Genomic DNA, 115,343 nt, shown 5'->3' with positions numbered 1-115,343 from the left:
CCGCGTGACGGCGGCGGCGAAGAAGTTCGACTACCGCCCCAGCTTCTTTGCGCGGTCGCTGCGGCGACGGCAGAGCTTTTCCATCGGCGTACTCGTGCCCGAGTTGAGCGACGGCTACTCCGTGCTGGTGATGAACGGCATCGAAGAGGTTCTGATCGAGGAGGGCTACTTTTATTTGACGGCCAGCCATCGCCGCAAGGCCGACCTGATCGAGGAGTATCCGCGCATGCTGATGGATCGAGCGGTGGAGGGCTTCATCGCAATCGATACCGCGCTGCAGCACAGCCTGCCTATTCCCGTGGTAGCGGTCGCGGGCCACAGGCGGCTGGAGGGAGTGACCAGCATCACGCTCGATCATCATCGCGCGGCGGAACTCTCTCTGCGCCATCTGCACCAGCTTGGTCATCGCAACATCGCGTTCATGCGCGGACAGACTTTCAGCTCCGACTCGGATGATCGATGGAAGAGCCTGATGGCTGTGGCGCGCGATCTGCAGCTTGTGGTGAAGCCGGAACTGGTGGTGCAGCTGCAGATGAATCTCTCATCGCCGGAGCTGGGCTACCCGGTCGTGCAGCAGCTGCTGTCGCACAAGCAGCCATTCACGGCGCTTATCTCCTTCAACGACATTGCGGCCATCGGCGCCATTCGCGCCTTTCGCGATTACGGCATGCGCGTGCCGGAAGATGTATCGGTCGTGGGCTTTGACGATATCCAGGCTGCGGCTTATCACAATCCAAGTCTGACTACGATCCGCCAGCCTCTGCACAACATGGGCATGACGGCTGCGCGACTGCTGCTGCAGCGGCTGCAGATGGAGCGGGGAGAATCCAAACGGGAAGCTCCCGACCAGGTGACGATTGTGCCGGAGCTGATCATCCGCGAGTCCACGTGCCCACCGACAGCGGGCAAGCGCGTGCGCGCGTCAAGGGTGCGATAAAGGTGCGATAAACTCATGCCGTGACCGACTTTCGATTTGCAGATGTGAACGATGTGCCAGTGCTGACGGCGCTTATCAATCGCGCCTTTGCCGTCGAGAAATTCTTCAAGGTCGGAGAGCGCACGGACGAAACGGAGCTCGCTTCCCTGCTCGAGGCAGGCCGCATGCTGGTGGCCGAAGAGGCTGGCAGCGTGACCGGCTGCGTCTACGTGAAGATCGAAGGTGAGCGCGGCTACATCGGCCTGCTCTCGGTCGATCCCACACGGCAACGCACGGGCCTGGGCACCAGGCTCATCTCCGCAGCCGAAGAGTTCTGCCGCGAATCAGGCTGCCACTTTGCCGATATCACGGTCGTGAATCTGCGCGAAGAGCTGCCGGGCATCTACCAGAAGCTCGGCTACGTCATCACCGGCACCGAGCCTTTTCCTTCAGAGCAGAGGCCAGTCAAGATGGACTGCCACTTCCTCTGCATGAGCAAGGAGCTAGGCCACCGGTAAAGAACTCTTCCCGGTGGATCAGGCTGCGTCTGAAGATGCCTTGACGGGCGCGACCATCTCGGAAAAGTCGGCAATCGTCGAGAAGCTGGCGAGCACCATCGCAATGAGCGCGAGCCTGTTCTGGCGCAGATCGGCCTCGGGCGCCATGACCATCACCTTGTCAAAGAAGAGATCGACATGGGGGCGCAGCGTAGCGGCCTGCTCCAGCGCGTGGCCATACTCGCGGCGGCTGCGCAGCTCCTCGACCAGCGGCGCCAGCCGTCGGGTCTCGCGGTAAAGCGTCGCTTCCGCCGGATCTGCAAGCAGTGCTTCGACCACGCCGGTTGCTGCAATTTCTTCTTTAAACGCAAGCTTTTCAGCGGCCTGGCGCAGAATGTTCTTGCTGCGCTTGAAGGCGGCTGAGATGGCGGCGAAGTCAGCCGAGTCGCGCACCGTGGAGAGTGCTTCGGCACGCGCAACGGCGTCAGGAAGATCGGCGGAGCCAGCAGCAAGCACGGCATTGACTACGTCATAGGCGATGCCGCGAGCCTCGCGCAGGTAGAACTCCACTCGCTCGCGCAGGAAGGCAGTGAGAGAGCTGCGAGTGGCGGGGCTGAGCTCGCCGGAAGCATCGAGCAGATCGTCAAAGGTGAGCGGCAGAGCAGAGTCGGCGAGTATCTTGACGACGCCGTTGGCTGCACGGCGCAGGGCAAAGGGATCCTTTGAGCCGGTAGGTTCGAGACCCAGCGCAAACATCGCCGTCAATGTCTGAAAGCGGTCGGCAAGCCCGAGCAACTGCCCCTCAACGGTGGGTGGAATTGCATCTTCGCTCGACGCCGGACGGTATTGCCAGTAGATGGCCTGGGCTGCAGTTTCGCCAAGACCCTGCGCGCGAGCGTAGAGGCCGCCGACCACGCCCTGCAGTTCAGTGAACTCTTTCACCAGCTCAGCGGTGAGGTCGGTTTTCGCCAGTCGCGTGGCCGTTTCGAGCGCAGAGTGATCGAACTGGATGCCGCGCTCCCTCAGCAGAGCTGCCAGCGCAGTGACAAGGCTCAGATTTGCTTCCGTCTTCTGATGGTAGCTGCCGAGATCCTTCTGGAACGTGACCGTTTTCAGCAATTCCAGTCGCTCGCTCAGCGGAATCTTCTGGTCAAAGTTCCAGAAGAAGCGCGCGTCGTTGAACCTGGCGCGCAGCACGCGCTCGTTGCCGTGACGGATGGTGGCGAGACCCTGCTCGTCGGTCTCGGTGTTCAGCACGGCGAGGAAATGCGGCGCCAGCTTGCCTGCTGCGTCCTCGACGGCGAAGTACTTCTGGTGATCGCGCATTACGGTCACGAGCACTTCCTCAGGCAGCGACAGATACTCCGGCTCAAAGCCGCCGAGCACAACCTGAGGCCACTCGGTGAGGTGCGTGACCGTCTCGACCAGCGGCTCATCTTCGCGCCAGCGTGCGCCGGGCACCGTGCGGGTGACGGCGTCGAGCGCCTTGCGGATCTTGTGGCGGCGCGCATCCGGGTCGGGCATGACCTTTGCCGCCTCAAGCGCAGCGAGATAGTCCGATGGATGATTGATGGTGACGGCGTGGCCGCCATGCAGAATACGGTGGCCGTAAGTCAGGTTCGCAGCATGCACGCCTGCAAACTCGACGGGCACGATCGCGTGGTCGAGCAGCGCCAGCAGCCACTTGACGGGCCGCACGAAACGCTCCGGCTTGCCCGCGCGCCAGTACATATTTTTCGGCCAGTAGAGCGCGGTGAGCTCCCTGGGGAGCAGCTCGGTGAGAACCTCTGCAGCCTTACGGCCGGGCTTCTTCACAGTCGCGGAGACATATTCTCCCTTGGCATTTGTCAACTTAGTGAGCGCACCGATCTCAACCCCGGCCTTCTTCGCAAAGGCCTGCGCCGCCCCGGTTGGTACGCCGTCCTTGAAAGCGATACTCCAGGAAGGCCCTGTAAGCTGTTCGATTACATCGGCTTGCGATTCGAAGACCGCAGAGAGGCAGACGGTGAGCCGTCGCGGCGTGGAGTAGCTCTTGACCTCAGCATCCGGGCCGAGCAAGCGTTCGCGCTGCAGCAGATCCACCACTCGGCGCGCCAGCTCGGCCTGGGCCGGAGCCACCATGCGCGCAGGAATTTCTTCAAGCCCTGCTTCAAATAAAAAAGTAGCCATTTTCTTTCAATTGCCCTTATTCTGTTGCGCTGCGTAGGCCTTTGCCACTCCGACGGCGAGTGCGCGAATGCGTGCGATGACGCCGACCCGCTCAGTCACGGAGATGGCTCCGCGGGCATCGAGCAGGTTGAAGAGATGCGAGCACTTGAGGCAGAGGTCGTAGGCTCCGAGCACGGGAAAGCGCCGCAGGGCCCGCTCGACATCCTCTTCGGGTGCGGGCTTGCCACCATCGTGGACCAGAGTGTCGTGAATCTTCTGGTGATGCTCGGCCTTCTTTTCCGCCCTGGGGGAGAAGCTGTCATGGAAGCTGGCGAGCAGCGCCTGGCACTCAGCCTCATAGAGCCGCAGGTGCTCCCAAAGCTTCTTGATTTCGGCCGCTTCAAAGTTGTAGACGGAGAACTGCAGCTCCTCCTGGAGCCGCACATCGCCATAGGTGACGGCGTGGCCGGTCAGCGGGTCGCGTGCCCAGACAATGTCATAGATCGAGTCCACGTCCTGCAGAAAGGCGGCGATGCGCTCAAGGCCGTAGGTGATCTCACCCGAGATCGGATCAAGATCGATGCCGCCGCACTGCTGGAAATAGGTGAACTGCGTGATCTCAAGACCATCCAGCATTACCTGCCAGCCGATGCCCCATGCGCCGAGCGTCGGCGACTCCCAGTTGTCCTCTTCAAACTTGATGTCATGCTGCCGCAGGTCAATGCCGATCGCGGCGAGGGATTCCAGGTAGACCTCCTGAATATCGGCCGGTGGTGGCTTGAGGATCACCTGGAACTGGGTGTGCTTGTAGAGCCGGTTGGGATTCTCGCCATATCGGCCGTCTGCGGGGCGGCGCGAGGGCTGCGCGTAGGCGATGCGGATCGGCTTCGGCCCCAGCACGCGCAGAAAAGTGTCCGGCGACATGGTGCCCGCGCCTACCTCGACATCATAGGGCTGCTGAAGCACGCAGCCTCGTTCGGCCCAGAAGGTCTGCAGGCGAAAAAGGAGTTCCTGAAAGGTAAGAGGGGTTTTGGATGCGGCTGCGGCGGGCAAGTGGGTAACGCTCTCTCGTAGAAAAATTTGTCTCCCGTAATAGTAAACGGTGGAGAGAGAAACGAGCTCTCTCCGGCCCTCAGCCGCCGAGCTTCATCAGCGCGGTTGCCGTAGTCAGGCGGCGCTCCAGGTGCCGCTCCAGCGAGCGCAGGGCATAGCGCCTCAGGTCTGCGGCACGGCGGCGAGGCCAGTCACCCGAGGCGAAGGCAGCCACCGGCGACCGCAGGATGGCTGCCGCCAGCGCTATCGACTCAGGCGAAAGCGTCGCGCTTCCGTCACGCCTGTGCGTGGCGCAATGCAGCGTGTCCGCCAGCGGATGCCAGTAGGCAGGCGATTCACCGAAGGGCTCGCCGCAAAGGGCGCAGCGGGTCATCTCCGGCAGCCAGCCGTTAAGCCGGAGGATCCAGAGGGAGAAATAGGTCACCGGCATCCAGAAGCGGTTGACCTGGGTCTGCTCGACCACGGCGAGCAGCAGGCGAAAGACCGCATCCTGCGGATCGTGGTCCTGCAGCGTCTCTTCAAGAACCTCGGCATAGAAGGCGAGTGCCGTGGCGCGGCCATAATCAACCGGCTCCGAGAGGGGCGAGTGGATGATCTCGAAGGCGTCGAGGCGGGCCAGTTCCTGCCTGGGCCGCTCGGCGTAACTGGCGCGAACATGCGTCATCGGCTCGAGGGCACCACCGAAGCGGCGCCGCGACTTGCTGGCGGCCTTGGCCACGCCCTTGACCTTGCCCTGGTCGCGGGTAAAGAGCGACACGATCAGGTCAGCCTCATGCATGGGCCAGGTGCGAAGGACGACGGCTTCAGTGGAGTGCGCAATCACGACTGGCTTTAAGAATACCTACTCGGTGCGCAGCGCCTCCATGGGATCGAGGCGCGAAGCCCTCCACGCGGGCACGGAACATGCAGCAGCGGAAACCGCGAGCAGCACGGCGGTGACGGCGGCGAAGACAGCCGGGTCAAAAGGACGCGTGCCGTAGAGCATGGAGCGGATGAGCTGCGCGGCGGCCACTCCGCCGGCGAGGCCGCAGAGCAGCCCGGCCAGCGCCGGACGAAGGCCATCGACGAGCATCATGCGCATCACCTGTTCGCGTTGCGCACCCAGGGCGATGCGGATGCCGATCTCGCCTGTGCGCTGCGTGGCCAGATACGCGAGCACTCCGTAGAGGCCGACGGCAGCAAGCAGCAGCGAAAGCACCGCGTAGGCCAGCAACAGAAAGGCATTGAAGGCGGACTGCTGCGTGGACTGGCCGATCATCTCATCCATGGTCATCAAGTTGGCGACGGGCAGTGTGGGATCAAGCTGCGCGATCTGCTTCTGGATCGGCAAGGCGAGCTGGTTCGGGTCTCCCTGGGTGCGGACGGCGAGCGACGCCGACGACTGAATGCCGCCGAAGATGGGATAGTATGCGGTTGCGGCCATGGGGCCGTTGACCGAATCGCGCGTATCGCCCACCACTCCGATGATTTCATTGCCGGTGGGGGTTCTGGGGCGAATGAGCTTGCCGCCTGAGACGTAATCGTCGTTGTTTTCATCGATAATGTGTTTCCCGATGGGGTCTTCATGGGGAAAGTACTGTCGCACCAGAGCCTGGTTCACGATGACGTAGTGGCGCCGCTCCAGACGCTCGTTCGGCAGGAAGGTGCGGCCGCGCACCAGCGGAATTTTCAAGGTTGCGAAGTAGTCCGGATCGACCCAGCGGACGTCCGCATCGAGCCAGTCGCCCTTCGGCAGCGGCGGGTGCTCCTGAATGGTAAAGGCATCGTCCTCGCCGCCTCTTCCCGGCAGATCCGTCGTCAACGCAGCGGCGCGAACGCCGGGCAGCCGCCGCACGCGATCCAGCAGCTGCTCGTAGAAGTTCACAGTCTGCGCCGGCTGTTGATACTTGCCGTCGGGGAGATTCAGGTCCATGGTCAGGACATTCTGCGTGGTGCAGCCGAGATTCACGGAACGGAGTTGCTGGTAGCTCTTGAGCAGCAGGCCCGCGCCGATCAGCAGCACGACGGTCAACCCCACCTCAAGCGCAAGCAGCGCACGGCGCAGGCGGACGCGAGCCTGGCCTCCGCTCGACCGCGCGGACTCCTGGAGGACGCGGACCACCTGGTGATCCTGCGAGCCGATGGCCGGGATCAGACCAGCGATCAACCCGCAGAGCAGGGTGACGCCGACAGCGACCAGGAACACCGGCAGATCGATATGGATGGAGTCGGCACGCGGAATATCGAGGTGCGTCTCCGCAAAGGCAAGCAGCGCAAGATAGGCAAGGCCGAGGCCAAGCAGTCCTCCCAAGGCGCAAATCACCAGGCTTTCGCTGGCCTGCTCGCGGATGAGAAGCAGCCGTGTGCCGCCGAGTGCCATGCGGATGGCAAGCTCCCGGCGGCGAGCGGCCGAGCGGGCCACCAGCAGATTGGCGACGTTGAGGCAGGCGATCAGCAGCAGGCAGCCGGTGGCGGCGAGCAGAGTGAAGAGCGCCGGCTTATATTGGTGCACGGCCTCATCGAGCAGCGGCCGGCTGCTGACGGCGTCGCTGATGGGACCGTCAGGAAAGCGCTTGCGGATTCCAGCCTGGATCGCACTCAGCTCGGCAGTAGCGGCTGCCTCGGTCACTCCCGGCTTGAGCCGGGCGAGCACCCAGAAGTTATGCGCTCCATGCGATTGCATCATCTCGGGCGGCATCTGTTGCACGAGCGGAGTCCAGAGCTGGGTCTTCGCATCAGGATAGTGAAACCACTCCGGCAACACTCCGATCACGGTGTAGGGTTTGGCGTCGAGCCACAGCGTGCTTCCTATGGCCGACGGACTGCCGCTGAAGCGACGCTTCCAGAATCCCCAGGTGATGACCACGGTGCCGTTTGCGCCGGACCTGTCATCGGACGCGTTGAAGAAGCGGCCCAGATAAGGTTTGACGCCAAGGGTGGGAAAGACGCTCGCCGTGGCAACCTGCGCATCGATGCGCTCCGGTAAAGCGCCTGCCGCCCCGGAGAGATTGTACTGGCCATAGTTCACCAGCAGGGCCATGCTCGTGAAGCTGTGCGAGCCGCGTTGCCAGTCACGGTAGTTGCCGCCGGCTACCGCGCGGTCGCGGACGTTGCCGTGGGCATCGGCCTCCCGCAGCGAGACAAGCTGATCGACATGGGGAAACGGCAGCGGCTTGAGCAGCACCGAATGGACCACGGTGAAGAGCGCGGTAGTCGCACCAATGCCGAGGGCCATGACCAGGATCGCAGTCATGCTGAAGCCCGGAGTGCGGGCGAGGGTCCTGGCGGCATAGAGGAGATCGCGCCGTATCCCTTCGAGCCAGGCCAGCGAGTTCCCTTCCCAGACCTCTTCCCGCACGCGGGTCTGGTTGCCCAGCTTGACGCGAGCGCGGCGGCGGGCCTCGTCTTCCGGCATGCCGCGGGCGATGTTCTCTTCAACTTCGCAATCGAGATGCGCCTGGAGTTCGCTGGCGAGCTCGGCATCTTCGGCCTTGCGCTTGGAAAAGCGGCGAAATGGCATTGGGCTTCCTCGCTTCCTGCTCCGGTTGTTATTCCTCTGCTTCGCCCATGACGCGCCCAATGGCAGCGGCCATCTGGCGCCAGCGGCTGGTCTCGGCCACGAGCTGCTTCTTGCCCGCCGGGGTGAGTTTGTAGAACTTTGCCTTCCGGTTGTTCTCGCTCGGACCCCAGCTGGAGCTGAGCCAGCCACGGTGCTCCAGCCGGTGCAGGGCGGGATAGAGCGAGCCCTGCTCGACGACCAGCACGTCCTCTGAGGTCTGTTCGATATTGCGCGCAATGGTGTGGCCGTGCGCCGGGCCGAGGACGAGCGTGCGCAGGATGAGCATGTCCAGCGTGCCCTGCAGCATCTCCGCGCGTGATGATTTCCCTGCCATACTCTCCCCCAGATGTTCTATGGGAAGCGATGCTAGCACCACTCGACGTCCTATGGGAAGGCTTTTCTGCCGGGCCGTCTTCAGGAGGCGTTTTCCTATCCGCGCACGCTCCCTAGTAGACTTGACGACAGAATGATTCGCCGCCTCGTTTCAGCAAGTCTCTGCTCGCTCGCCCTCTGTCTCTGCGTCCACGCTGCCCATGCCCAGGGCACCAAACTCTGGTCCGAGTCGAAGTTCGACGAGTTTGAGCGGGGCAAGCCGGACGGCGTAGCCATCCAGAGCGATGGCCACCTGGCAGCGGGCCCGGCGACTCACTCGGTGTTCACCTCGGAGTCGACCTATGTATGGTCAGTGGCCGCGGACAAGGCCGGCAACGCCTACCTGGGCACGGGATCCCCGGCGACTGTGCTTCGCGTTACGCCCGATGGCAAATCGACGACGCTCTTCACCACCAAGGACCTCAGCGTGCAAGTTGTCCGCGTTGGGCCTGACGGCTCGATTTATGCAGCGACGCTGCCCTCCGGCAAGGTCTACAAACTGGCACCCGATGCCAAGGGGCTGGACGAGAGCAAGGCGCAGGTTATCTTCGATCCGGCCAAGACGGATGGCAAGGCGAAATACATCTGGGACATGGCGTTTGACGCTGCCGGGCGGCTCTATGTCGCCACCGGTGGCCCGGCCGCGATCTATCGCGTCAATACGGCGCAGCCTGACGCCAAGCCTGAACTCTTCTTTTCGAGCGATGAAGAGCACATCCGCGCTCTGGCCTTCGCAGCGAACGGCGATCTGATCGCAGGCACCGACGGCACCGGGCTCATCTACCGGATCGACAAACAAGGCAAGGGGTTCGTGCTCTTCAATGCGCCGAAGCGCGAGATTACCTCCCTCGCCATCGGCGCGAATGGGTCCATCTATGCCTCGGCTGTGGGTGAAAAGGGCAAGAGTACGCTGCCCCCGCTGCCGGTGCAGGGCAATCCAAATGTAACGGCGACGATTACGATTGTGCAGCCGGGCTCGGTCCAGGCGTTCAACGGAAACACGGTGGTTCCCGATGGCTCGGAGATATATGAGATCGTCCCGCAGGGCGCTCCGCGCAGGCTGTGGGCCGGGCACGACGATGTTGTGTATGCGCTGCGCTCCACACCGGACGGACTGCTGGCCGCGACCGGCAACAGAGGCCGCATCTACAGGATCGGGGAGGATGGAGAATACGCCGACATCGCCCACCTGGAGGCAGGACAGGCGGTCGGATTTGCAGACACGCCGCGCGCCCTCTACATCGGCACCAGCAACACCGGCAGGCTCTACTCCCTGGACCACAGCGCGGCCGCCAGCGGGACTTACCTGAGCGATATCTTCGATGCCGGTTTCGTATCGCAGTGGGGCCGCCCGGAGGTAGACAACGGGCCGGGCAGCAATGCTTCCAACTACGATCTTTATGCGCGCGTAGGCAACGTGGACAATCCGGAGCGAGGCTGGAGCGACTGGAAGAAGATAGCGCCGGCGGACAACCTGGGGCTTGAGCCTGCGCGCTTTGTTCAGTGGAAGGCAGTTCTGCATCCGGGCGCCTCGATCGGCTCCATCGGCATCAACTATCTCCCTGTCAATGTTGCGCCGGTTGTCGATGAAGTGCTTGTGGCGCCGGGGGTTCGCATCAACGCGGCAGCCCAGCAGCAACAACAGCCGCAGCCGGTGATCATCAATCTCCCCTCTGTTCAGAGCAACACGGTCAGCTTTAACCAGGAGCCGGGCAAGGAGCCGCTGACCGGATTCAAGGACAAGACCGCCATTACCGTGCGCTGGGCGGCGCACGATGACAATGGCGACGATCTGATCTTTGCCATCTACTACCGCGGCCACGGAGAGACGAACTGGCAACTGCTCAAGGGCAGGCTGACAGACCGCTGGTACACGTTTGACGCGGCCCTGCTGCCCGATGGTCCTTACCGGTTAAAAGTGGTTGCGAGCGATGCACCGTCTCACCCGGCGGGAGAAGAGCTGAAAGGCGATCGCAGCAGCGACCGCTTCCTGGTCGACACGACTCCACCGGCGCTGACCGGCATGACGGCCCAGATGGTGAACGGCAAGATACACGCATCGCTGACCGCCACCGATATTGCGACACCGATTGCCCATGCCGAATACTCCGTGGATGCGGGGCCGTGGCAGTATCTTGAGCCGGTAGGAAAGATGTCAGACGCGCTGGTCGAGAAGTACGACTTCCTGGCGCCGCTGACGACGCCGGGCGAGAAGACAATGCATCCATCCGACTCTGCGGAGCATGTGATCACGGTGCGCGTCTACGACCGCTACGACAATGTATCCGCGGTCAAGGCCGTGGTGCGGTAGCCGCCTGTGCGCTTTGAACTCTTTGTCGCCGCACGCTACCTGAGGGCCAAGCGCCGTCAGGCGGTGGTGGGCGTAATCACGGGCATTTCGGTGGCGGGCGTGGCGGTGGGCGTCGCGTCCCTCATCATTGCACTTGCCATCACCACGGGCATGCGCCGGGATCTGCAGGAGCGGCTGCTCAGCTCCACCTCGCACGTCGAACTGATGCGGATCAAGAGCGACGGCATCCGCAACTGGAGACCGCTGCTGGACAAACTACGTCACCTGCCGCATGTGACGGCAGCCGCGCCCGGTCTCTACGAGCCGGTGCTCATCTCGCGCGGAGCGCGGTCGGGCGGCGCGATCATCAAGGGCATTGTTCCTGCGGAAGAGCGCAGCGTCAGCGATCTGCTTGGAGAGATCACGCAGGGTAGCGCTGCGCCGCTTTCTGAGAGCGGGCCAGCGATTCTCCCGCCCATCGTCATCGGCTCGGACCTGGCCGACTCCATAGGCGCGGAGGCCGGCTCGACGATTATGGCCATCAGCCCGCAGGGAGAGCTCACGCCCTACGGGCTCGTCCCGAAGTATCAGCGCTTTCGCGTGGCCGGCATCTTCCATTCCGGCTTCTATCAATACGATTCGAGCTTCGCCTTTGCGCGGCTCACGGATGCGCAGGCGCTCTTCGGTGAGCCGGATGTGATCTCGGTCATATCGTTCAAGGTCGATGATCTCTACCACGCCGACCGCATTGGCCGCGAGATCGAAGATGCCGCCGGAGCAGGCTTTCAAACCACGAACTGGATGGAGCAGAACCGCGAGCTCTTCCGCGCGCTGAAGCTGGAGCAGATCGTCACGTTCATCGTGATCGGGCTGATCGTCTGCGTTGCTGCCCTGAATATTCTGATTGCCCTCACCATGATGGTGATGGAAAAAACCCGGGATATCGCTGTCCTGATGTCGTTCGGTGTGCAACCGGCGCAGGTGCGGCGAATCTTTATGCTGCAGGGCGTCCTGATCAGCGTGGTCGGCACCGCGCTGGGCCTGGTGATCGGATATGTTGCGGCGTGGGCAGGCGGCCACTACCGCTTCATCCAGCTCTCTGCTGACATTTACTCCATCGACTACCTGCCGTTCGCGCCTCGCCTGATCCACGGAGTGGTGGTTGCTGCAGTGTCGCTGGGCGTGTCGCTGCTGGCCACAATTTATCCTTCCGCGTCGGCTTCACGCGTGCATCCGGCAGAGGCGCTTCGCTATGAGTAGGGGCGTAGGGTATGGTGGATGCGTTAACCCGGAACGGCTTTTCTGCGTCTTAGAAAAAAGATGATGGCTCATAAAATGAGAATCCGAACCACGTTTCTGCTATCTGCTTTTCTTCCCTGCCTTTCGATGATGAGCCTGCCCGCGGCGAACGCGCAGGAAGGCCAGGTCAATACCCAGGCCCTGGTGCAGCGCGCCTCGCATAATGAGCTGGCTCCGACCGGCAACGACCACCTCTTTCGCTATCTGCTGCATAAGGTGGATGATGGTAAAGACACCACCAAAGAAATTGTCGAAACCAGGGACGGAGACGTAGCCCGGCTGGTCGCGACGGATGGCAAGCCACTCAGCGCGGACGCGGAGAAAGCCGAGATGGATCGGCTCAATAACCTGCTGGCGCACCCGGAACTGCAGAGGCATCGCCAGCAGGCGGAACAGGAAGATAACAAGCGGGCCGACGAAATGGTGCGGCTGCTGCCGGACGCCTTCCTCTATAAGTTCGAAGGCATGGTTCCGGGCCCGAACGGCCCCTGCTATCGCCTGAGCTTTCAGCCAAACCCGAACTATACTCCGCCGGATCGCGAAGGCGAGGTCTATCACGGCATGGCGGGAGAACTCTGGATCGATAAAGGCCAGGAGCGCATGGTCAAGTTCGACGCGCACCTCATTGATGACGTCAGCTTCGGCTGGGGTATCCTCGGCAAGCTATACAAGGGCGGCAGCATCCTGGTCGAGCAGAAGGATGTGGGCGATCACCGCTGGGAGACGACGCACATGAAGCTGAGCCTGACCGGCAAGGCACTCATGATCAAGCCGCTCAGTTTTCAGACAACGGAAGACGCTTCCCAGTTCGAGCCTGTAGGCAGCAACCTCGGCTATCAAAAGGCTGTCCGCCTGCTGCAGTCTTTGCCACAGAGCAATCCAGGAAGATAACCACTCGGTTACCCCTTAAAGCTGCCCCGCATCCGCGTAAATAGCTCAAAAGAGGCATTACTCCCGTAATGCGCGTACCCTTGCGACCGGGGTAACTTCGGGTTACTCTTAGCCAACTGATCTACATATTTCATCCCCAAGAAGGTCGTTTTATGAGGCGCTTGTCTTCTGCGCTGCTGTGCGCCGCTCTATATTTTTGTGTCTTTCCCAGCACGAAATCTGTCTTTGCCCAGGCATATCTTGGCGCAGGCGGCCCTCGCGTAGCCAACGGAGCCGCTGCTGCCAGAAGCTCCGCTGCGGAGGTGCCGGCTGCCTCCAGGCCATCCCAGCCGACGACGCCGGTGACGACGGAGACGGTCGGCGGCAAGGTGACCTACTACCTACGCAGCACGGTCTCGTTTCGCAATTTTCTTGAAGCAGGTTTTCTGACCGGCATTCCGAATCTTCCCTCCGCTCCGGCCCAGCCACAGCCCGCAGCAGTGCTGGATTACACGAGCGGCAAAGCCTATGAAAACCAGATGAACGCTTACGGCGATGCGATGGATAACTGGCGTCGCGACAGTGAAGATGAGCTGCGGTATCGCGGCCGCCGGTTTGCCGTGGGGCTGGCAACGGCAGAGACGCGCGATCTGTTCAGCAACATGCTCTTCCCCATTGCGCTACGCCAGCAGGGGCGCTACGTGCCTGCGAACCTCGATAGCAGCTTTGACCAGCGCATGGGCCATGCCTTCGCTTCCATCGTGGTGACACCTGGCGACAATGGCCACCTGCAGCCGAATTGGTCAAAATGGCTGGGTACAGTAGGCGCAGCCTATGTGGGACGGGAAATCTATGCCAGCGAGCTGAATGTTCCGCAGCTGGAGCGCAGCCAGTTTGTGGAGCGCTATATCGGCTACAGCCTGGCCGGCGACCTGGCGACCAACGTAGGCCATGAGCTGGTGCGGACGGCCATCCGGCCCGACCTGCAGACCTATGAGTCGAGGGGTCCGGCAACGCAGGACTCTTACTATCCGCTCTCGATTGGCGGCAAGTTCTTCTACTGGGTGCACAGCACCTACGCAATGCGCAATTTCGTTCAGGGCGCGCTGATCGCGGGAATTCCCACGGTTGACAGCCAGCCAGAGTACCCGGCCACGCCCGTCATCACGACCGAGCAGCAGGAGCTCGCCTTCGATGCCGTGCTGGCTAAGTATGGCCAGCAGGTGCAGGGCTGGCGCGACTCGCTCGAAGACAATGTCCGCTACCACGAGCGGCGACTGATTGGCGGATTCGGAGAATCGGAGACGCAGGAGTTTCTGTCCAACTTCCTGGTGCCTGCGACAACCAGAATGGATCCGCGCTACATCCCTCTGGGCGCGGGGCACAGCTTCGGATCGCGCGTGGGCAATGCGTTTTCCGGCCTGGTGGTCGGCCACATGGATTCGGGCCGCAGGATGGTGAACCTGCCGGTGCTGGTTGGGACGGTCGGCGCTGCCTTTATCGCGCGGGAAGCCTACTATCCCAAGCTTGGCGTGGACTCGCTGGAGAGCAACCGCGTCCTGGGCAAAACCATCGGCTTCAACCTAGCTGCCGATTCCATTTTCAATCTCTTCAACGAATTTCATACCCGCAGAAGCTTCTAGGCTTCTGCGGTTGCACTCCTCCGAGTAGCCTCCTCCCAAATCTTCTTTGCGCTACACCTCTTCTGCGCACTAAAACTCAGAACACATAGCTCCATCGCTTTTTGACCCTGCCCAGCCGTCCCCAGCTACGTTCATATTCCTTTCATCACTCGCTGGTTAGAGTAAGCGAGGGTTACAGGGCTAACTATGTCTTGTCCTCGCAGCCGTAGTCTTCAGCCGTACTTGCAATGCAACTATCTGTTGATTCAGACCACGAAGGAATCTATTGAATATGCGACGCAAAGCGCTTCTTTTCTTTTGTTTTATTTTCGCCGGTGCATTCCTGTTTCATCATCCCGTATTCGCCCAACAGACCTTAGGCACGATCAATGGAACGGTCAGCGACAACGAAGGCGCGGTCATCAGCGGCGCAACCGTGACGATCGTGAACAACGGCACCTCGCTCACCCGTTCCGTCAAGACAGACAACAACGGATCGTATGCATTTCAAAACCTGCCGATCGGCACCTATCTGGTCACGGTGGAGCGGTCCGGTTTTGATAAGGCGAACTATCCGACCATTCGCGTGCAGGAGGGCCGCACGGCGACGTTGAATGTTCAGTTGAAGCCCGGCCATGTCTCCGAATCAGTCACAGTGCAGGGCTCGCCGCTGCTGAACGCTGTTGATACGACCAACGGCTATGTGCTGGACAATGCACAGGTGCAGCAGGTGCCACTTGCGACGGGCAGCTTTACGCAGCTGGCGATCCTGGCTCCGGGCGCGAATGCGCAGTTCATCAACGGCACAGGCACCAATGAGGGCCTCGGCAACCAGTCGCTGTGGGTGAACGGGCAGCGCGCGACCGACAACACCTTCACGGTGAACGGAATCGACGTAAGCAATCTCTTCAACGGCAATAGCAACAGCCAGCAGCCGTCGGGCCGCGTTGTGCCGAACACCGGTGAAAACTTCGTCAACGGCGGCACGATCCAGACCAACACCTCCATCTATGACGCCATCGGCAATGCCATGCCGACACCTAATCCGGAGACGGTGCAGGAACTCAACGTCAACACCTCAATGTATGACGCCCAGCAGGGTCAGACCAGCGGCGCGCAGATCGAGATGAGCACCATGACGGGCTCAAACAGATATCACGGGCAGGCGTTTCTCAATCGCGGCACGGACTGGATCAACTCTGCGCCCTTCTTCTACAAGCAGCAGAGCGCGCAGTACGGCGGGCCTATCCCTGAGAATGAAGTTGTTCCGCAGTTGCACCGCTTCAATGCCGGCGCAACCCTGGGCGGCCCTATTGTCAAGGACAAGCTCTTTCTCTTCCTCTCGTATAACGCGATCCGTGTGACGGATCAGTTTAACGGCACCTCGCAGCTCTTTCTGCCGCCGGCGTTGACCGACGACCGCAGCGTCGCGGGCCTGACGGCTGCCGTGAAGTCCAGTCAGAAATCCAGCGCCGCGCCTTTCACCGGGAACTTCGATCCGGCAGCGCTTGCGCTTCTCCAGGTGAAGCTTGCCAGTGGACAGTACCTGATTCCTTCGGTAGGGCCAAATGCAGCAGCGCTGCTGCAGGCAAACTCACCGGATGCGGTGCTGATCGGAAAGCCCAATTTCACCGCCGATGAAGCCGTATCGAACCTGGACTACAACGCCAGCAAGGCCGACGTGCTCTCCCTCAAGTACTACTACCAGCACGATCCTGCGCAGAACCCTTACACCGACAGCCAGGTTTCCGGCTTTAATCAGCATCTGGATGCAGGCAGCCAGGTCGCCGCGATCAGCAACTCCTATACTCCGAGTTCGCACTTCAGCTGGCAGCAGGTCTTCGGCTTCGCGCGGGAAAAAGCCTACTCGACCAACGATCAGCCATTTGGTCCGCAGGCTGTCGGCATCAATCTCTTCGGCTTCAATACCTTCCCGGGTATTACGCTGCGCAGCACCAATCCTTATCAGGGCAGCGGGTTGAAGATTGGACCAACCAGCGACTTCTTCCGCGACGGATTTTTCCAGAACCGGTGGGCGCCTTCTACTAACGCCATCTCGACCTTCGGCAAGCACACGCTATCCTATGGCGCGACCTATTCCTATACTCAGCTGAACATCATCAACCGCCGCCAGAATACGGGCAATATCACCTTCGATAGTTTTGCCAACCTTGCGGAAGGCATTGTGAATACCAGCCGTTCTACTTTTCTGCAGGGCGCATCCAACCGCTACTATCGCTCGAACTATATCGGCGCCTTTACCCAGGATAAGTACCAGGCGACTCCGAATCTTAGTCTTACCGCAGGCATTCGCTACGACTACGACGGCCCGCTTACTGAGAAGTACGGCAACTTCTTCAACTTCGATCCGAGCCTCTATAACTACGACGCAACTAACGACAAGATTGTGAATGATGGCTTTATCGTGGCGGGCAACAACAAGCTGTACCATACGCCCGGCGTGAGCGCGTCTACACTCACGGAGCGTCAGTGGGGCATTGCGCCGCGCATCGGGGCTGCGTGGAGCCCAGGCTGGAACAACGGCAAGGTAGTCTTCCGCAGCGGCTTCGGCTTCTACTACAACCGCGGCGAATACTTCACCTATCTCTCGCCAGGCGCGGGCAGCGGCGTCAGTGGCCCCTTTGGCGTTACACAGGAACCACCCTTTGTCGTTCCCTTCCCTTCGCCGAAGGGCTCCACGCTCTCGAATCCTTTTGGGACGGTACTGCCTCCTCCGCCCACCGGGAACCCGCAGGACTTCTATAACTATCTGCCGAACAAGGCAGGATTGCTCAATGGCGCCGCCACTTATCCCTTCGGCTCCTATGACATTCACAATAAGCTGCCCTACACCATGAACTACACGCTCGACATGCAGTGGCAGCCCCGCAATGACCTATCGATTGACATAGGTTATGTGGGCAACCGTGGCCGTCATGGCGTCATTCCGATTCCGTTCAATCAACCTGGAGTGGCAACGCCGAATCATCCTATCAACGGCGAAACCTATTCTTACGGCTATCAAACGACCGACCTTGCCGGGAATCCGCTTACTACGGAGCCGGACTCAACTTATGACGGCGGCAACACTGACTTTCGTGTTCCTTACATCGGCTACAGCATCAACTCCGTGACCTATAAAGCGGCAGGCGTATCGGCCTACGATGCGCTGCAGGTGCACGTCGACAAGCGCATGGAGCATGGCCTGCAGTTTGGCTTCTCCTATACCTACTCGCACTCGCTGGATGAACAGAGTGGACTTGGGCTCTTCTACAACGGCAGTAATCCGCTAGACCTCAGAAGCGGTTATGGTTCATCGGATTTCGACCTGACCCATAACATCACGTTCAGCTATCTCTACCAGGTTCCAAACCTGACAAAGAACAAGTGGCTGGGCAAGGCAGTCAACGGCTGGGGACTTGAAGGCATCGCGGTGCTGCAGAGCGGCCAGCCCTATAGCGTTGAAGACTACTCAGGCGCGATTGCCGGTCAGTACTACAGCACCAACGACGGCATCACGAATCCTATTGTTCCGCTCGCGCCCGGCTACAGCCCGCATCGTGCGCTTACCGGCCACGTCGGCGCCTTCCGCGATGGCAGCGGGAATGCTATCCCGGCGCTGAACCCCTCTGCATTCGTCATTCCCTTCCTCAACCCGGGAGAAAAGGGCGTGCCTGCGTGCGGTGTTTCAACGGCAGGCAATCCGGTGTGCGACGTGTATGAGACAACCTTCGCAGGCAATGGCCAGCGCAATATCTTCCGCGAGGACTTCCAGAAGCGGGCGGATATTTCGCTGGTGAAGAATATGGCCATCACGGAGCGCATCTCGCTCAAGTACACCTTCGATGTATTCAACGTGACGAACACGCCGAGCTTCGATATACCAAGCAACTCGACCTCGGCGAACAACAACTTCAACAATGTGCCGGCGTATGATCCGACGCTCTCCGCAACAGCGAATCGTCAGAGCATCTACTCAATGAACAACGACAACACCCTGAACAACACGCTCGGCCTCGGTGTCGTGCAGGATACGATCGGCAGCCCCAGGCTGATCTCCATGTCGTTGCATGTGCTGTTCTAGCAGCAGCTATAACCATGAGAAGGCCAGCCCTCCACAGGGGCTGGCCTTTTCTCTTAGGCTTCGTCCAACACAGAGATGCTTAGAATGGTTGAAGATGAGACGCTGCAACCCTGAGTGCTCTGCTACATCTTAAGAGAGCAGCAGCATCAGGCTGGATGAAGGAGCCAAAGATAGATGAGTGATGGATCGCAGTCAGACGCGTTGGTATTTTTTGGGGCTACCGGCGATCTCGCCTACAAACAGATTTTTCCCGCACTGCAGAGACTGGCAAAACGCGGCAAGCTGCCCGACAAGGTAATCGGAGTCGCCAAGGCGGGATGGACGCTCGATCAGCTGAAGGCCCGCGCGAAAGACAGCGTGGAACGGCACGGCGGCATCGATGCTGAAGGATTGAATATTCTGCTCAGCAAGCTGCGCTACGTCGATGGAGATTACAGCGATCAGGCAACGTTCCAGAATGTTCGGCAGGAGCTGGGTGAATGCAAGCATCCGCTCCACTATCTCGCGATTCCGCCTTCGCTGTTTGTGCGGGTGATCGAGCAGCTCAAGGCGTCGGGCTCCGCTGAGGGCGGACGCGTGGTGATCGAGAAGCCGTTCGGACATGACCTGGCCTCGGCGCGCAAATTGAATGACGATATTCACCGCTCCTTTGATGAGAAGTGCATCTTTCGTATCGATCATTACCTGGGCAAGAATGCGGTTCAGAACCTGATCTTCTTTCGCTTTGCCAATTCCTTCCTGGAGCCTATCTGGAATCGGCAGTACGTCGAGAGCGTGCAGATCACGATGGCCGAGCAGTTCGGCATTCAGGGCCGCGGCGCATTTTACGATGCGGTCGGCGCGATCCGCGATGTGGTGCAGAACCACCTGATGCAGCTGTTGAGCAACATTGCTATGGAGCCGCCACCGTGCCCGGATACAGAGGCGCTGCGCGATGAGCGCGTGAAAGTGCTGAAGAGCGTGCGGCCGATTCGCCCGGAAGATGTCGTGCTCGGACAGTTCAGCGGCTACCACGATGAACCCGGCGTGAAGCCCGGATCGAAGGTTGAGACTTTCGCTGCACTGAGGGTGAGCATCAACTCCTGGAGATGGCGCGATGTGCCCTTCTTTATCCGCACCGGCAAGATGCTGCCCAACACGGCAACAGAGGTCGTGGCGCGGCTGCGGCAGACGCCTGCTGTCTTCTCCGAGACGCTTACACCGCAGAACTATGTGCGTTTTCGCCTGAGCCCGAAGCCGGTGATCGCGATTGGCGGCTCGGTGAAACTTGCGGGCGAATCGCTGCAGGGCTGCATGGTGGAGCTTGAGGCAAACCAGGAGTGCGGCACCAGCGACGTGCTGCCGTATGAAGAGCTGCTTGAGGACGCGATGCGCGGAAATCCTGTGTGGTTTGCGCGTGAGGACTATGTTGAGGCTTCGTGGAGTGTGCTCGATCCGCTGCTGCAGGCGATGCCGCAACCTGTGTCTTACCAGCCTGGAACGTGGGGTCCGGACGCTGCCAATCACATGATGGATAACGATGGCAGGTGGTTCGATCCGAAGTAGTCTGGCCCTGAACGTGCGCTAAAAACGAGCGAAAACCCAGCCGAGGGGATAATTGTTATCGCATGATAATAATTATCCCCTCTTTGCTTTTTCTGGTTGCTTTAGCTGCGCGGAATGTCGAAGCCCATGCTCCGCATCAGCTCGAGGGCGTTGGTGGTGTGGGCGACGCCAGGGCTGAGATGGTAGTCGAAATGGAGTTCTCCGTCCATGAGGGTGTCGCCGAAATGGGCGTTCGCGGCGATGCCCTGCCAGCTTTCGGCGATGCGGGTGAGCGCGAGGTCGTGAGTGGTGACGAGCCCGATGGCGGAGTGGGCGAGCAGAGTGCGGAGCACGGCCTCGGTGCCGAGCCTGCGGTCGTGCGAGTTGGTGCCGGAGAGTAGTTCGTCGAGCAGGAAGAGGACAGGGACCGATCCGCGGCTCAGCTCTTCGACCTGCTTGAGGCGCTTGATCTCCGCATAGAAGCGGGAGAGGCCGCCCTGCAGCGAGTCGAGGATGCAGATGGAGGCGGCGACCTGCAGCCGTGACATCGTAAGGCTGCGAGCGGGTACGGGCGCACCGGCCTGCGCGAGAACGGCATTGAGCCCGGCGGCGCGCACGAAGGTGCTCTTGCCTGCCATGTTCGGGCCGCTGATGATGACGAGCTGCGGCGGGGCGGACAGCTTGAGATCATTGGGGACCGCTTTTGCAGGCGGCAGCAGCGGGTGGCAGAGCGCTTCGGCTGTGAAGACGGGACCGTCCTCTGCAAACTGCGGCCAGCTGTTCTGCGGATGCTCATAGGCATAGCCGGCGAGCGATGAAAGTGCTTCGATTTCACCGAGGCGCGTGATCCATTCGCTGACGCTGCGGCCATGCCGGTCACGCCATGACTCGAGGGCAGCGACGCAGAGCGGGGTGAAGAAGACGAAGCCGTCGAAGGTGCGGACGAAGAGATTGTGGCGGGAGGCGAGCCAGTCGGCGCGGCTGCCGAGCCGGCGGAAGGCTGCTGCCGCGGGCGGCGTGATGGCGAAGCGGCTGGAGGGGAGATGTCCGGCTTCAATAACTTTGAAGACGGCGGCGATGAGGCTCACCTCCTGCGTAGCGCTCTCGGCGGCCTCCGCGGCCGCCACCACGCGGGCGCGGGTGAAGTAGCTGATGGCGAAGTTGACGAGGCTGAGCAGAAGCGCGGCGCGGCCCCATCCCCACAGGAGCCAGCCTGTGACAACGAAGAGCCACGCGGCAGCAAGGACACCCTCAAGGATCTGAAGGACGCGAGGAACAGCACGTTCGCTGAGGCTGCTCCAGGCGAGGAGAGATTCGGGTTTGCTGCCGAGGCGCAGTTCTTCCCCGGCGAGGGCGAGACGCTCGCGGAGGCCGAGAGCGGAGGTCAGCTCGCGGACGGCGGACTGGCGCTCGAGCGCCTCTGCAGCTGTGGCAGGGGCGAGCAGCCAGGATGCGAGCGTCTCCTCACCGGAGCGAGTGCGGGCGCTCGAAAGGAGTTCGAAGAGGCTGGCCTCGCCGAAGAGGTCGAGATCGCGGGCGTAAGGGTGCGCCGGATCGAGAAAGCGTTCGCCGCGGTTGCCCTGGCCCCGCCAGCGATCTTCAAGGCGGTCGATTCCCTGCTGATAAAAAGCCTGACTGCGAGTGCAACAGCGAAGCCGCCTGAGGACGCGCTCATGGATGACGAAGAGCAGGACGAAGACGGCAAGCGGGTAGAAGACGGCGAGGATGTGCGGCGAGTGAATCTTCGCCAGCCAGAGGCCGCCGACGAGGGACAGCAGCCCGACAGCGACCTTCGCGGCCATGAGGAACGTGTCCTGGCGGCGGAGGGTGGCGAGCGAACGATCGAGAAGGCTGAGGCGGCGCTGGTACTCTTCGCGCGGGCCGGTGGGGCTCGATGATGGTTGCCCGGAACCGCTCATTGAGGGAGCTTTCGAAGGCGAGTGACGACGGCCGAGATCTTAGCTGATCGAATCATAGACGGTTGTTGCCCGAGCCTCCGGTATTCCGAGCCTCTTAGAACTCAAGGATACCGTGTGCGTCTGCCGGGACGGCAGGCGAGCGCTGCGCTGTTTCGCCAGCGTAATTCTGACCTGCTATTTTTCTTGAGAACGTTTTCGTCGCAAAGGGGAATCGAGTGAGCCGAGCTGTGCGGGTGATGTCGTGGCTGCTGTTTGTGTTGTCGAATTACCTGATCGTAGCGGCAGCGGTATCGCCATGGTTAAAGCTTCCCAGCCTTGGCAATATCGGATTCACTCTGGTGTACGTGCTCTTTGCGCTCTTCCACTGCGTGGCAATGGCAGGCGTGCGGCGCACTGCGCTCTTCTTTTCTATCTCGGCCGCCGTCTCCTACCTGATGGAGGAGGTTGGCGTGCGAACAGGATTCATCTACGGCGCGTACCACTACAGCGATCTGCTCGGACCCAAACTCGGCCACGTACCGCTGCTGATTCCGCTGGCGTGGTTCATGATGATCTACCCCTCGTGGATGGTGGCAAGGGTGCTGGTCAAGGGCGTCGATCCGCGCACGGTGAGGGGCTTTACGGCGGAGGCGATGGTGGCGGCGTGGGTGATGACGGCGTGGGATTTGGTGATGGATCCGGGCATGTCAGCGGCCGGGAACTGGATTTGGGAGCATGGGGGCGCGTACTTCGGAGTGCCGCGGCGGAACTATCTTGGCTGGCTACTGACCACGTTTCTTGTCTACTGGATCGCCGGGTGGATGTGGCGGAAGGTGGAACACAAGAGGACGTCGAGCAGGATCTTTGAGGCGCTTCCGGTGTATGCCTATGCGATTTTTGCAGCGCGCTATGCCATGGGCAATCGAATTCCCGCGCTGCAGGTGGTGGCGCTGTTCTGCATGGGAACGCCCGCGCTGGTGGCGCTGATCCGGCTCGGGGCCACGTGGAACGAGCCCGCCGATGCAGGAGCCGCGCTCTGCGAATGAAGCAGGCAGCGGCCCCGGCCAACTACTTGGCTTGGCGGCGCTGCCACTCGGCGTAGGGAATGCGATCCATTTTAAGGAAGGCGTCGCGGGTGCGGACGTACATGCCGAGGCCGTTCATGCGGCCTATGGCGTGGAGCTCCTCCGACTTGATGTAAGGGCCGGTGGGATCGACGAAGCGGTCTTCGACAAACATGGAAACGACGCGCCCGAGGATGATGCGCGAGTTGCCGATCTCAATGGTGGAGTGCTCGCGGCACTCCAGCGCGGCGTGCGCCTGCGCGATGCGCGGAACAGAGACGACGGAAGAGGGCGTGGTGGTGAGACCGGCCATCTCCAGCTCGTTGACTCCGGCGGGAAAGTCAGTGGCGCAGACGTTCATGGCCTCGGCAATATCTTCTGTGACGATATTGACGACGAACTCATGGGTGCGGCGGATATTGCGCGCGGTGTCCTTGGGGACGAAGCTTGCGTCAGGACGGTTGGTGACTCCAAGGGCGACGACGGGCGGATCGGTGCAGAGGTAGTTGAAGGCGCTGAAGGGCGCGGCGTTGAGGGAGCCGTCCGTGTCGGCGCTGGTGACGAGCGCGATGGGACGCGGGGCGACGAGGCCGATGAGGAGGTTGTAGATCTGGCGATGGGCGAGGGTTTCGACTGGAAATTCCATGCTTCACCAGCTTATAGGAGGGACGTGGGTTGCCATCTATACTTACTGGTCAGTATAGTGAGTCCATGGCACCTCCCAGCAGTCCCGATACCCGGGAACAGATTCTGCATTCAGCCGCGGAGCTCTTCTCAAGCCAGAACTATGCGACGGTCAGCGTGGACGTGCTGGCGCGCAAGGCGGGCATTACCAAGATGACGGTCTACCACTACTACAAGTCGAAAGACTCCATCCTGCTGGCATGCCTGAGGGACAGGCTGGCGCAGCGCGAGGCGGTGCTGGATGAGCGGTTCCGGCGAAAGGCGGCCACTCCGGCGGCGCTGCTCGATTTCTTTGCATGGATGGAAGAGTGGGCGGCAAAGAATGGATATCGGGGATGCGCCTTTGTGAAGGCGGTGAATGAGGCAGCGGAGCATCTGCCAGAGGTGCGGACGGTGGCCGGAGAAGCGAAGACGCTGCTGCGGGAACGGATGAAGCGCATGGCCCGGGAGTGCAGGCTGACCCACGGCGAGACGCTGGCCGAGGAGCTGGCGCTGCTGCTCGAAGGCGCGCAGTCACTCTCCTTTGTGGAGCAGAACGGCGCTCCGATCCGCAATGCAAAGAGGGCCGCGAGCAAGCTGATTGCTCAGGCGCAGCAGGGCTCCCGGTGAGCTGCACGGCGAGCTATGCGGGCGGCGGTGCGGTCTCCCCTGCCGTCTCCATGGAGGAGTTCACGGAAGTCTTCTGCCGCCATCGGTCGCAGTTGCGCTGGGTAGCGATGAAGATCCTGAAGAACGTGGACGAGACGGATGACGCGCTGCAGGATGCGGCTCTGGCGGCGGTGAAGAACATCGAGCACTTCGAAGGGCGGTCGAAGCTGCTGACGTGGCTGACGCAGATTGTGCGGAATGAAGCGCTGATGCGGATAAGGAGGCATCAGCGGGTGCAGTTGAACGCCTATGAGGAAGCAGACGGCGAGGAGGGCCATGGGTGGCAGCCCCACCTGGCGGACACGCGGCCCAATCCTGAGGAGATGTATGGCAGGCGGGAGGCGTTTGAACTGGTGGAGCGGCGGCTGTCGCTGATTCCGGCAGAGATGCGGCGGGCGATCTGCCTGCACCACCTGGAAGGGCGAACGATGGCAGAGGTGTCCGCGGAGCTGAATACGAGCCTCGCCACGGTGAAGAACCTGCTGCATCGCGGGAGGGCGCAACTGCAGGAGCCTGCGCAGGGACTCGGCGGCAGCTCGCGAGGCACGGGCAAGCTGCCGCTGTCGGCTTAACCCTTATGCGATGGCGAGGGAGCGGGAGCGGATTTCTTCCTTGCGCACGGTGAGCTTTTCAATGAGGTCGGTACGCACCTCAAAGCCCCGGCCGGGGGTGTTGGGGACGGTGATTTCGCCGAGCGGGGAGACCTCGACCTCAGGCTCGATGATGTCCTCTTTCCAGTAGCGGCGAGAGGCGGAGACATCGCCGGGCAGGGTGAAGTTCTCAAGCGAGGAAAGAGCGATGTTATGGGAGCGGCCGATGCCAGTCTCAAGCATGCCACCGCACCAGACGGGGATGCCGCGCTCATGGGCGGCGTTGTGAACGGCGATGGCCTCACTGAAGCCGCCGACGCGGCCGTTTTTGATATTGATGATGCGGCAGGACTCCATCTCAATGGCGGCGAGGGCGTCGCGGCGGTTGCGGATGGACTCATCGAGACAGATGGAGGTCTCGAGCTGCTTCTGCAGCATGCTGTGGTAGTAGAAATCGTCGGCCCAGAGGGGCTGCTCGATCATGAGCAGGTTGAACTGGTCGAAGGTGACGAGGTGGTCGGCGTCGCGAAGGCGGTAGGCGGAGTTGGCGTCGCAGCTGAGCAGGATGTCAGGCCAGCGGTTGCGAACAGCCTCAAGGACCTTGACGTCCCAGCCGGGTTTGCACTTGAGCTTGATGCGCTGGTAGCCGGCGGCGAGCTCGGTTTCAATCTCGGCGAGCAGCTGCTCAAGAGTGGGCTGGATGCCGATGGAGACGCCGCAAGGGATGACTTCACGGGAGCCGCCAATGAGGTCGGCCAGCGGAACGCGGCGCATCTGCGCCTCGGCGTCCCAGACTGCGTTCTCAAGGGCTGCCTTGGCCATGCGGTTGCCGCGGACTAGGCGGAAGATCTCAGAACATTTGCCGCCGTGCTCGGGGTCTGCACTGGCGAGCGCCGGGGCCAGCTCATGGAGCATGATGGGCCAGGCGGTGTCGATGCACTCCTCACTGAAGTAGGGGTGCTCGCCGGCGACACACTCCCCCCAGCCGGTGAAGCCCTCGGTCCTGATCTCAACGAGGAGGATGCGGCGCGCGGTGGTGGTGCCGAAGCTTGTCTGAAACGGCTTCACCAGGGGCATCTGGATTTCGCGGAGATAGATGGCGTCGATCTTCATTGGCTCTCCTTCCAAGAGGGCTGCCAGCTTGCAAGCTCAAAAATACCATTTCCGCGGCTGTCGGTCTTGAATCCGACGACGGCGAGGCCGCGAGCGAAGGCCGCCTGAAAGCGGCTGCGGCAGTCGAGCTGGGCGTCCGCTGCCTGGGCGAAGGTGGCCTCAGCGGTCTTCCACTGGGCGATTTCTGCCGGGATAAGGATGGTTTGCTCGATGTTGTAGATGGGCCGCGCGCCGCCCGAGAGGATCGCGTTGACGCGGCTGGAGCGCATCCACCACTCGGCGTGGAGGCGGTCAGTAGGCAAACCGGCCTGCAGGCGTGAGGATGAGACTCCATAGTGATCGGGAGTATAGCGGCGGACGATGGCGCCGAGCTTCTCTATATTGAGGAAAGAATTTTTGATTTCGAGGGGATCAAAGGTCCATTCCATCTGCTGGAGGTGACGGGCGAGGGCGTCTTCACGCTGGGCGAGCTTGAGCTGACGGCCGATGCCCTGGTTGCGGTAGCGGGGATCGACGGCCAGCATGTGGGAGTGGAGATAGCAGCCGGGGGGATTGCCGGGAACCACGCCGGGGAGCGCCATGGCGAAGCCGATGAGGGTGGCCTGATCGAAGGCTCCGATGACCTGGCCGCCGATTTTACGGGCGACGACGAGGGCGCGGCGGGGGATGACGTCGGCGTCTTCAAAACCCCAGACCTGGGACTGGAGGGCGACGCAGGCGTCGAGCTCCTCGAATGTGCGGCAAGGGCGAATCACGATACTCATATGTGTCTAGCTGTCCTGGCGGGCTTCCTGCTGTTTGGAGTGGGCCCAGAGGGCCTCGAGCTCCTGCGGGGTGTTTTGTTCGAGGGGTTTGGCGGCTGCCTGCTCCATGGCCTGAAAGCGGCTACGGAACTTGGCGTTTGTGCGACGGAGGGCCATTTCGGGATCGATCTTCAAGTGACGGGCGAGGTTGACGGCCGTAAACAGAAGATCTCCAAGCTCTTCTTCAATGGAGTGCTCGCTTACCGGGGAGGCCATTTCGGCTGCCAGTTCGCGGGTTTCTTCTTCGATCTTGGTGAGGAGGTCAGTGGCCTGCGGCCAGTCGAAGCCTGCCTCGGCAGCTTTGGAGCCGAGCTTGCGCGCCTCAAGGAGTGCGGGAAAGCTGCGGGGGATGGCATCGAGGCGTGAGGTGAATGCAGGGCCGGAGTTGTCGGAGCGGGTTTCCTTTTCGAGGCGCTTGATCTCTTTCCAGTTACGAAGGACCTGTGCGGATCCGATGTTTTCCGTCTCAAGGGCAGCGGCGGCATTGCCTGCCTCGGCTGCAGCCTGGTCGCCGAAGACGTGGGGGTGGCGGCGAATGAGTTTGCGGTTGAGGCCGGAGATAACGTCGGCAATGGAGAAGTGGCCATCTTCCTCGGCGATCTGCGAGTAGAAGAGCACCTGCAGCAGGAGGTCGCCCAGCTCCTCGGCGAGGTCGGGCCAGTGGCGGCGATCGATGGCGTCGAAGACCTCGTAGGTCTCTTCAAGGGGGTAGGGGCGGATGGAGTCGTAGCTCTGTTCGCGGTCCCAGGGGCAGCCGCCGGGGGCGCGCAGACGAGCCATGATGGCGACGGCCTGGCCAAAGAGCGCGTCGGCAGCCTGTGGTGCTTCCTTGCGAGAAGACATAACTGCTTACTACTTTATCTTTTCGCCTGCGCGCGATGTATCTTTTTCGACAAGCCATGCAGAATGAAAGCTTGAACACTGTGCTGACCATCTTTGCTGGGCTCTTCGGGCTGGCCTTCGGCAGCTTCCTGAACGTGTGCATTGCGCGGCTGCCGCTGCACGAGTCGATTGTGAGGCCGCGCTCACGGTGCCCACAGTGCCGGGCGCAACTGAGTGACCGCGACAACCTGCCGGTGGTGAGCTGGCTGCTGCTGCGCGGGCGGTGCCGAAGCTGCGGCAAGCGGATTGCGGTGCGGTATCCGGCGGTGGAGCTGGCGAGTGCGGCTATCTTCGCGGGATTTGTGGCCTACGGCGGGCTGACGGCAGCGACGGTGGGCGGCATCGTCTTCTGCTGGATGCTGCTGGGGCTGGCGGTGATGGATGGCGAGACGATGGTGCTGCCGGATGCGTTTACGCTGCCGGGGATAGCGCTGGGAGTGGTCTTCGCGGCGATCGCCGGGGGATGGCGCGGTGGGTTGCGCTCGGTGCTGGCCGCGGTTGGAGCAGTGGCGGTGCTGCTGGGGATCAGGGCCATCTACTGGGCGCTGCGGCGGCGCGAAGGGCTGGGGCTGGGCGATGCAAAGCTGATGGCGATGATTGCGGCCTGGCTGGGCGCTCAACTGGGGCTGCTGGCACTGTTTATGGGCGTGGTGAGCGCTGCGATGTATGCGTTGGGTTGGCTGGCCGTGGCGAGACCAAAGGGTGCAGGACAGCTGAAGCTGCCACTGGGGGTGTTTCTATGCGCCGGGGCCGCTTACGCCTACTTCTTTGGCGGCGAGACGGTGGCGTGGTACCTAGGGCTTTTTCATCTGGGTTAGCAGGGCGCGTTAGGCAAATTGTGGATTGTGAACGGCGGTGCGGACGCGGTTGACCTTCTTGAGCAGGTCGGCTGCCCTGCGGTCACGTTGGCTGGGCCTGCGCCCCATGAACATAGATGATCTGCATTCCTCCGGGCCACTCGACCACACGTGAAAAAAGGCATTGCCGTGATTGCAGAAAGGCATCGCCACCGACTTTATGCTCACCTGACGATGCTCGCGCTCGACGGATCGGACCGCTCACCGTTGATGAACCGGGATGTTCGAAGACGCTTGAGTCCCAGGTGGCTGAGTGTGAGAACGACTGTGCCGAGGAAAACCGATAGAGGGTACCGGTAATCGGGGGACTGGATGACGAACGGGAGTATGCCTATGGCGAGTGCAGGTGGCATGTGCAGCTCGAAAAGACGAAGGACGCCAACGGAACACAGCACGGTGATCATAACCGCGACAGAACGGGGATGGAGCAGGTGTTCAGCGATGAGACCCGTGGCTGCCGTGATAAGGCAGACGAATGGCAGCAGCGCGGGCCGTTTCATCCAGCCTGGAACTTCCGGGTGCCCGAAAAGCTCGTAACCCATGACGATGAGAGGCGGGAAAAGAAGGAACCGCATGCCGGTGAACTGAGCTGCGCCACCAACGACAAGGACGAGGCCTATGAGCGCAACCAGCCAGAAACGGTTTTGAGGCGCCGCTTCGAGCGTGTCGAGCACCTGGGCGGTGCGGGCATTGCTGACAGAATCCCGGATCGGGAAGTGCAGATATCGCTTCCGCAACATCAGGATCAAAGCCAACAAACTCAGATCCGCCAAGATGGCAACGGGATAGAGCCAGCTATGTTCGTTCAGCAGCAAAGGAAGGACACCCGCTGAAATAGCAGGCGACATGCTGGATTTCAATAGTTTTATGACGGCGAGGCTGACGATGACAATGAGGAGAATGCTCAGCACACCATAGTGCAGGTGACGGGTGCAGAACAACCCGAAAGCCGCAGTGAGCGTGGGCGCGAGGACAAGTTGTGCAGGTTGACGGGCCCATTCGCCGCCGGGGCGGAGCAGAACGTCGTGGGACAACGCAGCGAGTTCCGGGAAGAGTACGACAGCCATGCCAGTCATGTGCGCGGCAAGGGCAATCAATCCCATAAAAACAACTACAGCAAGCTCCAGGCTCAGCCGTGAGCCTGCCCTCTTCACAGAATCCGTGTGTCTCATCTATCGAAAGAATAGTGCAAGAGCCAGACGTGAACCCTCGGAGCCTGATGCATGGCGGGGGCGCGGCTGCCGGGGTAGGTTAGCTGGGCTAGTGCGGGGCTAGCGCGCGGAGTGGCTACTTCCCTTTCTGCAGCTTCTGCAGAGCTTTTTTAGCGTCTTTAGCTTTGGGGCCTTTGGGCAGGGCGGCGAGATAGAGCTGATAGTTCTGTTCGGCCTCCTGCGTTTTGCCGAGATTGCGCGCAGCCTCAGCGAGCTGGAAGACAGCCTCAGCGTTGCCGGGATCGAGGACGGTCGCGTCTTTGAAGCGGTTATAGGCGCCCTGATCGTTGCCTGCGTTCAGGTAGAAGGTGCCGACGCGAACATCTTCGGCGGCGATCCTGGGGTCGTGGACGCCGGGCGGAATGTGATAGCCGGAGGCGCCGGAAGCGCTGTTGCCGAGGAGGTCGAGCTGGTTGAGGCCGTTGCGGCTGGAGCTGAAGTTGCCCGAGGGCTGCGCTGCCGGCTTGTTGGCCTGCTGGGCGGCCTTCTGCGACTGCTCCTCCGGGAAGGGATTGTCTTTCGCCGTGGAGCCGCTGGGCGCGGCGGGCTGCTGCTGTCCGTTGGCTGAGTCGGCGGCCTTCTGCGACTGCTCCTGAGGAAAGGCGTTGTCGGATTTGCTGTCCTGCCGGTCGGCTTTGAGCGGTGGAGGCTTGTCAGGATCGGGCTGCGGACAGGTGGAGGTGGTGTCCCACTTGCCGTTCTTGCCGGGCTTGGCGGAGCCGCTGCAATCAAGCTTCTTGCCCTGAAAGGGCGTGCCGGGAATGGGCTGCGGAGCCGAGGGGTTGTTCTGCTGCTGCTGTTGCGCGGTGAGAGCCGGCGCGGTTCCCAGAAGGAAAGCCAGCAGAAGGAATGATGGCGCGGATCGCAGCATACTCACATTTTAGATGGACGCAGCGGTAGCGCAAAGGGATGCGCTATACTCTGCGAATCTATGGGCTTGATGATCCGTTCCTCCGCCATCCACGCTGCCGGTTGCTATACGACTACGCCGATCCCTGCGGGCTCGCGCGTGGTGGAGTATACGGGGCCGCGCATAACCAAAGACGTGGCCGATGAAAAGTACGAAGACTCGCCGACCACCTATCTCTTCGGACTTGGGGAGGGAGAGACGGTGATCGATGGACACGGGACAGCGATGTTCATCAACCACTCCTGTGACCCGAACTGCGAGACGGACGAGCAGAATGGGCGAGTGTGGATTATGGCGCTGCGGGAGATCGCGGCGCATGAGGAGCTGACCTACGACTACAACCTCTACGACGGCGACGAAGACGAGGCGCGATGCAACTGCGGCGCGGCGAAGTGCCGGAAGAGCATGTATTCGCCACAGGAGCTGAGGCGGCGGAAGCGCGCGGCGAAGAGGGCCGCAGCGCGGTAGCGGCTCTATACCTTTGCAGTGCGGTCTGAGCGTTTGAAGTCGTCGGCGAGGAGGATGGCGTCGGCGATCTCGCGCATGGACTTGCGTCGCTGGCGGCTCTCACGCTGCATCATGCGATAGGCCTCCTCCTCAGAGATGGAGAGGTCGCGCTGCAGGATGCCCTTGGCGCGGTCGAGGGCTTTGCGCGATTCCAACCGGTCGGACAGCTCGACATTTTCACTCTCAAGACGCGCGCGCTCGATCTCTGCGCCGACGAGGAAGCCGACCATGGAGAGCAGGCGAACCTCATGCGCGGAGTGCTGATAGGTGAGGCGATGCTGGAGGTTGATGACGCCGACGACCTTGCTGGCGCAGAGGATGGGCGTGGAAAGCATGGCCTCAAAGTGATCCTCGGGAAGATTGAGGAAGACTTTGAAGCGCGTGTCGTTCGAAGCGTTGGAGGCGATGGCGACGGACTCGCGGTGTTCAGCGACCCAGCCGGCGATTCCCTGCCCGATGGGGATGCCTAGGCGGTCAATGACGTCGGCATGTGGATTTTTTGAGGCGCGGAGGACGAGCTTGTCATTCTCAAGGACGTAGATGAAGCAGGAGTCGCAGGGAATGACGGTGGTGACGAACTCGACGATGCGCTCGAGCACGATGTGGAGCGAGTCAGCGGCGGCGATGCGGCGGCTGATCTCGTGAAGGAAATCAATATGCGCGAGGCCGTCACGGAAGCCGGCCATGGTGGGCGTGGAGAGCGCGACGCGCTGGATGCGGGCGGGCGATGGCGAAGGCTGCGGCAGCGGCGGCAGTTCGACGCGAGGACGGCTGCGCTTCTCTTCAAGAATGCGGCCGGCATACTGCGCGGCTTCATTGACGAGGAAGCCCATCTTGGGGCGCGAGGGCTCGAAGTCGGGAGTGATGCCGTAGTGGTGCAGCTCCTCTGACGTGGTGGGGCCGATGGAGAGAACGACGATGGAGCCGAGAGCTTCGCGGAGGGCCTGCTGGCAGTCCATCTGCTCGGCGATCTGAAAGAGATGGATGACCTGGACGGCGGTCATGAAGAAGATGACATCGATGCCGCCGCTGATGATGGCGAGGATGCACTCGCGCAGCGGCTGCAGATCCTCAGGAAGCGCCCACTGATAAACGGGAACCTTGGTGACCTCTTTGCTCTGCTCGGTGAGGGCGGAGAGGAATTCAGGATTGGAGGCGCCGTACTCCTGCACGGCTACGCGGAACTGGCTGAGCGAGTCGCCGAATTCATTGTTGAGCGACTGCATCATCTCGCGCCAGGTACAGGGCTCGGGCGCTGAGACCCGGACGGGGATGTTGAGCTCGCGGAGCGCGCCGGTTGGTTTGGGGCCGCGGCCTGCAACCCGGACGGCGCGCAGGGCGGCGAGAAACTCCTCGCGCGGATAGCGAGTCTGGGCCACCTCAACCGTGGCGCGAACGCCAACGCCGGTGAGGAAGACGACGAGGTCGAACTCAGAACGCATGAGGCGGTCGGCGAAGTCGAGCGCCTGCTTGTTAGAGGACGCGGGCATCTCGCGCATGGCGGGCACGACGAAGGGCTCTCCGTCATAGGTGCGGATGAGCTTGGCTACTTCCCTGGCGCGACGCGACTCGAGGGAGAGCACGCGCAGACCGTTAAAGCTCGCATGTGCCATAAACCATGTTGGCATGATTCGGCATGTCGCGCATATTGATCGATTTTGTTTATGTGTCGCATAACGTCCGGTTGTAACGGCGCGCAATTTGATTGCAGCGGCAAGGCGGGAGCCTTAGTATCTGGCTAACGGCAGTCAACCGATATGGCTGCCGCTCTCCCTTGGATGAGCACCAGGCACCCTGCTTGTGTACTGGGCATCCAGCTGACTGCATAGACGCTCCGCGAAGAGCTTTTGAACCCACCGCATATTTTGCGGTGAGCGATCGAGCACTCTCGCGGCTGGTTGCAGGTCAACCTCCCGCTTCATTCTGAACAGCATCACCTGAAGAGGTACTCATGCCATTTCCTGCGGAGTTGCATTCGCCATCATTTTCAGAGGAGCAGAAGCGCTATCTCGAAGGCTTCTTTGCCGGGATTGCGCAGCGCGGCGCCACTCCATATGTGGGGCAGACGACGGACGGGCGACTGACGAACGACGCGGCGAGCGCGTTGCCGAACGAAGCTGCCGAGGAGTGCGTGTTCGGCACGCCGGTGTCAGAGCTCTGCAAGGAAGAGCGCTGGAAGCACGAGGAAAATGCGCTGGACATCTGGGACAAGCTGCTGGCACACGCCAACGAGAATCGCGTGCCGGCGAGCGACGATCTGTTCCGCTTCAAATATCACGGGCTGTTCCATGTCGCTCCGGCGCAGGACTCGTTCATGCTGCGGCTGCGTGCTGCGGGCGGGATGCTTACGGCCGAGCAGATGCGCGGGCTGGCGCGGATGGCGGTGGAGTGGGGCTGCGGCAGCGCGGACCTGACGACGCGGGCAAACCTGCAACTGCGGGAGTTCCAACCGCGAGAGATCGTTCGCGTGCTCAACAGGGTGCAGGCGCTGGGGCTGACTTCGCGCGGCTCTGGGGCGGACAACATTCGCAACATTACGGCTTCGCCGATCAGCGGAGTGGACCCGCACGAGCTGATGGATGTGGCTCCGCTGGCGGAGGCGATGCACTTCTACATTCTGAACTCGCGCGACATGTATGGGCTGCCGCGGAAATTCAATATCGCGTTCGACGGAGGCGGCTCCATCGGTGTGGTCGCGGACACGAACGATATCGCCTTTTGCGCGGTGGAGGTGACGGAAGGCCGCGAAGTGCCGGCAGGAATTTATTTTCGCGTGGCGCTGGGCGGGATCACAGGACACGGGCAGTTCGCGAGCGATGCGGGGCTGCTGCTGCGCGCAGACCAGGCGGTCGCTGTGGCGGCGGCGATGGTGCGCGTGTTTGCGGAGAACGGCGATCGCACGGACAGGAAGAAGGCACGGCTGAAGTACCTGCTGGATCGCTGGGGAGTGGAACGATTTCTGGCGGAGACCGAGAAGCGGCTGGCGTTTCCGCTGCTGCGCTTTCCTTTGGCGGAGTGCGAGCCGCGAAGGACGATCGATCGCGGGGCGCACCTCGGCGTGCATGCGCAGAGGCAGGCGGAGAAGAACTACATCGGCGTAGCCGTGCCGGTGGGACGGGTTACGGCAGAACAGATGACCGCGCTGGCAGATGTGGCCGAGCGCTACGGCAGCGGCGAGCTGCGGCTGACGGTGTGGCAAAACGTGATCCTGCCGAATGTCGCCGGGAGCGATACGGAGGTCGCGGTGAAGGCGCTGGCAGACGCAGGGCTGAGCGTGGCGGCGGGAACGGTGACGAGCGGGACGGTGGCATGCACGGGCAACAAGGGCTGCCGCTACTCGGCCTGCGACACGAAGGCGCATGCGGTGGCGCTGGCGACGCGGCTCGACAGCCGCTTCAGAATCGAGCAGCCGGTGAACCTGCATGTAACGGGCTGTCCGCACTCGTGCGCGCAGCACTCGATTGGAGACATCGGGCTGCTGGGGATGAAGATCGGCGGCGCGGAAGGCTACCAGGTGGTGATCGGCGGCGGCAGCGACGATGCGCAGGGGCTGGCGCGGGAACTGATCTCCGCAATCAGGTTTGAGGAGCTGCCGCCGGTGATGGAGCGGCTCTTCGCGGCGTACGTGGAGCGGCGCGTGGAGGGTGAGAGCTTTCTCGCCTTCAGCAGAAGACATGAGATCGATGCGCTGCAGGCGATGTGCGCAGAGAGGGTGAGTGAATGACGATGCAGACGATGATTCCCTTTGTTCCTGAAGACGCGCCGTTTTCAACGGAGCAGCGTGCGTGGCTGAATGGATTTCTGGCGGGAATGTTCTCAAGCGCGCCTGCAAGCGGCACAGAGAAGCGCGAGCCGCTGCGGATCGCGGTGCTCTATGCGTCGCAGTCCGGAACCGCTGAAGGACTGGCGCGGAAGCTGACGAAGGAGCTGAAGAGCAAAGGCCATGCGGCGGCGCTGACCTCACTCGAGGCGTATACGCCGAAGGCGCTGGCAGCGGAGAAATATGCCGTGCTGATTGCGAGCACCTACGGCGAAGGTGAGGCGCCGGATGCGGCGCAACCGTTTTACGAGGAGCTTTGCATTGAGCGCTTCCCTGCCCTGCAGGAGCTGAACTACGCGGTGTTCGGACTGGGCGACAGGCACTATGAGCACTTCTGCAAATTCAGCATCGACCTGGATGGGAAGCTTGCCGCGCTGGGCGCTGTGCGGCTGTGCGAACGTGTGGAGTGCGACCTGGATATCGACGAACCCTTTGCGCAGTGGAAGGAGAAGCTGCTGGGAATCTTCAATGCAATGGCAAAGGTGGAGAGCGCGCCCGCAGCGGAGATTGCCGCGCCGGTGACGGCGGCGACTGAGACACAGGCGGAGACTGTGGCCGCGCATGGAAGGGAGAATCCTTTTTCTGCGCCGGTGATCGAGAAGCGCGTTCTGACTCGAGAGAGTTCAAGCAAGGTGACGCTGCACATGACGCTCTCGATCAGAGACTCGGGGCTGCGATATGAAGCGGGCGATGCGTGCGGAGTCATTCCGCAGAATGATCCGAAGCTGGTGGAAGAGATTCTGCAACGGCTGAAGCTTACCGGCCAGGAAATGGTGGAGGCACCGGGCATGAGCGTTTGCACTGTGGCGGACGCGCTGCTGCATCGGCTGGTGATCACGCGGCTGAGCCGCAAGCTGATCGAACGCTATGCGACGGCGGGAGGATGCACGACATTGCTGGGAATGCTGGCTCCGGAGCAGCAGGCGAAGCTGGAGCAGTACATCTATGAACGCGGGCTGATCGACCTGCTGGTGGAGTGCCCGGGAGTGGTGCGAACGGCGAGCGAGCTGACGGCGATGCTGCCAAAGCTGACGCCCCGGCTCTACTCAATCTCTTCGAGTCCGCTGGCTCACTCGGGCGAGGTGCACACGACAGTCGCGGTGGTGAGATACAGCACGCTGGGCCGCGAGCGCGGCGGGGTGTGTTCAACACTGCTGGCGGACAGGCTGCCGGTGGGTGAGCAGCTGCCGATCTACATTCAGCCGAACAGGAAGTTTCGCCTGCCCGCAGACGCGAGTGCGCCGGTGATCATGATCGGGCCGGGCACGGGCATCGCGCCGTTTCGCGCCTTTCTGCATGAGCGGAGGGCGCTGGGAGCGCGCGGGCGCAACTGGCTCTTCTTTGGAGAGCGCAGCGCGGCGAGCGACTTTCTCTATCGCGAAGAGCTGGAGGCGATGGCCGCGGATGGACACCTGACGCGGCTGGATACGGCGTTTTCGCGCGACCAGGAGCAGAAGGTCTACGTGCAGGACAGGATGCTCGAACAGGGGCCGATGCTGTGGAGCTGGCTCGAAGACGGCGCGAGCGTGTATGTGTGCGGCGATGCTTCGCGAATGGCGAAGGACGTGGACCGCACGCTGCATGCAATTGTTGCGCAGCATGGCGGCATGGAACAGGATGCCGCGCGCGAGTATGTGAATCGCCTGAAGGACGAGCATCGCTATCACCGCGATGTTTATTGAGGCTCACCCCTAACGCAGGCGGGAAAAAAAGATGGCATTGCCACTCTACGAACGCGCGATCAACGGAGATGACGACGGACTGGTGCGGCTGACGCCGGCGGGTGCGGGAGCTGCGACACTGATTCCGGACCGGGCGCCCGCCGCGGGCGAGCAGTATCGGTTTCACTTCGACATGACGAAGTGCATCGGATGCCGCTCGTGCGAGGTAGCGTGCAATGAACAGAACGGCAACCCTGCGGAGATCCACTGGAGACGGATCGGAGAGATCGAGGGCGGCACTTATCCCGATACGCTGCGGCACTATCTCTCGATGGGATGCAACCACTGCCTGGACGCGGACTGTGTGAAGGGCTGCCCGGTGGATGCGTACACGAAAGATCCGGTGACCGGGATTGTGCTGCACTCGGCGGAGGCATGCATCGGCTGCCAGTATTGCGTGTGGAATTGCCCTTACAGTGTGCCGCAGTTCAACGCAGAGCGCGGGGTGGTGGGCAAGTGCGACATGTGTCACGGGCGGTTGACGGACGGACTGGAGCCTGCGTGCGTGAATGCCTGCCCCGAGGCGGCGATTGCAATCGAGATCGTGGACAGGACGGCGTGGCGGATCGACTACTCCAGCGCTGACTCGCCGGGCATGCCTGCGGCGGGGCACACGATTTCTACAACGCGCATCACGCTGCCGGAGGATGCGGTGCAGACGCTGCAGCGTGTGGATGCGGGACGGATACGGCCGGAGCATGCGCATCTTTCACTGGTGGTAATGACGGCGCTGATGCAGGCAGTGGCGGGAACGCTGGTGTGCGCACTGCTGCGGCAAGGAGCGGGGCGCGGTCTGCTGACAGCGCTGCTGGGGGTGACGGGCGTGGCGCTGAACATTTCGGTGCTCCACCTGGGACGGCCTGCCTATGCGTGGCGCGCGTTGAAGATGTGGCGGAGGTCATGGCTGAGCCGCGAGGTGCTGCTGTTCGGACTCTTCTTTGCGGCGCTGAGCGCGGCGACGGCCATGGCGTGGCTGGGCGCGGGGGCGCAGTGGTTGAGCTGGATGGCGGCAGCGCTGGGGGTGGCGGGAGTGATGGCGAGCGCGTGCATCTACCTGGTGGCGGCGCGGCCTGCGTGGAACATGGTGCATACGCCACTGGATTTTCTACTGAGCGCGGCGCTGCTGGGTTCGATGGTGACTCCGCTGTGGACGCGGACGGATGGCGCGGGAGCCGCGGCTGGAGCGGCGGCGGGGTTGTGGCTCGCGAACCAGGCGGTGCGGCTGGTGCGGCTGAGCCGGTCGGAGAGGTTTGAGGAACGGGCTTCGGCGGGGCTGCTGAATACGAGCGGGCTGCGGGAGGCGCTGATCGCCTCATTGGCCCTGGTAGCGATGGCGGGGGCTTTGAGCCTGCGCGGCGACTGGATGGCTGCTGCGGTTGTAGCCCTGGGTGGAGTGCTGCTGAGCAGGTATCTGTTTTTCGTTTCGGTGGTGCCGCTGAATATGGCGCTTACCTTTGTGCGCGGGGGTGGGCGATGACGGCGCTGGCGCGGCTGAAGAGAGCGCTGGGAATCGATACGCGGCAGTGCGACTACACCTATGAACGCGATGCGCGATTTGGTCATGTGTCATCGAGCCGGGTTGCGGAGAAGTGGGTGAAGACGACGTGCGGCTACTGCTCAGTGGGCTGCGGGATGCTGGTGGGCGTGAAGGATGACAAAGCAGTCGCGGTGCGCGGGAACCCTGAGCATCCGGTGAACCGCGGCAAGCTGTGTCCGAAGGGGCTGAGCGAGCACCACATCCTGACAGCCCCGGGACGCGCGAAAACGCCGCTGCTGCGGAAGAACGGAACGCTGACGCCGGTGTCGTGGGACGAAGCGCTGGACACGATGGTGGAGAGGTTTGCGGGGGTCCAGCAGAAGTACGGCGCGGATGCGCTGGGCGTGGTGGGCACGGGACAGTTGCTGACTGAGGAGTTCTACACGCTGGGCAAGCTGGTGCAGCTTGGCTTCAGGTCGCGGAGCTATGACGGAAATACGACGCTGTGCATGGCGAGCGCGGTGTCAGGCTACAAGCTTTCGTTTGGCAGCGACGGGCCGCCGGGATCGTATGCAGACATGGAGACGGCGGATGTGGTGATGCTGATCGGCGCGAATATTGCGGACAATCACCCCATCCTGTGCCACAGGCTGGAGCGCGATGCAGAGCGGACGCTGATCGTCGTGGACCCGCGAGTGACGAAGACGGCGATGATGGCGGACCTGCACCTGGCGGTGAAGCCACGCAGCGATATTGCACTGCTGAATGGAATGGCGCATGTGCTGATCCGCGATGGCTTGATAGACAGCACCTATATTTCGCAGTATACAGATGGCTTTCACCAATACAAGGAATTTGTGGCCGAGTACACGCCGGAGCGCGTGGCGGCGCTGACGGGGCTGAGCGAAGAGACGATTGTCCGTGTGGCGCGGCTCTATGGCAAGGCGCGGGCCGCCTTTATCGGGTGGACGATGGGGGTGAACCACTCGACGCAGGGAGCGGTGACGGTGGCGGCGATCAACAATCTTGCGCTGATCACCGGAAATATCGGGCGCGCGGGAGCTTCGCCGTTTTCGATTACCGGGCAGTGCAATGCGATGGGCACGCGGGAGAGCGGATTTACTTCAAGCCTGCCGGGATATCGCAAATTTGAGAAGCAGGCGGATCGCGAAGAGCTGGCGCGGCTGTGGGGGCTGGATGTCGAGCGGATTCCCACTGCGCGGGGGCTTGCCTACCCGGACATTATCGAAGCGGCGGTGGCGGGCAAGGTGAAGGCGCTGTGGTTCATCGCGACAAATCCGGCGGTGTCGTTTCCGAACTACTCAGTACTGGAGCAGGCGCTGCGCAGTGTCGACTTCCTGGTGGTGCAGGATGGCTTCCATCCGACGCCGACGAGCGATTTCGCGGACCTGGTGTTGCCGGCGGCGATCTGGGGCGAGAAGGAAGGCACGTACACGAACTCTGAGCGGAGGGTGAGCAAGGTGAATCGCGTGGTGGCGGCGCCAGGCGAGGCGCGCGCGGACTTCGATATCTTTCTCGATCTGGCGGAGCGGCTGGGCGTGCGTGAAGAGCTCTACCCCGGATGGACGACGACGCACGATGCTTACAAGGAGTGGCAGCGCGTCTCGGCGGGGCGGCTGTGCGACTACAGCGGTATCAGCTGGGAGCAGATCGAAGAAGAGAGCGGCGTGCAGTGGGGCGGCGCGCGGCTGTATGAAGACGGCGTGTTCCGGCATGAGGGCGGACGGGCGAAGCTCTACAACGTGCCGTGCGAGCCGTTTGTGGAGCAGCCGACGAGCGAGTATCCCTATGTGCTGAACACGGGGCGCACGGTGGAGCACTGGCACACGCGCACGAAGACGGCGAAGGTGCAACTGCTCGACACAATGGCGCCGTATGCGTGGCTGGAGATGAATCCTGTCGATGCGAGGCGACTGCAGTTGAAGCCGCATGACCGGGTGAGCGTGATTTCGCGGCGCGGGAGCGTGAAGAACCTGGAGCTGCGGATAACCGGAATCGTGGCTCCGGGGCAGGTCTTTATGCCGTTTCACTTCGCGGAGACGAACTCAAACCTGGTGACGCTGGGCGCATTCGATCCGATCTCGCGCGAGCCCAACTTCAAGCAGTGTGCGGTGCTGGTGGAGAGGTTTGTAACGAAGTAGCCGCTCTTCTGCGGTTGTTTGTGTGTGGATCATTTTTTCATTTCGCGTAAGGGAGCATTTCGATGGCCAGTGCAAAGGCATTTCTCCGATCCGGACATCCGCCTACGTTGTTCGCAGCGTTTCTCTACTTCGATTTCTGCTTCGCGGTGTGGGTGCTGAATGGCGCGATGGGGCCGTTTATCTCAGAACAGTTTCACCTGACGCCGGGGCAGATCGGGCTGATGGTTTCTGTGCCTACGTTTGCCGGAGCATTCATGCGGTTTCCGCTGGGGGTGCTGTCACAGTACATCGGGCGGAAGATGGCGGCGATCGTGGAGATGGGTGCGATCGTGATTGCGCTGCTCTATGGCGCATTTTTTGTGAAGAGCTATGACAGCGTGCTGGCGATGGGCGTACTGCTGGGGATTGCGGGAGCGAGCTTCGGGGTGGCGCTGTCACTGGGCGCGGGGTGGTTTCCGCGGCAGTACAAGGGGCTGGCGATGGGGATCGCAGGGGCCGGAAACAGCGGCACGGCGTTGGCGGCGCTGTTTGCGCCGAGGCTGGCGATGCACTTCGGATGGCAGCATGTGTACGGTTTTGCGGCGGCGATGATGCTGCTGCCGCTGATGGTGATGATCGGCTTTGCGAAGGAACCGCCGGATATCGAACACCAGAGCCTGCGCGATCATCTGCAGTGCCTGTGGGAGAAGGACGGATGGGCCTTCAACATGATCTACATCATTACGTTCGGCGGCTTCCTGGGGCTGGCGACCTTTCTGCCGTCGTTCTACTACAGCCAGTTCCACGTGACGAAGGTGGAGGCGGGCAGCCTGACGGTGCTGGCGACGCTGACCGGAAGCGCAACGCGGGTGCTGGGTGGCTGGCTTGCGGATCTCTTCGGCGGCATCAACACGCTGGCGATCGTGTTTGTGATCGCCATTGCGGGGCTGATCGGGTTGATGGCTTCGCCGACGCTGGTGGTTACGACTCTGCTCTTCATGCTGTGCTTTGCGGCGCTGGGCGCGGGAAACGGCGCAACATTCCAACTGGTGCCGCTGCGGTGGCCGACGACAACGGCGGTGGCAGGCGGGATGATCGGGGAGATCGGCGCGCTGGGCGGATCGATTCTGCCGAACCTGCTGGGGCAGTCAAAGCAGCACACGGGGTCCTACTCGATGGGCTTTGTGGCTTATGCAGTGTTTGCGGTGGCAGTGCTGGCGGTGATGTGGAAGGTCTCAAGACGTTGGACCATGACGTGGGCCGGTGCGGGGGGACGGGCGAAGGAACCTGAACTGGTGGCGGCGGACTGACGGATCAGGCGGTCTCGCCGTTGCGGGTGACGGTGAGGCCTGCGGCGAGTTCGCCTGAGGACTGCTTGAGCAGAGCGCGGAAGGCGGCCCACTCCTCGTCGGTCATGCCTACGCAGTGCTGACGGGCGCGGCCGAGATAGCGGGGCGCAAGCTGCAGCCAGCGATGGCGGACGGCTTCAGAGCTGGACAGCGAGGCGGCCGCGAGCTTGTCGAGCTGCTGGAGGAGCGTGATGGGCTGCTGCGCCGCTACCGACCAGCAGACCAGCGGCAGGGTAGCGGCAACGGGTGGAAACGGTTGCGCACCGCGAGCGAAGAAGGTCGCGGCGAGGTCGCCGGGAACGGCAGGCGGAATGGCGGCGAAGTCGGGCTGGACGCCGCGCTCGGCCATCTCGGCAAGGATCGATTGCGGCATGCCGAGGAGGCAGACGGCTACGGGCTTGCGTTTGCGGATTTCGTTTTTGAGGATGCGCAGAGCCTCGTCGAGGGTGTTGACGGAGAAGTCGCAGATGCCGTTGCGAATGGCATCGCGGGCGGTTGCGGGGTCTGACTCGATGGCAAGGGTTGCGGCTCCGGCGACGTTGGCGGCGGTGACGGTGGCGACTCCCACAGGGTCGAGGCCGGAGACGAGCAGCAGGCGTCCGCCGAGGCCCTCAGCCTGCGCAGGGCGAAGCGCGACGAGGGCGAGATAGCGGTCGTAAATTTCAGAGATGGAGACAGCAGAAACGGCCAGCTGATGCATGCGTCACCAGCTGGAGTAAGGCTGGCCGTCGGAGCCTTTTTCGTCGGAGCCGCTGTGGACATCGTTGATGCCGCCCTGGCTCTGATCGACGCTGGAGAGCGAGTCGGAAGTGCTTGTGACCCAGGTGGAGTCGCTGCGAGTCATGGGATCGACGGGGATGGACTTGAGGTAGCCGGCCTGAACCAGATCGTCGAGAGAGTTGGGCGCGGCGGCCTTGTCCATCGTGTAGGAGTCAATGGCCTGGCGCATGACGTGGAGGTCCTCTTTAAGGACCGCTTCCCTGGCGTTCTTGATGGAGGCCATGTAGCTGGGGATAGCGATGGCCGCGAGGATGCCGATGATGAGCATGACCACCATGAGCTCAACCAGGGTGAAGCCTTTTTCGCCGCGAGTTGTTATTTTTGCTCTCAATCTACCAGTCCGAATACTTGGTTCCATCGAGCGCCGTCCCATCTGACTTGGAATAGACGTCGAAGACATTCTGTCCGCCCCAGGAATCGCTGTCCTGCTCATCCTGCATGGAGCGCAGGCCCCACTCGGCCTTGCCGGTCATGGGATCGACAGGGATCTTCCGGAGGAACTTCACTTTCTTGCCCTGCACATCGACACCGTTGACGAGCGTGTCGAGGTCGGGCGGATAGTTCATGCTGTCTACCTTCGTCTGGAAGGCTCCGCGATCGGCGGCGTCCTTATACTTGTCAATCGCCGATCGCATCATCCAGAGGTCGTAGCGCAGTTCGTGCTCCTTTTGCCGCTTGATCTCGAAGCGAGTCACAGGAATCGCTGCCGAGGCCAGGATGGCCAGAATCGCCACCGTGACGATGAGCTCAACGAGGGTGAGACCGGATTCGCGCCTGTACTGCGTCAATCCTGCCCCCGCTACTGTACGAGTACGATTGCCTGCGACCCGGTCGCCTGCAGTGGCTGCTGTGCGCTGTTTCTAACCAGCGGACGAGTGATGGAGATCGGAGCGTCTCCCGGAGCCTTGGCCTGGAAGGTCAGGGTGCAGATGCTGCCATCCCCTGAGACTCCGGCTGTGCCCGGCGGACGTGAGGCGGAGATGGTCAGCTGACCGTTGCCGTCGTCACGATGGACGAGTGCGACGGGCTGGCCGTCCTTGCCGAGAAGACTGCCCACATCAACATTAATGAGGGTGAGCCGGTTCTGGTCGTACTGCAACTGAAGCGGCGTGGAGTAGACATCCTTGCCGCCGATGAGGTTGACGGCCATCTGGAAGGTACTGCCTACCTTCTGCACGCTCTGCGGCGGCGTCAGCTGCAGGGAGATGGGGACGCTGTTGGACGGGCCGGCGTTCGCCTGCTGGCGCATCTGGTTGAGAGCGCTAGCTGCTGCGCCCGCGGCGGACGTGCCGCGCAGATCGCCGCCGGTGGATTGCGCGCCGATGGGCGGCGGTGTGAGCGGCCTCATGGAGTTGCTGCTGGCGTTAACCCGGCGCAGCTCAATGGAGTTGGTGGTGCCGGTGTCGACCTGGCGAAGGTTCATGGGGTCGAGCATCTCGGCACGGACGATGTGCGGGATGAGCAGGAAGACGATCTCATCATCGACCACTTCGTGCTGATTGGTGCTGAAGAGGTATTTCAAAATAGGCAGCTCGCCGAGGCCCGGCGTACCGCTGATGGTGTTAGTCGCCTGGTGCTGCAGGATGCCGCCTAGGATGTTGGCCTCGCCTTCCTTGAGACGGATGGTCTGCTCGACGGTGCGCTGGGTGATGATGGGCTCGTTGATGCCGCCGAGGTTGGAGTTGCCGTTCTGCGCGGAGACCTCGATCTTGAGCTTGAGGGTCACATCGCGGTCATAGTGCACGGTCGGCTTCATATCTATATTGACGCCGACATCGAGGTACTGGAACTGGGTATTGACCAGCGAGCTGACGATGGCGGTGGCGGCGCCTGTCTGATAAGAGCCGGTCGCCACGGGAAGCTTTTCACCGATCTTGAGCGTGGCCTGCTGGCCGTCAGAGGCGCGGATACGCGGATTCTGCAGAATCTTGGTGTCGGTATCGGTCATCAGCAGGTTGGCCGTCGCCTGACCGATGGTCACGGCAAAGTTGGTCGAGTTGAGGTGCGCAAGATTGTTGAGGGTGAGCGAGTTGCCGGTGTTGCCGGTGCTGGTGCCGGTGGTGGTGCTGGTGGTGGTGCTGGTGGTGGTGCCGTTGGTGATGGAGTTCGCGTTGGCCTGCTGGAAGGAGACGCTGGCGGTCTGGGGCAGCTGGATGCCGATGTTGCGCAGCTTATCGCGGCTGACCTCAAGGACGGCTACATCTACGACGACTTCGGGCTTCGCCTTGTCGAGATCGTTGACGAGTTTCTGTGCGAGGAGGAGCTCGTCCGGAGTGCCGCGCATGATGATGGCGCTCTGGCTGGGAACGCCGTAGAGCTTGGCGGTGGTAAAGACGTTGCGCAGCGCTGTCTGGATATCGTTGAGGTCGTTGGCCTGGGAAACGTTGGTGAGATAGAAGGTCTGGACCGCCTGCTCGTCAAGCTCTGTGCGCTTGCCGCGGGTGTTCTGGGCGACGAAGATGGTGTTCGAGGTGACGGGACGCCAGAAGGTGCCGGAGATGGTGCCGAGAATGCGCAGAGCGTCGTAGATCGAGACGTTGGTGAGGTCGACCTGGATGCGCGTGGAGTGGTAATCGGGGTCGAAGAGTACGTTGATGCCCGCGGCCTTGCCGACGGTCTGGTAGACGATCTTGCTGTCCTCAACCATGTGAAGAGTGAGCGGCTCATTCGAGACCGGCTTCAACACGGGAGGTGGAGCGATGTCGGCAAGCTCCTGTTCAGTCCCCTGGGGCATGGCGGTTTCAGGATTGGGAACGGAGCCGGAGCCGTTGAGCTGCAAGCGTGCGGCGCGGATGTCCTGCTGGGCGAGCTCGTTGCTGGGGTCGATTTCGAGGGCGCGAAGATACTCGGTCAGAGCTCCGGAGAGATCTCCCTGATCGCGCAAGTGCTCGCCGCGCTTGACGTGCTCGGCGGCAGCCGGAAAGCGCAGGCGCTCATAGGAGGTCTTGTAGTCAATATTCTTCGGCTCTTTCTGGAAGGCCTGGTGGTAGTCCTCATAAGCCGTGAGGGTGTCGTCCTTATCCTCGGCGGCCCGCCCCATCTTGAAGAGCTTGCTGGCGGACTGAGCATGGACCGGGACGGCGGCGAGGGCCGAAAAAACGATCAGAGCGAGGGAGAAAGCCCGGAGCAGTGTGCGAACGTTCATGGGACTCCGATGGATTGTGGCGGGGGAAAGATTTTTCATGACTTCGCAGGTAGTATCTGAAATCCGGCGGGTAGCAGCAATCTGGGTCGCTTTAGAACGGATAAATTGCCGGACACGACGCTGCCTCATCATAGCATTGCGAGGGTAAATGGACGCCGATGGGGGGACTACTGCCGCCATGAAACCCTGACCTCTCCGACTGTGATGCTGCCAGAAAGCAATTCTTCGCTGCAATCTGGCATGATTGATATATGTCCAGGCAAGCCAGTCACCAGATCGTCTCCGCGCCGAAGAAAGCGCGCCCCCGGGACCCGGTTGCGGCGGGAGAACGCGATGCCGCGCAGAACCGCATCGCCGGGCACAACTACTTCCTGCTGGACCGGTTCGAGGCGGGCGTGGCGCTGCGCGGCTCGGAGGTGAAGTCTGTCCGGGAGGGCAAGGCCAATCTCCGCGACGCCTACGGACTCGTGAAGGACGGCGAAGCATTTCTGCTGAACGCGCATATCGGTCCCTATTCGCATGGCAATTTTGACACTCATGATGCGGTTCGCACCAGGAAGCTGCTACTCCATCGTGAAGAGATCAGGAAACTATTCGGACAGACGCAGCAGAAAGGGCTGACGCTCATCCCGACGAGGCTCTACTTCAAAAACGGCCGGGTCAAGTGCGAACTGGCCGTGGCCCGGGGCAAACAGGACTGGGACAAGCGCGAGACCGAACGCCGCCGCGAAGCCGACAAGGAAGCCCGCACCGCTATTGCCAACAATATGCGGAAGAACAGCCGCTAACCCAACAGTATGGGCCGACAGGGCCACCGAAGCTCAGGAGAAGAATGAAAACTGAACTGCTCAAAGGCAAGTCGCCAAGCCAGATCGAGACGCCGCTGCTCGTGGTGTTCGCCACCGACAACAATGCCGCCAAGGACAAGGACGCGAAGGCGGAGCCGGGCCTGCTGACGGGCGATGCGGCGCTGAAGACAGCGGCAGAGGCTGTGCTGGCGGGTGGCGAGTTCAAGGCGGCGGCCAACGAGACGCTGCTGCTGCACGCGCCGGCCGGACTGAAAGCGGCGCGGCTGCTGATCGTGGGGCTGGGAAAGGCGGCGAAGGCCACGCCGCATGACGTTAGAAAGGCGGCTGGCACGGCGGTTCGCTTTGCCAAGCCGCGCGGCATCCGCGCACTGACGGTGCTGGCTCCTGAGGGCGCCGGCTTCCCTGCCGGGGCCACGGCGAGAGCAATTGCGGAGGGTGCGCTGGTTGCGGATTTTGACCCGGACACCTACCGCAGCGACCGCAAGGACCAGAGCGTCCAGTCGCTGGGCGTGATTGCGGCGGGCGAGGCGGAGGCTGGCTTCCGCGAGGGCGTGATCGTGGGCGAGTCCCAGAACTTTGCCCGCTACCTGGTGAACGAGCCGGGCAACAGAATGACGCCTACCGTGCTGGGGCAGAAGGCTGCGGAGATGTGCCGCGAGTTCGGGGTGAAGTGCGAGGTCTACGGCGCGGAGAAGCTGCACGAGCTGAAGATGGGCGCGTTCTGGAGCGTCTCCCAGGGTTCGGCAGAGCCGCCTGCGCTGATCGTGATGAGCTACGAACCGGCGAATGCGAAGCCGGGCGGCCCGGTGATCGGACTGGTGGGCAAAGGGATCACCTTTGACACGGGCGGCATCTCCATCAAGCCCTCGGACAACATGGAGAAGATGAAGTACGACATGGCGGGGGGAGCGGCGATGATCGGCGCAATGCGCGCGATTGCCCAGCTGAAACCGGCGGTGAAGGTGATTGGAGTGGTCTGCGCGGCGGAGAATATGCCGTCAGGAACGGCGCAGAAGCCGGGCGATGTGCAGATTGCGATGTCCGGGAAGTCGATCGAGATTATCAATACCGATGCCGAAGGGCGGCTGGTGCTGGCCGATGGACTCGCCTATGCGCGGCAGCTGGGCGCAACCCACCTGATCGACGCGGCAACCTTGACGGGCGCAGTGGCGGTGGCGCTGGGAACGGTCAACGCAGGAGTCTTTGCGAATGAGGAAGATACCTTTGGCAAGTTCAGCGAAGGGTTGAAGATTTCAGGCGAGCGCTTCTGGCGGCTGCCGCTTGAGGACGAATATCGGGAGCAGATCAAGTCCGATATTGCAGACATCAAGAACACGGGCGGACGGTATGGCGGAGCGGTGACGGCGGCGATGTTCCTGAAGGAGTTCGCGGAGGATACGCCGTGGATTCACCTGGATATCGCGAGCATGGCGTGGGTAGATGAGCCCAAAAGCTGGATGGCCAAGGGGCCGAGCGGAGTGGCGGTGCGGAGCATCGTGGAGTGGGTAAGACGCTACGCCGGTTAGGCGCTACCCTTGCCTGCGCGATGCACAGGCAAGGGTAGCCGGGCTTTGAAACGGGGGTTGAGACGGATCAGGAAGCGGCTTTGAGCTGCTGGCCGCCGAGATGCTCCAGGATGGTTTTATTGAAGGCGGGCAGATCGTCGGGTTTGCGGCTGGTAATGAAGTTGCGGTCGACGACTACCTGTTCATCGACCCAGTTTGCGCCTGCGTTTTTGAGGTCGGTCTTGAGGGAGGGCCAGGAGGTCATCTTGCGGCCTCGTACCGCGTCCGCCTCAATGAGCGTCCACGAGGCGTGGCAGATGGCAGCTACGGGCTTGCCGCTCTTGCAGAATTCCTTGATGAAGTTGACGGCCTTGGGGTCCATGCGCAGATGGTCCGGATTCATGGCGCCGCCGGGGAGCACCATCAGGTCGTAGTCGGCGGGTTTGGCCTCGTCGAAGGTCTTATCGACCTTGATCTTCTTACCCCAGTCGGTCATGTCCCAGCCTTTGATTTCGCCTGACTTCTGGGAGATGACGTGGGTCTGGACACCAGCGCCGTCGAGAGCCTTCTTAGGCTCGAAGAGTTCAGCCTGTTCAAAGCCATCTGTAGCTACAATGGCAACTTTCTTTCCACTCATTTGATGAGCCATAAATACTCCTTTTCTCTTTTGCTCTATCTGGTAAGAGGTACGGGAGGCGCGAGACGTTGCCAATGACGCCAGGTTCATGAAAATGCGAAGAATTTCAGGGGGAGAATGCATCCCGGGAGTACGGGGCGTGATATCTACATAGTGGAACAAGGAGCGATAACCCTAATCATGCAAATCAGCTATAAAACGGTCGCAGTCAGTGGCCTCGCGCTTCTGTTGAGCGGTATGACGGCGTGCAAGTCCAGCAGTGGTCCGGAGTCAGTCACCCTCTCGGGCGCAGGCAGTACGTTTGTCAACCCGGTCATGAGCCGGTGGACCGAGGACTTCAGCAAGGTTCACACGAATGTGCAGATCAACTACCAGTCGATCGGCTCCGGCGGCGGGATTCAGCAGGTGAAGGCGGGTACGGTCGATTTCGGCGCGTCAGATGCGGCGCTGGACGATAAGCAGCTGGCAACGATGTCGCCGGTTATCCAGATTCCCGAGTCGGCAGGCCCGGTGTGCATCACCTATAACCTGCCCGAGCTGAAGGAGCCGCTGCAGCTGTCAGCCGGCGTGCTGGCGGATATGTTCCTCGGAAAGATCAAGAGCTGGCAGGATGCGGCAATCGCGAAGGACAACCCGGGTGTGAAGCTGCCGAAGGAGCCGGTGGTCATTGCGCACCGCACGGAAGGCAGCGGAACTACGGCGATCTTCACCACCTATCTCTCGGCAGTTAGCCCGGAGTGGAAGTCGAAGGTGGGAGCGAACACCTCAGTCAACTGGCCGGTGGGCCTTGGCGGCAAAGGCAGCGAAGGCGTGACCGGACAGATCCGGCAGACGCCCGGCGCGATCGGCTACGTCGAGCTGACCTATGCGCAGCAGAACAAGCTGCCGGTGGTGGCGATGAAGAACGAAGCGGGCAAGTACATTGCTCCCTCGACCGACAGCACGACGGCGGCGATCAATGCCTTTACGGCACAGCTGGCGCAGGATCCGCGGACCCCGATTGTGAATCCACCGGCTTCGGCAGCAGATGCTTACCCGATCTCGGGGCTGACCTTCCTGATTATCCCCAAGGACGGCGCGGACAAGGCGAAGCGCTCAGCGCTGAAGCAGTTCATCCAGTACGTGATCACGGATGGACAGGCGTCAGCAGCAAAGCTGAACTATGCTCCCCTGCCGGATGGCGTGAAGCAGTATGACCAGCAGCAGCTGAACATGATGACCGCTGCAGGCCAGCCGATCCAGTAGTTTCCTTGCCCCGGGTCTCAATCGCGAGACCCGGGGGCTTCTCTTCCTGCCATCTTCTCGTCTGAAAATCCACAAACAATTCTGTCGAGCGACGCCGTCCGGGAGCCCTCCGTGAACCCCGGCTTGCGGCGAACGTCGGCCTACATGACCTCAGGGGCGGTGATGCCGAGCAGAGCCAGGGAGCGGATGAGCTCGCGCTGGGCTACGGCTGCAGTAGCGAGCAGGAGCTTCTTCCGGTCCGGGTTGGCCTCGGTGAGGATGTGGTGTTTGCGGTAGAAGTTGGAGAAATCCTGCGCCAGCTGGAAGGCGTGGCGGGCGAGGTAGGACGGCTCAGCGGTCTCGATGCACTGCTCCAGCAGGAGGGTGGTCTTGGCGGCGCGAAGCCAGACCTGCCAGATGCTGTCGCCCTCTTCCCCATTGAGAAAAGGCGCGGTGTCGATGCCGTGGATGTCGGCGAGGGACTGCTCGGGGGTGGTGTCGGCCTTGCGGAAGATGCTGCGGGTGCGTACGACGGCGTATTGCAGATAGGGGCCGGTCTCGCCCTCGAAGCTTAGCGCCTCCTTGAAGTCAAAGGCTATGACGGTGTTGCGGGTGAACTTGAGCATGAAGTAGCGGAGGGCTCCGACGGCGATCTGGCGGGCGGTGTCTTCACGCTCGGCGAGGGGCAACTCGGGGTGGCGGCTGTCTACCTCGGCCTGGGTGGCGGCGATGAGACGGTCGATGAGGTCGTCGGCCTTGACGCCGAAGCCCTTGCGGCCGGAGACCTCGATGTAGGGACGGGCGGCATCTTCCGCGGAGACCTCGTAGCCCAGCTCGGTTGCGCAACGCGGGGTGAGCGCGACCATTTCATAGGAAAAATGGGTGTAGTTGGCGGCCTGCCGGGTGAAGCCGAGACCGCGGAGGGCCTCGATGACGTTCGCCTGCGGGTCGGCCTGGCGGGAGTCGATGACGTTGAAGATGGCCTGCGCTCCGCCGAAGTGGGGATGGTCAGGGTCGCCGGTTTCGGCGGTGATCCAGCAGCGGTGGCCGGGGTATTCGAAGAAGGGACGGTAGCCGAAGTCCTTGCCCAGGAGGCCGAACTTCCAGAGGTGGTAGGCGATGTCCTTGCCGACGTAGGTGACGGTGCCGTTGGAGCGGACGATGACCTTGGCGTCTTCGTCGGGGCCATCGGTGACGGCTTCGGCCCCTGCGCGCTTCATGACCCAGCAGCCCTTGTTCTTGCCCTCGGCTTCAAGATAGAGGACGCCCCCGGCCTTCATCAGCTCAAAGGCTGCGTCCCAGAAGTGCAGGTGGAGAATCTCGCTCTCGCGGGGCAGGAGATCGTACTCGATGCCGAGGCGGAGCATAGTTTCAAGGTGGCGGCGAAGGACGGCGGTGGATACCAGCTCGGCGATGGCGGCGGTGTCGTTGCCGCCGTGTTCGATGGCGTGGAGGGTGTCGAGGCGAAGTTGCTTGCGGGCCTGCTTCTGCTCGGGATCGGCCTCGTACCATTGCGAGGTGCGGGCGTAGAGGTCCCAGCAGTAATAGTCGATTCGCTGCTGCTCCTGCTGGAGGCGGGCCATGAGCGCCTGCACGCCAGCGAGCGTAAGGCCCTCAAGATGCATGAGGCCGACTACAACGTCGGCGACCTGGACGCCGGTGTTGTCAATATAGTTCTGGACGGCAACCTGCTGACCGGCGGCGCGGAGCAGGCGGACAAAGGTGTCGCCGAGGATGGCATTGCGCAGGTGGCCGACGTGGGCGGCCTTGTTGGGGTTGATGCTGGTGTGCTCGACCAGAGCGTGGATGGGGTGCTCCGGCGCAGAGACGGTGCTGGCTGCGGCGAGGGACTGGGCAGCGGCGGGGCGATCGAGGCGGGCGTTGATGTAGCCGGCTCCGGCAACCTCAAAGCCGGCAAAGCCCGGGACTTCACCCAGGGCGGCGACGATCTCCTCGGCAATTTTGCGCGGCGCTTTGCGTAGACGGCGGGCGAGTTCGAAAGCCAGGGGGAGCGCGTATTCACCGAAGCGGATCTCGGGAGGCTGCTCGATGGCGAGGGTTGCCGCCTGAATGTCGTAGTTCTCTTGGAGAACGGCGCGGAGCCGCTCCAGCAGTCTTTTCTGTTCTATCAGGTACACGCAGCCGCCACTCGGAAAGGGTTGATTTTACTGGCTGATTTTAACAGGCGGCGGGAACGGCGCTGGTTTGACCTCTCTGGCGCAGAACCCTAAGATGAAGGTAGCGTTTGATTTGCAGTGTTCCGCCCTTTTTCATGCCTGACAAAAGCAAGTTTTATCTCACAACACCGATCTACTACGTTAACGCCCGGCCGCATATCGGCCACACCTACACGACGGTCGTGACGGACGCGATTGCGCGCCGCAAACGTGCGCTGGGAATCGACACCTGGTTCCTGACCGGCACGGACGAGCACGGCCAGAAGATCGAGCGGTCGGCGCAGAAGGCGAACTGCAGCCCGCAGGAGTTTGCAGACGGGGTCTCGGCGCAGTTTCGCGCGCTGTGGGACCGGATGGGGCTGACCTACGACGACTACGTTCGCACGACCGAGCCCCGGCACAAGAGGGGCGTGCAGAGGCTTTTTGCGCTGCTGCGGGAGAAGGGCTACATCTACAAAGGCACGTATACGGGCCAGTACTGCGTCTTCGACGAGCTGTATGTAGATGCGCCGCCGGGAGCGCCCTGCCCGGACTGCGGCCGCACGACCGAGACGGTGAGCGAGGAAAACTACTTCTTCAAGCTGTCGGCCTTTGAGCGGAAGCTGCTGGAGCTCTACGAGACGAACCCGGAGTTTATTCGCCCGGAGGCGCGGCGCAACGAAGTGCTGGCGTTTGTGCGCGGCGGGTTGAAGGACCTGTCAGTGAGCCGGACGAGCTTCAACTGGGGCATTCCCGTTCCGGACGATGAAAAACACGTTATTTATGTGTGGATGGATGCGCTGGCCAACTACATAACAGCGCTCGGCTACGGGAGCGACGACCCGGCGGATAAGGCGCGGTTCGAGAAGTTCTGGCCGGCGGACCTGCACATTATCGGCAAGGAGATCAGCCGCTTCCACTGCGTTTACTGGCCTGCCTTCCTGATGGCGGCGGGGCTGCCGCTGCCGAAGTCGATTGTGGCGCACGGATGGCTACTCTTTGAAGAGAGCAAGATGTCGAAGTCGCGCGGAAATATCGTGCGTTCGGAGACGATTCTCGATGTGCTGGGAGCGGATGCGCTGCGGTATTTCCTGCTGCGGGAGATTGTCTTCGGGCAGGACGGCAGCTTCTCATTCGACGCGCTGGTGCAGCGGTACAACTCAGACCTGGCGAACGGCTATGGGAACCTGGTGAGCCGGACGCTGGCGATGATCTGGAAGTATTTCGATGGGGTTGTGCCGCAGGGGGCGGGCGACGCCGAGCTGGGTGCATCGGCGATGAGCGCTGCGGCCAGCTATGGCGAGCGGTTTGATGCGCTCGACTTCTCCCGCGCACTTGAGGCGGCGTGGTCCTTTGTGGGTGCGGTCGACGGCTACATTACCGCGAAGGCGCCGTGGAAGGTTGCGGCGGCGAGCGACGAGGCGAGCCGCGGGAACCTTGCCGCGATTCTCTATACGGCTGCCGAGTCGATTCGCATTATCACCGCGCTGGTTTATCCGATTATCCCCGAGGCGGCGACGAAGGTCTGGTCGCAGCTGGGTCTGGGCGACATCCAACAAGCAGATTTGAAGAACCTGGCGTGGGGCGGACTGAAGCCCGGCACGAAACTCGGCGAGCTTTCACCACTCTTTCCCCGCGCAGAAAAGGACGCGATTACCCGTATGCAGGAAATCGAACAGAAGAACGCAGCAGCTGCCGTGCCCGCACCGGCGGAGACTCTCGGCGCAGAAGCAGCGGCCGGACAGGCGCACGTAGAGCCGAAGGGCACCGAGGTCGGATCATCGGCAATTGCGCCTGCTGCTCCCGTGGCCCCGGCGGCCAGCGAGAAGATCACCATCGACGACTTCGCCAAGGTGGAGCTGCGGGTGGCCCAGATCAAGGTTGCGGAGCGGGTGCCGAAGGCGGACAAGCTGTTGCGGCTGGAAGTGGACCTGGGCTATGAGCAGCGGCAGATCCTGGCAGGAATTGCCGAAGCCTATACGCCGGAGTCGCTGATCGGGCGTAAGGTGGTGATCGTCGCGAATCTGGCGCCGCGCAAGCTGCGGGGCTTCGAGTCGAATGGGATGATCGTGGCGGCTTCGCTGGGAGAAGCGGGCAAGCCGGTACTGGCCGGATTCCTCGAAGACGTGGAAATTGGCGCACGGCTGAAATAACAGGAGCTGAGATTGCTGGTCGATTCACACGCGCATCTGGACAGCTCAAAGTACGACGACGACCGCGAGGCAATGCTGGCGCGGGCCTTCCATGCGGGGGTGCGCACAATCCTGTCGATTGGGATCGGCGATGGGCCGGAGACGATGCAGCAGGCGTCGGAACTGGCGCTCGCGTATCGTGGCCGCACGGATGTGCCGGTGATCTACGCGAGCGCGGGGATTCATCCGCATGAGGCGCAACTGGCGGACGATGCGGCGTTTGCGAAGCTCGATACCCTGCTCCAGCAGCCGGAGGTGATCGCCTGCGGAGAGATCGGGCTGGACTACTACTACGACCACTCGCCTCGCGAACAGCAGCAGAGCGTCTTCCGGACGCAAATGGAGATTGCGGCGGCGAGGAAGAAGCCGATCATTATCCACTGCAGACCCTCGGACCGCAGCACGAACGCGTGGGACGAGACGCTGGCGCTGATCGAGGAAGAGTGGAAGCCGAAGGGGCTGGGCGGGATTCTGCACTGCTTCACAGGAGAGTGGGAGCATGCACGGCGGGCGCTCGATTGCGGATTTCTGATCTCGTTTGCCGGGAACATGACGTATCCGAAGGCGCAGCCGATACGGGACGTGGCGGCGATGGCGCCGCTCGATGGAGTGCTGGTCGAAACGGATGCTCCTTTCCTGGCGCCGACGCCGAATCGAGGGCAGAGAAATGAACCGGCGTGGGTGAGCCTGACCGCGGCGAAGCTGGGCGAGGTGAAAAACATCTCTCCGGAAGAGGCCGCTTTGCGCACCACGCAAAACTTTCATCGCTTTTTCGGTATCGCTGTCCCTGCGGGGGAGTGAGTCGAACCGCTGAGGCGGATAATCTAGGTAGAGGAAAGAAGGCAGCAATGGCAGCAGATAATTCCTTCGATATTGTCAGCAAGGTAGATATTCAGGAAGCGCGGAATGCGATTGAGCAGGCGATCAAAGAGGTAAGAGCGCGGTTTGACCTGAAGGACTCGAAGTCGGAGATCAAGCTGGAGGGCGAGGACACGATCCAGCTGGCTTCAGCAGACGAATACAAGTTGCAGGCGGTGACGGAGATTCTGCAGCAGAAGCTGGTGAAGAGGGGCATCTCACTAAAGTCGCTCACGTTTGGCAAGATCGAACCGGCAACAGGATCGAGCGTGAGGCAGAAGGTGACGCTGACGCAGGGGATTCCGACGGAGAAGGCCAAAGAGATCGTAAAGCTGATGAAGGAGTCGAAGAAAAAGGTGCAGGCTTCGATCCAGGGCGATACGGTGCGCATCAGCGGCAAAGATCGCGATACTCTACAAGAGGCCATTGCGCTGCTGAAGGGTCACGATTTCGGCATCGATATGCAGTTTACGAATTACCGCACGAACTAGGCAGGTCCGGAGCAAGAGTGAGCACACTGGCGATAGCAACGGCGAAAGAAGTCTTCGACCTGCTGCGTGACGATTTAAGCGCAATCGAGCGTGAATTCAGCAATGACGCTGTCTCGTCTGTCGCCGCAATCACAGACATATCCGATTATTTGCGCGAGGGCGGCGGCAAGCGAATTCGCCCTTCCCTGCTGCTGCTGTCAGCGAAGGCGCAGGGGTACAGCGGCCATGGCATGATCCGGCTGGGGTCAGTGGTGGAGATGATCCACACGGCGACGCTGGTGCATGACGACATCATCGATGCGGCGGACACCCGGCGCGGGCGGCCCTCGGCAAACACGACGTGGGGGAACGCAAAGTGCGTGCTGGCGGGCGACTGGCTCTACATGCAGGCGTTTCGCGTGGCGCTGGACGAGCGGAACTTCAAGGTGCTGGACCTGCTGATTGGCCTGACGCAGCAGATGGTCGAGGGCGAGCTGCTGCAGATGGAGAAGCTCGGCCACTCGATTATCGAAGAAGAGTATAACGACCTGATCTACCGCAAGACGGCGTGCCTGTTTGAGGTGTCGATGCGGCTGGGGTCGGAGCTGGCCGGGGCGACCGAAGAGGTGGAAGAGCAGATGGGCGAGTATGGACACTCGCTGGGCATGGCCTTCCAGATCGTCGATGACGTGCTCGACCTGACGGCGACCGAAGAGGTGCTGGGCAAGCCGGTGGCGAGCGACCTGCGCGAAGGCAAGGCGACACTGGCGGTGATCCACTCGCTCGAGAACGGCACGGACGCCGATCGCAAAGCGATCGAGATGGTTCTGACGGACCAGAATTTCAGCCGGGTCACGCATGCGGAGATCGTTTCCATCCTGACGCGGAATGGATCAGTGGACCACGCGATGGGAGTTGCCATGCGGTATGCGGAGACGGCTCGCGGCGCACTGAGCGTGCTGCCGGAGTCGGAGTTCAAGCGTGCCCTGCTGTGGGTTCCGGACTTCGTGCTGGCGCGCGAGAAGTAGCGCGGCCACTCAAAAACTTACATCTAAAACAACGCAAGGCTGCGCGCCGCAGCTACCGGCGTGGGAAGAGGAGAGCATGGAATCTCTACCATCGTTCAGGCTGGACGGACAGATTGCGCTGGTGACCGGGGCTGCGCGTGGACTGGGCAGAGCGATTGCGCTGGCGCTAGCCGAGGCCGGCGCAACGGTCGCGCTGGGGCTGAGGGATATCGCGAACGACAGCGGCGTCGCTGCCGAGGTGGAGGCGCGAGGACAGCGCGCTCTGCCGGTGCAGATGGATATGCGCGACCTCGAGCAGATTCGCAGCGGCGTGGATGAGGTGGTTCGGCGCTTCGGCAGGCTGGACATCCTGGTGAACAACACGGGGATTGCGCCGACGAACCTGGCGCTCGATGTTCGCGAAGAGGACTTTGACCGGACGCTGGCGATCAACCTGAAGGGCACCTTCTTCGCCTGCCAGGCCGCGGGCCGGGTGATGATGAAGCAGAAGAGCGGGCGGATCATCAACATGAGCTCGCAGGCGGGATTCGTTGCGCTGCCGACGGAGTCTGTCTACTGCATGACAAAGGCGGGCATCGCTCACCTGACAAAGTGCCTCGCGATTGAGTGGGGCAAGTACAACATCAATGTGAATGCGGTGGCGCCTACTTTTATACACACGCCGGGAACGGAGCCGGTGTTGTCGCAGCCGGAGTTCAACGCCGAGGTGGTGGAGAAGATTGCCGCGCTGCACCGGATTGGCGAGCCGCCAGAGGTGGCGGGCGCGGTGGTGTTTCTGGCGTCGCCGGCGGCTTCCCTGATTACCGGGCACACGATGATTATCGATGGCGGTTGGACCGCAATCTAACAGCAGAGACGAGGCCAAGTGAGTATCGAAACGATCGAGTACATGGGACTGCCGGGCTGCATCAGGATCTCGAACGGCAGCGTGGATGTGATTGCAACGACGGCGGTCGGGCCGCGCATTCTCTACTACGGGCCTACGGGCGGCAAAAACCTGCTGGCTCACTTCCCTGCCAGTTCGGTTGAGACGGCGCTGGGAACGTGGAAGCCCTATGGCGGACATCGGCTGTGGGTGTGGCCGGAGCTTTTTCCTGCAACCTATGCGCCGGACAATGAGGCGATCGATCACGTGGTGGAGAGCGAGCTGAGCGTGACGCTTCGGCAGCCGACCGACAGCGCTGCCATGGAGAAAGAGATTCGCATTACGCTCGAAGCGAGCGGCAGCAAGGTGAAGCTAGACCAGAAGGTGACGAGCCATGCCCTGTGGCCGGTGGACATTGCTGCGTGGGCGATCACCGTGGTGGAGTGCGGGACGGCTATTGTGCCGCGCGTTCCATTCAGGAGTCACGATGAATACGTGACGGTGACGCAGCCGCTCGCGATGTGCGCGTTTACCGATCTGCAGGACCCGCGATTTACGCTGGGGCTGCGCTACGTGATGCTTCGCGCTGATCCGACGCGGGCCAATTCGCAGAAGTTTGGGCTGCGGAACAAGCAGGAGTGGTGCGCGCACCTGGTGGACGACAGCTTGTTTGTGAAGAGGTTCGCGCATGAGGAACGGGCTGCTTATCCTGACTACGGCGTGAACAACGAGGTGTACGTCGAAGGCAGCTACATGGAAGTGGAGCTGCTGGGGCCGCACCGGGTGGTCGATCCGGGCGACTCCCTGACGCTGACGGAGGAGTGGCACCTCTTTGAAGGCGTTGGGGCGCAGGATGCCCTGCAGGATGAGGAGCGGCTGCATGCGGCGATTGCTCCGAAGATTCAGTCCCTGTTCTAACTGCCGTCGCTCTTCCTGACCGTGGCGCGATAAATCCCAACGCGGACGTGCGCATTGGGCGCGGCAGGCATCCATCTGAGCATGAGGGCTACCCTCGCAACGCTGGTTGACGACTTCAGACGCTGGGGTCCGGCGACGGCAGTGGGGCGCCATACAGGCAATCGTCGCCATGCAACCTCTTACTCCTCCCTGGCCCGGCTGGCTGGGCGCTTCGCGGGCTACCTGGAGGCTCACTCGCTGGGCAGCGAGCAGCCAGTGCTGCTGTGGGGGCAGAACAGCGCGGAGTGGATCGGCGTGTTCTTTGGGTGTGTGCTGCGAGGCGCGGTGGTGGCGCCGCTCGATGCTGCAGGGTCGGTAGAGTTTGCGCGGCGGGTGATCGAGGATGTGCGGCCTTCGCTGATTGTGGGGGATAGTGAGCTGGTGGGGAGGCTCACGGTCGATATTCCGATTCTGGTCCTGGAAGAACTGGAGTCCGCGCTGCCCGCCGGCGAGGGGCCGGCGAATCCTGCACTGAGCGGCGAAAGTCCGCTGCAGATCCTTTTCACTTCAGGCACGACGGGAGAGCCGAAAGGCATTGTTCACACGCACCGGAATGTGCTGGCGAGCCTGACGCCGATCGAGCGCGAGATTGAGAAGTATCGGCGCTATGAGCGCTGGGTGCATCCGCTGCGCTTTCTGCACACGTTGCCGCTGAGCCATGTCTTTGGGCAATTCATGGGGCTCTGGGTGCCGGCGGTGCTGGGCGCGGAGGTGCATTTCGACACGCGGCTGGCGGCTCCGCACGTGATCGCCCTGCTGCGGCGGGAGCGCATCTCGGTGCTGGCCGCGGTGCCGCGCGTGCTCGCGCTGATGCGAACCCACCTGGAAACGGAAGATGCGGCGCTGGCGGGAAAGATTGAGGCATGGAGAGGCATCGCGGCGTGGAAGAAGTGGTGGCGCTTTCGCAGCATTCATCGCCGCTTTGGCTGGAAGTTCTGGGCGTTTGTGTGTGGGGGAGCGGCGCTGCCGCCGGAGCTGGAACGCTTCTGGAATGCGCTGGGCTTCGTACTGATCCAAGGATACGGGATGACGGAGACGACGGCGCTGATCACGCTCAATCATCCATTTCGTATCGCGCAGGGCTCGATTGGAAGACCGCTACCGGGGCGTGAGGTGCGAATCGGCCCGGATGGCGAAGTGCTGGTGCGCGGCGAGATGGTTTCGACGAAGACGTGGCAGAACGGCCGAGTGGTGGAGCGTGAGGATCCGTGGCTCGCGACCGGCGACCTGGCGGAGAAGACGGCATCGGGCGAACTGCGATTCCTGGGGCGAAAGGGCGACGCGATTGTGACGGCTGCCGGCGTGAATATCTTTCCGCAGGATCTGGAGGCGGCGCTCGATGCGCAGGCAGGGGTTCGGGCCTCGGCGGTACTGGGGGTGGACACGCCGAGCGGGCGGGAGCCGATGGCGGTGATCGCCTTTGCAGGCACGCGCGAAGAGGCGGCCAGGGCGGTTGAGAAGGCGAATGCGAAGCTCGCCGAGTATCAGCGGATCAGAAGGTATGAGCTGTGGACGGAGCCCGACCTGCCGAGAACGTCTACGGGCAAGGTGCAAAAGAGGAAGATTGCCGCGTGGCTGAGCGGGCTGGGCAAGAGCGAAGGAGCCGCGGTGAGCGGCGACTGGCTGCTGGCCACGATTGCCGCCTTGACCGGCGAGCGCACGGCAGCCGCTAACGATGCGAGCCGCCTTGAAGAGGATCTGCATATGGACAGCCTGGCGCGCGTGCAGCTGGCGGCGGCGCTGGAGGAACGCGTGGGGACGACGGGCGATGAGCAGGCGTTTCAACAGCTGCGGACGCTGGGGGAGCTGCGGCAGTGGGCCGGCCTGCAAACTGCAGCGCGCGAGCAGACGGCGGAATTAGTTGCACCGCAGGAGCGGAAGGCTGTGGCGCAGCGGCAATTTGTCTATCCGAAGTGGCCGTGGCGCGGGCCGATTGGCTGGCTGCGGGTTGCGTTTCAGGAAGTCGTGGTGCGGCCGCTGGTATGGCTACTGGCGGGGCCGCGGGTATGGGCTGCTGAGAAGCTGCCGCCGGGCGGAGGGGCGATGCTGGTCATCGCTAACCATCTTACGGCGGTCGATGTGCCGCTGGTCCTATACGGACTTCCGTTCAGAATGCGGCGGCGGATGGCGGTGGCGATGTCGGGCGAGATGCTGGACGACTGGAGACATGGGCACAGTGGCGAGTCTTGGCTGCTGGACCTGCTTGCGCCTGCGGCTTACTGGCTGGTGACGGCGCTCTTTAACGTGTTTCCGCTGCCGGGCAGCGCGGGTTTTCAACGAAGCTTTGATCATGCGGGCGAGGCGCTGGATCGAGGCTTCCACGTGCTGGTATTTCCTGAGGGGCGGCGCTCGCAGAGTGGAGAGCTGCAGAGCTTTCGCGGTGGGATTGGCCTGCTGGTGAAACAGTCAGAAGCGGCGGTGCTGCCGGTTGCGCTGGCCGGCCTGGGCGAGTTGAAGCAGGAGCGCCGGAGATGGTTTCACTCCGGCCGGGTTGAGGTGCGAACCGGTTGCCCGCTGAGGCCGAAGGGATCCGCTGACTTGGTGACAGCTGAATTGGAGGCTGAGATGCGGAATCTGCTGCGCAGACGGGAAGACGGATGAGATGAACAACGATTTTTTTACTCTCGGATGGTAACGATCCCTATTTTTGAAGGAGAATGGTAGGCGGCTATTCGAGAGGTGAAATGTCGACGTCCAGACGAGATTTTCTTAAGAGCACGATGATTGCGAGTGCGGGGGCTGCCCTGCCCTCGCTACCGATGATGGCAGCAGCGAAAACACCGACGCAGGCAGGGCTGCACAGCAGCGGCCAGAGCGCGAGCAACGCTGCGATGGAAGCAGCGGGATTTACGCGCGGGATAGGAATCTACCCGGGTGCGCCGGGGGAAAATTTCAGCCCTGAGCTGGTCCTAGATACGACGACGTATCGCAACCTTGCGCTGCTTCGGCCTGCTTACCACTCCAGCAGCTACGACTACAACCTGACAGCGCAACTAGTGACGGACGGGATGAAGGACACGCACCTGCCGCAGTGGGTTGCAACGTCGGTGAGCAGCCGCGGGACGCTGAGCAAGACGGAGCGCGAGGTGTTTCTCGATCACTTCGTGACGAACACCTACGACATGCAGGGGCTGCACCCTTCCGTGCAGATACAGCTGGGCGGAGGCGAGACTCTTCCTGAGGTCGATCGCGTGGCATTGTTCGTGGTGCTCAATGACGATGTGCCTACGGAGACGGTGACGTTTACGGTTTCGACGTCAGACGACGGGCGCATCTGGAGTGAGGCGGGGACGATAACGGGGCCGCAGCCGATCTCGCCGGTGAACTATCCGCCGGGCCTTGCGATCAAGTCTCAAATTGTCTATCCGTCGATTCCCCTGCGGCAGGCGGTGCGAAGCCGCTTTTATCAGGTGGAGTGCAGCAGCTCGGCTGAACACGCATCGCGGATTCAGTGGAGGATCGGGCAGGTTGAGTTCTACCACGGTGCGGAGCGAGTGGAGATCGGTGGCCCCTACAGCTTTACCAGTGCGTGGATGAGTGCGGGGCTGGGCGAAGAGTGGGTCTACGTGGACCTGGGCGCACGGTGCGAGTTTGACCGGGTGGCCCTGCACTGGATCGCACGAGCAGCGGCGGGCTCGATCCAGATATCCGACGATGCGAGCAACTGGCGCGACCTGCAGGCGCTGCCGGGAGGAAGCTCGCTGGTGGATGACGTGAAGCTGACGCAGCCGGCGCGCGCGCGCTATGTGCGGGTGCTGATGACGCAACCGGCGACGCAGTATGGATACATCCTGAGCGAGCTGGAGGTCTATGGCCGCGGCGGCCCAGTGGCACGGCCTAAGGCGCGGCCAGCGGCGCGCGAAGATGGGCGGTTGGACCTGGCTGGAGGCGGATGGAAGGTGCAGCGGGAGAACCTTGCAGGTGGTGCGGGGGAGGCGCTGTCAAAGAGCGGATTCAAAGATGCGGAGTGGGTAGTGGCGACGGTGCCGGGTACGGTGCTTACCTCGTATCTGAATGCGGGCGCTGTTGCCGATCCGAATTTTGGGCAGAACCAGCTCTATGTGTCGGACTCCTACTTCTACTCCGACTTCTGGTATCGCACGGAGTTTGACGCGCCGAAGCTCACGCATGACCAGGTGGCATGGCTGAATTTCGACGGCGTGAACTGGAAGGCCGATGTGTTCCTGAACGGGGAAAAGATCGGGCGCATCGAGGGCGGCTTCATGCGCGGCAGGTTCGATGTGACAGGCAAGCTGCTGACAGACAAGCCGAATGCGCTGGCGGTGCGGGTGGAAAAGAACGCGACGCCGGGCAGCGCGAAGCAGAAGACCTATGAAGTCTGCGGGAAGAATGGCGGCGGGCTGGGCGCGGACAATCCGACCTATCACGCGTCGATCGGGTGGGACTGGATTCCGACAATTCGCGGCAGGAACACGGGCATCTGGGGCGACGTCTACCTGGCTGTGACCGGCGGTGTGACGCTCGAAAATTCTGGCGTAACGACTACCCTGCCGCTGCCTGACACCTCAAGCGCAGAGATCGCGATCGAAGTGGACCTGGCGAACCACCATGCAAAGCCGGTCACCGGCATGCTGCGGGGAACGTTTGGCGAGATCAAGTTCGAGCAGAAGGTAACGGTTCCGGCGTCCGGGCGTACGAGCGTCAAGCTGAGTTCGGCGACTCACCCTCAACTGCGCATGACGAAGCCGGAGCTGTGGTGGCCGGCCGGATATGGTGAGCCGCATCTCTACGACGTGGAACTGACCTTTGAGGCGAAGGACCACAAGGTGCTGGACCGGAAGGCCTTCAAGGCAGGCGTTCGCCAGATGACGTGGAGCGAAGAAGGCGGAAAGCTGAAGCTCTGGGTGAATGGCAGACGCTTTATGGCGAAGGGCGGCAACTGGGGCTTTGGCGAGTCGATGCTCAGGTACCGCGCGCGAGAGTATGACGCAGCGGTGCGCTATCACCGTGAGATGAACTTCACGATGATTCGCAACTGGGTGGGCCAGATCGGCGATGAGGCGCTCTATGAGGCCTGCGACCGTCACGGCGTGATGGTGTGGCAGGATTTCTGGCTCGCGAATCCGTCGGATGGGCCGATTCCCGAGGACAATGCTCTCTTCCTGAACAATGCGAAGGACTTCGTGCTGCGCATCCGCAACCATGCTTCGGTTGGACTTTATTGTGGGCGGAATGAAGGCTTTCCGCCGGCGCCGATTGAAGAGGGGCTTCGCCAGCTGCTGGCGGAGTACCACCCCTCGATCCACTACATTCCCAGCTCAGCGGACAAGGTGGTGAGCGGGCATGGGCCGTATCTTGCGTTGCCTGCAACCTCCTATTTCCATAACGCGGACTCGAAGCTGCACAGCGAAATCGGGATGCCGATTATTCCTCCCATGGAAAGCGTGAAGCTGATGATGCCGGAGAAGGCGATCTGGCCGCAGGCGCTCGACTGGGGGCTGCATGACTTCTGCCTGCAAGGGGCACAGGGCGGCGCTTCGTTTCAAACCATTCTCGAAGAGTCGTACGGAGGCGCGGACAATGCGCAGGAGTGGATTTCTCTTGCGCAGTTTGTGAACTACGACGGCTATCGAGCGATGTTTGAGGCGCAAAGCAAATATCGCATGGGCCTGCTGCTGTGGATGAGCCATCCGTGCTGGCCTTCGTTTGTGTGGCAGACCTACGACTACTACTTCGAACCCACCTCGGCTTACTTTGGCTGCAGGAAAGGCTCCGAGCCGCTGCATGTCCAGTGGAACCGGACGACGGAGAATATTGAAGTCGTGAACTACAGCGGCGGCAACATGCAGGGACTGACGGCGAAGGCCGAAGTTCTGAACATGGATGGCAAGTCGATGTGGTCGAAGACGGCGTCGCTCAACAGCGCGGAGGACAGCACGGCGGAGTGCATCCGCATGGAGTACCCGGCGGGGTTGACGCCGGTGCACTTTTTGCGGCTCACGCTGACGCGTGGCGGCGATGCGATCTCTACAAACTTCTACATGCGAGGAGTGGTGGAGGGAGATTATCGCGCGATACGCCTGCTGCCGAAGGTCAGGCTCAGGGCGACGACCACCAAGGAACAGCAGAACGGACGGTGGCTGCTGACGACGGTGGTTGAGAATCCGTCCTCTGCTCCTGCGCTGATGACGCGACTGAAAGCGGTGCGCGAGACGAGCGGCGACCGCATCCTTCCGGTCATCTACAGCGATAACTACCTGGCGCTGATGCCCGGAGAGCGCGTCACGGTAAAGACGGAACTGAACCTGGCGGACGCGCGGGGAGAGAGTCCGCGCATCGTGGTGGAGGGCTACAACGTAATTGCCACGTAAAAGAGAAGGGGGCAGATTGTGATGTCACAATCTGCCCCCCTTCTGCTCTGATCGCGGCTAGACAATCTTCATCTTCACGGGATCCCAGTGAACGATGTTGTCCCGCTCATAGCTGAGGTTGCTCAGCAAGGCGGCGCCTGCGGCGCGGAAGCCGAAGACCGCATCCTCTACTACTGGCTTGCGGGTTCTCACCGAGTCGAAGAAGTTCTTGAAGTGGTCGTAGCTGTCGCTGTAACCGGGAGCGGCAACGTACTTGTCATAGCCGAGCGGCGGATCGCCCTCGGGATGGACAACTGGATACTTCTGCCTGTACTGCTCCAGAAAGCGCTGCTGCATCGCATCAGTGAATGTGCTGATGGTATAGCCCGGAGCCTTCTGACGCGGGACGCGGCTGACGCTGACCGAGTTGCCGGCGATCTCCATGGTGCCCTCGGAGCCGGTGAAGATAAGCCCTTCGCTCTCTTCGCCTCCGTCGACGAAGTTGACGCGGAGGCTCAGATTGAAGCCCTCAGGGTAATCGAAGAGCGCGAGCATTACATCCGGCACATCGCGGCCATCTTTCCAGAAACGCAGTCCGCCGGTGGCCATGGCCCTGGTGGGTCCCAGCGTGTTGGTGACGAAGTGGGTCCCGCTGAAGAGGTGGACGAAGAGGTCGCCTGCAACGCCGCTGCCGTAGGCCTTCCACTTGCGCCACTGGAAGAAGTGTTCGGCATTGAAGGGAATCTTCGGCGCGGTACCGAGGAAGCGGGGCCAGTCGCAGGTCTGCGTGTCTGCATCGAGGGGGACGGTGTAGTCCCATGCGCCGATGGCCGAGTTGCGATCCCAGCGGGCGGTGACGGTGTTGAGCTGACCGATGGAGCCCGCTGCCAGCAGCTCCTTGGCCTTGGCGTAGACGGCGGAGCTGACGCGCTGGCTGCCGATCTGGATGATGCGATTGGTGGTGCGCGCGGTCTCGATGATCTCCGGGCCGTCGGAGTAGAGATGGATCATCGGCTTCTCGCAATAGACGTCCTTGCCTGCACGCATGGCGTCGATGGCGGCTTGCTTGTGCCAATGGTCAGGAGTAGCGATGATGACGGCGTCGATATCCTTACGCGCGAGAATCTCGTTGTAGTCGCGGGTGGTAAAGACGTCCTGACCCCATAACTCCTTGCTGTGATCGAGGCGGCCCTGATAGCAGTCTGCAACGGCGACGAGCTTGATGCCCGGCACCTGCAAGGCTACCTTGGTGTCTGACTGGCCCTGACCGCCTGCACCGATGAGAGCGATCTGGAGATGATCGTTCTTCGCCATGGGGCGGTCCTGGTCGGGTAGCGTGGCGGCGAACATGTGAAGGTTCGCCCCCATGAGCGAGCCTGCGGCGGTGACACCTGCTCCTCGGAGGAAGCTTCTGCGATTCAATGTATTCATTCCCCTGCTCTCAAAAAAAGGTGAGTGCTATTTCGGCGCTGGGCCGTCCTCCTGGGTTACGGTGGCGCCTTCCCCTGGGAAGGGCCAATCCTTGTTCAGGAGTATCTGCTGCTCGCGGGTCGCCTTCGGCACGCGATTTACTTTCAGATTTTCAAAGAAGGAAACGCCCGTCTTGCCGGCGGTGGCCAGATCGATGTCGCCGTCACCGTCAAGATCCTGCGCAATGAACTGGGTGCCCGCACCTGCCGAGCTGTTGACGGCGATGGGATAGCGGGTGAAGGCGCCAGTCTTGCGATCAATCTTGTAGTAGTAGATGACGAGCGGATCGTAGGAGCCGGGATCGTGGCCCGAGTGGCCGCGATAACGCTTGCCCGTGACGAGCTCCGGCTGGCCGTCTCCATCAATATCAACCAGCTTCAAAGCGTGAATCTGGGAGTAGGACTCGTCAATGACGTGCTTCTTCCAATGGCGCTGCGCGCCTGTGCCTTGCTGCTCAAGCCAGTAGAGACCGTAGCTGTGGCCCTGGCCATAGATGATATCGAGCTTGCCGTCGTTGTTGACGTCATAGCCGATGATGGGGAAACCAGCGTCGCCCAGCTGCCAGTCTCCATGCCACTCCCATTTGTCATGGTCGGCGTCGATATTCCGGAACCAGCCGTAAGGCGTGAGGATGTCTGCTTTGCCGTCGCCGTCAACATCGGCAACGCCCACGCCGTGACCGTCCTGCGTCTTGTCTCCCACATGGTGGACCTTGGGCTGCGGGCCGGAGAAGTCTACCCAGAGAAGGCCGGAATGGTTGTAGTGCGCGAGGATAATGTCAGGCTTGCCGTCACCATTGATATCCGCCATGGTGCCGCCCTCGGTGTCGTAGCTGTCCGCGATGAGATGGCGCTTCCACATGACGCCGGGCTGCTTAGGGTTTTCGTAGCACCAGAGGCCATTGACCATCCACCCGGTGGTGATCACGTCAGGAGCGCCGTCGTGGTTGACGTCGACGGTCCACTCCCCGCTGTCGGAGACAAACTCGTTGAGAATCCCGACCGTGCGGTATTGATGGCGCTTCCACTCGCCGCCGTCGGGGCCGGGATTTTCATACCAGTAGGCGCCGCTGAGAAGATCGGGCCGGCCGTCCCCGTTCATGTCGAGTGTGGTGATGCCCTCAGCGTGATCGGTGCCGAGATGATGAGCGAGAAACGTGGCTTGCGGAACGCCGTAGGGACCGTTGCCCGGTTCAGTCCTGCGCTGGCTCTGTGCACCTGCGGGTTGGATGGTAAGTAGCGAAGCCAGGAAGAGAAAAGAAAGAGCAGCGTATTGCTTCTTCACGAACGCAGAACCTCAAATCCTTATTTGTGCCGTGCACGCGCGCGTACAACGTGACACGGTCATCACCCGCCGTCTGCGTAGAGCGCCCTGAAAGACACGCAGTCAGCAGTGCTCCAAACAATATCACAGCATCAACACGATCTTCCGCTCCCGGGGCACGGTGGCCGGAGCAGCCGTCGCGCCGTGCTGTGACGAACGTCACCGACCCTCCCAGGGCAAGGGGAGGAATCTGACTGTGTAAAGGAGAGTATCCATGAAAAGGTCCTTGCCGTTGATGGTGATCATTAGCCTGCTTTGCTTACCCACGTTTGCCCAGAAGGATGAAAACAACCGAATCGAAAATTCCGGCAAAGTGATGGTCGAGATTCTCAATGTTCCGGACGACATTCCGTCGGATGTGCTGCGAAAAGCGGAGTGCGTGATTGTTCTGCCCTCCGTGGTGAAGTTCGCCTTCGGCTTTGGAGGAAGTTATGGCCGTGGCGTGATGACCTGCCGGAGCGGCAAAAATTTCAGCGGACCCTGGAGCGCGCCGTCAATGATGGCACTGGAGGGCGGTAGCTTCGGGTTGCAACTGGGAGGCCAGGCGACAGACTTTGTTTTGCTGGTGATGAACCAGCGCGGGGCGGATTCGATCCTCAGCAGCAAAGTCAAACTTGGCGGCGACGTCTCCGCTGCTGCCGGACCTAAAGGGCGGACGGCCTCAGCCGCAACGGACATTACGCTGCGGGCGGAGATCCTGTCGTATTCGCGTTCGAGGGGGTTGTTCGCGGGCATCTCGCTCCAGGGCTCGTCGCTGCGCCCGGATAACGATGGCAATGCGAGGCTCTACGGAAAAGGGGTCACTGCGAAAGACATCGTGATCAACAGCAAGATTAAGCCTCCAGCCTCGGCCAGGTTGCTGCTCTCCACCTTGAACAAGAAATCTCCGACCAATAAGTCGGGACAGTGAAGACGGCCGACGCAAGTTAGCAAGGACTGGACCGCGGACCGCATCAGGGTGCGCGGTCCGTCCTGCGTTGGCGCCCGCTAATAGCGCAGTCCCAGCGACTGGGGAAACTCCTCCTCATCGTCATCGAGTTCCTTCTGTTGGGTGTATTCGGCCACAATCCTCCTGTGGATCATCACCAGCCCGGCGTGTGCCAGCGCAACCGCCAAGACCGCGACCAATAGATGGCTGAGGCTGGTCTCAAGCAGGGGTTCCAACCCAAGCGTGATGAGGATGAGAGGCGGAAAAAGACCGAGGTACTGGATCAGGATGAATGCCATGTTGGTTGGCGATGCAACGGGCATGCCGGTGAACGGGATGATTTTGACTCGCAGAAAAAATGCGTCGGCAAGGAGCATGCAGAGCGCGATGGCTACCAGAGCCTGTACGGCAGCTGCTCTCCAGCCACCGGCTTCGAGCGGTGCAATCATGTGGACCAGAGCGACGGTGGCGAGGCTGAGGATCGTTGCCCAGAGCTGTGTCCAGTGCTTGACGGCGAGGAACTGATCAAGGTGCGGCTTGCCCTGAATCACGCGGAAGATCCACTTCCCTTTCTGGTCCGCCGGAGCCAGGAAGGATGCACGCAGACCGGCGATCGTCCAGAAGGCGACGATGGGAACTGCTGCCCTTAAGCCATCAGCAGAGAAGCCGAAGCGCAGCTCAGCTTGCGCGAAGTGAAAACGCACGACAGAGGCGGCGATGATGGCAACTCCCAGACCGCCGTACATGACCAGATAGATACGGTAGCGCGGCACACGCAATGAGGTTTGACCGATGTAGTCGCTCATGGCCCGGCTAAGAGGCCGGAAGAAGAGGGCGGCGTGGAAAGCCTGATGCAAGGGCGCACTGAGTCCTCGGCGCGCCATACCCTTGCCGGAACCTTCAACGAGCTGCCTGGTTCGGCGCAAGTAGGCGAAGGGATAGGAGACGACAGCCACCGCGACTGCCAGTGCGGTCGCGGTGCAGGCTATCTGCGCGAGACGTGCGAAGACAGGCAGCGCTGAGGAGCCTTCGAGGAGATATTGATATAGCCCCAGAAACCAGAAGGGCGGAAGGTAGAGCACAGCTGCGCTCTTTAAGCTGAGCCACTCGCGAAGCGTTCCAGCAAGAACCGGACTGAGCAGGAGAAGAGTGAAAAGGGCGGTGATCGAAAGAGCCTGCAATGGGAGCGAGACCTTGCGGAAGAGACGCTCGCCGAGAGTGGCGAGCAGTACTCCTTGAATGGCCAGAACCAGCGCCGCGGCAAAGATGCCGCTGAGGGTGACAGAGAGAAGATGAGCGGTAAGGAAGCGGACGAGATGCGGCGGATCAGTGGAGGCAGGCAGGACGAGGGGCGCAAGGAAGTTCGAGTCAAACAAAAAGCCAACAATGAAGATGGCGATGGCCGTAATTCTCGCGAGGAATAGCTGGCGCGCCTTGATGGGGAGAGTGGAGAGCACGAATACATCAAGTCGATCCGGGAAGAAGAAATCCCACTCGAATATGGTGACGATGGCGAGAGCAACCAGCGAGTACATGACGAAGAAATAGTGATCGCCAACCTGCGCCCAGTAGGGCCGCGGCGCGCGAATGTCATGGTAGGGCGGATAAAGATACATAGCCAGGATGAAGCCGGGAAGACCGACTGCCAAGGCAACCTGGATGAGACGCTTCTTCCCTTCTCCGTCCGCTGAGGCCATTTCATTATTGAAGAAGCGTTCAAGGAAATGGCGGACCAGGAGCCGGAACGAATCAGCCTGCTCGGGATCTGTGGCCGCCATTCTGGCTTGCACCTCAAGCGAGAGCACGGCCTCCTGCGGAGCGTGGCGCGTGTGGAGATGGCTAAGCATGGTCCACCTTCATGATCTCGACGAGTTGGTGCGCGACGACTCTGGTGTCCTGCTGCTGGACAAGCTGCGCGAAGGCTCCCTCAAGCGTCGTGAGCTTCATTAATCTGGTCAACTCGGAAGGGGGCGCATCGGCAAGAACGTTACCCCGGGAGAGGACGACCACTCGATTGCAGACCTGCTCGACCACCTCCAGAACGTGGGAGATGTAGAGGATTGCCTTGCCCTGTTCGGCGAGCTCTTGCAAGAGATCTTTGAAGAGACGCGAGGATACGACATCGAGACCGGAGAGCGGTTCATCGAAGACGAGGAGCCTGGGGTCGTGCATGAGAGCGGCGGCGATCAGCACGCGCTGCTTCATGCCTTTGGAGTAAAGGAAGATGGGCGAATGGCGCCATGACTCAAGACCCAGAAGCTCAAGAAGCCTGGTCGCCTTTTTGCGGATGAGGGACTCAGGCATGCCACGCAGCCGGCCGGTCAACTGCAGATATTCAAGCCCCGAAAGATAGGTATAGATGTAAGCTTCTTCCGGGACGTAGCCGAGTGCGGCGCGAAAACTGACCAGGTCCTCACGGATGCTTTTCCCTTCGAAGAGCACCTGGCCGTCGTTCGGATGCAAGAGGCCGGTGATGATCTTTACGGTGGTGGATTTTCCCGAACCATTCGCACCGAGGTAGCCGACGATTTCACCGGCGTCGACGCGGAAACTTACGTTTTTAATGGCGGGAATGCCTCGATAGCTTCTGGACAGATTCTGCAGCTCAAGCATGGGCAGCGCTCCATTGGTACGTACCCTATGTAGCATGCTATTTATCGGCTGGTCAAATAGCATGCTACATAGGTAGAATGCCCGTCATGGCGATCGAGCCCAAGCTTTCTCATACCGCGGCGATGATTCTGCAGGCGATCAACGCCGGGCAGGTCTACGGTTTCAGCGTGATGGAAATGACGGGACTGCCCAGCGGAACGGTGTATCCGGCGATGCGGCGACTGGAACGCGATGGCCTGATCGTGTCGAAGTGGGAACAGCAGGCGATCGCGGATGCCGAGCAGCGGCCTTTGCGGAAATACTACAAACTTACGCGCGCCGGCCATGGCGCACTCGAAGCGGTTCACAAGCGTTATCCACTCCTCGAAAAATTGATTCCTTCTGCAGAGGTCAAACGGGTATGACGATTCGCCGGCTGGTTCACTCTCTTCCCGTATCGCATGCAATTCTGTGGACAGCGGCAGTGCTGGTGCCGAGGGCACGACGAGCGGAGTGGCTGGCGGAGTGGAGAGCGGAGCTCTGGCACGTGTGGAACTGCGTGAGGGACGAATCGGCGACAGCGACGCGAGAGCACGGCGATGCAGAGGTGACGGCGTTCTGCCTGGGCGCGTTTCATGATGCAATCTGGATGAGGCGGAACGAAGGGCGCTCGACGATGCGTCGCCGTTTCCAGATCGGCTCGCCATGGCGTTGCGGCGCAACGTTGATAACTCTGGCGCTCGCGAGCATGCTGCTCTGCTGCTGGCTGCCGGGCGCTCATAAGGCGATGCTGCCCTTGCCACGGCACGCAGCCGATGGCGTGGTGATGATCTCCAGCGAAGGATATGACGCAGGACGCACGCCAACGATCCGACTGGAAGACTACGAGTCGTGGAGAACGAGCGCGCGGCATCTGTTTACCGGGATTGCGTTCTACCAGCCGATACACAGGCAGGTGCGTATCGCGCGGCATCGAACAGCGGAGCTGTCGCTTGCCCGGGCCACGAGCAACCTCTTCGATGTGCTACGGTTGCCCCTCTCGGCGGAGCCGCATGCTGCGACGATGCGACCACACATGGCCCGGGTGATCCTGAGCAGGCAGGCGTGGCGGAGATATTTCAACAGCAACCCGCAGGTGGCTGGACGCACTCTTGTGCTCGCCGGGCAGCAAGCGCAGATAGCGGGGGTTGCTCCGGAGGGCGCATGGCAGCTGCCCGATGGGATCGACGCATGGATCCTGGAGGACCAGAAGACTCTGGATGCGTTGCCTGCAAGCGCAAGAGGGTTTGTGCTGGCGCAGATCAAGGCGTCGGGGTTTCCTGCCGGTGGAACGGGGCAGCGCTCCATGACCGTCTCGCGGGAGAATGGAGAAGCAGATCGCTACGACTGCGTCTCCCTGGCGCAGCATATGGAGCATCCTTTTTTTCTGTTCCTCTTCACGCTGTTCCTTGCCTGTTTAGCTCTGCCGGCAACGACGCCGCTTCCGTTGGGGGAGTATTCAGTGCGAGGCAGCCAACTCTCTTTGCTGCTGACAATCCGCCGATGGCTCTTCCTGGCGGCAAAGATTTCACTAATTCTGCCGGTGGTCTATTTCAGCTCGCTTGACCTCGCCTACGGACGGCTGCCACTCGATTCAACGACGGCGCAATATATCCAAATGGCCGCATCCTTTGCAGGCTTACTCTTCGGGCTGCGATGGGCGCTCAAAGATCAGCGCAGACGCTGCCCGGTGTGCCTGCGGCTGCTTACAAATCCAGCGCGGGTCGGGCACGCTTCGCGGAATTTTCTTGCGTGGAACGGCACGGAGCTCATTTGCGGCGTGGGGCATGGGATGCTGCATATTCCGGAGATTCCCACGAGCTGGTGCAGCACGCAGCGGTGGTTCTATCTGGACTCCTCATGGAGCAGCCTTTTCTCCGATACGTACCTGGCGCCGGCTGGGACTTCATGAGACTGAGGCTGATGGTCGGCGACGCCGGATCAGGCACAATTGGCCAGAACCCCGACGCCGACTTCGCGATGGGCTAATGCAGTCGAAGGGAAACTATGCACGTGGCGCCTCAAACCTTCTCATCGCGGTTGGGAGATACTATAGGTTGTGATTTCGATAGCAGGACTGGCGTGGAAGGTCCCTTCTGTTGTGGTGTCAGAACTTGCGCGTCTGGTGAAAGTCATACACCCGTTCCTTTTTCCGGTGAACGGTGTAGTGCTTATGTAAGTACATGCTATTCGGTTCTTGTAACACTGCTGCCTTGACCCGTATCAACAGAAGCGACTGCGCTTCTATTCGAGGAGGTAGGTGTTCTATGAGTTCTGTAACAGGTCCACGTTTACGGTTAAAACTCGCGGTTATGGCTCCCCTCGCCTTGTTGCTTCCTGCGGCTTTTGGCGGAAACGTTAACATAATCAACCCGGCAGCAAACTCAACCAATATCGGCGAAGTCTCCATTGCTGCCTCTGCGAATGAAGGCGGTCCATTTCATCTAGAGGTGTGGGATAACGGCAAAAAGCTGGGGAACGTCTTCTCTAATGCTGTGAATGCCACGTATGCTCTGTCTCTGGGGAAGCATACGACGACCATCCTTGCTGTGTCGCCTAACGGATACGTTCTGGATAGGAGCAGTGTCAGCTATCAGATAGCAGATTCGTCTGGCGCGGGCACTTCCGACTCTGTGAACATCACCAGCCCTACGTCCGGCTCAACGAGTATCAGCGCTGTGAGAATTACTGCTTCTGCGAATGTGAGCAATTCCAGCCATCTTGAGATATGGGATAACGGCTATAAGTTGGGCAATGTGCCCGGCGGGAGTGTCAATGACGTCTATGTCCTGCCTAACGGACCACACGTTCTGACGGTGGAGGCGGTGACAAACTACGGATCGGTTTTGAGCAAGAGTAGCGTCGGCTACGAAATCGCGGAAAACTGTACTACCTCCGGGTCTGTGCAGTGCAATCTGGACCAACTTGGTATCGACAATACCCAGGGCGACTGCGATCCCCGAGAGGAGAGTGCGTGGGTCGCTAACCCGTGCGGCCCGGGGGTACAAGGCGAAGGGGGAGTGGACCCGCGGAGCACCAACATTGAGCACATCGCCGAAAATGGCATAATTCCCGATCAAGGAAATCTGACACTGAATGGCCGGTCGCTCCATCTGTTGGAAATACAAGAAAGCGATCCTTCAAACGTTCTGTTCCGAGGCCAAAGCCCGACTACTGCACCATCATTAGCCTCGAACTGGACACTGGATGAGTATGTCTACCTTCCGAATCCAAGTGCACATCAGGCGTTCGAGATGGATGCGCAGTACAGCATCGATGGAATCTGGACGAAGTTCTACACGGAATGCGCATTCAATATGCGTTCTGGAACAGGCTACTGGGGAGTGTTTGATTCCGAGACAGGCGGATGGATATTCCTGAATGGCCAGATGCAAAATGGGCAAATTCCTCCTGTGGTGCCCTGCAATCGAAATCAGTTCGCTCAACCGTGGCAGGGATCAAGTAATCCTTCCTTCAGCGGCTGGCATCATGTTGTTTGGTCGTTTCTTCGCAAGAGTGACGGTACTGTGACCTACAAGAGTCTGACATTCGACGGGAATACTACTCAAATCAACTTCAGTCCTAACAGCAGGAACGGAGGGGATGTAAATGACAATGGAAAGTTTAGCGCTCTCATTCAACTAGACGGGGTGGTTAATAAGAGTGGTCAATACGATCTAGTAGATGCTTATGTCAGCGAAGTGAACCTTACCCATACCCCGTAAGGACTCCTGCTTGCTAAGTGGGCTATGACAAGGGTCCGAGATAGGGCGAAGTGCCCAGTGGCCCAAGCCCGTTCAAACCCATATCAACCTCAAGAGTAGGCTGGGGTGGAGCAATCATTGCACTAGCCGTTCATAGGCATGAGGCAAGTTCAGGACATTGGAGAATGTACCATGGCTGTTTCGCGACGCACCTTCCTGAGGTCATCTGTTTATTCGGGCGCAGGTTTAGTTCTGATACGGGCAGCAGACCCCATGCAGTTATTGGCTGCGGTAAAGAACCCGGAGCTGGCGCCTTATCTTACGGGCCAACGAATGGCGGCCACGCCGGCTACTGACTATCGCCCCTATCGATCAAAAACCGTTACTGATCCATCGCTCGCAACCTGGGTGCAGATTGACCTCGGAAGTCGCTTCGCAATCGATGCTGTCGAACTCTACCCGGCCAGTCAAAGGATGTATCCGGGACGTGATCAGTACTATGGCGGAGAGGGCTTTCCGCTCCGTTTCAAGATCGAGGGATCGGACGATCCGGAGTTTGCCAACCCGAGGATGATCGCAGATTTTACGAAGGCTGACTTTCCTGACCCACAGGACAACATAACTCGCTATGACGGCCGCCGTATGCGCGCGCGGTACGTTCGAATAACCGCGACAAGGCTCCGGCCCGTAAAGGTAGAACCGAAGGATTCAACTCCTACGGGCCGTATTCCCATAGACGGTCTCAACTTTACTTTGACGCTTGCAAAGGTCGCCGTAGTGTCTGGCGAAAAGGACGTTGCTGTCGGCTGCAAGAGCAGTGGCGATCCGATGTATAGCAGCGCCGGCGACTTAGGACAGCTAACCCGCCCGGCCCGTCAGGACGGGGAGCAAATACGATGGGACAATCCGGAGAATGTCACAGATCCATCCTCATGGACGCCTGTGAAGTATCGTGCGCAGGCGCCTGTAACAGGCGTCACCATTGGTGACGGCGTATTTCGTGCCGCAATGGAGAACAACATCCAGTACTTGCTGAACTCTTATACGGCCGACGATTTGTTGAGGCAGTTCTATGAGCGAACCGGCAAGATCAAGAACTATAAGGCGACGGGTTCAGCGATCTTCTGGGAAGAGGATCTTGCCGGCTCGAATGCGGGTCGCTTTCTGATGGGAGCTGGGAATACTGTCCGCTGGATTAAGAATCCAGAACTGGAGCGGAGGATCGAAGTTGTCGTCGATGGAATCGATGCGTGCAAAGAACCGAATGGATACATGATGGCGTATCCGGCGGATACGATTTTCTACTCGGAACGTGGCGCCTACACGCGGGCATGGCTCACGCACGGCTTGTTAGAGGCGGGATATGCCGGCAACGAAAAGGCGTTCCCGCTGCTCCGCGGCTACTACGACTGGTTCAACAAGCAAGAGCAATATCTGCCAGAGCTACTTCGCGGAGCGGTGCAAGGCGGCCAGGGCATGATAGCAAACACCCGCGTCAGCCTAAGCCCGGTGGGAAAACATGCGGATGTGCAGGTGATCCAGCGCTATTTCGAGGAGCCGGCCTTCCTGGCTGGCACCGCCGCAAAAGAAGACAAGCAAATCTGGCAATACCCTTACGACCGGCCGCATTGTTATCTGCTGACGAATCTTGAAGCCTATCTCGATATGTACCTGGCTACCGGAGATCGCCGCTATCATGACGCGGTGCTGGGGGCGTGGGAGATGTATCACCAGAGCTGGGAGCAGCCCGGCGGCAGCATCTCCATTATTGAATTCCGCCGGGATCCTCCAGGCAGCAACTATCTGCACGAAGAGCTTGGTGAACTATGCGGCAGCAGCTTCTGGGTATTCCTCAGCCAGCGCTTCCATCTCCTCAATCCTGAAGAGGAGCGGTACGTTACGGAGATTGAAAAGAGCATTTATAACGTAGCGATCGCAAATCAGGATGGAAGCTACGGGCTGAGATACCACACCCATCTGGAAGGCACCAAGGAGCAGGCCACGCGCCAAAATACCTGCTGCGAAGGACAAGGTACTCGCCTTCTGGGTTCACTTCCGGAGCATATCTATTCAGTTGCAGATGATGGCGTCTATCTCAATTTGTATGAGCCATCGACGATTAGCTGGAAGCAAGGCGCAACTACTCTCAAGCTAACTCAGAAGACGAAGTTTCCCCTGCAAACGGCGGTGCGATGCACGCTTGAGATGAGCTCTCCGACTCGTTCGATTATTCGCGTGCGAGTGCCGTCGTGGGCCTCACGCGCGATGGAGGTCTCAGTCAATGGCAGGAGTGCAGGCACCGGCAAGCCAGGCAGCTATCTGGCGCTCGATCGCACCTGGACGGATGGCGACGCGATCGAGTTCACCCTTCCCGCGCGCTTCCGCTTTACGAAGTACACAGGAGCCGACCAGATACCAGGTACTACACGGTACGCGGTAGAGTATGGCCCGATGCTGTATGCGGCGGTGGGTTCGCCGAAGATTAGGCTATCCGGATTCGGGAGTTCCGAGGAGCTGGAAAATGCATTGCAACCCATAGATGGGAAGCCGCTCCACTACAGTTTGCGCGGCAACGACAACGTGATACTGATGCCTTACTGGCAGGTTTCCCATGAGGAATTCAGCTGCTTCCCGATCGTTCGTCAGGAGCGCTCTTAGCCGCACTAACGCCGTTGCAGGGCAATTGAGGAACTGGCGGATTGTTGGAAGGGATGGTGGGCGCAGCAGGATTTGAACCTACGACTTCCACCGTGTGAAGGTGCGTCGGCAATAGCCGAATGCACATTCTAAAGGGGTTAGGAGTCGGAGGAGTGGCTAAAAACCGGCGTTCTGGGCGCTATTTGCTACCAAAATGCTACCAACTTTGCAGCGAGCTGAGGGGCGCCGACCGTGAGGGATCGGCACCTTCTTTCTCCGCTCTTGCTCCCACTGTGGGAGCAGAGTTAGGATGGGGTTGTGAGAGTGATCGCCAGAGGCACGCTGAACGATTTCGTCAAGAGCCGCGTGCCCAAGGCACAGCAGAAAATCGTGAAGGATCATCTCGACGCCTGGTACGCCGAAGCAGAGAAGGCGGCTTGGAAAACATCCGCGGAGCTGAAGGCGCAATATAGCTCGGCCAGCATCATCTCTGCGGAGCGGGTCGTGTTCAACATCAAAGGGAACGACTACAGGCTCGTCGTAGCGATCAACTACAGCTTCGGCATTCTGCTCATCAAGTGGCTCGGGACACACGAGGAGTACGACAAGATTGATGTCAAGGAGGTAGCGTATGACGAAAACAGATATGCAAATTCATCCGATAAGAAATAGAGACGACCACCGTCGAGCCGTCGCGAGAATCGAAGCCCTGATGAGTGCTGCCCCCAATACTCCGGAAGGCGATGAACTGGACGTTTTAGCGACACTCGTTGATGCCTATGAGGCAAAACACTTCGTCATCGACGCTCCATCTCCGGTCGCTGCCATCCTGTTTCGTATGGAACAGGAGCATTTAAGCCGAAAGGATCTCGAGCCAATGATTGGAAGTCGAGCACGGGTATCCGAAGTTCTGACTGGGAAAAGGCCTCTCACCTTGGACATGGTGCGGCGCGTCCGCGGCGGTCTTGGGATCTCTGCCGATCTGCTGATCGCGCCGCTTCCCACAAAATCTATCCGTCGGTCCAAGAAGGCTAAGAGCAGGCCGAAGGCGCTGGTGGCAGAGAAGGAAAAAGCAAAGCAATCCACTCTTGCCAAGGCATAAACGAGACGTTCTAGAGGGGCCGACAATGTCGGCCCCTTTTGTATTGAGTCCGGCAAGTATCGCTCCCGTGCGGCGCCTTGGATCAGCCAGCAAAATCCATTTGTCTTCTGCCTCAAGCGCCTTGCGCAAAGCACACCCACCTAGTCCCTCTCGTGAGGAGCAGGAAACCCATCTTCAAACGGCTGTAGTTCATCCGATGCAGGGGGCGCACCGTATGGCTCAGCCATACCCGCGAGAGCCTCGAAGACCGCCGCCAGACCCGCCCGGGACTGACGCTTATCACCACGATGAATAAGTGACTCTCTTGCAGTTATTGGACTCGATGAACTGAGTGGCTCTACGTTGCCCATATCGCAACCGAATCCACGGTTGATCGAGGTGCCAATGCAGATCAAAGTCAGGCTCGTTTCCCTGCCCATCCAGAGATGGGCAAGACTCCTCTCAAGACAGACGCTACTCCGTGCCGTGCGCGTGATGGGCCCGACTCTGGTCGCCCTTACATTCGCCGGCGTTGCTCACGCCCAAGGGACGATGGACTTCTCCGGGGCACAAACGCTGATGGGAACCTTCAAGACCTTCGCTATGTACGCTGGCGCGGTCATCTGTTTCGGCGGCCTTATCTTCGCCGGCATTCGCATGATGTCAGGGCGCTTTCAGGACGCCATTCCTGGACTCTTCGGCGCGCTGTTTGGTGCTGGAGTTCTCGGTTGGGGAGCCGGATGGATCGGTTCACTGACCGGGCAGTCGATGTAGGAGGTGACATCGGCTATGCCCAGGCGAGGAGAACCGCAAGCAATCAATCAGGCGCTGAATCGTCCCCGAGCCAAGCTCGGCCTCGACCTTACAGCATGGATGGCGATCGTATTCGTCTGCATTGCGGTTTTCCTCGTTGGGTTTCGCCTTCTGGCGATGATGGCCTTTCCCACGCTCGCTTGCGCTGCGTGGCTCATCATCCGCAAACACCCAAAGATGCTTCAGCTCTGGGGCCTGAGCCTCAACCAGAAGAGCTACTATGACCCGCGTAAATACTGAGCAGGCACAATTCGTTCCGTGGTTCGCAAAGGCCGGTGCCGCGTGCAGCATCGTTCCGATAGCCCGCTTCGTCAATGACCACATCTTTGCGCTGAAAGGCGGCGGTTATGGCTGCCTCTTCCAACTCTCCGGCCTAGACGAAGAGGGCTTGACCGACCAGGAGCTTGAATCGCATCTGCGCATGATCGAGGGTGCGCTGCGTGGCCTACCGGAAGGCACTTGCTTGTATCAGTACACGCGTGTTCGCTCCGGCTACGGTCTCCCGCGTCAGCCTCTCTATTCGAATCCCGTCACGCATACGTTCGTTACAAACCGGCTTGAGTTCTTGGAGAGAACGGCTGGCTTCCGGCGGATTGACCTGCACTGGTGCCTCACGCTGGAGCCGTCGAAGATGAAGTCCTTCGACCGCAAACCCGCTGAGAATGCCGCCTCTACGTCACGGATGCTCGCCGAACTGGAGAAGACGGCAGCCTTACTCGCAGGCAATCTCTCCAGTTCTATCGGTCTGCGTCTGCTAGACCAGCAGGGCACCTTCCAGTTCTTCAGTTATCTCTTCAACCTTGAGGACTGGGCGGAGTGGGGACAGCTTCGCGAAAGCGTAAACGTTGATCGCCAGATCGTGCAGGCTCCCGTGGCATGGGAGAGCGATCATCTGCGTATCGGCAGGCGCTTCGTTCAGATGTATTCGTTGAAGACGACGCCCGAGGCGTCACGACCTTGCCTATTCAACGACCTGCTCAAGCTCGACTGTGACAGCATCCTGTGCTCGACGTGGCGACCGAAGTCTACGGCAACAGCGCGCCATGAGATCGACCAGCAGGAGAAGTTCATCAGCTTCTTCAGAGTGGGTGTGCTGTCTCGCGTGATGGCCGGCAAGGACACGGCCTCTCTTGATACGGGAGCCGGAGCGAAAGCTGCCAACATTGCGGTCGATGACCTGAGCGATGTCATCCGCTCCCTCGACAAGAAGGCCCAGGGAGAGTTTTCACTTCGCCTGCTGGTCGCGGCGAAAAGCGTAGCGGAGCTTCACTCACTCGCTCCGACTGTGCATCGTGTCTTTGTGGAGGCACGAGCCCAAGTGATGGAGGAGACGCTAGGCAACCTGTCTGCGTTCTATGCACTATTCCCAGGCAACGGGAAGTTCAATGTCTTCCCGATGTGGCTAGGCGAAGATCATCATGCACGGCTGTCCTCCATCTTTGCGCCAAATCTTGGTCATCCTCGTTCGGACGACCTCGATGCCGAGTACCTGAATGTCTTCGAGACACGCACGGGCACGCCATTCTTTCAGGATGCCTACGTGGACGGCGTTCGTGTGCAGCTCATCCTCGGGCCCACGGGCTCCGGCAAGTCCGTGCTGGGCAATAACACCATTGCGCATGAGCAGAAGTACGGCGGCTTCACCTACATCTTCGACATCGGCGGGAGCTATGAGAGCGTCGTCGAACTGTACGGAGGCCGTGTAGACCGCATCGGGAAAGACGGCCCACGCGTGAATCCGTTCACGCTGGAGCCTACTGAGAGCAACATTCAGTTCCTTTACACCTTCATCAAGCTCTTGCTCACAAACGGCGGCGCGGAGCTTGAGCCGGAAGACGACGATGTGATCCACAAGGCCGTGCAGGATATGTACCTGCTTGACCCTGAGAATCGTCGCCTGTCCAACCTCTTTCTGCCGAAGAAGCTAGATCGCTACTTGTCGAAGTGGGTGGGCCGCGGCGTTTACAGCGCGGTATTCGACAACGTCGAAGACAGCTTGTCTCTATCGCGCGTGCAATGCTTTGATTTCCAGGGCGTCAACAATGCACAGTACGCAGACCTGATCGAGCCGCTGATGGTGTGGCTCCTGCGCCGCATCAATGATGTGCTATTCAACCCCGCCAATCTCGGGGTGCCCAAGCACATCCTTATCGAGGAGATCTTCTCTTCGATGAAGAATCGTCAACTTCTGGAAGCAGCCCTTGCTTCCATCAAGACGGTTCGGAAGAACCTTGGCGGCGTCACCATGATCGGTCAGTCCGCCGAAGACCTGGGTGCTAACGCTGACTCGATCGTGAACTCCTGCACATCCTTCCTCTTCTTGCGAGACGCAACCTTCAATCGCAAACGCTATGCCGAGCTATTCAAGATGAACGAGCAGCAGCTCGCTCTCTTCGAGAGCTTGCAGGATCGTGAGGCGCTGTACATGCGTCGCGATGGGCTGACCAAGGTAATCCGCCTGAATCTCGACAGTCGCAGCTACGCCACGTTCTCCACCAAACCCAAGGACCGTGTTCGGAGAGCGAAGTTGATTGCCAAACACGGACTCACCGAGGGCATCTCCCGATTTGCCGAAGGTGAGACGGAGTAGTTCACACAGAAAGGACAGAACACATGAAGCCGCCTATCCTCGTCGTCGTAGCTCTCCACCTCGCACTGGCCTCGGTCTCCCTGCATGCTGCTGGGCCGACGCATCCGCTTCAGCCCAATGCGCCGCGCACGGTCACAGTTTCGGAGTCACAGACTCCACCCGTGATTCGTGCCGGCCTGCTGCAATCGACATTGATTGTCCTGCCTGCTGAAGAGAAGGTCGCGAATGTCTTTGCCGGTGACACGGTGGATTGGGTGTTCGATGGCGGGCATGTGGCCTCGCGCTTTATCAGCGTGAAGCCCAAGACGGCCCACACAGCGACGGACATTCACATCGTCTCTGATCATGGCAACGAGTACACCCTTGAGTTGCGTGAGGTCTCCGCTGACGATGATGCCCACTATGACTCGACGGTGCTCATTGAGCCAGGCGACAAGGCAGCCAAAGAGAAGCTGACGCAGTTGCCGGTGTTCGTGCCTGCAGCAGACCTCGACAAAGCTAAGCAGGATGCCGCCGCGGCCCAAGCGGCGCAGGCGGCGACGCTCAAAGCCGAGCAGACGAAGGAAGAAACCTATCGCAGCCAGTATCCCGGCTCACTTCACTTCGATTACGCATGGGATGAGAAGAAAGGCAAAGAACTTGGCCTGCAGCAGATTTGGCGCGACGACAAGTTCACGTATTTGCGCGGCCAGTTCCAGGAGACGCCTGCCCTCTATGAGGTGAAGGACAAGAAGCCATCCCTCATCAACTTCGATTTCGCCAATGGCTTGTACACGATTCCCAAGCAGGTCGATAGCGGCTACCTCGCCATTGGCAAGCAGCGGGTGGACTTCCACCGCACCACCGAGGGGAGGTAGTCATGGCAGAACTCGACAACAATACCCACGCGACCGTGCCGGACCAGCCGGAATCGAAGCCGCCCTTGCGGAAGAGTATGCCTGTGGTCATCGCTCTTGTCGTCATCGTGGCCTTGATCGGGATCGCAAACGTATCAAGTCTCTTGAGCGGGAACAAGAAGGCTGCCCCAAAGAGCGCGCTCACGATGAGTCCGACGACGCCGAACGCGCAGCAGGTGTCCAGCTTTGAGACCCAGCAACAGATGCAGGCTCGTCACGATGCGGAAGAGCGCCAGCGGCAGCAAGCTCTTGCGGATGCGATGCAGCAACTCCAACAGGAGCAGAACATTCCTGGGCCGGAATCGAACACCGCGCCACCGATGACCGCGGCACAGCGCGATTCCATCTATGGCGGCAGCGCCAATGCGCCGCAGCACACCTCGAATCTCTCCGAGGCCCAGGCGGAAGCAAAGCAGAAACGCCTCGCCATTGAGAAGCAACAGCAGGATGCTCTTAACAGCGACACGGTCGCGATTGATTTCTCTCATGCCGGTTCACCAGGCGCTCCCACCGCTGTGCTTTCCGAAAAGCAGGCAGCGCCAGAGTTGGCCAAAGCTGAGGAAACCGCAGGCAGGCCGGCCTCTGTCGATGCTGCATCCCTGCAAGCCGGTAAATCCGATCCCATGGGCCAATACACCTTCGATCAGTATCAGGGCCGCCTCTATCGAGTCTTTGAAGGCACCGTTCTCGAAGGCGTCGTCACGAACCATATTGACGGCGGCTTGTCCGGCCCGATCCTCGTCATGCTGACGACGGACTACTACTCGCACGACCACCAACAGCTCTTGATGCCACAGGGTACGCGGCTCATCGGCACCGTGCAGAGCGTCGGCAATGCGCAGCAACGGAAGATGTTCGTCACCTTTCACCGTGCTGTGTGTCCGGATGGCTTCTCCCTCGACTTCGACAAATACCTTGGCCTCGACCAGATCGGGACGACCGGACTTGCCACAAAGGTTGACCACGGTTATCTGATGGCCTTCGGAGCTGCCGCAGCAATAGGAGGACTAGGCGGCCTCGCTCAGATCGGAAACAACGGAAGTGTCTTTACGCCTTCCACTCAGATCCGCAACGGCATCTCCGAGCAAACAGCCGCCGAGGGAGAACAGGTGCTCAATCACTTCCTCAATCGGCTTCCGGTTATCACGCTGAAAGAAGGCTCGCGTGCGCGTGTCTATATCGGGCGCGACATCCTGATCCCTTCCTACGCGGAGCATCGCGTCGATCCCACGCTCTGACAAAGGAGCCGCTATGAATGCACGTTACGAACATCTGCTCCGCAAATCGCCGGATGCCACGCGCGGCGGTCATGAAGCGTGGGCGGTTCAGTCAACCGGCGAGCGGGTTGCTGTGGCGCTTGTGCTGAACCGCGCTGATTGGCTGGCAGAGACGGATTACTCGATAGCGGAGGCTATCGAACGCAGTGGATCAAAGTGGGTGGCGATCATCCCCCGGGTCGCTCGCCAACTCGCGGAGGAGGACTGAGATGGTCACTCGTTCGCTTACTACGTGGCGTGCCGAAGTTCTCGGAACAGTAGTTGCTGTTGTGCTTGTACTTGCTCTAGTGGCAACCAACACCGGACGCAATGCGTTGGCGTGGATTTACCTCCAATCCCACCAAGCCATCGAGCACAGCGTGCATCTTCCGTTTCCCCTAGACAGGTTGGACCCGACCTGCCCGCAGTGCATGTAGTTCAACCCAATCGCAGGAGGCGCGATGAAACTCAACCCCAAAGATCGTAAGTGGTTTATAACAGGCGCGGCGTTGCTGCTCACCGCTACGCCGAGCTTCGCACTCTTCGGCATCGGCGACATCGTCTTCGATCCGACGAGCTACGCGAGTCTGGTGTCGCAGCTCACCACGATCACACAGCAGTACAACATGCTCAAGAACAACATTGAGCACTTCTCCCTTAAGCAGCAGTGGCAAACCACGCTGACTGCGTTGAAGAACGTGAATGTCGCCAATATGTTTGGCGAGACCAACGGCATGTCGATTGCGTTCAATACGAACTCACCGACGGCCTCCAGCACGGGCTGGAAGTCCGCCACCGTTCCTGTGAAATCCAGTGCGTCTTCCTATCTCCAAGGCCAGACGCTCGGCAGCCCACAGATGGCACAACTGGCCATGATCGAAATGTCGGACTCGGTATCGCCGGACTGCATTACAGCGGTCGGTGCCTACCGGTCGGCGAGGATGCAGAACTCCACCGCGAATAGCACCCTGATAGCCAACCAGCTTGACGGCTCCAGCGCAACCAATAGCGAGGTTCAACAACTGAATCTGCTGAACGCCGCCGAAGTGCAACGTATGTCCGAAATGCAGAATCAGGGCACATTACAGGCATGTCTTGCGTCAGAGATGGCGGTAACGAACATGCAGCAGAGGAACGCGGCAGCGACCGACCTCAACACGGCGGTCTTCGTGCAGACGCAACATGCCACGCACGACATGAGCGCGGCAAGCGAAGACAGCACCTGGCAGACATATCTGCCGTAACCGGGAGAGCCATGCTGAAACTCCTCAACACGAAACTGTTGATTGCAATCCTTGCGGTGCTGGCTACCATCGCCAGCGCCGCGATCTACCAACGCCATGAGGCCGCCAAGGCGGCAGCCATTCTCGAACAGCAACAGCGTGACGCAGAACAACGCCGGAAGGAAGATGAGGCGTTTCGCAAGAAGGTCGAGGAAGACAAGAAGAAGCACAACTCCGCTGCTGGCAATGAAAGCAAGACCTGGAAGAGCTACCTTCCATAACCCCATCCGGGAGAGATCAAGATGAGCGCCGCTATCGTTCTCGCACAAGCACTGCCGTCCGCAAGCTCAGGTATGGACTGGCTCTACCAGTTCACCAACAACTTGACGAACCTTACGACGCAAAACGGCGGCGCGCTCACTCAGTTCGGTTGGACAGAGCTAAGCGCCATCGCTCTCTTCACCCTCGTAAACATGGTCATCAACTGGAACACCAGTACGATGACCTTCCGCTTGCACCATCACCCCGTCCGTGCCGGCGACCTCACACACTTCCTCCTGAAGTTGATCGTCTGCAGCCTGCTATTGAACTATTGGGTGAACCCATTCCCGGGCGCGAGCTTCGGTATCAATCACTTCTTCAGCTACATCGCCCAGGCGATGGGCGCAGCCTTCGACCAGCACTCGTTGGACCAGCTCTTGCAACTCCTCAAGACCGCCGGTGATGGCACCTCCATGCCGTCGTTTACGGCCCCCGTTCAGATCCTCTGCTATGTGTTGGTGCAGATCATGCTTGGCTTAGCATCGGCCATTCTCTTCGTCATCAATTGCAGCGCCTTCATCCTCTATGGCGTGACCGCCTTGTTTGGTCCTGTATTCGTGCCGCTGCTCATGACGCAGACCTTCAAAGCCAAGTTCTTCCATTTCCTTGATGTCCTTATTAGCTTCGCCATGATTCGCGCTGTGGCAGCCGCGTTTATCTACGTCTGGGCCGGTTTCATGAACGGCTTTCTTCAGCAGACCTTCAACGGCAACTACTCGATGGATATGTGGATTGCCAATCTCATTCCTTGCTTAATGATTTTCGTGGCTTTCATCATCAATATGCTGTTCATTCCGAGCATGACGCAGGCTATCTTCGGCGGCGCGGCGGGCTTAACGTCCGCTGCTCCAATGGCAGCAGGAAGTCTCGGCAGTATGTTGGCCATGAAAGGCGGCGGAGCATGAACATCTGGGCATTTCTAACCGCACTTGTTTCCGGGAACCTCGCTTCGAACAGCCGCACGGTGCGGCGGGTCGCCCGGCCACTCTTCTTGCTCTTGTGTGTAGGTGTGCTGATCGCGGGCTTCATCTACGCCTACGTAGTCCTGAAAGCCGTCTCGGAAAGGAGCAACAGCCCCCATGTCCACGAACACAGTACTCATTGACCGCTCCCTTACGCCGGAGCAATCGCTGCTCGCCGACCAGGTCGGGAACGAAGTCTATTCCTCGCACTATGCGGAGCGGAAAGCCTACCGTCTCATCATCGGCTGCGGAACGGTATTGCTCTGCGGTTCCATGTGGCTGAACTTCTCCCTGGCCCATCGCCCGATTGCGAATCGGTACATCCGCATCGACGAGATGGGACGCGCGCAGGCGATCCAGTACACCGATCTGAACTACAGCCCGCGTGAGGGCGAGGTCCGCACCTATGTCACCGATTGGGCGAACTATCGTTACACCATCAATCGCGAGACGATTGCGAAGAAGTATCCGCTAAATTACTACTTTCTTTCGGGCCCGCTTGCCGCGCAGCTCATGGGAGCTGACAACCAGGCTCACCTCGTCTCTCAAGTGACCGCCGGACAGGTGGAATCGAGTGACGTCCAGGTCCGCAACGTTACCATCACGGCGATGTCGGAGGAGATGGTGGAAGGAGTCCGCATTGCGCGTGGAACGGCGCTGGTGACCTTCGACAAGATCTTCTCCGAAGAGCACTCACACGAGCCCCGTACGGAGCACTGGCTTGCTTCTGTCACCTACTACCTCAACCCGATGCAGGTCAGCGATCAGGCGAAGATTTACCCGCAGTATGAGTTCATCAACCCGTTGGGCCTGACGATCACCGAGTTCCACGAGAACCGCGTCTCGGTGGACATCGTTGCGCCTGGTACTGCAAGCGCAAGCCCCAACGCCATCGCCCAGCCCGTCACCGGAGCAACGCGATGAGCTTCGAGCTGATACTCCCGTTCTTTCCCGAGGAGTTGCGGGCGCTCCTCGTGGACCCGTCCATCTCGGACTTGATGATTAACGGAACGACGGGAGTGTTCGCCGATAAAGGCGGCGTGGTCGAGCATATTCCGCTCTCCACGCCCTACACGAATGATCGGCTACAGGCCGCAATTGAGCGCGTTGCTCGCATCCTGGGGCAGGACCTCACGCAACAGAATCCCATCCTGAATACCCGTATGCCAGACGGGTCGCGTGTGGCGGTCGTCGGCTCTCCTTCATCGATCAACGGGCCGACGCTGACCGTCCGCAAATTCAATCGCTGGTTCACCAGCGATGAGCTGGTAGCTGCGGGCAGCTTTCCGGCCATTGTTCGCGATGATGTCGTCAACCTGATTCTTAAGCGTAAGAACGGCATCATCAGCGGCGGAACGGGGTCGGGTAAGTCCACGTTGATGAAGGCGCTCTTGGATCATGTTCCGCTGTGCGAACGGCTCGTCGTGATCGAGCAACCTGCTGAGTTGAAGGTGGCTCATCCCAACGCGGTTCGGTGGGAGGCTGTTGCGGCGATCCCCGGTCAGGTAGCGGTCACGCCAAGCCAGCTTGTTGCGGCGGCTCTGCGCCATCGTCCCGACCGGATCATCATGGGCGAGATTCGCGACGAATGCGGCTACGACTTGCTGCAGGCCATGAACACCGGGCACGGCGGAACACTCTCGACGTTGCACGCGGATTCGGCTCTTGATGCGCTCGACAGACTCGCGGACATGGCCCTGAGTGCCAGAACGAATTTGGATCAGGCATTTGTCCGGTCGCAGACCGGCAAAGCCGTGGACTTTGTGTTGCACTGCGAACGCGATGTCACAGGCCGCCGACGCATCCGGGAACTGATTACGGTCTCTGGATACAGTCATGCGGAGCAATGCTTCCAGACGGAGGAGGTCTATCGTGCTTCCGATGCCTGACGCGCAGGCTTCCACCTAAGAATCCCAACCCGAACCGAGGTCACTCCGATGGTCTTTCATGCGGCTCTTGCGGCTGCACAGCCCAACTTGTCTCAAGAAGCGACTAGCTTGGCAATCCCGCCTGCCGAGATGCTGTGGTACGCGGGCCAATCGGTGTGCTCGAAGCCGTCCTTCCCCCCGGACATTGTAGGGCCACACGCGGCTGCGGTAGGTGGAGCATTCCGTCGCAGGGATGGTAGGGGTGACTTCGGTGAATATGGGTGCCTTCCGTGCGTATCCCGTCCTCTGCTTCGGGTTCACGCTTCGGGGCCATACCGGCGCCCTGCGGCACGGCGTCGTTCTGCTTCGCTTACAGCGTCCCTTCGGGGTCTCGGTTCCTCCCAGAAAAAGTTTGAATGCCGCGGCAACGAACGCCGCACAAACTTTTTCCGGGTCCCACCAAGAAAGCACTCCTTGGCACTTGGGAGCCGGGCCCACTCGCTCGCTTCGCGAAGGGTGACCCGAGCAGGATACGGGAAATACAACGAAACGGAGATCACCACCATGTACACCAACAAAGTCACCCTCATCGGTTTCCTAGGCAGCGACGCAGAAGTTCGCACCAACGACGACCGCAGCCTCACCGTTCTCTCCCTCGCAACCAAGTCCTCCTACAAGAAGGACGGCAAGTACATCGAGCACACCGACTGGCACCGCTGCATCGTTTTCGGCAAGCTCGGAGAGTTCGCCGCCAAGCTGACCAAGGGCGCTCACATCCTGATCGAGGGCGAGTACCGCAGCCGCAAGTACACCAGCACCAAGACCGATTCGGAGCAGACGGTTTGGGAGGTTCGAGTGAGCTCGATTCTCAAGCTGGATCGCGCCGCCAAGGCGGCCGTGGAAGACGACGAAGAGCTCACCGAGGAGGAAGTGGCCGCATAGGCCCCTTCCTTTCACCGAAGAGTCCGGCATCGAGCCGGACTTCTTCGACTGCTAAACCCCTGACATGGCCTCGCAATGAAAAGCGAATGGAGGTGGTTCGATGAATGAAGTTGCCAAAGACTTTCTCACTCGGAGCTTCGCTCATGGCTCGACGATTGCTCTCCTGCTGCGCACGGAGAGCCCCGCGAAAACGCAGCAACGCATCGTTACCTTAGAACAGACGCTCGCGCCTCGTTACCTCGGCTGGCTCGCGCATGAAAATCATCACGGCGCGAACATCTATGTGGCTGCCAATCCGCTACGCGGTGGCAGCCGGAAACGCACCAAGGAAAGCATCGCTTCAGTCCGGCATTTGTACTTGGACATTGATGAGGATGGCGATGCCCGTCTCGCCGCGCTCCAGGCACCGGATGGCCTGCCCGTTCCGGTCGCCATCCTCTCCACGTCGCCGGGTAAGTACCAGGTGCTCTGGCGGGTGGCAGGCTTCGACTTTGCTCAGCAGGAAGAGACTCTCAAGCGGCTCGCATTCGCCTTCGGCGGCGATCCCGCTTGCACCGACTGCAACCGGGTGCTTCGCATTCCCGGTTTTCTGAACCGGAAGTATTCTCCCGCTTACTCCGTCGCGGTCGAATACCCGTCCGACGCCACCTACAGCCCTACGGACTTTCGGTTGCCGGACGCTCCGGCTTTCGCCATGCTCCCGCTTTGCGGGAACGCACGGTTGTCCTCCGGCCATAAAGACACCCATTCCGAACAGGATTGGGCCTGGGCTTGCTTTCAGCTCGCCCAAGGCAAAGACGCCGGCAAGCTGACGCAGGAGCTGGCGTCGCGCCGCTCTGACAAGCCCAATCCGCTGTACTACGTGCAACGGACGATTGACGTCGCTTCAGCTCGTCAATGGCTGCTCGACGGAGCGCCGATCGAGGATGTCATCACGATGCTGAAAGTTCGCTGTGAAGCAGAGCTTCCCGCTGCACTTTGCTGCGCTCGTGCGTGGGAAATTGCGACCAAGGCACAACGCATAGTCGCACGCCTAAAGATTGCCTAAACCCATTACCAAAGGAGAACGAAATGCCACTACTTGAAGTCGTCCAAACCAAACACCTCAGCGCTTCCATTCGGCTTACCGATTCGACAGCAACGCAGGTCGATCAGTACGCGGCATTCATCAAGGCTTCCGCGAACGATGTTGTCGAACAGGCACTCGCCTATGTTTTCTCCAAAGATCGCGAGTTCCAGGAGTTCCTTCGTACTCCGGAAGCACAGCGGATCACCCCGACACTTCGTGTTCGTCGCGGTAACGGCACCGATGCTGCGGAGCCGGGCGCAAAGAAGCCCGTAACCTCTGCAGCATCGACACCACAAGCACCTGCAACTGCGGCGGGATCGAAGGCATGATCCCGCTCCTACATCTGTGGCAAGGCCACAGCGGTGCTGCGCACCGGAAGAAGATTGACACTCCATCCCTCTGATGGGCGTGTTTTGAGGAAGTACGAAAACAACCGTTTACGCGCTTGTTTTTGAGGAGCTTAGCTCCGATGCGTAAACAACTGTGTTCCTTCCGAAAACTATTGTTTACGCACATTGAGGAGGACCTATGAATGCGCTTCAGGGAACCTTCGCGCCTATCGAGAGCAGGCTTGCTCGGTCTATCGGACGCGCAGGGCGCGACCGAATGGCGAACGCGCGTGTTACCCAGGCAGAGCAACAGGAACTACAGGAGGCCGCTCGGCGTTGCGGACAATCACTCAGCGAATGGTCGCGGGACACACTCCTACGAGAGGCCCGCCGCGGTTCTGGTGATGCAGTCTTCACCGAACTGATCGCCACGCGGATGCTGCTTGTGAACCTTCTCAAGCCGCTCGCACTTGGTGAGAAGGTCTCCGCCGCGTGGATCACCGAGGCCATGACGATGGTGCGGAAGGAGAAGCACAAGGCCGCGCAGGAGGTCATGCAGCAGTACACCCAGCAAGCCGGAAAGGAGACCTCCGATGGCAACACAGTGGGGTAGAAAAGAGACGATCATCTGGCCGCTACACGTTCCGCTGATGAGCTATTGCGCCATTGCGGGAGCGTTCCTGCTGACGCTGTTCTTTGCCTGGGAGCGGTATGCGGTTCAGTTTCCGCCACTGCAGAAGGCATACATGACCGACTATGTCCGCGCGGCTGTTGGTAGCACTTTCCATGCGCATGGGAGCTATCGGCTTCTGTACCTCGGCGGTTTGGAAGCCAAGCCTCGTCTTGCTCTGCCCATCGACTTTGCCGAAGGAGAGATGAGGTTGCCTGATGGCAAGCAGATGCCGTTCGCACTGGCGGCACTTGCTCAGGCGCAGGGCTATCGTTTCCCCTTCCGTGGCCCCGTCGCGAAGTTGGCGGACGCTTCGATGTATCGCTGGCTGCGTGACGTCATTTTTGATCGCAAGAGCCCATGGCAAATGTTCGTCGTGAACTTCTTGGAAGGCGGGCTTTGCCTCGCATTGTTGCTTGCATTGGCGGTTCCGAGAGACATTCGGCGCTTTAAAGAGATGAAGTATGGCCGCGTCCTTCGCGGTCCTCGCATGCTCGATCCGACCGAGTTCAATAATGCGCAGAAGGGCGATGGCTTGGGTTTCAAGACCACGGAATCCGGTCGCATGATGCGGATTCCACTTCATAAGGAAGCGCAGCATCTCCAGCTCATGGGCGATACAGGAGTTGGCAAGACGCAACTCATCATGCAATGCCTTCGCCAGATTAGAGGCCGGGGAGATTCGGCCATTGTCTATGACCCGGCCTGCGAATACATACAACGGTTCTACGATGCCAAGCGCGGAGATATCGTTCTCAATCCGCTCGATGCCCGATGCCCTTATTGGGGGCCGGCACAAGAGCTGGAGTCGGAAGATGAAGCCTACGCAATCGCCACGTCTCTGTATGCACCGAAGACCGATAAGGTCGATGAGTTCTTCCACGAAACGCCTGCGCAGATCTTCGCTCATCTCTTGAAGCGTGGCCCTACACCGCACCAGCTTGCCGCGTGGATGTCGAGCGACACCGAGCTAATGAAGATGGTGGATGGGACAGAGATGGCCTTCTACATCGACAGGAAGGCAGGACCTCAGCGAGCGGGTGTTCTGTCTTCGCTTGGATTGGTCGCAAAGTCGTTTCGTATGCTGCCGGAGCGTGACGAAAAACGCGCCGTCTGGAACGCGCGTACCTGGTCGAAGACACGTCAAGGATGGATCTTCATCACCTCGCGTCCGCCGGAACGAGACACCCTGCGTCCCTTGCATTCGCTTTGGATTGACTTGCTCGTAATGCGGCTGCTGACAGCACCGCAACCCGATCAGAAGCCGGTATGGTTTGTCATTGATGAGCTGGCCAGCTTGCAGCGGTTGCCCCAGCTTCATACCGCCATCACGGAGAACAGGAAATCCAAGAATCCGCTGATCCTTGGCTTCCAGGGTAAGGCACAGCTTGAAGTTATCTACGGTCACCTTGCTGAGGTGATGCTGTCCCAGCCTGCTACGAAGATCTTCATGAAAACCGCAGAGCCGAAGGCCGCGGAGTGGATATCAGAAGCCATTGGCAAGGTCGAGATTGAGCGGCTCAAGGAGACGAAGTTCGACGGCACGCGCTCCGGCCACAACTTCACCGTCGAGCGTCAGATCGAACCGTTGGTCATGGGTTCGGAGATATCCGGCCTCGATGATAGACATGCCTATCTCAAACTGGGCAACAGCGTGGCGCGGTTCGCTTTCGACTACATGGACCTGCCCACACCGACACCCGGTTTCCTGGCACGGAAGACCGCAGGCGGACTCCGCTTTAACCCGGATACGTTGGAGCAAAATCAATCACCGTCCATCTCCGAGCACGAATCGCCGGAGCAGGAAGACACGCCTCCGGCGACCGAGAGCGACGGACCGCACGACAAAGAGCGTGTCCCGATAGCGTGGCCTACGCCCGCCGCCGTGCAGCAGGCACAAGAGCTAATACCTACGCCTTCAGAGAATGATGAGCTGGAAGAAGAACAGGCATTAGGCCCCGATCTAATCCGGGAGACGTAGGCCATGCTCGACATCTCCAAGCCGTTGAACGCCGCGCAGGCGCAGACGTATCACAAGCTCGATTACACCTCGCCGACCCAGAGCTACTACGCTCAGGGCGATCAGGTGAAAGGCGAATGGCAGGGTAAGCTCGCCGAGTCCATGGGCGTCTCCGGTGAGGTCTCCGCACTGGAGTTCTCCCGCCTCACGGAAGGCCAGCATCCGGTGACTGGCGAGCAGATGGTGCGTCATCGGATTGCTACGGAATACACGAATCCCGATGGGTCTACAACGAAGGCCGTGGCTCACCGTGCCGGCTGGGATGCGATGTTTGCGCCGACGAAGTCTGTCTCGTTGACCGCGTTAGTGGGCGGCGATGACCGTATCCGCGAAGCCCATCGTGCGGCGGTCACCGTGGCATTGGATGAGTTGGAGAAGTACACGCACGCACGTCTAGGCGGGAATAAACCAGCCGAACAGACGGGCAGATTCCTGGCCGCGAAGTTCGAGCATGACACCGCCCGTCCAGTCGATGGCTACGCTGCTCCGCAGCTTCATACCCATGCCGTCATCTTCAATGTGACCCAACGAGCAGACGGGGCAACGCGGGCCTTGCAGGAGCAGCCGTTCTTTGAAAGCCAGAACTTCGTCACGGCAGTCTACCAATCGGAGTTGATGTACCGGCTGCGTTCGCTGGGATATGAGATCGAGCCCGGTGAGAGCGGTGCTCCCGAAATCAAGTCCTATTCCGCCGATTACCTGAAAGCCTCCAGCCTGCGCCGCGAGAGGATCAAGGAAGAGATGGAAAAGCGTGGCGTATCGGGGCCAGAGGCGGCGGAGATCGCGGCGCGTTCCACTCGCGAGAAGAAGCACACGATGACACCTGCCGAGGTCCTGGCGGCGCATCGGGAGCTTGCCGCCGAGTACGGCAACCAACCACAGCGCATCGTGGCTGAAGCACGTGAACGGGCGCAGACGATGAGCCACAACCCCGACCGTGTCGCTCATGCGCGAGAGGCCGTCACCTATGTTCGCAGCAGCTTGTATGAGCGCGAGGCTGTGCTGGACGAGCGCCTTTTGCTGCGTGATGCCTTGCGCCGCGGCATGGGTAACACCACCTATCCCCAGGTCCGCGCCGAGTTCGAAGCGCGGCAGCATCGCGGCGACTTCCTCTCGGTGGAAGCCCACAAACATGCCTCCAGCCCCCGCTTCACCACGCCAGAAACGATCGCCGCTGAACGCTCTAACATCGACTACGTTCGCGCCGCCAAGAACACCGTCCAGCCGATCATGAGTGCCGAAGACGCACAGCGTCAGGCACAGTCGCGCGACTTCCTGAATGACTCCCAGAAGCGAGTCATCGAAGAGGTTTTGAACTCGCCCGATCGTATCCATGGCTTGGAGGGGCGCGCAGGCTCAGGCAAGACCTCAGTGCTCTCATCCATCCGTGAGGGTGCGGAGAAAAGTGGGTACGCGGTAGAAGGATTCGCGCCAACGTCGCGCGCAGCGGCACAACTTCGCGAGGCCGGAATTGAAGCCTCCACCTTGCAGAGCTTCCTTGCCCGGAAGGCGGACGTATCCCATGAGCAGCAGCCGCGTCACCTGTACATGCTCGACGAATCGAGCCTTGCCAGCACCAAACAGATGCGCGACTTCCTGCACAAATTGCAGCCGCAGGATCGCGTGCTGGTCATCGGCGACACCGCACAACACCAGGGCGTGGACGCCGGTCGCCCGTTCCAGCAGATGCAGGAGGCCGGGATGCGGACTGCCCAGCTTGACCGCATTATGCGCCAGAAAGATCCTGCGCTCTTGAAAGCCGTCGAGCATCTTGCGAAGAGTGAAACCGAGCAAGGCATTACCCTGCTTCAGGAGCAGGGCCGCATCACCGAGATGCCGGATCGGCGTGACCGCATCGCCGCTATCGCCAAGGATTATGCGGCCAGACCGGAGAACACACTCGTCGTCTCACCCGACAACAAAAGCCGTCAGGAGATCAACGAGGCTATCCGGGCCGAGTTGTTGCAGACGGGCAAGTTGAAAGACGACGGGAAGGTCTTTCGCACGCTGTCCCATCGTTCCGATATGACGGGAGCCGACCGTACCTGGGCGGCGCGGTACAGCGTCGGCGACGTTGTTCAGTACAACACTGGCAGCAAGGAACTTGGCATCAAGCGCGGCAGCTTCACTACGGTTAGGGCTGTCGATTCTAAGGCAAACCTGTTGACGGTCGAGCGGGCAAATGGAGACGTTGTAGCCTACGATCCTCGCCGCTTGCGTGGTGTCAACATCTTCCGCGAGCAGGACCGCGAATTCGCGACGGGCGATCGCATCCAGTTCACCGCTCCGCTGAAAGAGTCGAAGGTCGCCAACCGCGATCTTGCCACCATCGAACGTATCGACGAAGGAAAGATGACGGTGCGGATAGATGGCAAGGAAAAGCGCACGCTCACCTTTGACACAGAGCAGGTTCGCCAGCTCGATCATGGCTATGCTGTGACATCGCATAGCTCTCAGGGACTCACATCGGAGCGTGTGCTGGCTCACTTCGATACCGAAGCGCCGCGCGGTTTGGTGAACACGCGGCTGGCATATGTCGCGATCTCACGTGCCTCGCACGACGCCCAGATCTATACCAACGACGCCGCGCGTCTAGGCAAACGTCTCGCCACTGATATCTCAAAAACGGCAGCCATCGACCTCTCAGACCACTCGAAGAGAAGCGAGGTCGAACGTGCCGTCTCTGCTTTCCGCGAGAACGCTCCTGCAATGGCCACTAGCATCCTCCAACAGAATGGACGCGTTCATGAGTATGCCAGCTCAGAACATCGCTTAGCCGCTGTCGCACTGGCTTATGCTTCGCAGCAGGATAGCGTCGTGGTTGTCGCGCCGGATGCCACTGAACGGAAGGAACTGACACAACTCATTCGTGATGAGCTGCGCCAGCAGGGGCGGCTCTCCACAGAAAGCCATCAGCTTCCCGCGCGGGTCGAACAGCGCTTTGGCAATCCTCGTCTTGCGGCCAACTATGCGGCTGGGGACCAGATTCATTACAAGGTAGGCAATGCCGAACTCGGCATCGCGGACAACAGTGCCGTCACTGTACTCTCCGTTGATGCGAAAGCCAACCGGCTCACCGTGGGCTCTCTGGATGGAAACGAAGCCAGCTACAACCCGGCTTTGGTGAGAGGTCTGACCAACCATGCGCATGTCTTCCGGGAAGAGACACGCGACATCTCCGAAGGTGAGCGCATCCGCTTCACCGCGACGGCGCAAGAGTTTGGCATCCGCAAAGGCGTCTTCGCCACCGTCGAACGCATCGGAGAGGATCATTCCTTGACTGTTCGCAGTGACCAAGGCAAGTCTGTGGCGCTCTCCGAAGAGCAGGCCTGTCATATCGATTACGGCTATACTTCCGATCGCGTGCCGCAGCGTGGCATCGAGCGTGTCATCGTCAGCGGCGACGCGGCACAACTCGCGCAGATGCAGGAGGGCTTGGCACGGCTCTCCGGACAAACCCGCGACCTCACCCTTTATACATCGGACAACCAACGCATGGCTCAGGAAAAGACCATGCCTGGACTTGAAGTTCCCGCTCCCGGAGTGCAGCCGGAAATAGCTCCCCACATCTCTGTCCCTGTACCGGAGATTGCCGTCGAAGCTTTCAGCAGAGGACGTTGATCCTCTCAGCGGTCAGTACTTGCGATCATGCCCGCCACAGCGCAAGCGTTAACTCTGATAGCCAGAAGGCCTACGCGCCGTTGCGAATCCTAGGTTGCGCTCATGAAAGGAGATTCTATTCGGCACTACGGCCCGGTGCTCCAAGCTCAACAAGTCGACATCGATCAGTTGGTTCAAAATCCCTCCGTGAAGTACCCGAAGTAGCTCAGACAACACGAGTGCTGCCGCAGTAGCGCCCACGAATGGTGCACCGACGGCTTTCCCCGCCAGCAGCGTGATCCCGCACTGATCCAAGGCGCCCTTCTTCAGTAAATCCCCATACGCCGCTTGCTGCGTTGTGTCCTCGCGAACTGCGTCGGTCCGTGTCCAGATCTCTTCGCTCGAACGGCTCCCGGGAAAAGAATGAATGCGCATGGTTCGGAAGTCTCGGTGTCCCCGGCCTAAGCCAGCCTCCAGGACGAGATCGAAACCCGCCTGATCCAGAGCTCTGCGACCGAGCGCGTTGTCGATACCGCAGAGCGCGACCGTTGGCTCGAAATTTTGTCTTTTTATCCACGCCCCGAACAACCGTTCCTGTATTTCAGTCTGGAAGCCGCGGCGCTCTGCCCAGGACGCCAGCACCCGGGTCTTCCTCTGTCCGACCATCGAGGTGTCGGTGAGAATCGATGTGCTCTCCGTTGAGGGAGTGACTCCATCCGTGTCCTGCAAAACCAGTTTGAGGGTTTGCGCGTCTGCATACGGCAGCAATCCAAGACCCCAAAGGTACGCCTGTCCAAGGTGTCCAAGTCCGATCAACCAGACTGAGGATGGAAGGTAGGTCAATGGAGGCTCAGAAGGATCGTCAACAAGCCAATCTGTCTCAGCTTCGAGATTCCACAAGGACAGACCGAGCGATCGTCGACCGGCTACGGGTGCGGTTCCGTTGACATGGAGAAATGCTTCATTCACGGCAAGTGCGGCAGCCAGCATGGCTGCGGGCGGAATTGGGCTCGAACCGCGCAGCACATGAGGGCTGTTGCTTGGGACAATTCCTCCACGCCAGCCTGACGCCACTGCGCGAACCGCAAATCCACTCGTGGGAGCGGGTGCTCGACCGATCAGGATTCGCAATGAACCGGACCGGTCTTCGGGCTCGACCGCAGCGCCAAGAGATAAAACGGCATCCCGGAGAGTGCGGCTGAGTGGAAGAGGAGTCTTCTGGACTGCGGAGAGATTTCCGACCACCGTGACGCCGCCCAAAAACACACGCTTCGCCAAAGCCACGCACGTAAGCAAGATCGATTGCTGACCGGCTTCGTCCATATCGTCCGGCTCGTAGCCGATCACCAGCTTGTATCCGTGGAAGATTGCCTCAGCTTCCGCCACCGTGGCCGCGGTGCCGTTGTCCATCAGCTGCTTCACGAGACGATGCAACCCGTCTGGGCTTGTCCGTTCTCGCCGTTGTGCTTCAGAGTCCGATTTGGAAGAAAGCATTGCGTTGCGCTCCTGGGATGGTGGTCCATTGCTTGGCTCCCTCGTACAGATAGATACCGAGGTTGCGACGGGAATGCGGCTTCGCTGCGAAGTTGGGCAAGATGAAAGCAACATGACCCTTCATTGAGATCATGGGGTTTGCCTTATCCGATCCGCTTTGGTTTGCGCTGCCAGGATGGACGTGTATATCGGCTACCACCGTCACGTTGTGCGTTCGGCAGTGAAACCATAGCTCGCTAAAGTAGCGGCCATCGAACCGAACGATTCCCGTGTCGAGGCAGTGCGGATCCAGATCGTCGTACAAGACGTAGTCGACAATCCGCCTCCGGCCCTCCACGACGTTGCCTAAAAGGAAGGCTCCGCTCTCTCGCGTGCGGTTCTGACCGCGAAGGCGCAAGTCCTTGCAGAGGCGTCGCCATAGCGACCACGAACAAGAGATCTTATGCCGTGGTGCGAACAGGCGGTACATAGTCGCGGCTATTGAGAAGTTCATGCACAAGCTCCAGATATTGAACGAGCCCATCCTCTGGGCGCCAGATTTTCGACGGCATCTGCACTCGCCAGTTGTCATGACCGGCAATACTCTCTCGATCACACGGCAGATATAGCGCTGTTCCGTTCTTCCAGTCGGTGCGGAAGACCGCTGTGACCCGTCCTCCGTTGCCGCGTGGCCAGCGGTCGAACGGCAGGATCGCATTGCTCGCCATGTCCCAAGGACCAGCCGTCGGAGCGATCTGAGGGTACCCGGAGCAGTTGAAGCGGAGCGTGTGCCAGAGACCGTCTCGTGCCGCCACCTCCAGGAAGACAAGGGGCCACGCCGTCGAGATCCATCGCCACCGGCCTTCGGCCACGCCGAGGCGGAACACGGCTTTCGCTATGTCCGCCTCGAACGCACGTTGGTCGGGGCCGATCATGCGCCTGCCTCGCTCGCTCCGTTGACCCGTTCGTCCGGGACCAGGTCGAACGCAACCCCGCAGACCCGCCCATCGGTGAGGGCCCCTACATGGGTTCCAGGTGCAGGGCGATCATGCGTCCCGGCGATCTGCAAGACATGTTCGCCTGCTTCTTCCGGGGTCATGCCGAACTTCTCTTCTGCGGCCCACCGCTTAATCTTCGCCACCGTGGCGGCAGGAGAGAAGCGGTGCTCCACCACGCGGCCGTTGAAGCCAACCGTAACCTCAACGTGGCGGCAACGGTGTACATGGACCTTGAGATTGCCACCGCGGGCATGGTCCGCGATGCAGACCAGCTCCTCGATGACCTCTTCGCCGTTTTCGAGAAAGAGAAAGGTTTCGTAGACGATACCGTGCTTTTCGCGGACGGCCGCCTGCAGCACACCAAACGTGGAACTACCTTCGAGCGCCAGATGCTGGACCTCTCCTAGCTGCTCGCCCTGATAGAAGACATCAATCATTGCCATGGTTAGTACTCCTTAGGGGTCGAGGTGCTAGGCGGGATTGCCTGCATCGTCCCTTCACTCTCTTGATCGCGAGTGGGAGCACAAACCGGAAAGCACCGGCGGGATTAATTCTGCGCGGAGAGAACCACCAGCGGACCGCTGGGAGTGGCGGCGCAGATAAAGAAGTGTGGGCACCGCGGGCAGGTGACTGCGTCGACCTCTGGGGGAAACTCGCCGCCTACGATGCTGGCCAACATCTCCTCGCTCTTCTTCATCCTGCCGTTGAGCTTGGCCTGCGTCACGCTGACTATCTCCTCCACCTCATCGGAGAGATGAAGCGCATGCACGAGGCCCTTGTCTCCGAAGCTCGTCTGCGCAGCCATGAGGTAGAGCGTGTACTCGAGACGGTCGTACTCCGTACTCCGCCGATGACCAGTCCGCACCCGGCGGATGCTGGTCCTGCCATCCGCCAGCCGCGAGACATCACTCGGTTCCACCCAGATGCGGCCCGTGGGCAGATCCACGGGGAGCGGGCTTACCGCATGAAAGGCACGGTCTGCGCCCACTGCCAGCAGGGCCTCTGCCAGCCGCTCCGCAAGAGCTCGATATTCCTTCTCGTACGCGTGCCCGGTGGGACCGCTCTCCGTCCAGATGGCTTCGAACTCTCCTTGAATCTCAACCTGAGTCGCTGTGCCGGCGAGGCGCTTGGCGTGGGCACGGCGGATCAGTTCATAGAGGCAATCGTGCGTGCGCGAGAAGGCAGTTACCTTGCGAGCGCTTCGGAGACCCAGGACATGCGTATAGAAGAATCGACGGGGACACTTCTCAAAGGTCATCAGCTTGCTGTCCGTCAGCAGCCAGTCGGAGGGCAACGAGAGGGAGACAAGATACGATGAGCTTTGCGAAGCCGTCGATCGCAACGCCCGTGTCATCGTCACGTCTCTGCGGCCCACCCTGGGAAGCCGTGCGAGATAGGGAGAGGCATTGCGTACTTTCCCATTGGGTTGCTTCATGGCGTGAGAGATGAGGAGCCGGTCCCTTGCGCGGGAAAGAGCGACAAAAAACAGGCACTCCTCCTCTTCCGCTTGGGTGTCTTGGGACTTCCCACCGTCTTCAATCATCCCGGTCGGGCAAGGACAACGCTCCCCACGGTTCGAGCTCGGAAACCCGGCGACCGTCAGCCCAGGAATGTGGACCGCTTCGAACTCCAGCCCTTTGCTGCCGTGCACGGTCATCAGCCGGACCGCATTGAGCCCCAGAGCCGCTGCCGGAACCTGGCGCAGGTCACGCTCTTCTGCCAACAGGACAAGTTGTCGCACGTGATCGAGCAACCGCATAATTGGCGATCCGTGCCGCGTCGGACTTGGCTTGCGCAGGAAGTTCAGGAACTGCCAGAGGGCGACGGCCTTCATCCGGCTGGATACGGAGCTGTCCTGGGCGAAGCGCCGGACTTCATCGGTCTTGTCAAGGAGGTAGGTAAGCGCAATCTCCCACGGTTGCGTGTTCGCGCTGAAGGCGCCGACATCGTCCCACAGGCGTGCCAACGCAATCGATCCCTCCGGACTGACCCCCTCGATCGGAGTGGCAAGGTTCCAATCCGCACGAGAGCCCACTCGGCGAAAGTGACCTAACACGCGATAGACATCCTGGAGGGAGATCGCATATCGCTCCATCGCCGCGAGCCGAACGAGCGCATCCCCGGAGCTTTCTCCGACGAAGGCGAGCACAGCCAGCAAGTCTCTGACCTCGTCTCGTTCAAACAAGCTGCCAAGATGAAGCACCGGGATACCCCGGCTCTCCAACCCCTGCGCGATCTCGTTCAGGCGTGCGTTGGTGCGACAGAGGACGGCCTGATCGCGCAGGCGAATGCCCGTGGCTTCGATCTCCTTGACACTCGCGGCGATGCCGCCGATCTCATCGTCCAGAGTCTCGAATGACCGTATCTCCGGTGCGTATGGGCCGGCCCCTCGGGTTGAGGTCAACTCCAGGCGCAGCATGCCCTGGGACGCAAGCATCTTTTCCGAAAATTCCGTGAAGGTCTCCACCACCTGATCGACGGAGCGGTAGTTCCTCTCCAGCCGATCAATAGTCGCTCCCAGATAATCAATTGCAAAATGCCCCATGTTGAGGCTCGAAGCGCCGCGAAAGCGATAGATAGACTGGCGGGCGTCCCCAACGACCCAAAGCCTTTCTCCCGCTCCTGCCAAGAGCTGAAGCAAACGGGCGCTGGCTCGATTCACATCTTGATATTCGTCCACCAGAACGTGACGGTGACGTAATCGCACGCTGAGACGCACGGCTTCGTCGGTTTCAAGCAGCCGTGTTGGGAGCAGGATGAGATCGCCAAAGTCCACGCCTCCGTGTTTGCGCTTGGCCTCCTCGTAACGGTCATAGACGTCCGCGATCTCCAGACACTTTTCCGCAGCCTTGATCTCCTCCTCGATTGCCGCCGTCTCGTGCGTGGTGACGGCGAGCATTCGATATCGCGTTGCATCCACCAGTTCGTCCTTGGCGCGGGAGATCGCCGAGACAATGTCGCGCAACACCATCGAGGGGTCCCATAGGTTGCGATAGTGCTTGAGGGGCAGCGTCGGCAGCTGTTCTTCAAGCACGGCAATAGCATCGCTGCGGTCGAAGAGCGCAGGATCGTGCGAGAGCAGGAGCTTATCGTGAAACCGGCGAATCAGATCGAGGCCAAAGCTATGAAACGTTCCGATCCAGATCCTGTCGACGACCGCTGGAACCGATTGCGACAGCCGATCGTAGAGTTCGCCGGCGGCGCGGTTCGAAAAGGTCAGAACGAGAATCCCCGCCGGATCGATGCCTTCCTCGATCAGCGAACGCACCCGAGCAACTAGCGTCTTCGTCTTTCCGGTACCCGGTCCCGCCTGGAGTTGATAGGCGGAGCCACGATGCGACACCGCACGGATCTGCGATGGGTCTGGCGTTGCGGGGACGGCTACGGGTTCGGTTCGAGTGGGTTCCGCCTGAGGCCGCGGAAGGAGGAGCGCGTCGACGAGTTGCTGACGTACCAGCGCCAGCGGCAGCCCCGTCTGCTCCGCAATCTCCTGACTGTTGCGCCCCTTGGCAAGATAAAGATCGGCGACCATTGGTCGGGGCAGGAGCAACTCGCGCGCGTAGACGTTGGCCTGCAGCTCCCTCCGTTCCTTGGCTCCGTAGTCTTCGACTCGTTGAATCCCGGTGGGGCTATTTTGGCTGGTCTGACTGGGATCGATCTCTGAAGTTTCACAGGTGGATGACCCTGCATGGAGCTCGGCATGGCCCAGTTCGTGCGCGATGAGCAGCGCCCGATCCGCCGCCGTAGAAGTCTGTTCGTAGCAGATCGCACCACTCTGATCGTCGTAGAGCGCTCTCGCTCCCTTGAGTCCCGGATCACCAGAAGGTAATTCGATCAGGTCGAGTTCGAGGGACTTCGCGGCAGCCTCGACGACCGCAAGCGGCTGGAGAGGATCGCACCCCTCTTGAACGACCGAATGGCTGCGAAGCGATGCCTTTAATCGAACCTGATCGAACGAGTCCATGAAGAATCAAAGCTCCAATAACGCTTTCTGTTGCTCCGGATCTAATCCCGATCCTCGCACCGCTTCCTCGAAGCTTTGTTGCGCTTGATTCGAGGGCTTTTTGTCCGCTTTATAGAGCTGTCCGTGCGGTGCCCCTTGCGCTGCGGCGAGATGAGCGGCAAGTAGCTCAATCGGGACATCGACCTCTGAGGCCAACCTTCGTTGGAAGGCAACCGGAATACTTGTTGGGACAATCTGCCGGTCGCGGAACTTCGAGAGAAACACTGTGTTGACGTCCAAGTTCTTGGCGATATCCCGATACTGTCCCCGGCTTAAATGCGCAAAAGGGTTGACGGCCTCACGCGACAGGCTCACAGCGTGCAGTGTTTTTATGACGGAACCCGAGACTTCTGTACTTTGCACCGAGTGGAGGCAGTTCTGGAAACGGCTCAGCGCCCGGCTCACGGCGGGGCTCACGTTTTCGAGCGCTACCATACTCGGAACGGCTTCCTCGTCCCGGATCTGGTTGCTGCAACGATCGATCGCAAGGTCGATGGCAAAGTCCGTCAGCTCCTCCGAGAACTCCGGGCACGCACGAATCACTTCGTCGAGGAGAGCTGCATCGGGCATGTTTTTCTCAATCGATAGGAGATAAAGAGCGTCTTCGAAGCTTCTTTGGGGCACTTCGGCGGGGCGGATCATACGTTACTCCTTGAAAGCTGCGAGTTTTTTCTCAGCGCGCTGTAGTCGGTTGTAGATGGTCTTAGGAGTGCAGTTGCAGAGAGTTGCCGCTGTAATCTGGCTCGGATCGTCGGAGCCCTGCAGGTACCCGTAATAGTGGACGAGCATTACCGCCTTGCGTTCCTTGTTTGGCAGTTGGTTGATCGCCTTCAGAAGTAACTTACCGCGCAGTTTCCACTCCTGCGTCGGCGGCTCCGAGAGGTTGTCGATCAGCTTTTTCACCAAGCTGTCGGGCTGGCCGAAAAGATCATCGTCAGGAAGGTCTGAGCTTTCCGGCTCGCTCTCGTACTTGAGGCGCGTCAACGCTTTGCGAACTACGTTGACACGAAGTGCGGCGAAGGCAGAGTTAAAGTGAACCTCGTAATAATCGAGCACACCGGACCCCGTGGTCACGTCCAGTGCCAGCAGTTCGCTGAACTCCCCCAGAATGTCCTCCCGCACCATGGTGGCATCCCGAAGATCGTCGCTGACCGTGACGTTCAGGTTTCTTTCGCAACGGCCCAACAGGAATGGGAGAACCGTTCCGGATACCTCGGGCCGGTTTTCGAGAATCGAGAGACGGATCAGATGCACCAAGGTCTCACTTTGCAGGTATCCGCCTGCCTTCTTATCCGCAACCATCAGCCGTTGCCGCAGCTCCAGGAGGCCGAGCGACGAGACTTCGTCGATCTGCCGTTCGATCGCCGTCGGACGGACGTACAACGTTCCATCCGTTTTCCTCTTCGTCAAAGCTCGAGCCATGTTTGGTCCTTTGCGATTGCGGTACCTTGAGTCTCCAGATTCGGAACCCTACTGCCTTGATCGCAATCCGTGGGAAAACCGGAAAGTGGAAAACAAACTTTTTTGGTTTTTGCGGAGGTAGAGTCTTCCATGCTGCCCACCACCGCTTAAGTGCTTCGTTAAGAATGACATGCCCCGGAAACCGTTGGGGGGGGGGGGAATTTAACTCATCCTGTCCTAGCCGCTAAAAGCGCTTTCCGTCACGCACCATAAGGGCGGCGTGACACCTTAGATAAAGCCGCTTGAAACTGGCGGAAGGGCTACGGGATCAAAGCAAGATCACGCACTCTGCCTAGCAAGCGCTCTTCCTCAGCCAGACGGTTCTTGAACCAATCAGTTGACCAGATGCGGTGGATCTTCCAGCCTTGACGCTCCAACGTCATCTGACGGAGCCGGTCCCGGTCTCGCACAGAACGACCGGAGTGATAGCTCTTGCCGTCGAATTCGATGCCGAGTAGAAAAGCTCCTGGCTTGTGAGGATGCCGTACTGCTAGGTCGATGAAGTATCCGCTGATTCCCACCTGTGGAACGACATCGTAACCATGGTTCTTGAGGAAGTATCCAATCGCCGCTTCGTGCTCGTTGGATGGCTCAGCACCCGGCGAGATTTCTGGCTGCGCCGAAATGCCCCTCTTCGCAAAGTCCAGATATCCCTTCAGGGCGCGAACACCCCAGGGCGTCGATCCTGTGACTTTGATGTCGTCTCCATCAATCGAAGAGAAGACAACCGTCCGTTTCTTGGAGCGGGTCACCATAACGTTCAAGCGACGATGCCCGCTAGCCGTGTTGACGCCGGCGAAACGCTGGAATAAATTTCCTTGCGCATCCTTGCCGTACGTGACCGATATAAAGATCACATCTCGCTCATCACCTTGGACGTTCTCAAGATTTTTGATGAAGAAAGGCTCTGCGCTGCTTTCGCGCTCTTCAATCCAGCTACTCGCATACGAATCATTTGCAATGCGCGCATATAGCATCTCTTCAATCAATTCGCGTTGATCGAAGTTCATCGTGACTACGCCGAGCGACTCAGTCGGATGCGACACAATATGATTCAGAATTCCTTCGACGACCTCTTGGGCCTCGACCGAGTTCACGCGATTTTGAAGGACACCGTTCACGCCTTGGAATTTCACGCCGAGGTCGGGATGGTCTTGATAGGCCGATGGGAAGACGACAAGGTCGTTGTCGTAAAACGCTTCATTTGAATAGGCGATTAGGCTGTGATGTTGTGATCGATAGTGCCACCGGAGTCTCCGGACCGGCTGATAGAGGCCCAGCGAAATATCCAATATGCTGTCATTTTCTGCGACCATCGTCTGTTCTTCGGGCTCGTCTTCTTCCGAAATCGTGCGTTGAAAGAAGGAGGTCGGAGGGAGTTGTTTCGGATCTCCCACCACTACCAGTTGGGCGCCTCTTGCGATTGCACCCAAAGCGTCTTCTGGCCGCAACTGAGAAGCCTCATCCATGACGACCAAGTCGAATTTGAGATGACCCGGTTCGAGAAACTGCGCTACCGATAGCGGGCTCATCATGAAACAAGGCTTTAATGCCTGCACCGATAATCCGGCACGGAGCAGGAGTTGACGAATTGGTATATGAGCGCGCTGCTTTCCTATCTCATGCTGGAGCAGGGCATATTCAGTGGTTTCTTTTGCCTTGCCGCGTTCTCCACGCAGGACGGGAGTCTTGCTGGCTTTGTAAGCAACTTCCAGTTGTGTGAGTTCTATGACTGCCTTGTCAAGCTCGGCGAACTTGCGGCGGGTTTCTTCGTGGCTTATGCCTGTGATCCTCCACAACTCTGGGTTCTCATTGAAGAGTTGACGAATCAGGGAGTCGTAGAACAGAAACTCGAATGCACCGCGGAGATGAGACGGCTCTAGGCGACCAGCCCCAATCGACTCCACGAGGTACTGCAGTCCATCTGTCTGTAGTCGGTCTGCAGCATGGCGGACATCGATCCACATGGGTAGTAGTTTGGCGTCATCCAAACACGCCTGTAGTGCTGTAATTGCTTTCTTCAGAGACTCTTCCGAAGTGCGATTGGCGAACGGCAGCTCTTTGGCCAAAAGTTCAGATACGGAAAGTTCCGCCTTCCTCAGGGCATCCAAATTTGCCGCGAAGTCTCTCAACCAGAATCGAAGGAATTCGGCGCGTTCTTCATAGGCAGAACACAACAGCCATCCCTTCAATTCTCCGGGCAGACAACTTCCATCTACCTTTGAGACGAAATCCACCGCGATACGAATCTGATAGGTGTCGGTTTCGCACCCTTGAAAGGCTGCACCAAGGACTTCGGCCGGTCTATTGACCATTTGAAGTGAAGTACGAACTTCGCGAAGTCGCCGTGCTTCGGTGACCCAGACACTCAGGTCTCTATCTGAGGTCGCATCAGGAACTCCAAGAATTAGTACCGCTTCCAAAACACTCTTGCCAACTGTCGCTGATTCGTCGGCTTGCTGCAAGAAGTCATTGATCGGGGTCAACTGACGATCGAAGTGGATCCATGGCAGTAAAGAATGAAGCTTCTCTAGCGAGTAAACAAGTGATTCGAGATGTGGTCCTTCTGCCGTGCCGCTGCTCACGGATGCGATCACGCTCTTGAGACGTGTGGCTGGGAGCGTGAGCAGACTTTGGCGAATCTCCCGCGCAATTCGTGAATGCTCTGCCAGACGAACAGCAAGGCTTTCGTACCACTCAGCCAGCCGGATGAGAGCGTCCCAATCTGTTTGGATTCCGCGATAGTCCTCCCAGACCAATCCTTGGTAGCGATCCGAGAAGACATCTATACTCCGCCTCAGTTCCACAATACGTCGCAGATCACCACACATTTGGTCATTGCTGCATTTTTCGCGAATTCTCGACACGGAATGGAAGATCCCTTTCGCCCTTCGATAGCTAGAGCTAAACCACCGCAAGAGCCACGGAGTGGACTCAAGGGTGGATGCTGCGCTCTGTAGATCTGACATTGAATGGGAGGTTCCAAAGTCCAGCGTAGACGCGAGCTGGCTGCATCGACCAAGCAGTTCCGACGCTTCAGACTTCGCTTTCCGCAAACGTGGCAGTAAGCCCTCTTGCTCGAATGCGGCTCCGCGGAGATGCAGAACGTCAACCGGGGTTTCAAGAATCAATGTGCGTCCTTGGGCGATATCGCTCAAGCACTGAAATGAGAATTCGCCGGCAACACCGAGCATCTGTGAGAACTCTTCGATGGCTCGTTCTGCCACAATGCTCTGTTGTCGTGCGGTCTGCACAAGGCAGATGACGGCACGCAGGGACGTAAGCGTGAAGCTCGTATAGCCGTGAGCCTTCGCTCTCTCGCAGTTGAGTTCAATAAGTTCCACTGCATCTGTATCAAGCAAGTGATCGCATTGAGGAAGGGCAGCCTTCGCGGCAACGTATGTCTCGACAGATTCGCAAAACTCTATGGCTGAATCGCGTGAAGAAGGTTCCTTGAGATTTCCAAAAATGGATGAGTGGGTGATTTTCGAAGAGACGGGCAACGACTCGTACCAGCCAGTCAGATCTCGTAACCAGGCTTCTGGATGGTTGCTGATCCCTCCAAACTTCCGATCGAACAATTCCACAAGCTCCAACTGCCGTTGGCAGAGATCCCGAAGAGTCTGCAGACGCTTCGGCAACTCTTCTTGAGCGAACAGGTCGAGGTCATGGTTCGGAAGCCATGCCCACGGATTACTCTCCCTTACGGTACTTCCGCCGGCCGCGATATAACGTTCGATATGTGCCTGGTAAATGGAGACCGCATCTCTGCGTTGTTCGAATTCAACAGACGTCCACGACTCGCTATTCGGGAAGGCGACGCCTGTTGGCTCGATAGTTGAATCGCTGATTGTCCGCCGGACAGAGTCGCGCGCCCAAATAATCTCGAAGGGGCTTCGTGCGATTCCCGCATAAGGCCGATTGAGCAACTTCACATAGCGCATCAGCTCGCCCCGATGGCTATCCAGCATGGATTGGCGGCTCGCCAGAATACTTGGCTGGCTAAAGCTTTGATGAGCGGCGATCCTACGCTCGATTGATTTCAGCAGCGCGACTTTGTTCGTTTTGTGGCTATGTAGTTCTAAGCAAAAGTCGCCGAGATGCGCTTGATCGAGTCTTCGTTTCACAACATCGAGCGCGGCCATCTTCTCCGCGACGAACAAGACTCTTTTTCCTTGGGCCAAAAACGCAGCGATCAGATTCGTGATCGTCTGAGATTTGCCCGTTCCGGGCGGACCCTCTATCACTAGGTTCTTGCCGTGTATCGCATCGACAAGTGCGCTGTGCTGCGAACTGTCGGCATCACAGATGAGGTTCGGGATGGTAACCCTCTTCACCTCATCGTCGAGTTCGTACTCCGTTGCAAAAGACATTCCTTCGGTGCGATCAGAAGCGAACATTTCGACGAGGCGATCATGTTCACCTAACGACGGCCAACGCTCCATGTCGAGATCGAGATACATGAGGAGCTTCGCGAAACTAAGGAGTCCGACAGATATCTGCCTGCAAATACGCCAATCGCGTTTGTGTTCAATAGCCTGCTGCACGCGAGCGTAGTAGTGAGCTGGTGCTTCGCCCTCACTGAGGGTTGGAATTTCGATTCCGAAATCCCGCCTCATCTTCTCCACCAAAGACAGGTTCGCCATCAGGGCGTCCCCATCGTCGTAGTAAATCTGAATCGCCCTGTCGGCCTGAGCTGCCTTGGGCAGTAGAAGTCGAACCGGCACTACCAAGAGCGGAGCGTGCCGCACCTGGGTGGAATCGTCCGATTCTCGCCATTCTAAAAATCCGAAGACGAGATGGAGAAGGTTTGTGCCCGATTCGTCGAGGGCTGTCTTGGCCGTCGTTGCGACTTTCCGAATAAGGGTTTCGAAATCCTCTTTGTAGTGCAGGGCGCAAAGAACATCTGCCCGGCCTTTACCGACCGCAAGATCAAAACTCACCGACCAACCGAGTTCTTCTGCATAGTGACGAGGGTTAGGCCTCTCCCCCCGTTCTTGAATTTCCTCCCGCGTCGGCTCAGGAACGTACTGAAAGGCCAATTTCTGCCCAACCGTCAAACGGCTGTACAGCTCATCCAAGTCCGCATTCACGATTCGGACCGTCGAGGCGCCGTGGCGAAAGCTTATGAGTTTGTTGCGGCTGGTGAGGTCAAGAAGGCGCACACGCAGCTTTTCTAGCCCTTCGCGCACCTTGTCGCGGTTCGAGGAAGAGACACGAGTCTGGGTGCTGGGGTTCGCGTTGACCATCGTTGCAGCTCAGCTAATTTATCCGAGAAGTTTATGGTACTTCGGGGGTCAGATCAAAGTGGATTGTGGAAGGAGGTTTGGGCACTCTCTGCACGAGATCATCGCCAGAGTGGAAATGGCCTTGAGTGCGAGCGGAGACGATCGCTTCCGCACTTTGCTTTCGCACACCGTCCACATACCCCAGACCCAGCCGCAGCGACAGTGAGAAGCCTTCCTTGTGCTCGACAGAGCACGGCCACTCCGACACTTGCACGTCGTTACCCTTGACGCGCAGCCCGTAGCGTTTTGTGCGGTGAATTGTGGATTATGCCCTTCAGAATTAGATCGATGCGGCCATACACTGCGTGGAGATGCTAGGGTAACGAGTCGAAGAGATCGCGGGTTCTCACCGAGAGAGCACCGGCGAGCTTCACGATGTTTTCCAACGCTACATTCCGCTCTCCCCGTTCCACCCCACCGACATAGTTTCGGTGCAGACCGGCACGCTCAGCCAAATCTTCCTGCGAGTACCCACGCTCCTCGCGCAACGCGCGAACGGCTTTTCCGAAGAGCGACTTAGGGGACGCTTTGGGCACTCCCTAATGCTTGGCCGTTGACCACTATGAGTCTACACACGATGAGTGTGATATGCTCCGGTGCATTCGGGAGTCAACGCCCTAAGCGTACGTTGTTGCCTGATGGTGCGGAGGAATGCCCATGATCGAGTGTAAAGACCTCGCCGGGAAGGTCGTCCGATCGGTCACCCTGTACGAAGACGGGAGTGATGGCCCCGAGATCGCCATTGACTTTGAGGATGGCTCAAACTTCTATGCGTGCCTTGGCATTCGGACCACGTTGGAAGCCAAGCTGACGCGCAATGATGGCGGCCAACCTCAGATGCTGAAGGATTACAGCTCGCCAGCGATCCCTAGGTAGGTATTTCTCTAGCCTTAAACGAGTTCTGTCCTGTCAGCAACGAGGGTTGGAGTAGGCATTTTCGCCCTGGCTCTGGTCGAAACGCTTCAACGCTTGATGTGCAGCATTGATCTCCTTCATCCGCTGATCTGCGAGTTTCTGTATCTCCGGTCCAAGCCCCGCTGTCTTGTCGGGGTGATACATCTGAGCCATGTGCCGGTATGCCGCAGCGATCTCTTCTGCGGTGCATCCGGGGCGTAAACCGAGGACGGAAAGTGCCTGCGCAATGTCTGTCGGAAAAGTTAAAGCGGTGGAATCATCGCGAGTTGAGGACTTTGGCGCGCTCTCGGTTGCTGGGTCGGGCAGAGTGTGGCGCGAACGATTCATCTGGAACGCCTGGAAATTCGTTTGGAACGAGGTCGCCGAATCCGGACGACTGGTATGGAAGACGAGATTCAGTCCCGCAGCAGACGTGGCATGAACAACACCATAGAGCATAATCGGGAGCTGCCGATTGTTGCTGAACCGGCGGTCTGGCCCACCGTCCTTACGTACATACCGCCATGTGTTGCCGACCTGTTGCGAATCGGAAGTCTGAACCGACTCTTCGATGAAGCGTGTCGAGGTGCTTGCGACCTTCAGATCGCTGTAGTCAATCGAAGCGAACGTTCCTCGTTGCCAGTACAGTACCTGATCCGGAAGAAAGAACAGTTTGAGCTTGCCGAGATCGAGACACAGCGGAACGATGTTGCTCTCCACACGCGCCGGAGTGGATCGACGCATGCTAATCCTCTCGCGCTGCACGTTGTATGCGGCGCCCGCGTTCCGTTTCCAATCCGTGATTGCCGATTGACTATCGAGCCTCCAGATCGCACCCGACCGCCCAAGATGGCCCAACGATCCTTCTACTTCTTCCTGTAGGGCCTTCGCCGAATCGGAGAGATCGTAAATGAGCTGCGTCGTGCGTTTCTCTCGGTTCTTCCGATGAACGAGTACACCTGGAATCAAGAACAAGACCGCTCCAGCAAGACAAGCCACACCGATCCGCTGATTCAGCTTGCCCGTTATCTCAAGTTCGCGGAGTCGCTGCTCTTCTTTCTGAAACGTCGGTTGATCGTATTCCAAGCTCTGGGGCGGTGCTAGTGCTTTTGCGGCTCGGCCCTTCACCAGGACCGGAGTAGAGACGTTCACTACCGGAGCTGCCGCCGAGCGGTTGCTGATACCTGCAAGAAATCCCGCAGCAGTTGCCGCATCAATCGGAGTATGGGACTGGGCATCTTCGTAGGCAACGATCGTCGATGCCTTGCTCGCTGTGACGTTACAACTCGGTGCTGTCGGTGTCTCCGTTCGCGGGGCACTTCGTCGCCGGCCTGTTGCATGGATTGGTGGCGGATCATCTTTGTGCGCTTCAAAGTAGCGCAAAGCATCGACACATCCGACAGGCACGAAGCGCACCGTCAGATGTGCGCTGTCCCAGGTAGCATTTCGCACCGGCGTCGAACCAGCCTGCGCAATCTGGACCGTGGAGGGTTCACCATATCGTGCTACCAGCAGAGCATACTCATCGGTCATATTCGCCTGCCGCGTGCTATCCGAATACGAACTGATCTCCGGCAGGGCGGGGAGCATAGCAGGAAGCGAACTTGTCAGGGTAATCATTCCGATCAGCCCGAGAATTCCCGCTGCGATGAAAAGTATGATCGCTGGATTGAACATCGCTGCTCGTCGGTTCAGATCTTCCACCAACTCACTCTTTGAACTCTCACGTAGCTCCTCCACATCCGCGGTCTTGATCTCGTCCAAGGCGGGCGCTGTTTGCGCGGGCTGCAGTTGCGGTCTGACGGGTGAAGAGCGATAACCAGCGTGCAGGTTTTGCCGGTACGAAAAGCCTCCGGCTCCGACAGTGATATAGGTACGCCCTGCCGGTGTCAGCGTGACACGTGCCCCTTTGACACCAACTGAAGCTCCAATCCCGGATTTAGAAAAATTCAACCGAAACGGCCCGAAGCTGGAACTGCGCCGAAAGGAAAATCCCATGAGTTTGGCACCTTGAATTGTTTAGAAAGACCGCACCATCCTAACGCAGTTGGCCATGTTCATCGGCTTCAAAACTCCCCAAGAGCCTAGTTCACTCGCAGGGAGAAGCTGTGCTCCTCACCTGTCTCCAGCCACTACGCGTCTTCCGCCACCCTCCTCAGCGGCCTGTTCCTGCCGCAACGCGACCCTCAAATTGCTGTGCGCTGACGCGCACGAATGCGGTTGACAAACCTCGCTAAGGGGCTCTGCCCCGATCGCGCTCTCCAAGGCCATTCGCCCTCCGGGTTTTGGCTCCCCCGCTACGCGGTCCCCCCAAAAAGCTGCGCTCGAAGACCTTTCCGTTTGCTACCCCCGCCTTCGCCAGGAGGCGTTCGGCATATGCATGCCGCGATTCCACGCGGAAATGCAAAAACCAGAGCCAAGGAGCAGACAGCATGAGCAACGCAGCCGCCAACATCGACAGCAAGAAGCCCACCACCAAACAGGAACTCATCACCGTCAATATCAAGCTCTTGATTGAGCAGTTGGAGGCCGGACACTCCGAAGCCCTTACCAACTACCTCACCGCCATGAGCCGTTTTCATAACTACAGCTTTGGCAATGTGTTGGAAATCGCGCGGCAGATGCCCACGGCTACCCGTGTGGCAGGGTTCTGGACGTGGAAGAACCTTGGCCGTTCTGTGAATGCAGGAGCCAAAGGCATTCGCATCCTTGCACCCATCGTCGGCGTTCGCCGCAAGAAGGACGAGGAGGCCCAGAAGGACATCACCAAGCAGAACGAGCGTGTCTTGGTTGGCTTTCGCAATACCTACGTCTTCGACATCTCGCAGACCAACGGCGTAGACCTTCCCGAGTTGCGCGAGGTTTCCGGCGACCCCGGCGAGAACATCGACCGTCTCGCAGCATTCCTCGAAGCCCAGGGCATCCAGATCGTCTACAACCCGAAGATTGCTCCCGCACTTGGGATGAGCTATAGCGGACGCATCGCCATCCTTCCCGGACAGACCAAGGCGGAGGAGTTCTCCACGCTGGTGCATGAAGCGGCGCACGAGATGATGCACAAGACCGAGCGGCGTACCGCAACCACTAAGACCGTGCGGGAGACGGAGGCCGAAGCTGTGGCCTTTGTCGTCGGCAAGGCGATTGGTCTCGTTACCGGCAGCGCCTCAGCGGACTACATCAACCTGTATCACGGCAACGCCTCACTCCTCGCCGAGAGCTTGGAAGTGGTGCAGCAGACCGCCAACGTCATCCTCGCTGCCTTGGAGCCGCCCGTCGAAGACAGGGCTACGGAGCCGCAGACCACCGAGGCCGATGCACAACTTGCGGAGGCGGCCTAATGGACACCGTTATCCGCATTCTCCAGACCGCAGGAGGCTGGCACCATCGCCTCCACCTTCGCATCGAGAATCCGCCCTACATGGCGTTGGTGATCGAGGCGACCGACGAATCCGGCCCGTGTGGCCTTCCCGCGATTTCTGTCTGTCACTACGGCGAACAAAACGGCGACACCATGCGTGACCCGGAGATGTGTTTCGAGTTGGGTTTCGCCGGAGGCCCACACCTGAACGCTTTCTATTGGCGTAACGACTATGTCGCCATTGAGCAGTGGAGCCGTTTTATCCGCGACGGCAATTACTGCTATCAATCGCAACTTCACGAGCAGCATGAGCGCTTCGCCAAGCTGTGGGACAAGAACCTGCGTCAGCAAGGGTTCGCCGAAGCCTTCGAGCGACAGCGACAGCAACACGCCTAACCCAAGTTTCTCCGCCTACGGAGCGGATACAGGGCAGCGTGTGCGCTCCACCACCGCCAACCTCAACAGCCCACAAGGAGGGCACCATGCAGGACAGCAGCGCATTCCAATACATCGCTATCGACCAGATACACGAGTCCACCACCAACCCACGCCAGACCTTCGAGCAGACCAAGCTGGAAGAGCTGGCCGATTATGTGCCCGGGCACATAATCGGCATTATGTTCCGCTGGCCATTATGTGGCGGATGCAACGAGAAGCCGCATGGCTGAGGGCGGTGGGCGTTCTGGAGGGCACATAACGGAGGAGTCATG

92 protein-coding genes and 1 pseudogene (1 of these 93 running past the window's edge) are annotated in these 115,343 nt (G+C 60.2%); 57 read left to right on the top strand and 36 right to left on the bottom strand.

Annotated features, from left to right (window positions below):
* Together C7378_RS05570 and C7378_RS05565 are read left to right on the top strand one after the other, a co-directional pair.
* Positions 1-937, top strand: the 3' portion of a protein-coding gene (locus tag C7378_RS05570) for a LacI family DNA-binding transcriptional regulator (RefSeq protein ID WP_131993150.1). The gene continues 185 nt to the left of window position 1, outside the view; 937 of the gene's 1,122 nt are visible here — the last part of the coding sequence; the start codon falls outside the window, past its left edge; it ends in the stop codon at positions 935-937.
* A 20-nt stretch (positions 938-957) separates the two neighbouring features.
* Positions 958-1,434: a GNAT family N-acetyltransferase gene (locus C7378_RS05565; protein ID WP_131993147.1), complete on the top strand. Its 477-nt coding sequence runs from the start codon at positions 958-960 to the stop codon at positions 1,432-1,434.
* An 18-nt stretch (positions 1,435-1,452) separates the two neighbouring features.
* On the opposite strand, the gene glyS is transcribed toward C7378_RS05565, so the two are convergent.
* The 5 genes from glyS to C7378_RS05540 form a co-directional block, all read right to left on the bottom strand.
* Entirely contained in the window at positions 1,453-3,582 is a 2,130-nt protein-coding gene (gene glyS / locus C7378_RS05560) for a glycine--tRNA ligase subunit beta (protein WP_131993144.1), read from the bottom strand.
* A gap of 6 nt (positions 3,583-3,588) precedes the next feature.
* Complete coding sequence (locus C7378_RS05555) at positions 3,589-4,614, bottom strand: glycine--tRNA ligase subunit alpha (protein WP_131993141.1); 1,026 nt, start codon at positions 4,612-4,614, stop codon at positions 3,589-3,591.
* 79 nt (positions 4,615-4,693) lie between these two features.
* Positions 4,694-5,437: a DNA repair protein RecO gene (gene recO / locus C7378_RS05550; RefSeq protein WP_131993138.1), complete on the bottom strand. Its 744-nt coding sequence runs from the start codon at positions 5,435-5,437 to the stop codon at positions 4,694-4,696.
* Between the two features lie 18 nt (positions 5,438-5,455).
* Positions 5,456-8,113 (bottom strand): ABC transporter permease, encoded by a 2,658-nt coding sequence (locus tag C7378_RS05545; RefSeq protein WP_131993135.1) that lies wholly within the window; start codon positions 8,111-8,113, stop codon positions 5,456-5,458.
* Between the two features lie 28 nt (positions 8,114-8,141).
* Complete coding sequence (locus C7378_RS05540; protein WP_131993133.1) at positions 8,142-8,486, bottom strand: PadR family transcriptional regulator; 345 nt, start codon at positions 8,484-8,486, stop codon at positions 8,142-8,144.
* A gap of 132 nt (positions 8,487-8,618) precedes the next feature.
* Between C7378_RS05540 and C7378_RS05535 the strand changes: the two genes are divergently transcribed.
* From C7378_RS05535 to zwf, 6 genes are all read left to right on the top strand, one after another.
* On the top strand, positions 8,619-10,835 hold the full coding sequence (locus tag C7378_RS05535; protein ID WP_243648092.1) for a hypothetical protein: 2,217 nt from the start codon (positions 8,619-8,621) through the stop codon (positions 10,833-10,835).
* A 6-nt stretch (positions 10,836-10,841) separates the two neighbouring features.
* Entirely contained in the window at positions 10,842-12,074 is a 1,233-nt protein-coding gene (locus tag C7378_RS05530; protein WP_131993130.1) for an FtsX-like permease family protein, read from the top strand.
* A 75-nt stretch (positions 12,075-12,149) separates the two neighbouring features.
* Positions 12,150-13,004 (top strand): hypothetical protein, encoded by an 855-nt coding sequence (locus C7378_RS05525; protein ID WP_131993127.1) that lies wholly within the window; start codon positions 12,150-12,152, stop codon positions 13,002-13,004.
* 152 nt (positions 13,005-13,156) lie between these two features.
* A complete protein-coding gene (locus C7378_RS05520) occupies positions 13,157-14,626 on the top strand; it encodes a hypothetical protein (RefSeq protein WP_131993124.1) in 1,470 nt (489 codons plus the stop codon).
* A gap of 271 nt (positions 14,627-14,897) precedes the next feature.
* Positions 14,898-18,689 (top strand): outer membrane beta-barrel protein, encoded by a 3,792-nt coding sequence (locus C7378_RS05515; protein ID WP_131993121.1) that lies wholly within the window; start codon positions 14,898-14,900, stop codon positions 18,687-18,689.
* Positions 18,690-18,863: 174 nt separating this feature from the next.
* Positions 18,864-20,234: a glucose-6-phosphate dehydrogenase gene (gene zwf, locus C7378_RS05510; RefSeq protein WP_131993118.1), complete on the top strand. Its 1,371-nt coding sequence runs from the start codon at positions 18,864-18,866 to the stop codon at positions 20,232-20,234.
* A gap of 101 nt (positions 20,235-20,335) precedes the next feature.
* Here zwf and C7378_RS05505 read toward each other — a convergent pair whose 3' ends face one another.
* Entirely contained in the window at positions 20,336-22,132 is a 1,797-nt protein-coding gene (locus C7378_RS05505; protein ID WP_131993115.1) for a MutS-related protein, read from the bottom strand.
* A gap of 215 nt (positions 22,133-22,347) precedes the next feature.
* Here C7378_RS05505 and C7378_RS05500 point away from each other — a divergent pair, with 215 nt between their 5' ends.
* Positions 22,348-23,157, top strand: coding sequence for a carotenoid biosynthesis protein (locus tag C7378_RS05500; protein ID WP_131993112.1), 810 nt, complete (start codon positions 22,348-22,350; stop codon positions 23,155-23,157).
* Positions 23,158-23,179: 22 nt separating this feature from the next.
* On the opposite strand, the gene C7378_RS05495 is transcribed toward C7378_RS05500, so the two are convergent.
* Positions 23,180-23,821 (bottom strand): flavin reductase family protein, encoded by a 642-nt coding sequence (locus C7378_RS05495; protein ID WP_131993109.1) that lies wholly within the window; start codon positions 23,819-23,821, stop codon positions 23,180-23,182.
* Positions 23,822-23,886: 65 nt separating this feature from the next.
* Here C7378_RS05495 and C7378_RS05490 point away from each other — a divergent pair, with 65 nt between their 5' ends.
* Both C7378_RS05490 and C7378_RS05485 read left to right on the top strand, forming a co-directional pair.
* Positions 23,887-24,468 (top strand): TetR/AcrR family transcriptional regulator, encoded by a 582-nt coding sequence (locus C7378_RS05490; protein WP_131993106.1) that lies wholly within the window; start codon positions 23,887-23,889, stop codon positions 24,466-24,468.
* A complete protein-coding gene (locus C7378_RS05485) occupies positions 24,465-25,079 on the top strand; it encodes an RNA polymerase sigma factor (RefSeq protein ID WP_131993103.1) in 615 nt (204 codons plus the stop codon). Before C7378_RS05490 ends, C7378_RS05485 begins: the two co-directional genes overlap by 4 nt.
* Before the next feature lie 3 nt (positions 25,080-25,082).
* On the opposite strand, the gene menC is transcribed toward C7378_RS05485, so the two are convergent.
* Genes menC through mazG form a run of 3 tightly spaced genes read right to left on the bottom strand, consistent with a single transcriptional unit; the run spans position 25,083 to position 27,856 of the window.
* Positions 25,083-26,210, bottom strand: coding sequence for an o-succinylbenzoate synthase (gene menC / locus C7378_RS05480; protein ID WP_131993100.1), 1,128 nt, complete (start codon positions 26,208-26,210; stop codon positions 25,083-25,085).
* Positions 26,207-26,974, bottom strand: coding sequence for a GNAT family N-acetyltransferase (locus tag C7378_RS05475; RefSeq protein WP_131993097.1), 768 nt, complete (start codon positions 26,972-26,974; stop codon positions 26,207-26,209). The genes menC and C7378_RS05475 overlap by 4 nt, the downstream gene beginning before the upstream one ends.
* A gap of 6 nt (positions 26,975-26,980) precedes the next feature.
* Complete coding sequence (mazG, locus tag C7378_RS05470; RefSeq protein WP_131993094.1) at positions 26,981-27,856, bottom strand: nucleoside triphosphate pyrophosphohydrolase; 876 nt, start codon at positions 27,854-27,856, stop codon at positions 26,981-26,983.
* A gap of 80 nt (positions 27,857-27,936) precedes the next feature.
* Here mazG and C7378_RS05465 point away from each other — a divergent pair, with 80 nt between their 5' ends.
* Complete coding sequence (locus C7378_RS05465) at positions 27,937-28,713, top strand: prepilin peptidase (RefSeq protein WP_243648168.1); 777 nt, start codon at positions 27,937-27,939, stop codon at positions 28,711-28,713.
* Between the two features lie 203 nt (positions 28,714-28,916).
* Here the strand turns inward: C7378_RS05465 and C7378_RS05460 are convergent, their stop codons facing one another.
* Together C7378_RS05460 and C7378_RS05455 are read right to left on the bottom strand one after the other, a co-directional pair.
* On the bottom strand, positions 28,917-29,849 hold the full coding sequence (locus C7378_RS05460; RefSeq protein ID WP_165876678.1) for an HPP family protein: 933 nt from the start codon (positions 29,847-29,849) through the stop codon (positions 28,917-28,919).
* Between the two features lie 190 nt (positions 29,850-30,039).
* A complete protein-coding gene (locus tag C7378_RS05455) occupies positions 30,040-30,834 on the bottom strand; it encodes a tetratricopeptide repeat protein (RefSeq protein ID WP_131993085.1) in 795 nt (264 codons plus the stop codon).
* A gap of 69 nt (positions 30,835-30,903) precedes the next feature.
* Here C7378_RS05455 and C7378_RS05450 point away from each other — a divergent pair, with 69 nt between their 5' ends.
* Entirely contained in the window at positions 30,904-31,341 is a 438-nt protein-coding gene (locus C7378_RS05450) for an SET domain-containing protein (protein ID WP_243648091.1), read from the top strand.
* Between the two features lie 5 nt (positions 31,342-31,346).
* Here the strand turns inward: C7378_RS05450 and C7378_RS05445 are convergent, their stop codons facing one another.
* Positions 31,347-33,008: a uroporphyrinogen-III synthase gene (locus C7378_RS05445; protein ID WP_243648090.1), complete on the bottom strand. Its 1,662-nt coding sequence runs from the start codon at positions 33,006-33,008 to the stop codon at positions 31,347-31,349.
* A gap of 323 nt (positions 33,009-33,331) precedes the next feature.
* Between C7378_RS05445 and C7378_RS05440 the strand changes: the two genes are divergently transcribed.
* The 5 genes from C7378_RS05440 to C7378_RS05420 all read left to right on the top strand — a co-directional run bounded on the left by C7378_RS05440 (position 33,332) and on the right by C7378_RS05420 (position 41,849).
* Positions 33,332-35,104, top strand: a complete 1,773-nt coding sequence (locus C7378_RS05440) for a NirA family protein (RefSeq protein ID WP_131993079.1) — start codon at positions 33,332-33,334, stop codon at positions 35,102-35,104.
* Positions 35,101-36,882, top strand: coding sequence for a sulfite reductase subunit alpha (locus C7378_RS05435; protein ID WP_243648089.1), 1,782 nt, complete (start codon positions 35,101-35,103; stop codon positions 36,880-36,882). The genes C7378_RS05440 and C7378_RS05435 overlap by 4 nt, the downstream gene beginning before the upstream one ends.
* A 31-nt stretch (positions 36,883-36,913) precedes the next feature.
* A complete protein-coding gene (locus tag C7378_RS05430) occupies positions 36,914-38,398 on the top strand; it encodes a DmsC/YnfH family molybdoenzyme membrane anchor subunit (protein ID WP_131993076.1) in 1,485 nt (494 codons plus the stop codon).
* Positions 38,395-40,560 (top strand): molybdopterin oxidoreductase family protein, encoded by a 2,166-nt coding sequence (locus C7378_RS05425; RefSeq protein ID WP_131993073.1) that lies wholly within the window; start codon positions 38,395-38,397, stop codon positions 40,558-40,560. Before C7378_RS05430 ends, C7378_RS05425 begins: the two co-directional genes overlap by 4 nt.
* Before the next feature lie 62 nt (positions 40,561-40,622).
* The gene (locus C7378_RS05420) at positions 40,623-41,849 is read left to right on the top strand and encodes an MFS transporter (protein ID WP_131993070.1); all 1,227 of its coding nucleotides are present in this window, start codon (positions 40,623-40,625) and stop codon (positions 41,847-41,849) included.
* A 4-nt stretch (positions 41,850-41,853) separates the two neighbouring features.
* Here C7378_RS05420 and C7378_RS05415 read toward each other — a convergent pair whose 3' ends face one another.
* Genes C7378_RS05415 through C7378_RS05400 form a run of 4 tightly spaced genes read right to left on the bottom strand, consistent with a single transcriptional unit; the run spans position 41,854 to position 45,813 of the window.
* Positions 41,854-42,588 (bottom strand): urocanate hydratase family protein, encoded by a 735-nt coding sequence (locus C7378_RS05415; RefSeq protein WP_131993067.1) that lies wholly within the window; start codon positions 42,586-42,588, stop codon positions 41,854-41,856.
* A gap of 3 nt (positions 42,589-42,591) precedes the next feature.
* On the bottom strand, positions 42,592-42,999 hold the full coding sequence (locus C7378_RS05410) for a type II secretion system protein (RefSeq protein ID WP_279388575.1): 408 nt from the start codon (positions 42,997-42,999) through the stop codon (positions 42,592-42,594).
* Position 43,000: 1 nt separating this feature from the next.
* The gene (locus C7378_RS05405) at positions 43,001-43,456 is read right to left on the bottom strand and encodes a type II secretion system protein (RefSeq protein WP_131993064.1); all 456 of its coding nucleotides are present in this window, start codon (positions 43,454-43,456) and stop codon (positions 43,001-43,003) included.
* A gap of 11 nt (positions 43,457-43,467) precedes the next feature.
* Positions 43,468-45,813, bottom strand: a complete 2,346-nt coding sequence (locus C7378_RS05400; protein ID WP_131993061.1) for a cohesin domain-containing protein — start codon at positions 45,811-45,813, stop codon at positions 43,468-43,470.
* 251 nt (positions 45,814-46,064) lie between these two features.
* On the opposite strand from C7378_RS05400, the gene smpB reads away from it, so the two are divergent.
* Together smpB and C7378_RS05390 are read left to right on the top strand one after the other, a co-directional pair.
* A complete protein-coding gene (gene smpB / locus C7378_RS05395; RefSeq protein ID WP_131993058.1) occupies positions 46,065-46,601 on the top strand; it encodes an SsrA-binding protein SmpB in 537 nt (178 codons plus the stop codon).
* A 44-nt stretch (positions 46,602-46,645) separates the two neighbouring features.
* On the top strand, positions 46,646-48,148 hold the full coding sequence (locus C7378_RS05390) for a leucyl aminopeptidase (protein ID WP_131993055.1): 1,503 nt from the start codon (positions 46,646-46,648) through the stop codon (positions 48,146-48,148).
* 67 nt (positions 48,149-48,215) lie between these two features.
* Here C7378_RS05390 and C7378_RS05385 read toward each other — a convergent pair whose 3' ends face one another.
* On the bottom strand, positions 48,216-48,776 hold the full coding sequence (locus C7378_RS05385) for a type 1 glutamine amidotransferase domain-containing protein (RefSeq protein ID WP_131993052.1): 561 nt from the start codon (positions 48,774-48,776) through the stop codon (positions 48,216-48,218).
* A 168-nt stretch (positions 48,777-48,944) separates the two neighbouring features.
* Here C7378_RS05385 and pstS point away from each other — a divergent pair, with 168 nt between their 5' ends.
* A complete protein-coding gene (pstS, locus tag C7378_RS05380; protein WP_131993049.1) occupies positions 48,945-50,009 on the top strand; it encodes a phosphate ABC transporter substrate-binding protein PstS in 1,065 nt (354 codons plus the stop codon).
* A 140-nt stretch (positions 50,010-50,149) separates the two neighbouring features.
* On the opposite strand, the gene C7378_RS05375 is transcribed toward pstS, so the two are convergent.
* Positions 50,150-52,126, bottom strand: coding sequence for an arginine--tRNA ligase (locus tag C7378_RS05375; protein WP_131993046.1), 1,977 nt, complete (start codon positions 52,124-52,126; stop codon positions 50,150-50,152).
* A gap of 134 nt (positions 52,127-52,260) precedes the next feature.
* On the opposite strand from C7378_RS05375, the gene metG reads away from it, so the two are divergent.
* The 8 genes from metG to C7378_RS05335 all read left to right on the top strand — a co-directional run bounded on the left by metG (position 52,261) and on the right by C7378_RS05335 (position 64,846).
* Positions 52,261-54,297 carry a methionine--tRNA ligase gene (gene metG / locus C7378_RS05370; RefSeq protein ID WP_131993043.1) on the top strand — a complete coding sequence of 679 codons (2,037 nt, stop codon included), beginning with the start codon at positions 52,261-52,263 and terminating at the stop codon, positions 54,295-54,297.
* A 12-nt stretch (positions 54,298-54,309) separates the two neighbouring features.
* Complete coding sequence (locus C7378_RS05365) at positions 54,310-55,137, top strand: TatD family hydrolase (RefSeq protein ID WP_341539124.1); 828 nt, start codon at positions 54,310-54,312, stop codon at positions 55,135-55,137.
* A gap of 47 nt (positions 55,138-55,184) precedes the next feature.
* Positions 55,185-55,685: a YajQ family cyclic di-GMP-binding protein gene (locus tag C7378_RS05360; RefSeq protein ID WP_131993040.1), complete on the top strand. Its 501-nt coding sequence runs from the start codon at positions 55,185-55,187 to the stop codon at positions 55,683-55,685.
* Positions 55,686-55,702: 17 nt separating this feature from the next.
* The gene (locus C7378_RS05355; protein ID WP_131993037.1) at positions 55,703-56,692 is read left to right on the top strand and encodes a polyprenyl synthetase family protein; all 990 of its coding nucleotides are present in this window, start codon (positions 55,703-55,705) and stop codon (positions 56,690-56,692) included.
* A gap of 76 nt (positions 56,693-56,768) precedes the next feature.
* The gene (locus tag C7378_RS05350; protein WP_131993034.1) at positions 56,769-57,539 is read left to right on the top strand and encodes an SDR family NAD(P)-dependent oxidoreductase; all 771 of its coding nucleotides are present in this window, start codon (positions 56,769-56,771) and stop codon (positions 57,537-57,539) included.
* Between the two features lie 18 nt (positions 57,540-57,557).
* Positions 57,558-58,475, top strand: a complete 918-nt coding sequence (locus C7378_RS05345; RefSeq protein ID WP_131993031.1) for a hypothetical protein — start codon at positions 57,558-57,560, stop codon at positions 58,473-58,475.
* Between the two features lie 81 nt (positions 58,476-58,556).
* On the top strand, positions 58,557-61,115 hold the full coding sequence (locus tag C7378_RS05340) for an AMP-binding protein (protein WP_131993029.1): 2,559 nt from the start codon (positions 58,557-58,559) through the stop codon (positions 61,113-61,115).
* A gap of 83 nt (positions 61,116-61,198) precedes the next feature.
* Positions 61,199-64,846, top strand: coding sequence for a glycosyl hydrolase 2 galactose-binding domain-containing protein (locus tag C7378_RS05335; RefSeq protein WP_165876677.1), 3,648 nt, complete (start codon positions 61,199-61,201; stop codon positions 64,844-64,846).
* 57 nt (positions 64,847-64,903) lie between these two features.
* Here the strand turns inward: C7378_RS05335 and C7378_RS05330 are convergent, their stop codons facing one another.
* Together C7378_RS05330 and C7378_RS05325 are read right to left on the bottom strand one after the other, a co-directional pair.
* Positions 64,904-66,256 (bottom strand): Gfo/Idh/MocA family oxidoreductase, encoded by a 1,353-nt coding sequence (locus C7378_RS05330; RefSeq protein WP_131993022.1) that lies wholly within the window; start codon positions 66,254-66,256, stop codon positions 64,904-64,906.
* A 27-nt stretch (positions 66,257-66,283) separates the two neighbouring features.
* A complete protein-coding gene (locus C7378_RS05325; RefSeq protein WP_207901355.1) occupies positions 66,284-67,579 on the bottom strand; it encodes an FG-GAP-like repeat-containing protein in 1,296 nt (431 codons plus the stop codon).
* Positions 67,580-67,832: 253 nt separating this feature from the next.
* On the opposite strand from C7378_RS05325, the gene C7378_RS05320 reads away from it, so the two are divergent.
* Positions 67,833-68,528 (top strand): lipid-binding SYLF domain-containing protein, encoded by a 696-nt coding sequence (locus C7378_RS05320; RefSeq protein WP_131993019.1) that lies wholly within the window; start codon positions 67,833-67,835, stop codon positions 68,526-68,528.
* Positions 68,529-68,605: 77 nt separating this feature from the next.
* Here the strand turns inward: C7378_RS05320 and C7378_RS05315 are convergent, their stop codons facing one another.
* On the bottom strand, positions 68,606-70,393 hold the full coding sequence (locus C7378_RS05315; RefSeq protein WP_131993016.1) for a hypothetical protein: 1,788 nt from the start codon (positions 70,391-70,393) through the stop codon (positions 68,606-68,608).
* Positions 70,386-71,159, bottom strand: a complete 774-nt coding sequence (locus C7378_RS05310) for an ABC transporter ATP-binding protein (RefSeq protein WP_131995454.1) — start codon at positions 71,157-71,159, stop codon at positions 70,386-70,388. Before C7378_RS05310 ends, C7378_RS05315 begins: the two co-directional genes overlap by 8 nt.
* 86 nt (positions 71,160-71,245) lie before the next feature.
* Here C7378_RS05310 and C7378_RS05305 point away from each other — a divergent pair, with 86 nt between their 5' ends.
* From C7378_RS05305 to C7378_RS05230, 15 genes are all read left to right on the top strand, one after another.
* A complete protein-coding gene (locus tag C7378_RS05305) occupies positions 71,246-71,563 on the top strand; it encodes a PadR family transcriptional regulator (RefSeq protein WP_131993013.1) in 318 nt (105 codons plus the stop codon).
* On the top strand, positions 71,560-73,089 hold the full coding sequence (locus C7378_RS05300; RefSeq protein ID WP_131993010.1) for an ABC transporter permease: 1,530 nt from the start codon (positions 71,560-71,562) through the stop codon (positions 73,087-73,089). Before C7378_RS05305 ends, C7378_RS05300 begins: the two co-directional genes overlap by 4 nt.
* A 355-nt stretch (positions 73,090-73,444) precedes the next feature.
* Positions 73,445-74,902 carry an Ig-like domain-containing protein gene (locus tag C7378_RS05295; RefSeq protein ID WP_131993007.1) on the top strand — a complete coding sequence of 486 codons (1,458 nt, stop codon included), beginning with the start codon at positions 73,445-73,447 and terminating at the stop codon, positions 74,900-74,902.
* 252 nt (positions 74,903-75,154) lie between these two features.
* On the top strand, positions 75,155-77,539 hold the full coding sequence (locus tag C7378_RS05290; protein ID WP_165876676.1) for a beta-L-arabinofuranosidase domain-containing protein: 2,385 nt from the start codon (positions 75,155-75,157) through the stop codon (positions 77,537-77,539).
* A gap of 297 nt (positions 77,540-77,836) precedes the next feature.
* Positions 77,837-78,190, top strand: a complete 354-nt coding sequence (locus C7378_RS05280; protein ID WP_131993001.1) for a type II toxin-antitoxin system HigB family toxin — start codon at positions 77,837-77,839, stop codon at positions 78,188-78,190.
* Positions 78,150-78,620 carry a helix-turn-helix domain-containing protein gene (locus C7378_RS05275; RefSeq protein WP_207901354.1) on the top strand — a complete coding sequence of 157 codons (471 nt, stop codon included), beginning with the start codon at positions 78,150-78,152 and terminating at the stop codon, positions 78,618-78,620. Before C7378_RS05280 ends, C7378_RS05275 begins: the two co-directional genes overlap by 41 nt.
* A 384-nt stretch (positions 78,621-79,004) precedes the next feature.
* The gene (locus C7378_RS05270) at positions 79,005-79,373 is read left to right on the top strand and encodes a hypothetical protein (RefSeq protein WP_131992998.1); all 369 of its coding nucleotides are present in this window, start codon (positions 79,005-79,007) and stop codon (positions 79,371-79,373) included.
* Positions 79,374-79,388: 15 nt separating this feature from the next.
* A complete protein-coding gene (locus C7378_RS05265) occupies positions 79,389-79,652 on the top strand; it encodes a VirB3 family type IV secretion system protein (RefSeq protein ID WP_131992995.1) in 264 nt (87 codons plus the stop codon).
* A complete protein-coding gene (locus C7378_RS05260; protein ID WP_131992992.1) occupies positions 79,633-82,002 on the top strand; it encodes a VirB4 family type IV secretion system protein in 2,370 nt (789 codons plus the stop codon). The genes C7378_RS05265 and C7378_RS05260 overlap by 20 nt, the downstream gene beginning before the upstream one ends.
* Positions 82,003-82,025: 23 nt before the next feature.
* Positions 82,026-82,859, top strand: a complete 834-nt coding sequence (locus C7378_RS05255) for a TrbG/VirB9 family P-type conjugative transfer protein (RefSeq protein WP_131992989.1) — start codon at positions 82,026-82,028, stop codon at positions 82,857-82,859.
* A 2-nt stretch (positions 82,860-82,861) separates the two neighbouring features.
* Complete coding sequence (locus C7378_RS05250) at positions 82,862-84,136, top strand: TraB/TrbI/VirB10 family type IV secretion system protein (protein WP_131992986.1); 1,275 nt, start codon at positions 82,862-82,864, stop codon at positions 84,134-84,136.
* Between the two features lie 13 nt (positions 84,137-84,149).
* Entirely contained in the window at positions 84,150-84,383 is a 234-nt protein-coding gene (locus C7378_RS05245) for a hypothetical protein (RefSeq protein ID WP_131992983.1), read from the top strand.
* Positions 84,384-84,615: 232 nt separating this feature from the next.
* A complete protein-coding gene (locus C7378_RS05240; protein WP_131992980.1) occupies positions 84,616-85,398 on the top strand; it encodes a hypothetical protein in 783 nt (260 codons plus the stop codon).
* 11 nt (positions 85,399-85,409) lie between these two features.
* Positions 85,410-85,658, top strand: coding sequence for a hypothetical protein (locus C7378_RS05235; RefSeq protein ID WP_131992977.1), 249 nt, complete (start codon positions 85,410-85,412; stop codon positions 85,656-85,658).
* Between the two features lie 21 nt (positions 85,659-85,679).
* Entirely contained in the window at positions 85,680-86,603 is a 924-nt protein-coding gene (locus C7378_RS05230) for a type IV secretion system protein (RefSeq protein WP_131992974.1), read from the top strand.
* 14 nt (positions 86,604-86,617) lie between these two features.
* On the opposite strand, the gene C7378_RS17825 is transcribed toward C7378_RS05230, so the two are convergent.
* Entirely contained in the window at positions 86,618-86,800 is a 183-nt protein-coding gene (locus tag C7378_RS17825; RefSeq protein WP_207901353.1) for a hypothetical protein, read from the bottom strand.
* Between C7378_RS17825 and C7378_RS05225 the strand changes: the two genes are divergently transcribed.
* The 8 genes from C7378_RS05225 to mobF all read left to right on the top strand — a co-directional run bounded on the left by C7378_RS05225 (position 86,778) and on the right by mobF (position 97,179).
* Positions 86,778-87,584, top strand: a complete 807-nt coding sequence (locus C7378_RS05225) for a VirB8/TrbF family protein (RefSeq protein WP_131992971.1) — start codon at positions 86,778-86,780, stop codon at positions 87,582-87,584. The two genes, C7378_RS17825 and C7378_RS05225, sit on opposite strands and share 23 nt — an antisense overlap.
* Positions 87,581-88,549, top strand: a complete 969-nt coding sequence (locus C7378_RS05220; protein ID WP_131992968.1) for a TadA family conjugal transfer-associated ATPase — start codon at positions 87,581-87,583, stop codon at positions 88,547-88,549. Before C7378_RS05225 ends, C7378_RS05220 begins: the two co-directional genes overlap by 4 nt.
* Positions 88,550-89,092: 543 nt before the next feature.
* The gene (locus C7378_RS05215; protein ID WP_131992965.1) at positions 89,093-89,470 is read left to right on the top strand and encodes a single-stranded DNA-binding protein; all 378 of its coding nucleotides are present in this window, start codon (positions 89,093-89,095) and stop codon (positions 89,468-89,470) included.
* Positions 89,471-89,570: 100 nt separating this feature from the next.
* Entirely contained in the window at positions 89,571-90,518 is a 948-nt protein-coding gene (locus C7378_RS05210; protein ID WP_131992962.1) for a RepB family DNA primase, read from the top strand.
* Positions 90,519-90,541: 23 nt separating this feature from the next.
* The gene (locus C7378_RS05205) at positions 90,542-90,868 is read left to right on the top strand and encodes a hypothetical protein (protein WP_131992959.1); all 327 of its coding nucleotides are present in this window, start codon (positions 90,542-90,544) and stop codon (positions 90,866-90,868) included.
* 199 nt (positions 90,869-91,067) lie between these two features.
* The gene (locus C7378_RS05200; RefSeq protein ID WP_131992956.1) at positions 91,068-91,481 is read left to right on the top strand and encodes a plasmid mobilization protein; all 414 of its coding nucleotides are present in this window, start codon (positions 91,068-91,070) and stop codon (positions 91,479-91,481) included.
* Positions 91,462-93,519 carry a type IV secretion system DNA-binding domain-containing protein gene (locus C7378_RS05195; RefSeq protein ID WP_131992953.1) on the top strand — a complete coding sequence of 686 codons (2,058 nt, stop codon included), beginning with the start codon at positions 91,462-91,464 and terminating at the stop codon, positions 93,517-93,519. The genes C7378_RS05200 and C7378_RS05195 overlap by 20 nt, the downstream gene beginning before the upstream one ends.
* Positions 93,520-93,522: 3 nt before the next feature.
* Positions 93,523-97,179, top strand: coding sequence for a MobF family relaxase (mobF, locus tag C7378_RS05190; protein ID WP_131992950.1), 3,657 nt, complete (start codon positions 93,523-93,525; stop codon positions 97,177-97,179).
* Positions 97,180-97,227: 48 nt separating this feature from the next.
* Here mobF and C7378_RS05185 read toward each other — a convergent pair whose 3' ends face one another.
* The 10 genes from C7378_RS05185 to C7378_RS05140 form a co-directional block, all read right to left on the bottom strand.
* Positions 97,228-98,592, bottom strand: a complete 1,365-nt coding sequence (locus C7378_RS05185) for a thiamine biosynthesis protein ThiF (protein WP_131992947.1) — start codon at positions 98,590-98,592, stop codon at positions 97,228-97,230.
* Positions 98,593-98,626: 34 nt separating this feature from the next.
* Positions 98,627-99,049, bottom strand: a complete 423-nt coding sequence (locus C7378_RS05180) for a hypothetical protein (protein ID WP_131992944.1) — start codon at positions 99,047-99,049, stop codon at positions 98,627-98,629.
* A 43-nt stretch (positions 99,050-99,092) separates the two neighbouring features.
* Positions 99,093-99,566: a DUF7665 family protein gene (locus tag C7378_RS05175; protein ID WP_131992941.1), complete on the bottom strand. Its 474-nt coding sequence runs from the start codon at positions 99,564-99,566 to the stop codon at positions 99,093-99,095.
* A complete protein-coding gene (locus tag C7378_RS05170; protein WP_131992938.1) occupies positions 99,563-100,072 on the bottom strand; it encodes a hypothetical protein in 510 nt (169 codons plus the stop codon). The genes C7378_RS05175 and C7378_RS05170 overlap by 4 nt, the downstream gene beginning before the upstream one ends.
* A gap of 104 nt (positions 100,073-100,176) precedes the next feature.
* Entirely contained in the window at positions 100,177-103,593 is a 3,417-nt protein-coding gene (locus C7378_RS05165; protein ID WP_131992935.1) for an ATP-dependent helicase, read from the bottom strand.
* 6 nt (positions 103,594-103,599) lie between these two features.
* Positions 103,600-104,274 (bottom strand): hypothetical protein, encoded by a 675-nt coding sequence (locus C7378_RS05160; RefSeq protein ID WP_131992932.1) that lies wholly within the window; start codon positions 104,272-104,274, stop codon positions 103,600-103,602.
* A 3-nt stretch (positions 104,275-104,277) separates the two neighbouring features.
* Positions 104,278-105,054 carry an RNA polymerase sigma factor gene (locus C7378_RS05155; protein WP_131992929.1) on the bottom strand — a complete coding sequence of 259 codons (777 nt, stop codon included), beginning with the start codon at positions 105,052-105,054 and terminating at the stop codon, positions 104,278-104,280.
* Between the two features lie 299 nt (positions 105,055-105,353).
* Positions 105,354-110,342 (bottom strand): DUF4011 domain-containing protein, encoded by a 4,989-nt coding sequence (locus tag C7378_RS05150; RefSeq protein ID WP_131992926.1) that lies wholly within the window; start codon positions 110,340-110,342, stop codon positions 105,354-105,356.
* A 31-nt stretch (positions 110,343-110,373) separates the two neighbouring features.
* Entirely contained in the window at positions 110,374-110,616 is a 243-nt protein-coding gene (locus C7378_RS18190) for a helix-hairpin-helix domain-containing protein (RefSeq protein WP_424221389.1), read from the bottom strand.
* 79 nt (positions 110,617-110,695) lie between these two features.
* The gene (locus tag C7378_RS05140) at positions 110,696-110,917 is read right to left on the bottom strand and encodes a helix-turn-helix domain-containing protein (protein WP_131992923.1); all 222 of its coding nucleotides are present in this window, start codon (positions 110,915-110,917) and stop codon (positions 110,696-110,698) included.
* A gap of 121 nt (positions 110,918-111,038) precedes the next feature.
* Here C7378_RS05140 and C7378_RS05135 point away from each other — a divergent pair, with 121 nt between their 5' ends.
* Positions 111,039-111,257: a hypothetical protein gene (locus C7378_RS05135; protein WP_131992920.1), complete on the top strand. Its 219-nt coding sequence runs from the start codon at positions 111,039-111,041 to the stop codon at positions 111,255-111,257.
* Between the two features lie 33 nt (positions 111,258-111,290).
* Here C7378_RS05135 and C7378_RS05130 read toward each other — a convergent pair whose 3' ends face one another.
* Together C7378_RS05130 and C7378_RS18185 are read right to left on the bottom strand one after the other, a co-directional pair.
* Positions 111,291-113,039: a J domain-containing protein gene (locus C7378_RS05130; protein ID WP_243648088.1), complete on the bottom strand. Its 1,749-nt coding sequence runs from the start codon at positions 113,037-113,039 to the stop codon at positions 111,291-111,293.
* A gap of 84 nt (positions 113,040-113,123) precedes the next feature.
* Positions 113,124-113,273, bottom strand: a pseudogene (locus C7378_RS18185) (DUF4236 domain-containing protein); the annotation flags it as partial.
* A 434-nt stretch (positions 113,274-113,707) separates the two neighbouring features.
* On the opposite strand from C7378_RS18185, the gene C7378_RS05125 reads away from it, so the two are divergent.
* From C7378_RS05125 to C7378_RS05115, 3 genes are all read left to right on the top strand, one after another.
* The gene (locus C7378_RS05125) at positions 113,708-114,613 is read left to right on the top strand and encodes an ArdC family protein (RefSeq protein WP_131992914.1); all 906 of its coding nucleotides are present in this window, start codon (positions 113,708-113,710) and stop codon (positions 114,611-114,613) included.
* Positions 114,613-115,029, top strand: a complete 417-nt coding sequence (locus C7378_RS05120; RefSeq protein WP_131992911.1) for a DUF6908 domain-containing protein — start codon at positions 114,613-114,615, stop codon at positions 115,027-115,029. The genes C7378_RS05125 and C7378_RS05120 overlap by 1 nt, the downstream gene beginning before the upstream one ends.
* Before the next feature lie 86 nt (positions 115,030-115,115).
* The gene (locus C7378_RS05115; RefSeq protein WP_131992908.1) at positions 115,116-115,301 is read left to right on the top strand and encodes a hypothetical protein; all 186 of its coding nucleotides are present in this window, start codon (positions 115,116-115,118) and stop codon (positions 115,299-115,301) included.
* Positions 115,302-115,343 lie beyond the last annotated feature (42 nt).

It is taken from the genome of Acidipila rosea (assembly GCF_004339725.1).
In the GTDB taxonomy this organism is placed as follows: domain Bacteria; phylum Acidobacteriota; class Terriglobia; order Terriglobales; family Acidobacteriaceae; genus Acidipila; species Acidipila rosea.
Note: the sequence above shows the minus strand (reverse complement) of the source record. Positions and strands in the feature narration are given on the sequence as shown.

Bases quoted from the DNA above. Each gene is read 5' to 3' on its own strand.
- C7378_RS05210 (WP_131992962.1), top strand. From the start codon at position 89,571: ATGAATGAAGTTGCCAAAGACTTTCTCACTCGGAGCTTCGCTCATGGC.
- C7378_RS05295 (WP_131993007.1), top strand. From the start codon at position 73,445: ATGAGTTCTGTAACAGGTCCACGTTTACGGTTAAAACTCGCGGTTATG.
- C7378_RS05155 (WP_131992929.1), bottom strand. From the start codon at position 105,054: ATGGCTCGAGCTTTGACGAAGAGGAAAACGGATGGAACGTTGTACGTC.
- C7378_RS05245 (WP_131992983.1), top strand. From the start codon at position 84,150: ATGAATGCACGTTACGAACATCTGCTCCGCAAATCGCCGGATGCCACG.
- C7378_RS05350 (WP_131993034.1), top strand. From the start codon at position 56,769: ATGGAATCTCTACCATCGTTCAGGCTGGACGGACAGATTGCGCTGGTG.
- C7378_RS05335 (WP_165876677.1), top strand. From the start codon at position 61,199: ATGTCGACGTCCAGACGAGATTTTCTTAAGAGCACGATGATTGCGAGT.
- mobF (WP_131992950.1), top strand. From the start codon at position 93,523: ATGCTCGACATCTCCAAGCCGTTGAACGCCGCGCAGGCGCAGACGTAT.
- C7378_RS17825 (WP_207901353.1), bottom strand. From the start codon at position 86,800: ATGAGTACTGTGTTCGTGGACATGGGGGCTGTTGCTCCTTTCCGAGAC.
- C7378_RS05220 (WP_131992968.1), top strand. From the start codon at position 87,581: ATGAGCTTCGAGCTGATACTCCCGTTCTTTCCCGAGGAGTTGCGGGCG.
- C7378_RS05535 (WP_243648092.1), top strand. From the start codon at position 8,619: ATGATTCGCCGCCTCGTTTCAGCAAGTCTCTGCTCGCTCGCCCTCTGT.
- C7378_RS05540 (WP_131993133.1), bottom strand. From the start codon at position 8,486: ATGGCAGGGAAATCATCACGCGCGGAGATGCTGCAGGGCACGCTGGAC.
- C7378_RS05270 (WP_131992998.1), top strand. From the start codon at position 79,005: ATGCAGATCAAAGTCAGGCTCGTTTCCCTGCCCATCCAGAGATGGGCA.
- C7378_RS05310 (WP_131995454.1), bottom strand. From the start codon at position 71,159: ATGCTTGAGCTGCAGAATCTGTCCAGAAGCTATCGAGGCATTCCCGCC.
- C7378_RS05205 (WP_131992959.1), top strand. From the start codon at position 90,542: ATGCCACTACTTGAAGTCGTCCAAACCAAACACCTCAGCGCTTCCATT.
- C7378_RS05505 (WP_131993115.1), bottom strand. From the start codon at position 22,132: ATGAGCGGTTCCGGGCAACCATCATCGAGCCCCACCGGCCCGCGCGAA.
- C7378_RS05445 (WP_243648090.1), bottom strand. From the start codon at position 33,008: ATGCCAACATGGTTTATGGCACATGCGAGCTTTAACGGTCTGCGCGTG.
- C7378_RS05315 (WP_131993016.1), bottom strand. From the start codon at position 70,393: ATGCTTAGCCATCTCCACACGCGCCACGCTCCGCAGGAGGCCGTGCTC.
- C7378_RS05160 (WP_131992932.1), bottom strand. From the start codon at position 104,274: ATGATCCGCCCCGCCGAAGTGCCCCAAAGAAGCTTCGAAGACGCTCTT.
- C7378_RS05440 (WP_131993079.1), top strand. From the start codon at position 33,332: ATGCCATTTCCTGCGGAGTTGCATTCGCCATCATTTTCAGAGGAGCAG.
- C7378_RS05495 (WP_131993109.1), bottom strand. From the start codon at position 23,821: ATGGAATTTCCAGTCGAAACCCTCGCCCATCGCCAGATCTACAACCTC.
- C7378_RS05430 (WP_131993076.1), top strand. From the start codon at position 36,914: ATGGCATTGCCACTCTACGAACGCGCGATCAACGGAGATGACGACGGA.
- menC (WP_131993100.1), bottom strand. From the start codon at position 26,210: ATGAAGATCGACGCCATCTATCTCCGCGAAATCCAGATGCCCCTGGTG.
- C7378_RS05170 (WP_131992938.1), bottom strand. From the start codon at position 100,072: ATGGCAATGATTGATGTCTTCTATCAGGGCGAGCAGCTAGGAGAGGTC.
- C7378_RS05165 (WP_131992935.1), bottom strand. From the start codon at position 103,593: ATGGACTCGTTCGATCAGGTTCGATTAAAGGCATCGCTTCGCAGCCAT.
- mazG (WP_131993094.1), bottom strand. From the start codon at position 27,856: ATGTCTTCTCGCAAGGAAGCACCACAGGCTGCCGACGCGCTCTTTGGC.
- C7378_RS05265 (WP_131992995.1), top strand. From the start codon at position 79,389: ATGCCCAGGCGAGGAGAACCGCAAGCAATCAATCAGGCGCTGAATCGT.
- C7378_RS05150 (WP_131992926.1), bottom strand. From the start codon at position 110,342: ATGGTCAACGCGAACCCCAGCACCCAGACTCGTGTCTCTTCCTCGAAC.
- C7378_RS05385 (WP_131993052.1), bottom strand. From the start codon at position 48,776: ATGGCTCATCAAATGAGTGGAAAGAAAGTTGCCATTGTAGCTACAGAT.
- smpB (WP_131993058.1), top strand. From the start codon at position 46,065: ATGTCCAGGCAAGCCAGTCACCAGATCGTCTCCGCGCCGAAGAAAGCG.
- C7378_RS05545 (WP_131993135.1), bottom strand. From the start codon at position 8,113: ATGCCATTTCGCCGCTTTTCCAAGCGCAAGGCCGAAGATGCCGAGCTC.
- zwf (WP_131993118.1), top strand. From the start codon at position 18,864: ATGAGTGATGGATCGCAGTCAGACGCGTTGGTATTTTTTGGGGCTACC.
- C7378_RS05120 (WP_131992911.1), top strand. From the start codon at position 114,613: ATGGACACCGTTATCCGCATTCTCCAGACCGCAGGAGGCTGGCACCAT.
- C7378_RS05305 (WP_131993013.1), top strand. From the start codon at position 71,246: ATGGCGATCGAGCCCAAGCTTTCTCATACCGCGGCGATGATTCTGCAG.
- C7378_RS05235 (WP_131992977.1), top strand. From the start codon at position 85,410: ATGCTGAAACTCCTCAACACGAAACTGTTGATTGCAATCCTTGCGGTG.
- pstS (WP_131993049.1), top strand. From the start codon at position 48,945: ATGCAAATCAGCTATAAAACGGTCGCAGTCAGTGGCCTCGCGCTTCTG.
- C7378_RS05525 (WP_131993127.1), top strand. From the start codon at position 12,150: ATGAGAATCCGAACCACGTTTCTGCTATCTGCTTTTCTTCCCTGCCTT.
- C7378_RS05515 (WP_131993121.1), top strand. From the start codon at position 14,898: ATGCGACGCAAAGCGCTTCTTTTCTTTTGTTTTATTTTCGCCGGTGCA.
- C7378_RS05215 (WP_131992965.1), top strand. From the start codon at position 89,093: ATGTACACCAACAAAGTCACCCTCATCGGTTTCCTAGGCAGCGACGCA.
- C7378_RS05275 (WP_207901354.1), top strand. From the start codon at position 78,150: ATGACGAAAACAGATATGCAAATTCATCCGATAAGAAATAGAGACGAC.
- C7378_RS05250 (WP_131992986.1), top strand. From the start codon at position 82,862: ATGGCAGAACTCGACAACAATACCCACGCGACCGTGCCGGACCAGCCG.
- C7378_RS05450 (WP_243648091.1), top strand. From the start codon at position 30,904: ATGATCCGTTCCTCCGCCATCCACGCTGCCGGTTGCTATACGACTACG.
- C7378_RS05420 (WP_131993070.1), top strand. From the start codon at position 40,623: ATGGCCAGTGCAAAGGCATTTCTCCGATCCGGACATCCGCCTACGTTG.
- C7378_RS05255 (WP_131992989.1), top strand. From the start codon at position 82,026: ATGAAGCCGCCTATCCTCGTCGTCGTAGCTCTCCACCTCGCACTGGCC.
- C7378_RS05415 (WP_131993067.1), bottom strand. From the start codon at position 42,588: ATGCATCAGCTGGCCGTTTCTGCTGTCTCCATCTCTGAAATTTACGAC.
- C7378_RS05520 (WP_131993124.1), top strand. From the start codon at position 13,157: ATGAGGCGCTTGTCTTCTGCGCTGCTGTGCGCCGCTCTATATTTTTGT.
- C7378_RS05200 (WP_131992956.1), top strand. From the start codon at position 91,068: ATGAATGCGCTTCAGGGAACCTTCGCGCCTATCGAGAGCAGGCTTGCT.
- metG (WP_131993043.1), top strand. From the start codon at position 52,261: ATGCCTGACAAAAGCAAGTTTTATCTCACAACACCGATCTACTACGTT.
- C7378_RS05230 (WP_131992974.1), top strand. From the start codon at position 85,680: ATGAGCGCCGCTATCGTTCTCGCACAAGCACTGCCGTCCGCAAGCTCA.
- C7378_RS05260 (WP_131992992.1), top strand. From the start codon at position 79,633: ATGACCCGCGTAAATACTGAGCAGGCACAATTCGTTCCGTGGTTCGCA.
- C7378_RS05390 (WP_131993055.1), top strand. From the start codon at position 46,646: ATGAAAACTGAACTGCTCAAAGGCAAGTCGCCAAGCCAGATCGAGACG.
- C7378_RS05290 (WP_165876676.1), top strand. From the start codon at position 75,155: ATGCAGTTATTGGCTGCGGTAAAGAACCCGGAGCTGGCGCCTTATCTT.
- C7378_RS05340 (WP_131993029.1), top strand. From the start codon at position 58,557: ATGAGGGCTACCCTCGCAACGCTGGTTGACGACTTCAGACGCTGGGGT.
- C7378_RS05135 (WP_131992920.1), top strand. From the start codon at position 111,039: ATGATCGAGTGTAAAGACCTCGCCGGGAAGGTCGTCCGATCGGTCACC.
- C7378_RS05115 (WP_131992908.1), top strand. From the start codon at position 115,116: ATGCAGGACAGCAGCGCATTCCAATACATCGCTATCGACCAGATACAC.
- C7378_RS05435 (WP_243648089.1), top strand. From the start codon at position 35,101: ATGACGATGCAGACGATGATTCCCTTTGTTCCTGAAGACGCGCCGTTT.
- C7378_RS05300 (WP_131993010.1), top strand. From the start codon at position 71,560: ATGACGATTCGCCGGCTGGTTCACTCTCTTCCCGTATCGCATGCAATT.
- C7378_RS05490 (WP_131993106.1), top strand. From the start codon at position 23,887: ATGGCACCTCCCAGCAGTCCCGATACCCGGGAACAGATTCTGCATTCA.
- C7378_RS05195 (WP_131992953.1), top strand. From the start codon at position 91,462: ATGGCAACACAGTGGGGTAGAAAAGAGACGATCATCTGGCCGCTACAC.
- C7378_RS05125 (WP_131992914.1), top strand. From the start codon at position 113,708: ATGAGCAACGCAGCCGCCAACATCGACAGCAAGAAGCCCACCACCAAA.
- C7378_RS05360 (WP_131993040.1), top strand. From the start codon at position 55,185: ATGGCAGCAGATAATTCCTTCGATATTGTCAGCAAGGTAGATATTCAG.
- C7378_RS05475 (WP_131993097.1), bottom strand. From the start codon at position 26,974: ATGAGTATCGTGATTCGCCCTTGCCGCACATTCGAGGAGCTCGACGCC.
- C7378_RS05455 (WP_131993085.1), bottom strand. From the start codon at position 30,834: ATGCTGCGATCCGCGCCATCATTCCTTCTGCTGGCTTTCCTTCTGGGA.
- glyS (WP_131993144.1), bottom strand. From the start codon at position 3,582: ATGGCTACTTTTTTATTTGAAGCAGGGCTTGAAGAAATTCCTGCGCGC.
- C7378_RS05225 (WP_131992971.1), top strand. From the start codon at position 86,778: ATGTCCACGAACACAGTACTCATTGACCGCTCCCTTACGCCGGAGCAA.
- C7378_RS05425 (WP_131993073.1), top strand. From the start codon at position 38,395: ATGACGGCGCTGGCGCGGCTGAAGAGAGCGCTGGGAATCGATACGCGG.
- C7378_RS05320 (WP_131993019.1), top strand. From the start codon at position 67,833: ATGAAAAGGTCCTTGCCGTTGATGGTGATCATTAGCCTGCTTTGCTTA.
- C7378_RS05240 (WP_131992980.1), top strand. From the start codon at position 84,616: ATGAAACTCAACCCCAAAGATCGTAAGTGGTTTATAACAGGCGCGGCG.
- C7378_RS05400 (WP_131993061.1), bottom strand. From the start codon at position 45,813: ATGAACGTTCGCACACTGCTCCGGGCTTTCTCCCTCGCTCTGATCGTT.
- C7378_RS05175 (WP_131992941.1), bottom strand. From the start codon at position 99,566: ATGATCGGCCCCGACCAACGTGCGTTCGAGGCGGACATAGCGAAAGCC.
- C7378_RS05330 (WP_131993022.1), bottom strand. From the start codon at position 66,256: ATGAATACATTGAATCGCAGAAGCTTCCTCCGAGGAGCAGGTGTCACC.